This is a genomic window from Pseudomonas sp. GW821-FHT07F01, from assembly GCF_059418825.1.
Window position 1 is genome coordinate 170,536 of record NZ_JBWKQO010000010.1, and the last position, 112,644, is coordinate 283,179.

At 62.4% G+C, this 112,644-nt stretch carries 96 protein-coding genes and 9 tRNA genes (2 of these 105 cut by a window edge); 51 read left to right on the forward strand and 54 right to left on the reverse strand.

Translation table 11 applies throughout. The features are described 5' to 3' along the window. The 11 genes from AC07R1_RS30745 to ccoN (AC07R1_RS30795) form a co-directional block, all read right to left on the reverse strand. Positions 1 to 589, reverse strand: the start of a protein-coding gene (locus tag AC07R1_RS30745) for a heavy metal translocating P-type ATPase (protein WP_011060235.1). 1,862 nt of this gene lie to the left of the window's left edge; only the first 589 of its 2,451 coding nucleotides appear in the window; its start codon is at positions 587 to 589; its stop codon lies beyond the left edge, outside the window. Positions 590 to 688: 99 nt separating this feature from the next. Further along, entirely contained in the window at positions 689 to 1,225 is a 537-nt protein-coding gene (locus tag AC07R1_RS30750; protein WP_011060236.1) for a FixH family protein, read from the reverse strand. An 11-nt stretch (positions 1,226 to 1,236) separates the two neighbouring features. Continuing rightward, positions 1,237 to 2,652, reverse strand: coding sequence for a cytochrome c oxidase accessory protein CcoG (gene ccoG, locus AC07R1_RS30755; RefSeq protein ID WP_041752052.1), 1,416 nt, complete (start codon positions 2,650 to 2,652; stop codon positions 1,237 to 1,239). A 393-nt stretch (positions 2,653 to 3,045) separates the two neighbouring features. Continuing rightward, positions 3,046 to 4,023 carry a cytochrome-c oxidase, cbb3-type subunit III gene (gene ccoP / locus AC07R1_RS30760; RefSeq protein ID WP_011060238.1) on the reverse strand — a complete coding sequence of 326 codons (978 nt, stop codon included), beginning with the start codon at positions 4,021 to 4,023 and terminating at the stop codon, positions 3,046 to 3,048. Continuing rightward, positions 4,020 to 4,205 carry a CcoQ/FixQ family Cbb3-type cytochrome c oxidase assembly chaperone gene (locus tag AC07R1_RS30765; protein WP_011060239.1) on the reverse strand — a complete coding sequence of 62 codons (186 nt, stop codon included), beginning with the start codon at positions 4,203 to 4,205 and terminating at the stop codon, positions 4,020 to 4,022. Before AC07R1_RS30765 ends, ccoP (AC07R1_RS30760) begins: the two co-directional genes overlap by 4 nt. Before the next feature lie 5 nt (positions 4,206 to 4,210). Further along, a complete protein-coding gene (gene ccoO, locus AC07R1_RS30770; RefSeq protein WP_011060240.1) occupies positions 4,211 to 4,819 on the reverse strand; it encodes a cytochrome-c oxidase, cbb3-type subunit II in 609 nt (202 codons plus the stop codon). Beyond that, positions 4,819 to 6,261 (reverse strand): cytochrome-c oxidase, cbb3-type subunit I, encoded by a 1,443-nt coding sequence (gene ccoN, locus AC07R1_RS30775; RefSeq protein ID WP_011060241.1) that lies wholly within the window; start codon positions 6,259 to 6,261, stop codon positions 4,819 to 4,821. Before ccoN (AC07R1_RS30775) ends, ccoO (AC07R1_RS30770) begins: the two co-directional genes overlap by 1 nt. Positions 6,262 to 6,759: 498 nt before the next feature. After that, positions 6,760 to 7,701 carry a cytochrome-c oxidase, cbb3-type subunit III gene (ccoP, locus tag AC07R1_RS30780; protein WP_011060242.1) on the reverse strand — a complete coding sequence of 314 codons (942 nt, stop codon included), beginning with the start codon at positions 7,699 to 7,701 and terminating at the stop codon, positions 6,760 to 6,762. Next, complete coding sequence (locus tag AC07R1_RS30785) at positions 7,698 to 7,928, reverse strand: cbb3-type cytochrome oxidase subunit 3 (protein ID WP_011060243.1); 231 nt, start codon at positions 7,926 to 7,928, stop codon at positions 7,698 to 7,700. Before AC07R1_RS30785 ends, ccoP (AC07R1_RS30780) begins: the two co-directional genes overlap by 4 nt. Positions 7,929 to 7,931: 3 nt before the next feature. Continuing rightward, complete coding sequence (gene ccoO, locus AC07R1_RS30790; RefSeq protein ID WP_011060244.1) at positions 7,932 to 8,540, reverse strand: cytochrome-c oxidase, cbb3-type subunit II; 609 nt, start codon at positions 8,538 to 8,540, stop codon at positions 7,932 to 7,934. Positions 8,541 to 8,550: 10 nt separating this feature from the next. Beyond that, a complete protein-coding gene (gene ccoN / locus AC07R1_RS30795; RefSeq protein ID WP_011060245.1) occupies positions 8,551 to 9,975 on the reverse strand; it encodes a cytochrome-c oxidase, cbb3-type subunit I in 1,425 nt (474 codons plus the stop codon). 99 nt (positions 9,976 to 10,074) lie between these two features. On the opposite strand from ccoN (AC07R1_RS30795), the gene AC07R1_RS30800 reads away from it, so the two are divergent. Further along, positions 10,075 to 10,770: an alpha/beta family hydrolase gene (locus tag AC07R1_RS30800; RefSeq protein WP_495111253.1), complete on the forward strand. Its 696-nt coding sequence runs from the start codon at positions 10,075 to 10,077 to the stop codon at positions 10,768 to 10,770. Positions 10,771 to 10,938: 168 nt separating this feature from the next. Here AC07R1_RS30800 and AC07R1_RS30805 read toward each other — a convergent pair whose 3' ends face one another. The 3 genes from AC07R1_RS30805 to acnA form a co-directional block, all read right to left on the reverse strand. Continuing rightward, positions 10,939 to 12,504, reverse strand: coding sequence for a methyl-accepting chemotaxis protein (locus AC07R1_RS30805; RefSeq protein WP_011060247.1), 1,566 nt, complete (start codon positions 12,502 to 12,504; stop codon positions 10,939 to 10,941). A gap of 217 nt (positions 12,505 to 12,721) precedes the next feature. Continuing rightward, positions 12,722 to 13,513: a CPBP family intramembrane glutamic endopeptidase gene (locus AC07R1_RS30810; RefSeq protein WP_368994235.1), complete on the reverse strand. Its 792-nt coding sequence runs from the start codon at positions 13,511 to 13,513 to the stop codon at positions 12,722 to 12,724. Positions 13,514 to 13,689: 176 nt separating this feature from the next. Further along, positions 13,690 to 16,431 (reverse strand): aconitate hydratase AcnA, encoded by a 2,742-nt coding sequence (gene acnA, locus AC07R1_RS30815; RefSeq protein ID WP_011060249.1) that lies wholly within the window; start codon positions 16,429 to 16,431, stop codon positions 13,690 to 13,692. A 208-nt stretch (positions 16,432 to 16,639) separates the two neighbouring features. Here acnA and rlmM point away from each other — a divergent pair, with 208 nt between their 5' ends. Together rlmM and tusA are read left to right on the forward strand one after the other, a co-directional pair. Continuing rightward, positions 16,640 to 17,713, forward strand: a complete 1,074-nt coding sequence (gene rlmM / locus AC07R1_RS30820; protein WP_015634804.1) for a 23S rRNA (cytidine(2498)-2'-O)-methyltransferase RlmM — start codon at positions 16,640 to 16,642, stop codon at positions 17,711 to 17,713. Between the two features lie 192 nt (positions 17,714 to 17,905). Next, positions 17,906 to 18,157, forward strand: a complete 252-nt coding sequence (gene tusA, locus AC07R1_RS30825) for a sulfurtransferase TusA (protein WP_011060251.1) — start codon at positions 17,906 to 17,908, stop codon at positions 18,155 to 18,157. On the opposite strand, the gene AC07R1_RS30830 is transcribed toward tusA, so the two are convergent. Continuing rightward, positions 18,154 to 19,563 carry an MATE family efflux transporter gene (locus AC07R1_RS30830; RefSeq protein ID WP_019093726.1) on the reverse strand — a complete coding sequence of 470 codons (1,410 nt, stop codon included), beginning with the start codon at positions 19,561 to 19,563 and terminating at the stop codon, positions 18,154 to 18,156. The genes tusA and AC07R1_RS30830 overlap by 4 nt on opposite strands. Positions 19,564 to 19,753: 190 nt before the next feature. Between AC07R1_RS30830 and pdxB the strand changes: the two genes are divergently transcribed. Next, on the forward strand, positions 19,754 to 20,896 hold the full coding sequence (gene pdxB, locus AC07R1_RS30835; RefSeq protein WP_053157146.1) for a 4-phosphoerythronate dehydrogenase PdxB: 1,143 nt from the start codon (positions 19,754 to 19,756) through the stop codon (positions 20,894 to 20,896). A 57-nt stretch (positions 20,897 to 20,953) separates the two neighbouring features. Here the strand turns inward: pdxB and AC07R1_RS30840 are convergent, their stop codons facing one another. Then, positions 20,954 to 21,133 (reverse strand): PA1571 family protein, encoded by a 180-nt coding sequence (locus AC07R1_RS30840; RefSeq protein ID WP_011060254.1) that lies wholly within the window; start codon positions 21,131 to 21,133, stop codon positions 20,954 to 20,956. 259 nt (positions 21,134 to 21,392) lie between these two features. Here AC07R1_RS30840 and AC07R1_RS30845 point away from each other — a divergent pair, with 259 nt between their 5' ends. Next, positions 21,393 to 23,156 carry an ABC transporter transmembrane domain-containing protein gene (locus AC07R1_RS30845; protein ID WP_162470467.1) on the forward strand — a complete coding sequence of 588 codons (1,764 nt, stop codon included), beginning with the start codon at positions 21,393 to 21,395 and terminating at the stop codon, positions 23,154 to 23,156. Between the two features lie 199 nt (positions 23,157 to 23,355). Here AC07R1_RS30845 and AC07R1_RS30850 read toward each other — a convergent pair whose 3' ends face one another. Further along, entirely contained in the window at positions 23,356 to 25,284 is a 1,929-nt protein-coding gene (locus AC07R1_RS30850; RefSeq protein WP_011060256.1) for a transglycosylase SLT domain-containing protein, read from the reverse strand. A gap of 213 nt (positions 25,285 to 25,497) precedes the next feature. Between AC07R1_RS30850 and AC07R1_RS30855 the strand changes: the two genes are divergently transcribed. Beyond that, positions 25,498 to 27,417, forward strand: coding sequence for an ATP-binding cassette domain-containing protein (locus tag AC07R1_RS30855; protein ID WP_015634808.1), 1,920 nt, complete (start codon positions 25,498 to 25,500; stop codon positions 27,415 to 27,417). A 95-nt stretch (positions 27,418 to 27,512) separates the two neighbouring features. On the opposite strand, the gene AC07R1_RS30860 is transcribed toward AC07R1_RS30855, so the two are convergent. Beyond that, positions 27,513 to 27,950, reverse strand: a complete 438-nt coding sequence (locus AC07R1_RS30860; RefSeq protein WP_011060258.1) for a universal stress protein — start codon at positions 27,948 to 27,950, stop codon at positions 27,513 to 27,515. Positions 27,951 to 28,050: 100 nt separating this feature from the next. Between AC07R1_RS30860 and AC07R1_RS30865 the strand changes: the two genes are divergently transcribed. The 10 genes from AC07R1_RS30865 (at position 28,051) to AC07R1_RS30910 (ending at position 39,200) form a co-directional block, all read left to right on the forward strand. Beyond that, positions 28,051 to 28,488, forward strand: coding sequence for a hypothetical protein (locus AC07R1_RS30865; protein WP_015634809.1), 438 nt, complete (start codon positions 28,051 to 28,053; stop codon positions 28,486 to 28,488). Positions 28,489 to 29,043: 555 nt separating this feature from the next. Next, entirely contained in the window at positions 29,044 to 31,191 is a 2,148-nt protein-coding gene (gene fadB / locus AC07R1_RS30870; RefSeq protein ID WP_011060260.1) for a fatty acid oxidation complex subunit alpha FadB, read from the forward strand. Positions 31,192 to 31,219: 28 nt separating this feature from the next. Beyond that, positions 31,220 to 32,395: an acetyl-CoA C-acyltransferase FadA gene (fadA, locus tag AC07R1_RS30875; RefSeq protein WP_011060261.1), complete on the forward strand. Its 1,176-nt coding sequence runs from the start codon at positions 31,220 to 31,222 to the stop codon at positions 32,393 to 32,395. Positions 32,396 to 32,493: 98 nt separating this feature from the next. Then, on the forward strand, positions 32,494 to 32,730 hold the full coding sequence (locus AC07R1_RS30880; protein WP_019093731.1) for a DUF1653 domain-containing protein: 237 nt from the start codon (positions 32,494 to 32,496) through the stop codon (positions 32,728 to 32,730). Between the two features lie 114 nt (positions 32,731 to 32,844). Then, a complete protein-coding gene (gene topA / locus AC07R1_RS30885) occupies positions 32,845 to 35,457 on the forward strand; it encodes a type I DNA topoisomerase (RefSeq protein ID WP_011060262.1) in 2,613 nt (870 codons plus the stop codon). Between the two features lie 164 nt (positions 35,458 to 35,621). Then, positions 35,622 to 36,146, forward strand: a complete 525-nt coding sequence (locus tag AC07R1_RS30890; RefSeq protein WP_047336171.1) for a DUF6586 family protein — start codon at positions 35,622 to 35,624, stop codon at positions 36,144 to 36,146. A 50-nt stretch (positions 36,147 to 36,196) separates the two neighbouring features. Continuing rightward, the gene (locus AC07R1_RS30895; protein WP_495111254.1) at positions 36,197 to 37,231 is read left to right on the forward strand and encodes a hypothetical protein; all 1,035 of its coding nucleotides are present in this window, start codon (positions 36,197 to 36,199) and stop codon (positions 37,229 to 37,231) included. Next, the gene (locus AC07R1_RS30900; protein ID WP_065363462.1) at positions 37,231 to 38,247 is read left to right on the forward strand and encodes a hypothetical protein; all 1,017 of its coding nucleotides are present in this window, start codon (positions 37,231 to 37,233) and stop codon (positions 38,245 to 38,247) included. Before AC07R1_RS30895 ends, AC07R1_RS30900 begins: the two co-directional genes overlap by 1 nt. A gap of 3 nt (positions 38,248 to 38,250) precedes the next feature. Then, a complete protein-coding gene (locus AC07R1_RS30905; RefSeq protein WP_011060266.1) occupies positions 38,251 to 38,808 on the forward strand; it encodes a LemA family protein in 558 nt (185 codons plus the stop codon). Positions 38,809 to 38,966: 158 nt separating this feature from the next. Further along, the gene (locus AC07R1_RS30910) at positions 38,967 to 39,200 is read left to right on the forward strand and encodes a hypothetical protein (protein WP_011060267.1); all 234 of its coding nucleotides are present in this window, start codon (positions 38,967 to 38,969) and stop codon (positions 39,198 to 39,200) included. Between the two features lie 106 nt (positions 39,201 to 39,306). Here the strand turns inward: AC07R1_RS30910 and sulA are convergent, their stop codons facing one another. Together sulA and lexA are read right to left on the reverse strand one after the other, a co-directional pair. Further along, entirely contained in the window at positions 39,307 to 39,780 is a 474-nt protein-coding gene (gene sulA, locus AC07R1_RS30915) for an SOS-induced cell division inhibitor SulA (protein ID WP_011060268.1), read from the reverse strand. 10 nt (positions 39,781 to 39,790) lie between these two features. Beyond that, complete coding sequence (gene lexA, locus AC07R1_RS30920; RefSeq protein WP_011060269.1) at positions 39,791 to 40,396, reverse strand: transcriptional repressor LexA; 606 nt, start codon at positions 40,394 to 40,396, stop codon at positions 39,791 to 39,793. 251 nt (positions 40,397 to 40,647) lie between these two features. Between lexA and AC07R1_RS30925 the strand changes: the two genes are divergently transcribed. Both AC07R1_RS30925 and nagZ read left to right on the forward strand, forming a co-directional pair. Then, positions 40,648 to 41,355, forward strand: coding sequence for a TetR/AcrR family transcriptional regulator (locus AC07R1_RS30925; protein ID WP_011060270.1), 708 nt, complete (start codon positions 40,648 to 40,650; stop codon positions 41,353 to 41,355). 180 nt (positions 41,356 to 41,535) lie between these two features. Continuing rightward, positions 41,536 to 42,534 (forward strand): beta-N-acetylhexosaminidase, encoded by a 999-nt coding sequence (gene nagZ / locus AC07R1_RS30930; RefSeq protein WP_169893376.1) that lies wholly within the window; start codon positions 41,536 to 41,538, stop codon positions 42,532 to 42,534. A gap of 54 nt (positions 42,535 to 42,588) precedes the next feature. On the opposite strand, the gene AC07R1_RS30935 is transcribed toward nagZ, so the two are convergent. The 3 genes from AC07R1_RS30935 to mfd are packed head-to-tail and all read right to left on the reverse strand — an operon-like array spanning position 42,589 to position 49,317. Then, positions 42,589 to 45,279: a DEAD/DEAH box helicase gene (locus AC07R1_RS30935; RefSeq protein WP_011060272.1), complete on the reverse strand. Its 2,691-nt coding sequence runs from the start codon at positions 45,277 to 45,279 to the stop codon at positions 42,589 to 42,591. Between the two features lie 11 nt (positions 45,280 to 45,290). Then, the gene (locus AC07R1_RS30940) at positions 45,291 to 45,857 is read right to left on the reverse strand and encodes a CsiV family protein (protein WP_495111255.1); all 567 of its coding nucleotides are present in this window, start codon (positions 45,855 to 45,857) and stop codon (positions 45,291 to 45,293) included. 10 nt (positions 45,858 to 45,867) lie between these two features. Next, positions 45,868 to 49,317, reverse strand: coding sequence for a transcription-repair coupling factor (gene mfd / locus AC07R1_RS30945; protein ID WP_011060274.1), 3,450 nt, complete (start codon positions 49,315 to 49,317; stop codon positions 45,868 to 45,870). Between the two features lie 353 nt (positions 49,318 to 49,670). On the opposite strand from mfd, the gene AC07R1_RS30950 reads away from it, so the two are divergent. After that, positions 49,671 to 51,134, forward strand: a complete 1,464-nt coding sequence (locus AC07R1_RS30950) for a glyceraldehyde-3-phosphate dehydrogenase (RefSeq protein WP_011060275.1) — start codon at positions 49,671 to 49,673, stop codon at positions 51,132 to 51,134. A 116-nt stretch (positions 51,135 to 51,250) separates the two neighbouring features. Here the strand turns inward: AC07R1_RS30950 and AC07R1_RS30955 are convergent, their stop codons facing one another. Beyond that, positions 51,251 to 52,549 carry an MFS transporter gene (locus AC07R1_RS30955; RefSeq protein ID WP_011060276.1) on the reverse strand — a complete coding sequence of 433 codons (1,299 nt, stop codon included), beginning with the start codon at positions 52,547 to 52,549 and terminating at the stop codon, positions 51,251 to 51,253. Positions 52,550 to 52,877: 328 nt separating this feature from the next. On the opposite strand from AC07R1_RS30955, the gene AC07R1_RS30960 reads away from it, so the two are divergent. Then, positions 52,878 to 53,852, forward strand: coding sequence for an FAD:protein FMN transferase (locus AC07R1_RS30960; RefSeq protein ID WP_404673321.1), 975 nt, complete (start codon positions 52,878 to 52,880; stop codon positions 53,850 to 53,852). 201 nt (positions 53,853 to 54,053) lie between these two features. After that, entirely contained in the window at positions 54,054 to 55,448 is a 1,395-nt protein-coding gene (gene sthA / locus AC07R1_RS30965; RefSeq protein WP_011060278.1) for a Si-specific NAD(P)(+) transhydrogenase, read from the forward strand. 42 nt (positions 55,449 to 55,490) lie between these two features. Here the strand turns inward: sthA and AC07R1_RS30970 are convergent, their stop codons facing one another. Next, the gene (locus AC07R1_RS30970) at positions 55,491 to 56,213 is read right to left on the reverse strand and encodes a glycerophosphodiester phosphodiesterase (protein WP_015634820.1); all 723 of its coding nucleotides are present in this window, start codon (positions 56,211 to 56,213) and stop codon (positions 55,491 to 55,493) included. 50 nt (positions 56,214 to 56,263) lie between these two features. Continuing rightward, complete coding sequence (locus AC07R1_RS30975) at positions 56,264 to 56,851, reverse strand: PilZ domain-containing protein (RefSeq protein WP_011060280.1); 588 nt, start codon at positions 56,849 to 56,851, stop codon at positions 56,264 to 56,266. A gap of 94 nt (positions 56,852 to 56,945) precedes the next feature. Here AC07R1_RS30975 and AC07R1_RS30980 point away from each other — a divergent pair, with 94 nt between their 5' ends. The 3 genes from AC07R1_RS30980 to AC07R1_RS30990 all read left to right on the forward strand — a co-directional run bounded on the left by AC07R1_RS30980 (position 56,946) and on the right by AC07R1_RS30990 (position 60,203). Then, entirely contained in the window at positions 56,946 to 58,196 is a 1,251-nt protein-coding gene (locus tag AC07R1_RS30980; RefSeq protein WP_011060281.1) for a lipoprotein-releasing ABC transporter permease subunit, read from the forward strand. Between the two features lie 7 nt (positions 58,197 to 58,203). Further along, entirely contained in the window at positions 58,204 to 58,887 is a 684-nt protein-coding gene (gene lolD / locus AC07R1_RS30985) for a lipoprotein-releasing ABC transporter ATP-binding protein LolD (RefSeq protein ID WP_495111256.1), read from the forward strand. 71 nt (positions 58,888 to 58,958) lie between these two features. Beyond that, positions 58,959 to 60,203, forward strand: a complete 1,245-nt coding sequence (locus AC07R1_RS30990) for a lipoprotein-releasing ABC transporter permease subunit (RefSeq protein ID WP_011060283.1) — start codon at positions 58,959 to 58,961, stop codon at positions 60,201 to 60,203. A gap of 69 nt (positions 60,204 to 60,272) precedes the next feature. Here AC07R1_RS30990 and AC07R1_RS30995 read toward each other — a convergent pair whose 3' ends face one another. Further along, a complete protein-coding gene (locus tag AC07R1_RS30995; protein WP_174395721.1) occupies positions 60,273 to 61,634 on the reverse strand; it encodes a heavy metal sensor histidine kinase in 1,362 nt (453 codons plus the stop codon). Then, positions 61,634 to 62,314, reverse strand: a complete 681-nt coding sequence (locus tag AC07R1_RS31000) for a heavy metal response regulator transcription factor (protein ID WP_495111257.1) — start codon at positions 62,312 to 62,314, stop codon at positions 61,634 to 61,636. Before AC07R1_RS31000 ends, AC07R1_RS30995 begins: the two co-directional genes overlap by 1 nt. 157 nt (positions 62,315 to 62,471) lie before the next feature. Between AC07R1_RS31000 and copI the strand changes: the two genes are divergently transcribed. Next, a complete protein-coding gene (copI, locus tag AC07R1_RS31005; protein ID WP_019093682.1) occupies positions 62,472 to 63,023 on the forward strand; it encodes a copper-resistant cuproprotein CopI in 552 nt (183 codons plus the stop codon). Between the two features lie 68 nt (positions 63,024 to 63,091). Beyond that, the gene (gene queF / locus AC07R1_RS31010) at positions 63,092 to 63,922 is read left to right on the forward strand and encodes an NADPH-dependent 7-cyano-7-deazaguanine reductase QueF (protein WP_011060287.1); all 831 of its coding nucleotides are present in this window, start codon (positions 63,092 to 63,094) and stop codon (positions 63,920 to 63,922) included. Between the two features lie 61 nt (positions 63,923 to 63,983). Here the strand turns inward: queF and AC07R1_RS31015 are convergent, their stop codons facing one another. After that, positions 63,984 to 64,247, reverse strand: coding sequence for a DUF4404 family protein (locus tag AC07R1_RS31015; protein WP_011060288.1), 264 nt, complete (start codon positions 64,245 to 64,247; stop codon positions 63,984 to 63,986). A 122-nt stretch (positions 64,248 to 64,369) separates the two neighbouring features. Next, positions 64,370 to 64,990: an HAD superfamily inactivated hydrolase PcrP gene (gene pcrP, locus AC07R1_RS31020; RefSeq protein ID WP_495111258.1), complete on the reverse strand. Its 621-nt coding sequence runs from the start codon at positions 64,988 to 64,990 to the stop codon at positions 64,370 to 64,372. A 204-nt stretch (positions 64,991 to 65,194) separates the two neighbouring features. Between pcrP and AC07R1_RS31025 the strand changes: the two genes are divergently transcribed. After that, positions 65,195 to 65,881, forward strand: a complete 687-nt coding sequence (locus AC07R1_RS31025) for an MlaA family lipoprotein (protein WP_011060290.1) — start codon at positions 65,195 to 65,197, stop codon at positions 65,879 to 65,881. Between the two features lie 65 nt (positions 65,882 to 65,946). Here AC07R1_RS31025 and AC07R1_RS31030 read toward each other — a convergent pair whose 3' ends face one another. Then, on the reverse strand, positions 65,947 to 66,246 hold the full coding sequence (locus AC07R1_RS31030) for a PilZ domain-containing protein (RefSeq protein ID WP_011060291.1): 300 nt from the start codon (positions 66,244 to 66,246) through the stop codon (positions 65,947 to 65,949). Between the two features lie 276 nt (positions 66,247 to 66,522). Here AC07R1_RS31030 and rssB point away from each other — a divergent pair, with 276 nt between their 5' ends. Further along, complete coding sequence (rssB, locus tag AC07R1_RS31035) at positions 66,523 to 67,707, forward strand: two-component system response regulator RssB (protein WP_026020041.1); 1,185 nt, start codon at positions 66,523 to 66,525, stop codon at positions 67,705 to 67,707. Continuing rightward, positions 67,704 to 68,186, forward strand: a complete 483-nt coding sequence (rssC, locus tag AC07R1_RS31040; RefSeq protein WP_003218919.1) for an anti-sigma factor antagonist RssC — start codon at positions 67,704 to 67,706, stop codon at positions 68,184 to 68,186. Before rssB ends, rssC begins: the two co-directional genes overlap by 4 nt. Before the next feature lie 73 nt (positions 68,187 to 68,259). Here the strand turns inward: rssC and tal are convergent, their stop codons facing one another. The 12 genes from tal to AC07R1_RS31100 form a co-directional block, all read right to left on the reverse strand. Further along, a complete protein-coding gene (gene tal, locus AC07R1_RS31045) occupies positions 68,260 to 69,186 on the reverse strand; it encodes a transaldolase (RefSeq protein ID WP_011060293.1) in 927 nt (308 codons plus the stop codon). A gap of 177 nt (positions 69,187 to 69,363) precedes the next feature. After that, positions 69,364 to 70,365: a tRNA dihydrouridine(20/20a) synthase DusA gene (gene dusA / locus AC07R1_RS31050; RefSeq protein ID WP_047285009.1), complete on the reverse strand. Its 1,002-nt coding sequence runs from the start codon at positions 70,363 to 70,365 to the stop codon at positions 69,364 to 69,366. A 118-nt stretch (positions 70,366 to 70,483) separates the two neighbouring features. Next, positions 70,484 to 71,383 carry a glycosyltransferase family 2 protein gene (locus tag AC07R1_RS31055; RefSeq protein ID WP_495111259.1) on the reverse strand — a complete coding sequence of 300 codons (900 nt, stop codon included), beginning with the start codon at positions 71,381 to 71,383 and terminating at the stop codon, positions 70,484 to 70,486. After that, complete coding sequence (locus tag AC07R1_RS31060) at positions 71,367 to 72,470, reverse strand: glycosyltransferase family protein (protein WP_019095056.1); 1,104 nt, start codon at positions 72,468 to 72,470, stop codon at positions 71,367 to 71,369. The genes AC07R1_RS31055 and AC07R1_RS31060 overlap by 17 nt, the downstream gene beginning before the upstream one ends. Beyond that, positions 72,467 to 74,539: a glycosyltransferase gene (locus AC07R1_RS31065; protein ID WP_495111260.1), complete on the reverse strand. Its 2,073-nt coding sequence runs from the start codon at positions 74,537 to 74,539 to the stop codon at positions 72,467 to 72,469. The genes AC07R1_RS31060 and AC07R1_RS31065 overlap by 4 nt, the downstream gene beginning before the upstream one ends. Positions 74,540 to 74,564: 25 nt before the next feature. Further along, a complete protein-coding gene (locus AC07R1_RS31070) occupies positions 74,565 to 75,587 on the reverse strand; it encodes a class I SAM-dependent methyltransferase (protein ID WP_401335947.1) in 1,023 nt (340 codons plus the stop codon). Between the two features lie 29 nt (positions 75,588 to 75,616). Beyond that, on the reverse strand, positions 75,617 to 77,806 hold the full coding sequence (locus AC07R1_RS31075) for a glycosyltransferase (protein WP_495111261.1): 2,190 nt from the start codon (positions 77,804 to 77,806) through the stop codon (positions 75,617 to 75,619). Further along, positions 77,799 to 78,491, reverse strand: coding sequence for a 2OG-Fe(II) oxygenase family protein (locus AC07R1_RS31080; protein WP_404673308.1), 693 nt, complete (start codon positions 78,489 to 78,491; stop codon positions 77,799 to 77,801). The genes AC07R1_RS31075 and AC07R1_RS31080 overlap by 8 nt, the downstream gene beginning before the upstream one ends. 5 nt (positions 78,492 to 78,496) lie before the next feature. Continuing rightward, on the reverse strand, positions 78,497 to 79,873 hold the full coding sequence (locus AC07R1_RS31085) for a polysaccharide pyruvyl transferase family protein (RefSeq protein WP_495111262.1): 1,377 nt from the start codon (positions 79,871 to 79,873) through the stop codon (positions 78,497 to 78,499). Beyond that, on the reverse strand, positions 79,870 to 81,144 hold the full coding sequence (locus AC07R1_RS31090; RefSeq protein ID WP_495111263.1) for an ABC transporter ATP-binding protein: 1,275 nt from the start codon (positions 81,142 to 81,144) through the stop codon (positions 79,870 to 79,872). The genes AC07R1_RS31085 and AC07R1_RS31090 overlap by 4 nt, the downstream gene beginning before the upstream one ends. Further along, positions 81,134 to 81,949 carry an ABC transporter permease gene (locus AC07R1_RS31095; RefSeq protein WP_368994430.1) on the reverse strand — a complete coding sequence of 272 codons (816 nt, stop codon included), beginning with the start codon at positions 81,947 to 81,949 and terminating at the stop codon, positions 81,134 to 81,136. Before AC07R1_RS31095 ends, AC07R1_RS31090 begins: the two co-directional genes overlap by 11 nt. Positions 81,950 to 82,230: 281 nt before the next feature. After that, positions 82,231 to 82,881: an FMN-dependent NADH-azoreductase gene (locus AC07R1_RS31100; protein WP_236204148.1), complete on the reverse strand. Its 651-nt coding sequence runs from the start codon at positions 82,879 to 82,881 to the stop codon at positions 82,231 to 82,233. 97 nt (positions 82,882 to 82,978) lie between these two features. Here AC07R1_RS31100 and AC07R1_RS31105 point away from each other — a divergent pair, with 97 nt between their 5' ends. Both AC07R1_RS31105 and AC07R1_RS31110 read left to right on the forward strand, forming a co-directional pair. Next, positions 82,979 to 83,839 carry a LysR family transcriptional regulator gene (locus AC07R1_RS31105; protein WP_015634881.1) on the forward strand — a complete coding sequence of 287 codons (861 nt, stop codon included), beginning with the start codon at positions 82,979 to 82,981 and terminating at the stop codon, positions 83,837 to 83,839. Positions 83,840 to 84,024: 185 nt separating this feature from the next. Next, a complete protein-coding gene (locus AC07R1_RS31110) occupies positions 84,025 to 85,596 on the forward strand; it encodes a sensor domain-containing diguanylate cyclase (RefSeq protein ID WP_011060354.1) in 1,572 nt (523 codons plus the stop codon). Positions 85,597 to 85,599: 3 nt separating this feature from the next. Here AC07R1_RS31110 and AC07R1_RS31115 read toward each other — a convergent pair whose 3' ends face one another. Further along, complete coding sequence (locus AC07R1_RS31115) at positions 85,600 to 86,121, reverse strand: GNAT family N-acetyltransferase (protein WP_495111264.1); 522 nt, start codon at positions 86,119 to 86,121, stop codon at positions 85,600 to 85,602. Positions 86,122 to 86,156: 35 nt separating this feature from the next. Continuing rightward, the gene (locus AC07R1_RS31120; protein ID WP_019094062.1) at positions 86,157 to 86,732 is read right to left on the reverse strand and encodes a GNAT family N-acetyltransferase; all 576 of its coding nucleotides are present in this window, start codon (positions 86,730 to 86,732) and stop codon (positions 86,157 to 86,159) included. 202 nt (positions 86,733 to 86,934) lie between these two features. Between AC07R1_RS31120 and AC07R1_RS31125 the strand changes: the two genes are divergently transcribed. Together AC07R1_RS31125 and AC07R1_RS31130 are read left to right on the forward strand one after the other, a co-directional pair. Next, entirely contained in the window at positions 86,935 to 87,759 is an 825-nt protein-coding gene (locus AC07R1_RS31125) for an arylamine N-acetyltransferase family protein (protein WP_011060357.1), read from the forward strand. Between the two features lie 468 nt (positions 87,760 to 88,227). After that, positions 88,228 to 89,769: a nucleobase:cation symporter-2 family protein gene (locus AC07R1_RS31130; RefSeq protein WP_077933673.1), complete on the forward strand. Its 1,542-nt coding sequence runs from the start codon at positions 88,228 to 88,230 to the stop codon at positions 89,767 to 89,769. A gap of 63 nt (positions 89,770 to 89,832) precedes the next feature. Here the strand turns inward: AC07R1_RS31130 and AC07R1_RS31135 are convergent, their stop codons facing one another. From AC07R1_RS31135 to AC07R1_RS31145, 3 genes are all read right to left on the reverse strand, one after another. Further along, positions 89,833 to 90,420, reverse strand: a complete 588-nt coding sequence (locus tag AC07R1_RS31135; RefSeq protein ID WP_041752088.1) for an SH3 domain-containing protein — start codon at positions 90,418 to 90,420, stop codon at positions 89,833 to 89,835. Between the two features lie 93 nt (positions 90,421 to 90,513). Then, complete coding sequence (locus tag AC07R1_RS31140; protein ID WP_065364696.1) at positions 90,514 to 91,671, reverse strand: MFS transporter; 1,158 nt, start codon at positions 91,669 to 91,671, stop codon at positions 90,514 to 90,516. A gap of 524 nt (positions 91,672 to 92,195) precedes the next feature. Further along, a tRNA-Asn gene (locus tag AC07R1_RS31145) sits at positions 92,196 to 92,271 on the reverse strand. 270 nt (positions 92,272 to 92,541) lie between these two features. Here AC07R1_RS31145 and AC07R1_RS31150 point away from each other — a divergent pair. Continuing rightward, the gene (locus AC07R1_RS31150) at positions 92,542 to 92,775 is read left to right on the forward strand and encodes a hypothetical protein (protein ID WP_011060361.1); all 234 of its coding nucleotides are present in this window, start codon (positions 92,542 to 92,544) and stop codon (positions 92,773 to 92,775) included. Positions 92,776 to 92,781: 6 nt separating this feature from the next. Here the strand turns inward: AC07R1_RS31150 and AC07R1_RS31155 are convergent, their stop codons facing one another. Both AC07R1_RS31155 and AC07R1_RS31160 read right to left on the reverse strand, forming a co-directional pair. Continuing rightward, positions 92,782 to 92,979, reverse strand: coding sequence for a hypothetical protein (locus AC07R1_RS31155; RefSeq protein ID WP_011060362.1), 198 nt, complete (start codon positions 92,977 to 92,979; stop codon positions 92,782 to 92,784). A 131-nt stretch (positions 92,980 to 93,110) separates the two neighbouring features. Continuing rightward, positions 93,111 to 94,307: an amino acid aminotransferase gene (locus AC07R1_RS31160; RefSeq protein WP_015634888.1), complete on the reverse strand. Its 1,197-nt coding sequence runs from the start codon at positions 94,305 to 94,307 to the stop codon at positions 93,111 to 93,113. 337 nt (positions 94,308 to 94,644) lie between these two features. On the opposite strand from AC07R1_RS31160, the gene uvrB reads away from it, so the two are divergent. Beyond that, complete coding sequence (gene uvrB, locus AC07R1_RS31165; RefSeq protein WP_011060364.1) at positions 94,645 to 96,660, forward strand: excinuclease ABC subunit UvrB; 2,016 nt, start codon at positions 94,645 to 94,647, stop codon at positions 96,658 to 96,660. A 112-nt stretch (positions 96,661 to 96,772) separates the two neighbouring features. On the opposite strand, the gene AC07R1_RS31170 is transcribed toward uvrB, so the two are convergent. Beyond that, positions 96,773 to 98,323, reverse strand: coding sequence for an MDR family MFS transporter (locus AC07R1_RS31170; protein WP_011060365.1), 1,551 nt, complete (start codon positions 98,321 to 98,323; stop codon positions 96,773 to 96,775). After that, the gene (locus AC07R1_RS31175; RefSeq protein ID WP_041117008.1) at positions 98,313 to 99,359 is read right to left on the reverse strand and encodes an HlyD family secretion protein; all 1,047 of its coding nucleotides are present in this window, start codon (positions 99,357 to 99,359) and stop codon (positions 98,313 to 98,315) included. The genes AC07R1_RS31170 and AC07R1_RS31175 overlap by 11 nt, the downstream gene beginning before the upstream one ends. A gap of 232 nt (positions 99,360 to 99,591) precedes the next feature. Between AC07R1_RS31175 and gltX the strand changes: the two genes are divergently transcribed. From gltX to AC07R1_RS31245, 14 genes are all read left to right on the forward strand, one after another. After that, a complete protein-coding gene (gltX, locus tag AC07R1_RS31180; RefSeq protein ID WP_011060367.1) occupies positions 99,592 to 101,073 on the forward strand; it encodes a glutamate--tRNA ligase in 1,482 nt (493 codons plus the stop codon). A 279-nt stretch (positions 101,074 to 101,352) separates the two neighbouring features. Further along, positions 101,353 to 101,428, forward strand: a tRNA-Ala gene (locus tag AC07R1_RS31185). Between the two features lie 79 nt (positions 101,429 to 101,507). Next, positions 101,508 to 101,583 (forward strand) — tRNA-Glu (locus AC07R1_RS31190). 52 nt (positions 101,584 to 101,635) lie between these two features. Next, positions 101,636 to 101,711: transfer RNA gene (locus tag AC07R1_RS31195), tRNA-Ala, on the forward strand. A gap of 79 nt (positions 101,712 to 101,790) precedes the next feature. Continuing rightward, a tRNA-Glu gene (locus tag AC07R1_RS31200) sits at positions 101,791 to 101,866 on the forward strand. A gap of 52 nt (positions 101,867 to 101,918) precedes the next feature. Further along, positions 101,919 to 101,994 (forward strand) — tRNA-Ala (locus tag AC07R1_RS31205). A 79-nt stretch (positions 101,995 to 102,073) separates the two neighbouring features. Continuing rightward, positions 102,074 to 102,149, forward strand: a tRNA-Glu gene (locus tag AC07R1_RS31210). Between the two features lie 52 nt (positions 102,150 to 102,201). Beyond that, positions 102,202 to 102,277, forward strand: a tRNA-Ala gene (locus AC07R1_RS31215). 78 nt (positions 102,278 to 102,355) lie between these two features. Beyond that, positions 102,356 to 102,431 (forward strand) — tRNA-Glu (locus tag AC07R1_RS31220). A 182-nt stretch (positions 102,432 to 102,613) separates the two neighbouring features. Beyond that, positions 102,614 to 103,153 carry a TetR/AcrR family transcriptional regulator gene (locus tag AC07R1_RS31225; RefSeq protein WP_011060368.1) on the forward strand — a complete coding sequence of 180 codons (540 nt, stop codon included), beginning with the start codon at positions 102,614 to 102,616 and terminating at the stop codon, positions 103,151 to 103,153. Positions 103,154 to 103,179: 26 nt separating this feature from the next. Further along, positions 103,180 to 104,013 (forward strand): alpha/beta fold hydrolase, encoded by an 834-nt coding sequence (locus AC07R1_RS31230; protein ID WP_053157343.1) that lies wholly within the window; start codon positions 103,180 to 103,182, stop codon positions 104,011 to 104,013. Positions 104,014 to 104,060: 47 nt separating this feature from the next. Then, a complete protein-coding gene (locus tag AC07R1_RS31235; RefSeq protein ID WP_495111265.1) occupies positions 104,061 to 104,495 on the forward strand; it encodes an acyl-CoA thioesterase in 435 nt (144 codons plus the stop codon). Between the two features lie 144 nt (positions 104,496 to 104,639). Next, positions 104,640 to 105,599 (forward strand): tRNA dihydrouridine synthase, encoded by a 960-nt coding sequence (locus tag AC07R1_RS31240; RefSeq protein ID WP_015634892.1) that lies wholly within the window; start codon positions 104,640 to 104,642, stop codon positions 105,597 to 105,599. Positions 105,600 to 105,713: 114 nt separating this feature from the next. Then, the gene (locus AC07R1_RS31245) at positions 105,714 to 106,160 is read left to right on the forward strand and encodes an Hsp20 family protein (protein WP_011060372.1); all 447 of its coding nucleotides are present in this window, start codon (positions 105,714 to 105,716) and stop codon (positions 106,158 to 106,160) included. Between the two features lie 48 nt (positions 106,161 to 106,208). Here the strand turns inward: AC07R1_RS31245 and AC07R1_RS31250 are convergent, their stop codons facing one another. Then, the gene (locus AC07R1_RS31250) at positions 106,209 to 109,487 is read right to left on the reverse strand and encodes an EAL domain-containing protein (protein WP_072444846.1); all 3,279 of its coding nucleotides are present in this window, start codon (positions 109,485 to 109,487) and stop codon (positions 106,209 to 106,211) included. Positions 109,488 to 109,570: 83 nt separating this feature from the next. Then, on the reverse strand, positions 109,571 to 110,461 hold the full coding sequence (locus AC07R1_RS31255; protein WP_011060374.1) for a LysR family transcriptional regulator: 891 nt from the start codon (positions 110,459 to 110,461) through the stop codon (positions 109,571 to 109,573). Positions 110,462 to 110,614: 153 nt separating this feature from the next. Between AC07R1_RS31255 and leuC the strand changes: the two genes are divergently transcribed. Continuing rightward, positions 110,615 to 112,033: a 3-isopropylmalate dehydratase large subunit gene (gene leuC, locus AC07R1_RS31260; RefSeq protein ID WP_072451535.1), complete on the forward strand. Its 1,419-nt coding sequence runs from the start codon at positions 110,615 to 110,617 to the stop codon at positions 112,031 to 112,033. 10 nt (positions 112,034 to 112,043) lie between these two features. Beyond that, positions 112,044 to 112,644: the 5' portion of a 3-isopropylmalate dehydratase small subunit gene (gene leuD, locus AC07R1_RS31265; protein WP_015634896.1), read on the forward strand. Its footprint extends 44 nt past the window's final position; only the first 601 of its 645 coding nucleotides appear in the window; it begins with the start codon at positions 112,044 to 112,046; its stop codon lies off the right edge, out of view.

Genomic DNA, 112,644 nt, shown 5'->3' on the forward strand with positions numbered 1-112,644 from the left:
CCATGGTCGCCATCATGGCCTGGAACCACAGCAGGCCGGCGACGCCCAGCTGGCGCAAGGCCAGGCGGTTTTCGCTGGCCAGTTGCTCGGAGGCGCGATCCGGCTGATACGGGTGGGCGGCGTAGCCGATGTGGCGCAGCTCGCTGAGCACCTGGCTCAGGGGCAGTTGGCTGTCGGCCCAGCGCACGTGCAGGCGGTGGTTGGACAGGTTGAGCCGGGCTTCGGCCACCGCCGGCAGGCTGCGCAGGTGTTTTTCGATCAGCCAGCCGCAGGCGGCACAACTGATGCCCTCCATGAGCAGCGTGGTTTCCGCCAGCTCGCCTTCGTGCCGGACAAAGGGCTGCTGCACGTCGGCGCGGTCGTACAGCGCCAGTTCGTCCACCAGTTGCACGGGCAGGGCTTCAGGGTTGGCCGAGGCCTCGCTGCGATGGCTGTAGTAGTGCTCCAGACCGCCAGCGACTATGGCTTCGGCCACTGCCTGGCAGCCCGGGCAGCAGAACTCCCGGGGTTGGCCAAGCACGACGGCGGTGAACCGGCTACCGGCAGGAACCGGCAGGGCACAGTGGTAGCAAGGCAGTGGCGTGGTCATCGGCGGTCTTTGTAATGTGGAAAAAACTCATCGCCGGCGCACCGGTCCCGCTGCAAGGGCAGGGGAGGCGACGGGCCGGCGATGTACGGCAGGTACTGCTCAGTTCAGGTCTTCGGCACCTTGCAGGGGCTCGTCGCCCAGCAGCAGGTCCTTGTCATGGCTGACCTGTTCTTCTTCGAACATGCGCCAGGTCTTGTCGCCCTCGACCCCCAGCAGTTCGACGAAGCGCCGCCCTTCGACCTGGTCGGTCAACTGGCCGATGTAGCGCCCGTGTTCGGTTTCGCTACGGGCCAGGGTGATCTTGCGGTCCTTTTCCGGCTGGGTGGGCGAGATCAGGTTCAGCTCCAGGGTCTTGGGCTGGCTGTCACCGCTCAGGCGCAGTTCGACTTCGCCGGTCAGCTCATCGAGGTGCACGTTGGCGCGCATCTTCAGGGTCTGAGCCAGCAGCTCGCGGTCCAGGGAGCGGTTGATGCCCTTGCCGGCCTCGTAGTAGTTGTCGTTGACCAGGTTGTCCGGGTTGTTCACGGCAATGGTCACCATGGACAGGGTCAGGGTCACGGAACAGGCGAGGATGCCGATGATGATCCAGGGCCAGAGGTGCTTGTACCAGGGGCTTGCGGCGGTGGCTGCGGGCATGATCACTTCTCTTAACGAATTTGTGGGCCGATGAACCGGCTCTTGGCTTCAACATGGACGCTGTCATCGTCGGCATCCTTGAGGATGAACTTCACCTCGTTGGTGGTCGATGGCAGCTGTTCGGGAGCAATCGACAGCTCCACCGGCATGCTGACGATATCGCCGGCCACCACGTGGATTTCGCGCTTGCCCTGCAGCTTCAGGTCCGGCAGGCCGGAGGCGTCCAGCACATAGGTGTGATCGCGCTGGTCCTTGTTCATGATCTTCAGGCTGTAGACGTTTTCGATCCGGCCTTCGGCGTTTTCGCGGTACAGCACCCGGTCCTTGCTGACATCGAAGCCCACCAGCGAACGCATGAAAAATGCCGTAACCAGCAGGCTGATCATGGCCAGCAGCACCAGGGCATAGCCGATCAGGCGCGGGCGCAGTTTATGGGTTTTCTGCCCCGAGAGGTTGTGTTCGGTGGTGTAGCTGATGAGCCCGCGGGGGTACTCCATCTTGTCCATGATGCTGTCGCAGGCGTCGATGCAGGCTGCGCAGCCGATGCATTCGATCTGCAGGCCGTCACGGATGTCGATGCCGGTGGGGCAGACCTGGACACACATGGTGCAGTCGATGCAGTCGCCCAGGCCCTGGGCCTTGTAGTCGGCGCCTTTCTTGCGCGGGCCACGGGCTTCGCCACGGCGTGGGTCGTAGGAAACGATCAGGGTGTCCTTGTCGAACATCACGCTCTGGAAGCGTGCATAGGGGCACATGTAGATGCACACCTGTTCCCGCAGCCAGCCGGCGTTGCCGTAGGTGGCCAGGGTGAAGAAGCCGACCCAGAAGTAGGACCAGCCATCGGCCTGGCCGGTGAAGAAGTCGATGACCAGTTCGCGGATCGGCGAGAAGTAGCCGACGAAGGTCATGCCGGTGACGAAGCCGATCAGCAGCCAGAGGCTGTGCTTGCTGAATTTGCGCAGGAACTTGTTGGCGCTCATGGGCGCCTTGTCCAGCTTGATGCGCTGGTTGCGATCGCCTTCGGTGACCTTTTCGCACCACATGAAGATCCAGGTCCAGACACTCTGCGGGCAGGTGTAGCCGCACCAGATGCGGCCGGCATAGACGGTGATGAAGAACAGGCCGAAGGCGGCGATGATCAACAGGCCCGAGAGCAGGATGAAGTCCTGGGGCCAGAACGTGGCGCCAAAGATGAAGAATTTGCGTTCCGGCAGGTTCCACCAGACAGCCTGGTGGCCGCCCCAGTTGAGCCACACGGTACCGAAGTACAGAAGGAACAATCCGGCGCCGCCAAGCATGCGCAGATTGCGGAACAGGCCGGTGAAGGCACGGGTGTAGATTTTTTCCCTGGAGGCGTAGAGGTCGACGCTGTTGGTCGCGTTTTTGGCAGGCGGGGTAACGTCGTGTACGGGAATCTGGTTGCTCATCATTGCATCCCACGGCAGTGGAAAAATGCCTCGGTCGATGCGTGCCGACCGCGGTCAAAAGGGGTGTTGCAGTGGCGCAATGATACGCCTGTAGCTCTAGCGCAAGGGTGCGACCTTTGGTCGCGTTGGGAGAAATCAACTGATGGTGTAATGACTTGAATCAATTGACTTGTGGATTATGGACCCTTTTGCACGTCGCGCCGTTCAATTCTTCCAGGGAGTGAGCAGGCGTACGCCGCAGGTCTCGAAGTCCGCCATATTGTTGAATCCTGGCTACCGGGTTGCCGGAAAGGGTGATCCGCCGTCGAGCGTCAGCCGATGCCAGGCGCAAACAAAACGGCCCCGCCAATGTTGATTGGCGGGGCCGTCGGGTGTTGCTTTCAGGCGTCGGTCTTACTCGGCGTCGGCCTGCTTGTCACCGTGGGACAGGCTGTAGACATAAGCCGCCAGCAGGTGAACCTTGTCGTTGCCTTGCAGTTGTTCCTGCGCTGGCATCACGCCTTGACGGCCGTAACGAATGGTCTGCTGCAGTTGGGCGAAGCTCGAACCGTAGATGAAGGCTGCCGGGTGAGTCAGGTTAGGCGCGCCCATGGCTGGGGTGCCTTTGCCTTCCGGACCGTGGCATACCGCACAGTTGGCGGCGAACAGCTTCTGGCCGTTGACCGGGTCGGCCTTCAGGCCTTCCGGCAACTTGCGGCCGTCGAGGTTGGTCAGGACATAGGCGGCAACGTCACTGACGCCTTGTTCCTTGATCACGTCCAGCCAGGCCGGCATCACTGCGTGACGGCCGCCCATGATGGTGGTCTTGATGGTTTCCGGCTCGCCGCCCCAGCGCCAGTCGGCGTCGGTCAGGTTGGGAAAGCCATAGGCGCCCTTGGCGTCGGAACCGTGGCAGACCGAGCAGTTGGATGCGAACAGACGGCCACCCATTTTCAGGGCTTGCGGGTCCTTGGCCACTTCTTCGATAGGCATGGCAGCGTACTTGGCGAAGATCGGACCGAACTTGGCGTCCGACTTGGCCATTTCCTTTTCCCACTCGTGGACGCCGGTCCAGCCGGACTGGCCGTTGGCGAACGGGGTCTGCTTCTCGTTATCGAGGTAGTTGTAGCCCGGCAGAACGCCTTTCCAGTTGCCCAGGCCCGGGTACAGCACCAGGTAGCCCAGGGCGAAGACGATGGTGCCGACGAACAGCATGAACCACCATTTCGGCAGGGGGTTGTCGTACTCCTCGATCCCGTCGAAGGAGTGGCCGACCGTCTCGTCGGTCTGCTCGGCGCGCTGGCCCTTGCGGGTCGACAGCAGCAGCCAGGTCAGGGCGAAGATGGTACCCAGACTGAGGACTGTGACGTACAGACTCCAGAACGTAGTCATTCTTTGTTACTCCTAGAAGCTTGCTCGACGTGCTTGATGGCGTCGGGATCATCCGCGAACGGCAGCAAGGTTGCGTCTTCAAACTCGGACTTGCGCTTGGGGCTGAACACCCAGAGCGCCAAACCGATGAAGGCCACCATCACAACAAGGGTGCCCAGGCCACGAATCATCCCGATATCCATCTAGATCACCGTTTGCTTTTGATGATGGTGCCCAGGCCTTGCAGATAGGCCACCAGCGCGTCCATTTCGGTTTTGCCCTTCACGGCATCCTTGGCACCGGCGATGTCTTCGTCGGTGTAAGGGACGCCGAGCGTGCGCAAGACTTCCATTTTCTTCGCGGTGTCTTTGCCGTCGAGCTTGTTTTCTACGAGGAACGGATAAGCCGGCATCTTCGACTCGGGCACCACGTTGCGCGGGTTGTACAAGTGCGCACGCTGCCAGTCATCGGAGTAACGACCGCCCACTCGGGCCAGGTCCGGGCCGGTACGCTTGGAACCCCACAGGAAAGGGTGGTCCCAGACGCTCTCACCAGCCACCGAGTAGTGACCATAGCGTTCGGTTTCAGCGCGGAACGGACGGATCATCTGCGAGTGGCAGCCGACACAGCCGTTGGCGATGTAGACGTCGCGGCCTTCCAGTTCCAGTGCGGTACGCGGCTTCATGCCTTCCACCGGCTTGTTGGTGACGTCCTGGAAGAACAGCGGGACGATCTGGGTCAGGCCGCCGATGCTGACGGCGATGACCATGAAGAAGGCCAGCAGGCCAATATTCTTCTCGACTACTTCGTGCTTCATCAGTGAGCTCCAACTACAGCGATCTGAGCAGCGGCTTCAGCTTCAGCCGGGTTCGAGGCGCGAACGGTACGGAACACGTTGTACGCCATGATCAGCATGCCGGTGGCGAAGAACGCACCGCCCAGAGCACGGACGATAAAGCCCGGGTGGCTGGCTTGCAGCGCTTCGACGAAGGAGTAGGTGAGGGTGCCGTCATCGTTGATTGCACGCCACATCAGGCCCTGGGTGATGCCGTTGACCCACATCGAGGCGATGTAGAGCACGGTACCGATGGTAGCCAGCCAGAAGTGGGTATTGATCAGGCCGATGCTGTGCATCTGCTGACGACCGAAGACTTTCGGGATCAGGTGGTACAGGGCGCCGATGGAGATCATCGCTACCCAGCCCAGAGCGCCGGCGTGTACGTGGCCGATGGTCCAGTCGGTGTAGTGCGAGAGCGAGTTGACGGTCTTGATCGCCATCATCGGGCCTTCGAAGGTCGACATGCCGTAGAACGCCAGGGACACCACCAAAAAGCGCAGGATCGGGTCGGTACGCAGCTTATGCCAGGCGCCCGAGAGGGTCATCATGCCGTTGATCATGCCGCCCCAGCTTGGCGCCAGCAGGATGATCGACATGGCCATGCCCAGGGACTGGGCCCAGTCCGGCAGCGCGGTGTAGTGCAGGTGGTGCGGACCGGCCCAGATGTACAGGGTGATCAGCGCCCAGAAGTGCACGATGGACAGGCGATAGGAATAGATCGGACGCTCGGCCTGCTTGGGTACGAAGTAGTACATCATCCCCAGGAAGCCGGTGGTCAGGAAGAAGCCCACGGCGTTGTGGCCGTACCACCACTGGATCATCGCATCAGTCGCACCGGCGTAGGCCGAGTAGGACTTGAAGAAGCTGACCGGCAGGGAAGCGTGGTTGACGATGTGCAGCATCGCGGTCACCACGATGAAGGCACCGTAGAACCAGTTGCCCACATAGATGTGCTTGGTCTTGCGCTTGGTGATGGTGCCGAAGAATACCAGGCCGTAGGTGACCCAGACGATCGCCAGCAGGATAGCCAGGGGCCATTCCAGTTCGGCGTATTCCTTGGTGGTGGTGTAACCCAGTGGCAGGGTCACGATCGCGCCGACGATCACCGCTTGCCAACCCCAGAAGGTGAAGGCCGCGAGGCTGTCGGAAATCAGTCGCGTCTGGCAGGTTCGCTGCACGACATAGTAAGAGGTGGCAAACAATGCACATCCACCGAAGGCGAAGATCACCAGGTTGGTGTGCAGCGGGCGCAGGCGTCCAAACGTCGTCCACGGCAGACCGAAGTTCAACTCCGGCCATACCAGTTGTGAGGCGATGAAGACACCGAGCCCCATGCCAAGGATCCCCCAGACCACCGTCATGATGGCGAACTGGCGGACTACCTTATAGTTATAAGCAGTCGGACTGATTGCTGTGCTCATTCTAAGGTTCCACGGTTTGGGTGTTTTATTAGGGATAAAAATCGGTCGCAAGTATGGAGAAAGCAGGGGGTCATTGCAACGCGCTATGACCTGGGTCAATGCGTTCCATGCCTGATTCTGCGGCCTTTCCCTATGCCGAGTAGGGACAAAAAATTGCCCTCGGACAAGCTGTCGCCATGGACAGGAAACGGGGGGGGTCAGGTCGGTTGTAACCGGGTGTGTGGAAGCTGATGGATCAGCTGACAGGCGGTAAGAGAGTCGACAGCCGGTATAAACCAGCCTTTGCGGCCTGTCATCGAGCAGAAGCTTCGAACGTCACGGATACCGTTGGCCTGTGACCAGCCCGTGCCAGTCCCCATCGGGGCAAGCTTAGACCTGAATCAGATGAGTGCAAACGCGCTGCGGGAGAGGGTGCGACACTTGGTCGCAAAGGAGCGGGAAGTTGAACCACGAGCGGCAAGCTGCAAGTCGGGAACCCGCAGCTTGCCGTGACTCGTCTTACTGGGTGTTTTCAGCCTGTGGCTTGTTGCCGTGGGAGAGGCTGTAAACGTAGGCGGCCAGCAGTTGCACCTTGTCATTGCCGAGCAGTTCGCTCTGCGCTGGCATGTGGCCCTGGCGACCATGGCGGATGGTCTGTTGCAGTTGGGCCAGGCTGGTGCCGTAGATGAAGCCGGCGGGCTGGGTCAGGTCGGGCGCGCCCATGATCTGGGTGCCTTTGCCGTCAGCGCCGTGGCAGGCCACGCAGGTGGTGCTGAACGCTTGCTGTCCGGCTACCAGGTCGGCATCGCTGTCGGCTGGCAGGGGCAGGCCGGCCAGGTCATGGCGAACGTAAGCTGCCACGTTCTTCACGCCTGCTTCCTTGAGCACTTCGCCCCAGGCCGGCATGGCCGCCATGCGGCCGCCCATGATGGTGGCCTTGATGGTGTCGGCGCTGCCGCCCCACCGCCAGTTGTCGTCCGCCAGGTTCGGGAAGCCGAAGGCACCCTTGGCGTCGGAACCGTGGCAGACCGAGCAGTTGGAGGCGAACAGGCGTCCGCCCATTTTCAGCGCTTGCGGGTCCTTGGCCACTTCTTCCACCGGCATGGCCGCGAATTTGGCGAAGATCGGACCAAACTTCACGTCCGCCTTGGCCATCTCCTTTTCCCATTCCTTGGTCTGGGTCCAGCCGTCTTCATAGCCCGGCAGGATGCCTTTCCAGTTGCCCAGACCCGGGTAGAGGATCAGGTAGCCAACGGAAAACACCAGGGTCCCGGCGAACAGCAGGAACCACCATTGCGGCAGGGGGTTGTCGTACTCCTCGATGCCATCGAAGGCGTGGCCCATGGTCTGGTCGACACTGCCCTTGGTCTCGCCCTTGCGGGTGCCGACCAGCAGCCAGGTCAGGCCGATCAGGCTGCCAATGGTCAGTACGCAGATCCACGTACTCCAGAAGGTGGTCATGGCCGAATGCTCCTTGTTGCAGGCTCTTGAGGTTGAGCGTCATCAGTTGTGTTACCGGCCGGTGCCGTGCCCGGCATCGGGTCATCGGCGAAGGGCAGCAGGCGGGCCTGGGCAAACTCGGGATTGCGCTTTGAGTTGAACACCCAGATCGACAGGCCGATGAAGGCGATCATCACCACCAGGGTCCCGAGGCCGCGGATCATGCCGCTATCGAGTTCAAAACCCATGGCTCACCTCTTGCTCTTGATCGAAGTGCCAAGCACTTGCAGGTAGGAGACCAGGGCGTCCATTTCGGTCTTGCCCTTGAGCGTGGCGGTGGCGCCGGCGATGTCTTCGTCGGTGTACGGCACGCCCAGGGTGCGCATGACCTTGAGCTTGGTTTCGGTGTGGCTGCTGTCCACCGGTGCGGTCACCAGCCATGGGTAGGCCGGCATCTTCGACTCGGGCACCACGTTGCGCGGGTTGTACAAGTGCGCACGGTGCCAGTCATCGGAGTAGCGACCGCCCACCCGGGCCAGGTCCGGACCGGTACGCTTGGAACCCCACAGGAACGGGTGGTCCCAGACGCTTTCACCGGCCACCGAGTAGTGACCATAACGCTCGGTCTCGGCGCGGAACGGACGGATCATCTGCGAGTGGCACTGTACGCAGCCTTCGCGGATGTAGATGTCGCGGCCTTCCAGCTGCAGGGCGGTGTAGGGCTTCATGCCTTCCACCGGCTTGTTGGTGACGTCCTGGAAGAACAGCGGGACGATCTGGGTCAGACCGCCGATGCTCACCGCGAAGACCATCAGCAGCATCAGCAGGCCGACGTTTTTCTCAATCGTTTCGTGTTTCATGGCGGACTCCTCAGGCCATCTGCGCAGCGGCGTTGACTTCGGCTGGCACTGCGGCACGCACGGTGCGCCAGGTGTTGTAAGCCATCAGGAACATGCCGCTGAGGAAGATCGCACCACCCACCAGTCGCACGATGAAGCCTGGGTGGCTGGCCACCAGGGTTTCGACGAAGGAGTAGGTGAGGGTGCCGTCCTCGTTGACCGCACGCCACATCAGGCCCTGGGCGATACCGTTGACCCACATCGAAGCGATGTAGAGCACGGTGCCGATGGTAGCCAGCCAGAAGTGGGTGTTGATCAGGCCGGTGCTGTACATCTGCTCGCGGCCGAAGACTTTCGGGATCAGGTGGTACAGCGCGCCGATGGAGATCATCGCTACCCAGCCGAGGGCGCCGGCGTGTACGTGGCCGATGGTCCAGTCGGTGTAGTGGGAGAGGGCGTTGACGGTCTTGATCGCCATCATCGGACCTTCGAAGGTCGACATGCCGTAGAACGCCAGGGATACCACCAGGAACCGCAGGATCGGGTCGCTGCGCAGCTTATGCCAGGCGCCCGAGAGGGTCATCATGCCGTTGATCATGCCGCCCCAGCTTGGTGCCAGCAGAACCAGCGACATCACCATCCCTAAGGACTGAGCCCAGTCCGGCAGCGCGGTGTAGTGCAGGTGGTGCGGGCCGGCCCAGATGTACAGGGTGATCAGTGCCCAGAAGTGCACGATCGACAGGCGATAGGAGTACACCGGGCGCTCGGCCTGCTTGGGTACGAAGTAGTACATCATCCCCAGGAAGCCCGCGGTCAGGAAGAAGCCCACGGCGTTGTGGCCGTACCACCATTGCACCATCGCATCGGTCGCACCGGCATACACCGAGTAGGACTTGGTGAAGCTGACCGGCAGTTCCAGGTTGTTGACGATGTGCAGGATGGCCACGGTGATGATGAACGCGCCGAAGAACCAGTTACCCACATAGATGTGCTTGGTCTTGCGCTGCATCAGGGTGCCGAAGAACACGATGGCGTAGGCCACCCAGACAATGGTGATCAGGATATCGATCGGCCATTCCAGTTCGGCGTATTCCTTGGAGCTGGTGTAGCCCAGTGGCAGGCTGATGGCCGCCAGGAGGATCACCAGTTGCCAGCCCCAGAAGCAGAACGCGGCGATTTTCGGCGCGAACAGCGTGGTCTGGCAGGTGCGTTGCACCGAGTAGAACGAGCTGGCAAACAGCGCACAGCCGCCGAAGGCGAAGATCACCGCGTTGGTGTGCAATGGCCGCAGACGGCCGAAGCTGGTCCACGGTAAATCGAAGTTGAGTTCGGGCCAGACCAACTGGGCAGCGAGAAAAACCCCGAGCCCCATGCCGACGATGCCCCACACCACCGTCATAATGGCGAATTGGCGGACCACCTTGTAGTTGTAGGCGGTACTGATAGAAGTGTTCATGGTTCCCCATCCACGGTTCAGTTGAAGTGAAAGCGACTGCGCACGGCAAGGCGCGCTCACTTCGTCTGGAGTTATAGGCAGACTAAAAGCGAGGCAAGCATGAGCAATGAGCACAAGGCCAGTATTGACGGGGGTCAATGGGCGCAGTGTGTGCGGGAGCGGGGCTGGTTGTGGGATGTCGCGCAGGGCGTCGAGGTGCAGTCGGCGCCGACCCTGATCCTCGCCCATGGCGCCGGCGCGCCCATGGACAGTGGGTTCATGAACGATATTGCTGTACGCCTTGCGGGGCATGGGGTGAACGTCTTGCGCTTCGAGTTTCCCTACATGGCCCAGCGGCGCCTGGACGGCGGCAAACGCCCGCCCAACCCGGCGCCCAGGTTGCTGGAATGCTGGCGCGAGGTGCATGCCCTGGTGCGACCTTATGTCACTGGGGTGTTGGCGTTGGGCGGCAAGTCCATGGGCGGGCGCATGGCCAGTTTGCTGGCCGATGAACTGCAGGCCGATGCATTGGTGTGCCTGGGCTATCCGTTCTATGCCGCCGGCAAACCGGAAAAACCGCGGGTGGCTCATCTGGCCGATCTATCAGTGCCGAGCCTGATCGTGCAGGGCGAGCGTGACGCCCTGGGCAATCGCCAGGCGGTCGAGGCCTATACATTGGCACCCGGTATCGAGTTGTACTGGCTGACGGCCGCTGATCACGATCTCAAGCCCCTGAAGGCCTCGGGTTTCAGCCATGGGCAGCATCTGGAATCTGCGGCGCTCAAGGTTGCTGCCTTCCTGAAAGCGCTGAGCTGATCCTGCAGGAGCGAGCTTGCTCGCGAAACGTTCACCTGGCCTTCGAATTTGGAGCGCGGTGAAGATTTATCGCGAGCAAGCTCGCTCCTACGGTTGTCGGGTGGATTTGCGGGCATAAAAAAACCGGAAGCCTTGGCTTCCGGTTTTTTGTTGCCGGCCCTAGGGGGCTTAACGGTTGAAGCGCTCCACCAGCGAGTACTGGGTGTGTGCGGTGCGGGTCAGCGCTTCGCTGAGCTCGGCCGAATGCTGGGCCTGCTCCGAAGTCTGGTCCGCCAGTTGCGCGATGGTGCTGATGTTGCGGCTGATCTCTTCGGCCACCGAGCTTTGCTCTTCGGTGGCGGCAGCGATCTGGGTGGTCATGTCGGTGATGTTGGCCACCGCTTCGCTGATGCCCACCAGTGCCTGGTCGGCTTCCAGCACCCGGGCCACGCCTTCTTCGGCCTGACGATGACCGGCGTCCATGGTCTGCACGGCGGTGGCGGCTGTCTGCTGCAGCTTGGCGATCAGGGTATGGATCTGCCCGGTGGACTCACTGGTGCGCTGTGCCAACTGACGCACCTCGTCGGCCACCACGGCAAAGCCGCGGCCCATTTCACCGGCACGGGCGGCTTCGATGGCTGCGTTCAGGGCCAGCAGGTTGGTCTGGTCGGCAATGCCCTTGATCACGTCGACAACGCCGCCGATTTCGTCACTGTCCTTAGCCAGTTGGGTTACCGTCAGCCCGGTTTCGCCCACCACCACCGACAGGCGCTGGATGGCTTCGCGGGTTTCCCCGGCGATATCGCGGCCACGGCCGGTCAGGCGATTGGCTTCCTGGGTTGCGTCGGCGGTGCGTTGCACGTGGCTGGCCACTTCCTGGGTGGTGGCGGCCATCTGGTTGACCGCGGTGGCCACCTGTTCGGTCTCGACCCGTTGGCGCTCCAGGCCGCTGGAGCTGTTGTGGGCCAGGGTGTCGGACTGGCGGGCCTGCTCGTTGAGGTGCTCGGCCGTGTCCTGCAGGCGGGTCAGGCAGGTCTTCAGGCGCGCTTCCTGGCTCAGGATCGACATCTCCAGGCGGGCTTGGGCGCCGCGGCTGTCGGTGTACATCTGAGCGATCAGCGGGTCGGAGGTGGTCTGCTCGGCCAGGCGCAACAGGCGCTTGAGGCCGCGCTGCTGCCAGCTCAGGCCCAGCAGGCCCAGGGGCACCGAGAGCGCGGCGGCCAGGGCGAAGCCCCAGTGGGAGTTGAGCCAGGCACCGATCATGAAGCTCAACTGGCTGACCAGGATGAACGGCAGCCAGTCCTGCAGCACCGGCAGCCACTTGTCACGCTTGGGAATGGCCGACTTGCCAGAGTTGATGCGCTGGTAGAGGGCTTCGGCGCGGCGCACCTGTTCGGCGGTGGGCTTGACCCGGACCGACTCGTAACCTACCACCTGGCTGCCTTCGAAAACCGGTGTCACATAGGCGTTGACCCAGTAGTGGTCGCCGGTCTTGCAGCGGTTCTTGACGATGCCCATCCATGGCAAGCCTTGTTTCAAGGTGCCCCACATGTGCGCGAACACCGCCGCCGGCACATCAGGGTGACGTACCAGGTTGTGCGGTGCGCGAACCAGTTCTTCACGGGAGAACCCACTGATCTCGACAAAGGCGTCGTTGCAGTAGGTGATCACGCCTTTGGCGTCGGTGGTGGAAATCAACCGTTGTTGAGCCGGGAAGGTACGTTCGCGCTGAGTGACAGGCTGGTTATTACGCATGGTTTTTCAATCCGCAAGGCTTTGATAGGTTGTCGGCCGCTTCAACCGATTATTGAAATTATTTTTCAATAATCGGCTCTGGGTCTCATTGGCAGAATGTGTCGCTTGCAAAAAGCGCCGGCAGGTTTCAGCCGGCGTTGGCGAGGGGCTAATCATTGACCTTCTTCCTTGGCAGTCAATAGTCCTGAAGTACTGGTTTGGTAAAACAGCTGGCCGGTTATCCGGCCAGCATCGGGTAGGTGAAGAGGCCGAAATGCAACAGGTTGAGACCGAAGTGAGTGGCTATCGCCGCCCCCAGGCCGCCAAAGCGATAGGCCAGACCGTAGCCGACGCCGGCGATGCCTGCCAATAGGGTCCATTGCCACCCCGCGCCCAGGTGCACCAGGCCGAACAGCAGCGCCGCGCACAGCAGCGCCAGGTTCTCGCCGTAGGGCAGGGCCTTGAAGCGCCGGCTCAGGCCACCCTGGATATAGCCGCGGAACAGCGCCTCTTCCACCAGGGTCACCAGCAGCAGGTTGTTCAGCACCCAGAGCCACGCCTGCTCCGGCCATTTCGGCGCCCAAGTGATCATGCCCATTAGCAGCGCGCCGCCCAGTGCGGCTACCGCACACAGAGTCAGAGCCGCGGCGGTGGCATACAGCGACAGGCGCAGTGAGCGCCGCCCGACTATCCACGGGCATACCAGCAGCAGCCAGAAGCCGATCAGCGGCTTGTCCTGGTTCAGGTACAGGGAGAAGGGCACGGCATCGTCGGTGAAGCGTTGCGGGTCGATGGCCCGGCCATTGTAGAACCCGGGCAGCCAGTGCATGGCCAGGGCCAGAGCGAGCACCACGAACAGGCCGTGGCCCAGGTACTGGCCGACGCGGCTGCGTTGCTGGCGCACGGCAAAGCCGGCAGCCAACAGCAGCAAGATCGACAGGGCGGCCAGCAGGCCCAGTTGCCCGTAGCTCAGGGCCAGTGCGTAGCCAATGGAAAGAAGTGCCAGGTACATCCATGGCAGAGCGGTCATGGGGAATCCTTGTTGCGTAAGAATGGGTATTGCAGAGACGTAGTACTGCGCCGGATCTGTAGTCGCCATTGCGACCGGTGAGTCAGATTTGGCGGGCGCGCAGTATAATCACCTCGTCCTGGCACGGCAGCCCAATGCAAAACACCGCCCGAAGGCGGTGTTTTTTTCAGGCAGCGTCAGGAGGCAATCAGTTGCCGCAGAACGTAGTGCAGGATCCCGCCGGACTTGAAGTATTCCACTTCATTCAAGGTATCGATGCGGCACAGCACCTCGATCTTCTCCTGGCTGCCATCCTCACGGGTGATCACCAGGGTCAGGTTCATCCGCGGCGTCAGTTCCGTACCGCTGAGGCCGAGAATGTCCAGGGTTTCCTTGCCGGTCAGCTTCAGGCTCTTGCGGTTCTGGTCCAGCTTGAACTGCAAGGGCAGGACGCCCATGCCCACCAGGTTGGAGCGGTGGATACGTTCGAAGCTTTCGGCGATCACTGCCTTGACTCCCAGCAGGTTGGTGCCTTTGGCCGCCCAGTCGCGGCTCGAACCGGTGCCGTATTCCTGGCCGGCGATCACCACCAGCGGCGTGCCGTCGGCCTGGTAGCGCATGGCTGCGTCATAGATCGCCAACTTCTCGCCGGTGGGAATGTACAAGGTGTTGCCACCTTCCTCGCCGCCGAGCATTTCGTTGCGAATGCGGATGTTGGCGAAGGTACCGCGCATCATCACTTCGTGGTTGCCGCGCCGTGAGCCGTAGGAGTTGAAGTCCCGCGGTTCCACGCCCTTGTCCCGCAGGTAGCGGCCAGCCGGGCTGTCGGCCTTGATGTTGCCGGCCGGGGAGATGTGGTCGGTGGTCACCGAGTCCCCCAGCAGGGCCAGTACCCGGGCGCCGCTGACATCGGTGATCTGCGGCAGCGGGCCGGCGATGTCATCGAAGAACGGCGGGTGCTGGATATAGGTGGAGTCGTCCTGCCACACATAGGTGGCGGCCTGCGGCACTTCGATGGCTTGCCACTGTGCATCCCCGGCGAACACTTCGGCGTACTCCTTGTGGAACATCCGAGTGTTGACCTGGGCCACGGCGTCGGCGATCTCCTTGCTGCTGGGCCAGATGTCCCGCAGGTACACCGGCTGGCCGTCCTTGCCCTGGCCCAGAGGCTCGCTGCTGATGTCGATGCGCACCGTGCCCGCCAGGGCATAGGCCACGACCAGGGGCGGCGAGGCCAGCCAGTTGGTTTTCACCAGTGGATGCACCCGGCCCTCGAAGTTGCGGTTGCCCGACAGCACCGAGGCCACGCTGAGGTCGGCCTGCTGGATGGCTTTCTCGATCGGCTCCTGCAGCGGGCCGGAGTTGCCGATGCAGGTGGTGCAGCCGTAGCCCACCAGATCGAAGCCCAGTTGGTCCAGGTAGGGCGTCAGGCCGGCAGCCTTGTAGTAGTCGGTCACCACCTTGGAGCCTGGGGCTAGCGAGCTCTTGACCCAGGGTTTGCGTTGCAGGCCTTTTTCCACGGCCTTCTTCGCCACCAGGCCGGCGGCCATCATGACGCTGGGGTTGGAGGTGTTGGTGCAGGAGGTGATGGCCGCGATCACCACGGCACCGTTTTTCAGGCGATAGGTCTGGCCGTCGTACTGGTAGTCGGCTTCGCCCACCAGGTCCGCGTTGCCCACCGCCACACCACCGCCACCTTCGCTTTCCAGGCGGCCTTCTTCCTTGCTGGTGGGTTTGAACTGCAGGTCGAGGAAGTCAGTGAAAGCCTGGGCAACGTTGGGCAGTGCAACCCGGTCCTGCGGCCGTTTGGGGCCGGCGAGGCTGGCCTCCACGGTGCCCATGTCCAGCGCCAGGCTGTCGGTGAATACCGGCTCCTTGCCCGGCAGGCGCCACAAGCCCTGGGCCTTGCTGTAGGCCTCCACCAGTTTCACCAGTTCGTCGGGGCGCCCGGACAGGCGCAGGTAGTCCAGGGTGATGTCATCCACCGGGAAGAAGCCGCAGGTGGCGCCGTATTCCGGTGCCATGTTGGCGATGGTGGCACGGTCCGCCAGGGGCAGGTCGGCCAGGCCGTCACCGTAGAACTCGACGAATTTGCCGACCACGCCTTTCTTGCGCAGCATCTGGGTCACCGTCAGCACCAGGTCGGTGGCGGTGATGCCTTCCTTGAGCTTGCCGGTGAGCTTGAAGCCGATGACTTCGGGAATCAGCATCGACACCGGCTGGCCGAGCATCGCCGCTTCGGCTTCGATCCCGCCCACGCCCCAGCCCAGTACGCCAAGGCCATTGATCATGGTGGTGTGGGAGTCGGTGCCCACCAGGGTGTCGGGGAAGGCATAGGTGCGGCCGTCCTCGTCCTTGGTCCAGACCGTGCGCCCCAGGTATTCCAGGTTGACCTGGTGGCAGATGCCGGTGCCCGGCGGTACCACGCTGAAGTTGTCGAAGGCGCTCTGGCCCCAGCGCAGGAAGGCATAGCGCTCGCCGTTGCGTTGCATCTCGATATCGACGTTCTGCTCGAAGGCGCTGCTGCTGGCGAACTTGTCCACCATCACCGAGTGGTCGATCACCAGGTCCACCGGTGACAGCGGGTTGATCCGCTGCGGATCGCCACCGGCCTTGGCCATGGCGGCGCGCATCGCGGCCAGGTCGACCACCGCCGGCACCCCGGTGAAGTCCTGCATCAGCACCCGTGCGGGGCGGTACTGGATCTCGCGGTCGGAGCGGCGCTCCTTGAGCCAGGCCGCGATGGCCTTGAGGTCGGCGCCGGTGACGGTCTTGTCGTCTTCCCAGCGCAACAGGTTTTCCAGCAGGACTTTCAGCGACATGGGCAGGGTGTCGATATCACCCAGGCTCCTGGCGGCGTCCGGCAGGCTGAAATAGTGATAAGTCTTGTCGTCGACTTTTAGGGTCTTAAGGGTTTTCAGGCTATCGAGGGATGGCATTGAATGACTCCTTGTGGCCCGCACGGCTACGGGCCTGTGATACGGACAGAGAGTTAACCTAGCTCTGTTTGGGGCTTATAGCTAATCACTGGACTGCTGGGCTCAGTCCAAGGTTCCGAACTCGGTTATCATGCGCCGGTTTTCGTGACAGGCTTTGCTACAGGGCAGGTTTGCGCATCGATTCATCGCCATTTGCCCAGGAGATTCAATGAACACCCTGTTTATCCATTGCCGGCCCGGCTTCGAGGGCGAAGTCTGCTCCGAGATCGCCGACCACGCGGCCCGGCTGAATGTCGCCGGTTATGCCAAGGCCAAGCCCAGCACCGCCTGCGCCGAGTTCATCTGCACCGAGGACGACGGGGCCCAGCGTCTGATGCAGGGCCTGCGCTTCCCGGAGCTGATCTTTCCCCGGCAGTGGGCCCGGGGCGGCTTCATCGACTTGCCGGAAACCGACCGCATCAGCGTGATCCTTGCCTACCTGGCCAACTTCCCGCAGTGCGGCAGTCTGTGGCTGGAAGTGGTGGACACCAACGATGGCAAGGAGCTGTCCAACTTCTGCAAGAAGTTCGAAGCACCCCTGCGCAAAGCCCTGACCGCTGCCGGCAAGCTGGTGGACGACGCGACCAAGCCGCGCTTGTTGCTGACCTTCAAGAGCGGTCGGGAAGTCTTCGTCGGCCTGGCTGATGCCGGCAACTCGGCCATGTGGCCCATGGGCATTCCACGGCTGAAATTCCCCCGGGAAGCGCCGAGCCGCTCGACCCTGAAGCTGGAAGAGGCCTGGCACCATTTCATTCCTCGGGACCAGTGGGACGAGCGTCTGCATGGCGACATGACCGGCGTCGACCTGGGGGCTGCCCCGGGCGGCTGGACCTGGCAACTGGTCAACCGCGGCATGCTGGTGACCGCCGTGGACAACGGCCCCATGGCTGAAAGCCTGATGGACACCGGCCTGGTGCAGCACCTGATGGCGGACGGCTTTACCTACAAGCCCAGGCAGCCGGTGGACTGGATGGTCTGCGACATCGTCGAGAAACCGGCGCGCAACGCCGCGCTGCTGGAGACCTGGATCGGCGAGGGGCACTGCCGCGAGGCGGTGGTCAACCTCAAGCTGCCGATGAAGCAGCGCTATGCCGAAGTGAAGCGCTTGCTGGAGCGCATCGAAGAAGGCTTCAAGGCCCGGGGCATTCGCGTGGCCATTGGCTGCAAGCAGCTGTACCACGACCGCGAGGAAGTCACCTGCCACCTGCGGCGCCTGGATCTGAAAAAGCCCAAATCGGCGTAGTACCCGCAACACCGCCCGCTTCCTGGTCGGAGCCGGCTTGCCGGCGAAAAAGGCCCCGCACTTGTGCAAGGCGTGAGGATGCCTTCGCTGGCAAGCCAGCTCCTACGGCAGGATCGGGGCCGTGGAACGACAGCAACAGACGAACCGATGGCGGTATTGCGCGACAATGCCGGCCAGTTTCAGGAGTGATTCATGAGTCAGATTATCGATACGCCGGTTGACGGCACCCTCGACGCCACGGGCCTCAACTGCCCGGAGCCGGTGATGATGCTGCACCAGCACATCCGCGACCTGCCGCCGGGCGGGCTGTTGAAGGTGATTGCCACCGACCCTTCCACCCGCCGCGACATTCCCAAGTTCTGTGTGTTTCTCGACCATGAACTGGTAGCGCAGCAGGAAGAGGCAGGTACCTACCTCTACTGGATCCGCAAGAAGCTCGATTAACCCGCTGAGCGGCTGATGCGGATCTGCTTGCGCGCGCTGCGGGTCAGGCGGATCGACAGCATCAGCGCCGCGCAGCTCAAGCCCACGATCAGGCCTTCCCACAGGCCACTCGGGCCCCGCGCCGGGCCGAACCAGTCGGTCAGGCCCAGGGCGTAGCCCACCGGCAAGCCAATCCCCCAGTAGGCGAACAGGGTCAGGATCATGGTCACCCGAGTGTCCTGGTAGCCGCGCAATGCGCCGGCCGCCGTGACCTGGATGCCATCGGAAAACTGGAACAGCGCCGCATACACAATCAGCATCGAAGCGACCTGAATCACCATCGGGTCGGTGGTGTAGATGGTGGCGATGGGCTCACGCAGGAAGAACATCAGGCTCGCCGAAAGGCAGGCGTAGGCCAGTGACGTGGCCATGCCGACGCCGGCGCTGAAGCGCGCATTGCGGGGTTGCTGGCGGCCCAGGGCCTGGCCGACCCGCACGGTCACCGCCATGGCCAGGGAGTAGGGAATCATGAACATCAGGGCGCTGACGTTGAGGGCGATCTGGTGCCCGGCCACCACCGTGGCCCCCAGGCTGCCGATCAGCAGGGCGATCACCGCGAAAATGCTCGATTCGGCGAACACTGCAATGCCGATGGGCAGGCCGATGCTCAGCAAGCGCCCGATCATCGCCCCTTGCGGCCAGTCGAAGCGGCTGAACAACTGGATCTTGCGGTAGGCCGGTGCCCAGAAAATCCAGCCGGCCATGCCCAGCATCATGGCCCACATCACGATGGCCGTGGCCCAGCCGCAACCGACGCCGCCCATGGCCGGTACACCGAAATGACCATAGATGAAGATGTAGTTGATGGGGATGTTCAGGGCCAGGCCTCCCAGGCCGATGACCATGCTCGGCACCGTGCGGCCCAGGCCATCGCTGAGGCAGCGCAGCACGTAGTACAGCGCTACCGCCGGCAAGCCACTGGCGATGCCGTGCAGGTAGCCCATGCAGGGCTTGATCAGTTCCGGATCGACATTCATCAGGTGCAGCACCGGCTCGGCACTGATCAGTATCAGCAGGGCCGAGATCCCGGCCACCACGGCGAGCCACAGTGCCTGGCGCACCAGCGGGCCGATCTCGTGCAGGTTGCCGGCGCCGAAGCGCTGCGCCACCTTGGGCGTGGTGGCCAGCAGGGTGCCGGTCATCAGCAGGAACACCGGAATCCAGATCGAGTTGCCCAGGGCGACGGCTGCCAGATCCCGCGGGCCGACCCGGCCGGCCATCACGGCATCGACAAAGCCCATGGCGGTGGTGGCCACCTGGGCAATCATGATGGGCAGGGCCAGTACCAGCAGGTCATGCAGTTCACGGCCGACCCGGGCAGGGCGGCTGGTGGCGGTGGCGGCAGGGGAGTCAGTCACGGAATTCACGGGGCGTAGCGTCCATAGGTGGTGTTGCGCAGGACGCGACAGTCTACGCGTTGACATCTCAGTCAGGAAAACATCCCGTGTTGTGGATTTGTAAGCGCCGGGGGTGGTGAAAATGCCGGTTCGCGCGCATGCCGCGCTAGCCCGGCCTGGCATCTGCGCCTACACTGCGGCTCCGCCAGAGGAGCCTGCCATGTTGATTGTTGCCGACGAAAATATCCCCCTGATCGAAGAGTTCTTTGCCGGTTTCGGCGAGATCCGGCGTTTCCCCGGGCGCGCCATCGACCGGGCGACCGTGGAGCAGGCAGATGTGTTGCTGGTGCGCTCGGTGACTCAGGTCGACCGCCAGTTGCTGGAAGGCAGCCCGGTGCGGTTTGTCGGCACCTGCACCATCGGCACCGATCACCTGGACCTGGAGTATTTCCAGCAGGCCGGGATCACCTGGTCCAGCGCCCCGGGCTGCAACGCCCGGGGCGTGGTGGACTATGTGCTGGGCAGCCTGCTGACCCTGGCCGAGATCGAAGGCGTGGACCTGGCGCAGCGTTGCTATGGCGTGGTCGGTGCCGGTGAAGTGGGCGGGCGCCTGATCGAGGTGCTGCGTGGCCTGGGCTGGAATGTGCTGGTCTGCGATCCGCAGCGGCAGGCGGCGGAAGGCGGCGACTATGTCAGCCTGGAGCAGTTGCTCGAGCGTTGCGATGTCATCAGCTTGCACACACCCCTGACCAAGAGCGGGCAAGACTCCACCTGGCACCTGCTGGATCGCCAGCGGCTGAACCGGCTCAGGCACGGCACCTGGCTGATCAACGCGGCCCGTGGCCCGGTGGTGGATAACCGGGCCCTGGCTGAGGTGCTGCGCCAGCGCGAGGACTTGCAGGCGGTGCTGGATGTCTGGGAGGAGGAGCCGACGGTGGATGCTTCCCTGGCGGACCTCTGCGTGCTGGCGACGCCGCATATCGCCGGTTACAGCCTGGACGGCAAGCAACGGGGCACGGCGCAGATCTACCAGGCCTACTGCCGTTTCCTCGGGCAGGCCGAGCAGGTCAGCCTGTCGGCCTTGCTGCCGGCGCCCTGGGTGCCTCAGGTCAGCCTGAATGCCAATGCGGACCCGGCCTGGGCCCTGGCGATGATCTGCCGTGCCGTGTATGACCCGCGTCGCGACGATGCGGATTTTCGCCGTAGCCTGTCGGACGATGTAGCTCAGCAGCGCAGCGCCTTCGATGGTCTGCGCAAGCATTATCCGGAGCGTCGCGAGATCGACGGCCTGGAAGTGCGCATCCAGGGCGAGTCCGCGGCCTTGAGCCGGATCGTCCGTGCCTTGGGTGCCCGGGAAGCCTGAAACCGCGCATAAAAAACCCGGCCGCAAGGCCGGGTCAAGAGGACGTGAGGCTGTGTGTCAATCTTGCCGAGCAGGCTTGACCAGTCGCTTTTCCAGTTCGCGGCAGGCGTTCTGGATCATGTCTTCAGTAATAGGTACTTCGCGACCCTGGGCGTCGATGATGGCACACCCCAGAGACTGGTTTGGCTGGGTACGGATCACTTGAATCTTGTCATTGCTGCTGTGTTGCAAGGACATGGCCTGTCTCCTCATCAGGTTGTGTGCTTACTCTAGAATGGCCGGGTGACCAAGCTGTTACAGACCGCCGCGAGGGCTGGCCCGGCGACTTCACTCCAACAGAAATGCCCGGGGAGTGCCAGCCACGGATTAGACCGATAATCTCTAGGCTCTAGTGTCAGCGGTCATAATCAACCTGACTCATTGTGATTTACCAAAGTTCCTGCGAATTCATCTCGTTGCCGTTGCTGCAACGAACGGCTCGCCGGTGCGTCAATGGATGAACAGCATGCTTTCTTCTCGTCACCGCCGGGCGCTGCATCTGGCCAGCCGCTTTGTCGCTCCCTACCGTTGGCAGGCGTTGGGCGCCTTGCTGGCACTGATAGTTACCGCCGGCATTACCCTGTCCATGGGGCAGGGCATTCGCCTGTTGGTGGACCAGGGCTTCATGACTCAATCGCCCCATCTGTTGAACCAGTCCATCGGCCTGTTCCTGCTGCTGGTGCTGGCGCTGGCGGTGGGTACCTTCGTGCGCTTTTACCTGGTGTCGTGGATTGGCGAGCGTTGCGTGGCGGATATCCGGCGCCAGGTGTTCAATCACCTGATCTACCTGCATCCCGGGTTCTACGAAAACAACCGCAGCTCGGAAATCCAGTCGCGCTTGACCGCGGACACCACCTTGCTGCAATCGGTGATCGGGTCTTCGCTGTCGCTGTTTTTGCGCAATGCGCTGATGGTGCTGGGGGGGATCGTGCTGCTGTTTGTCACCAACCCGAAGCTCACCAGCATTGTGGTCATCGCCTTGCCGCTGGTGCTGGCGCCAATCCTGATCTTCGGTCGGCGGGTGCGCAGCCTGTCGCGCCTGAGCCAGGACCGGATTGCCGATGTCGGCAGCTATGTCTCGGAAACCCTCGGCCAGATCAAGACGGTCCAGGCTTATAACCACCAACCCCAGGATGAACGGCGGTTTGCCGTGACCGTGGAGCAGGCGTTCGACACGGCGCGCAAGCGGATTGTCCAGCGTGCCTGGCTGATCACCCTGGTGATCGTCCTGGTGCTGGGGGCGGTGGGGGTGATGCTCTGGGTCGGTGGCATGGACGTGATTGCCGGGCGCATCTCCGGCGGCGAGCTGGCGGCATTCGTCTTCTACAGCCTGATTGTCGGCAGTGCCTTCGGCACCCTGAGCGAAGTGATCGGCGAGTTGCAGCGCGCGGCCGGCGCGGCGGAGCGGATTGCCGAATTGTTGCGGGCGGACAATATCATCCAGCCGCCCGCCGACGGGCTGGTAAGCCTGCCGGCGCGGGTGCGGGGTGATCTGGAGCTGGACGGGCTGCGGTTTTCCTATCCGTCGCGGCCCGACCGCTTCGCGATCGATGGTTTGAGCCTGAGCATCCGGGCCGGAGAGACTCTGGCGTTGGTGGGGCCTTCCGGGGCCGGTAAATCCACCCTTTATGATCTGTTGCTGCGCTTCTACGACCCGCAGCAGGGAAGGATCCTGCTGGATGGCGTGGCCCTGACCCAGCTCGACCCGCTGGACCTGCGTCGCTGCTTCGCCCTGGTTTCGCAAAGCCCGGCGCTGTTCTACGGCAGCATCGAGGAGAACATTCGCTACGGCAATCCCGAGGCGACCCTGGCCCAGGTCCAGGAAGCGGCGAAGATCGCCTATGCCCATGAGTTCATCGAACAGATGCCCGAGGGTTACCAGACCCACCTGGGGGATGCCGGGCTTGGCCTTTCGGGCGGCCAGCGCCAGCGCCTGGCGATAGCTCGGGCCTTGCTGGTGGACGCGCCGATCCTGCTACTGGACGAAGCCACCAGCGCCCTCGACGCGCAAAGCGAGCACCTGATCCAGCAGGCCTTGCCCAGCCTGATGAAGAACCGCACCACCCTGGTGATCGCCCATCGCCTGGCCACGGTGAAGAATGCCGACCGGATCGCGGTCATGGACCAGGGCAGGCTGGTCGCGGTGGGTACCCACCAGCAACTGATTGCCAGCAACCCCTTGTATGCGCGCCTGGCGGCCCTGCAATTCAGCGATGGCTGAGCCCACGCATCCCTGAGCCCTGTAGTCGCTGCCGAGCCTGCGAGGCTGCGCACGAGCACGTAGTCCTCGCCAACGTAGCGAGCGCTTTACGGCCACTTCGCGCCCGGTCGCAGGCTCGGCAGCGGCTACTGGTATTGGGGGGGGGGGAGATACAAAAATGCCCGCATTGCTGCGGGCATTTTTTGTTGTGGGTCGGTGCTTACTGATCGTCGAAATAGCGTTCGTGCCAGTCCACCAGGGGCTGCGGCGAATTGAGCTTCTGGCCGTAGATCACCGAGTAGGACAGTACGTTCTGCACGTACTGGCGGGTTTCGTCGAAAGGAATGCTTTCCACCCAGACATCGAAACTCAGGTGGTCGGCCCCCTTGAGCCACTGGCGCACCCGCCCGGGGCCGGCGTTGTAGGCGGCGGAAGCCAGTACCCGGTTGCCGTTGAACTGGCTGTGGACCTGGCTCAGGTAGGCGGCGCCCAACTGGATGTTCTTGTCCGGGTCCAGCACTTGCTGGGGCGAGGCCAGGGGAATGCTGAACTTGCGCGCGGTTTCCTTGGCGGTGCCGGGCATCAGTTGCATCAGGCCGCTGGCGCCGACGCCGGAACGGGCGTCGTCCATGAAGGCGCTTTCCTGGCGGGTAATGGCGAACACCCAGCTGGAATGCAGGCCGCGAACCTTGGCTTCGCGCACCAGGGTGTCGCGGTGGGCCATGGGGAAGCGGATGTCCAGGTCATCCCAGTACTGGGCCTGGCTGATGGTGCGAATGGCCGGGAAGTACCATTTCAGGTCGTAGGCCAACTTGGCCTGGGCAACCATTTCGTCGCGGTTGAAATGCCGGCTGACGTGGTACCACTCGCGGCGGCCGTCGACGATCTGCCCGCGGGCATGCAGCTCCAGGGCACGGCGTACACCCGGGGTGTTGCGTACCTTGTTGATCACGGCCTGGCTGAGCATCAGCGGCTGGTTGTTGAGCTGGTAGGGCGCCTTGGCGTGATCGGCGGCAAGGAAACCGTAGAAATCCCGCTCCCGGGCCAGGCCCTTGAACAATACCTGGGCCTGAGGGTTCTTCGGTTCGGCCAGTTCCAGGCTACGGGCCTGCCAGTAGCGCCAGCGGTTGGTGGTGGCCAGGTCCTGGGGCAGCTTGCGGGTCAGCTGGTAGGCGTCTTCCCAGCGCGCCAGGCGCAGCAGCAGGCGCAGGCGCCATTCGGAGACGGTGTTGTCCCGCAGCTCGGGATCGTACTTGGTCATCACGTCCAGGGCGCGGCTGTCGAAGCGCCGTGCCAGGGTCAGGCCGATCTCGCGGGCGATGGCCACTTTTTCGTCACGGGAAAAGTGCATGCTGCTGGCATAGCCATCCAGCAGGGCCATGGCCTTGTCCGGATCCTGGCGCGCCAGGCGGCGCAGGCCGAGGCCAACCACGTCGGACATGGCTTCATCGGCAGGCTGGAAGCGCGAGGGCTGGCTCAGCAGTTCGGGTTTTTGCGCCACGTCCACCAGCAGGCGGCCCTGGGGCGCCAGGGTGGTCATGCTCTTTACCAGGCTGTTGGCCAGGGGGTAGTTGCGGGCCTCGGCGGCCAGTTTGGCTCGCTGCCAGCGCTTCTGTTCGGTCAACTGGCCTTCGGCGGCCCACTGGGCGAACAACGCGTCGCAGGCAGCAGGTTGGGATTTGCCGGTCAGCCAGAGCTTCTCGGTGGCGGCGTAGCCTTCGGCCTTGAGGTTGTGCCCCAGCTGGTACTGGCCATTGAGGCAGTCCAGTTCGGTGAAGTTGAGTTTCGGATCGTAGTACTTGGTGAAGGTCGCCCAGTCGCCGCGTTCGGCCAGCCAGCGCAACCAGCGCAGTTTCATCCAGTTGGCCTGGGGCAGGTCGCCATGTTCGGCGAGGAACTTCTCGATCTCGGGGTTGCTGGCGGATTTCAGCCGGGCGGTGAGCTCGTCGTAGGCCAGGTAGGGCTCCAGCGGATAGTCGCGCAGCGCATCGGCATAACGGAAATAGGGGCCGGAATCGCCTTTGGCCAGGGCGCGCTTGGCTTCATCGTAATACTGGCGCTGTAGAGTCAGGTCTGCCGCCTGGGCGCAGTGGACGGCTGTGGTGGAAAGAAGCAGGCAAGATAAAACACTGAAAAGGCGACTGCGCATGAGACATCCGGGCAGAGAAATCATGACAAGTGCCGACAGGGCCAACACTGATTGCTCACTAGCTTAGCCTTTTGCCAGCAACCGGTGAAAGCTTTGCCGGCCTGCTGGCATCAGTTGGCAACAAATGTGCCGCGAGCGCCCTCGTGGGCGAAATACCCGGCCTTCTGCGGGCTCAACTCAGGTAGAATGCGCGCCCGGTTTTTGGAGAAGAACATGACCCTGCTCAAATTCAGCGATGTGTCCCTTGCTTTCGGCGCCATGCCGTTGTTGGACAAGGTGTCCTGGCAGATCGCCCGTGGTGAGCGGGTGTGCATCATCGGCCGTAACGGTACTGGCAAATCCAGCATGATGAAGCTGGTCAAGGGCGATCAGAAGCCCGACGACGGCTCCGTATGGCGCGCACCCGGTCTGAAGATCGGCGAATTGCCCCAGGAATTGCCGGTGGCCGACGAGCGGACCGTGTTCGACGTGGTCGCCCAGGGCCTGGACGGTGTCGGCGAGTTGCTGGCCCAGTACCACCACCTGAGCCAGAACATCGTCACCGACGCCGATCTGGAAAAACTGATGCACGTCCAGCACGACCTCGAAGCCCGTGACGGCTGGCGCCTGCAACAATTGGTGGACAGCACCCTGAGCCGCCTGCAGCTGCCGGCCGACAAGACCCTCGCCGAGTTGTCCGGCGGCTGGCGTCGTCGCGTGCTGCTGGCCCAGGCCCTGGTGTCCGAGCCGGACCTGCTGCTGCTCGACGAGCCCACCAACCACCTGGACATTGGTGCCATCGCCTGGCTGGAAGAGGCGCTGAAGGATTTCCAGGGGGCGGTCCTCTTTATTACCCACGACCGTTCCTTCCTGCAGAACCTGGCCACCCGCATCCTCGAACTGGACCGCGGCGGCCTGATCGACTGGAACGGCGACTACGCCAGCTTCCTGGTGCACAAGGAAGCCATGCTGGCGGCGGAAGAAACCGCCAACGCGCTGTTCGACAAGCGCCTGGCCCAGGAGGAAGTCTGGATTCGCCAGGGCATCAAGGCCCGGCGCACCCGCAACGAAGGCCGCGTGCGCGCCCTCAAGGCGCTGCGTGTCGAGCGCAGCGAACGTCGCGAGCGTACCGGCAAGGCCAATATCCAGCTGGAAACCGCAGACAAGTCCGGCAAGCAGGTGATGGTGCTGGAGAACGTCAGCTTCGCTCACCCGGACGGTCCGTTCCTGGTCAAGGACTTCTCCATGGTCCTGCAGCGCGGCGACCGCATCGGCCTCTTGGGCGCCAACGGTACCGGCAAGACCACGCTGCTCAAGCTGATGCTCGGTGGCCTGGTGCCCAGCAGCGGTAAGGTGGAAGAGGGTACGCGTATCGACGTGGCCTACTTCGACCAGTTGCGCCATCAGCTGGATCTGGAAAAGACCGTGATCGACAACGTCGCCGAAGGTCGCGACTTCATCGAGATCGATGGCCAGAGCCGCCACGTGCTGAGCTACCTCGGCGACTTCCTGTTCAGCCCGCAGCGTGCTCGCACGCCGGTCAAGGCGTTGTCTGGCGGCGAACGTGCGCGGTTGCTGCTGGCCAAGCTGTTCAGTAAACCGGCCAACCTGCTGGTGCTCGATGAACCGACCAACGACCTGGATGTAGAAACCCTCGAACTGCTGGAAGAGGTGCTGCTGACCTTCCAGGGCACTGTGCTGATGGTCAGCCACGACCGGGCATTCCTCGACAACGTGGTGACCAGCACCCTGGTCTTCGAAGGCGAAGGCAAGGTGCGCGAGTACGTCGGCGGCTACCAGGACTGGTTGCGCCAGGGCGGTTCGCCGCGGTTGCTGGGGGTGACCGAGAACAAGTCCGGCAAGGCCGAGCTGAATTCTGCAGTGGTGGCACCGGTACAGGCGGCTCCGGCTCCTGTCCAGGAAGCGCCGGCGGCGAAAAAGAAGCTCAGCTACAAATTGCAGCGCGAGCTTGAGGCTTTGCCGGGGCAGATCGATGCCATGGAGCAGCAGATCGCCGGGGTCGAGGCGGAAATGGCTGACGCTGGTTTCTATCAGCGCCCGGCGGCGGAAACTGCAGCGGTAATTGCCCGCCTTGAGCAGTTGAATGCCGAACTGGAGCAGATGGTCGAGCGCTGGGCCGAACTGGATGCCTGAGTGACCGGTTGCTGATAAAAAAGCCCGACTGCAGAGTCGGGCTTTTTTTCAGTGCGCTTGCCAGCTTTTGGGAGCCGGCAACCCTCGGGGCGGGTTCAGCGTTTGACCAGGTGCACGGCCAGCACGTCGCAAGGCGCGCCGTGCAGGACATCATTGGCGGTGGAGCCCAGCAGCAGGGCCAGGCCATGTCGGCCGTGGCTGCCGACCACGATCAGGTCGCATTCCTGTTCCTTGGCCAGGTGATGGATTTCCTGGCGCGGCTGGCCGTAGGTCAGGTGGCTGTATTCCTTGGTCAGCTCCGGGTACTTGTTGATCAGCCGATCAAGACGCTCCCGGGCCTGGTCGAACTGTTGCTGCTGCAACTGCGAAAGATCCATGGGGACGTCGCCCCCGAAGGCCATGGCCATGGGTTCGACAATGTGCACCAGGGACAGCTTGGCTCCATTGCTCACCGACAGCTCGCGAGCACGGTGGATAACAGGATCGCACTCTTCGGTTAGATCTACGGCGACCAGAATATGGTGGTAGGGCATGAGGTGCTCCTCCTGAGGGTTGCAATAGCTTCAAGTATGGCTGGTTTCAAGCGGGTTGGTTTGACCCAGGTCCCGCTCATCAAAAATCGAGAGTACAGATATGACGGTCTGGATAGTGGTGTCAATCCTTGCGGTAGTTCTCAGTCCGCTGGCGTGGTTGCGACCTTCTCGTCGCCAGAGCGGGTTGATCGCCTTGCGCATGGAGGCGCGACGCATGGGCCTGGCCATGCAACTGGCCCCTCAGGAGTGGCCGCACTGGCTGGGCCAGGAGCCGCCCAACCCTTGCCCGCAGTATCACCGGCCACGGCGCAGCGGGCAGCCTGTGTGTTGGAGTTATTGGCAGATCGCGCCGGGCAACTGGGTCAACCAGTGGCGCGAGCCCTGTGTCGATGAGCCACTGCTCAAGCACTTCCAGGCCTTGCCGGCAGGGGTTTTCAAGGTCGAGGCGGACAAGCAGATGATCGCCCTGTACTGGAACGAGCGTGGCGAGGTCAGTGTTTTGCAGGATATTGCCTCGGTGCTCAAGGCGTTGGCCTGAGTCATCCAGGGGAGGGTGCGCGCGGCAATCGCGGGCAGCCGGCAATAAAAAGCCCGATATCAGCATCGGGCGGGGATGGCCAGGCAGGCCGGTAATCTCGTGGCTGCCACCCGGGGTGGCCTCTTGCAGAATGGGGCGGTGCCCCTGTCGCACAAACTGTGCGGCTTCTTCAGATATTATCCCAGCGTAGTCGCTCTTTCTCCCATTCAGTGGGAGATTTAGGGCGCATTTTCTAAATATAGATCCTATGAATGGTTATGAATGCAGGGGCGTGTTGATCGTCCAGGGAGCAATGGAGTGACCGCAAAGTCGCGTTTCAAACAGCATTTTGGACGATTGACAATTGCTGGATTTTCCCTGAATGTGGCGTACCCAAATCAAACGGGCGTATGAAATGAGCGTTTGCATCGCAGGCGGCTCTATACAGAATCCCGACTATCGCGTTGGCGGGTGTGCCTGGCGGATTGGCGTTAGCATCGACGGTGACGTTAGTGCCATGCCAGAAGTCAGCGTCCGACGTGTACTGTTCAGCTTCCATATCGTGGAGATCAGTTGATGATTTACGAAGGTAAAGCCATCACGGTTAAGGCTCTTGAAAGTGGCATCGTCGAATTGAATTTCGACCTCAAGGGTGAGTCCGTCAACAAGTTCAACCGTCTAACCCTGAACGAATTGCGTCAGGCTGTTGACACCATCAAGGCAGATGCTTCGATCAAGGGCGTGATCGTCAGCAGCGGCAAGGACGTGTTCATCGTCGGCGCCGACATCACCGAGTTTGTCGACAACTTCAAGCTGCCGGATGCCGAGCTGGTGGCAGGCAACCTCGAAGCCAACAAGATCTTCAGCGATTTCGAAGACCTCAACGTGCCAACCGTTGCCGCGATCAACGGCATCGCCCTGGGCGGCGGCCTGGAAATGTGCCTGGCGGCGGACTACCGCGTCATGGCTGCCAGTGCCAAGATCGGCCTGCCGGAAGTCAAGCTGGGCATCTACCCGGGCTTCGGCGGTACCGTGCGCCTGCCGCGTCTGATCGGTGCCGACAACGCCATCGAGTGGATTGCCGCCGGCAAGGAAAACCGTGCTGAAGACGCGCTGAAAGTCGGTGCCGTCGACGCCGTGGTTGCTCCCGACAAACTCAAGGACGCCGCTCTGGCCCTGGTCAAGCGCGCCATTTCCGGCGAGTTCGACTACAAGGCCAAGCGCCAGCCTAAGCTGGAAAAGCTCAAGCTCAACGCCATTGAGCAGATGATGGCTTTCGAAACCGCCAAAGGTTTCGTGGCCGGCCAGGCTGGCCCGAACTACCCGGCACCGGTCGAAGCGATCAAGACCATTCAGAAAGCCGCCAACTTTGGCCGCGACAAAGCCTTGGAAGTAGAGGCCGCCGGCTTCGTCAAACTGGCCAAGACCTCTGCTGCGCAAAGCCTGATCGGCCTGTTCCTGAACGATCAGGAACTGAAGAAAAAGGCCAAGGCCTACGACGAAATCGCCAAGGACGTGAAGCAGGCCGCCGTGCTCGGCGCCGGTATCATGGGTGGCGGCATCGCCTACCAGTCGGCCTCCAAAGGCACGCCGATCCTGATGAAGGACATCAACGAACACGGCATCGAGCAGGGTCTGGCGGAAGCCGCGAAACTGCTGGTGGGCCGCGTTGACAAAGGCCGCATGACCGCCGCGAAGATGGCTGAAGTGCTCAACGGCATTCGTCCGACCCTGTCCTACGGTGACTTCGGCAACGTCGACCTGGTGGTTGAAGCCGTGGTCGAGAACCCCAAGGTCAAGCAGATCGTGCTGGCTGAAGTGGAAGGCCAGGTCAAGGAGGACACCATCCTGGCGTCCAATACCTCGACCATTTCCATCAGCCTGCTGGCCAAGGCCCTCAAGCGTCCGGAAAACTTCGTCGGCATGCACTTCTTCAACCCGGTGCACATGATGCCGCTGGTGGAAGTGATCCGTGGCGAGAAGTCCAGCGAGCTGGCCGTTGCCACCACCGTTGCCTACGCCAAGAAAATGGGCAAGAACCCGATCGTGGTCAATGACTGCCCGGGCTTTTTGGTCAACCGCGTGCTGTTCCCGTACTTCGGCGGTTTCGCCAAGCTGGTCAGCGCCGGTGTGGACTTCGTGCGCATCGACAAGATCATGGAGAAATTCGGCTGGCCAATGGGCCCGGCGTACCTGATGGACGTGGTTGGCATCGACACCGGCCACCACGGTCGCGATGTCATGGCCGAAGGCTTCCCGGATCGCATGAAGGACGATCGCCGCTCGGCCGTGGACGTGCTCTACGAAGCCAAGCGCCTGGGCCAGAAGAATGGCAAGGGCTTCTACGCCTACGAAACCGACAAGAAGGGCAAGCAAAAGAAGGTGGCCGATCCGTCGGTGCTGGAAGTGCTCAAGCCGATTGTCTACGAGCAGCGTGAAGTCACCGACGAAGACATCATCAACTGGATGATGATCCCGTTGTGCCTGGAAACCGTTCGTTGCCTGGAAGACGGCATCGTTGAAACCGCTGCCGAAGCTGACATGGGCCTGGTCTACGGCATTGGTTTCCCTCCATTCCGTGGCGGTGCGCTGCGCTACATCGATTCCATCGGTGTTGCCGAGTTCGTTGCCCTGGCCGACCAGTACGCCGATCTGGGCGCGCTGTACCACCCGACCGCGAAGCTGCGTGAAATGGCCAAGAACGGCCAGAGCTTCTTCGGTTAAGCGCCCACACTAGAGCGAGAGTGAACATATGAGCTTGAATCCTAGAGACGTCGTGATTGTCGACTTCGGTCGTACTCCGATGGGCCGCTCCAAGGGCGGCATGCACCGCAACACCCGCGCCGAAGACATGTCGGCGCACCTGATCAGCAAACTGCTGGAACGCAACGCCAAGGTCGACCCGGCGGAAGTCGAGGACGTGATCTGGGGCTGCGTCAACCAGACCCTGGAGCAGGGCTGGAACATCGCACGCATGGCGTCGCTGATGACCCAGATCCCGCACACCTCGGCCGGCCAGACCGTCAGCCGCCTGTGTGGCTCGTCCATGAGTGCTTTGCACACTGCCGCGCAAGCGATCATGACCGGCAACGGTGACGTGTTCGTGGTCGGCGGCGTCGAGCACATGGGCCACGTGAGCATGATGCACGGTGTCGATCCGAACCCGCACATGTCCCTGTACGCAGCCAAAGCCTCCGGCATGATGGGCCTGACCGCCGAGATGCTGGGCAAGATGCACGGCATCACCCGTGAGCAGCAGGACGCCTTTGGCGTGCGCTCCCACCAGCTCGCCCACAAGGCGACTGTGGAAGGCAAGTTCAAGGATGAAATCATCCCGATGCAGGGTTACGACGAGAACGGTTTCCTGAAACTGTTCGACTACGACGAAACCATCCGTCCCGAGACCACCCTGGAGAGCCTGGCGGCCCTGAAGCCGGCGTTCAACCCTAAAGGTGGTACCGTGACTGCCGGTACTTCGTCGCAGATCACCGACGGTGCCTCGTGCATGATCGTGATGTCGGCCCAGCGTGCCCAGGACCTGGGTATCCAGCCGATGGCGGTGATTCGTTCGATGGCCGTTGCAGGTGTGGATCCGGCCATCATGGGCTATGGTCCAGTACCGGCCACGCAGAAAGCCCTGAAGCGCGCGGGCCTGGGCATCAACGATATCGACTTCTTCGAGCTCAACGAAGCTTTCGCTGCACAGGCCCTGCCAGTGCTGAAAGATCTGAAAGTGCTCGACAAGATGAACGAGAAGGTTAACCTGCACGGCGGCGCGATCGCCCTGGGTCACCCGTTCGGTTGCTCCGGCGCACGTATCTCCGGGACCCTGCTCAACGTCATGAAGCAGAATGGCGGCACCTTCGGGGTGTCCACCATGTGCATCGGCCTTGGCCAGGGTATCTCGACCGTCTTCGAACGCGTTTAAGCGTTGGGTTGATGGAAGCCGGGGCCCAGTGCCCCGGTTTTTGTTTTTCTGAAGATTTGTTTGTCTTTATTTTGAAAAAATTGCACGAGGGCCAGAGCATGCAGTTACAACCCGGGCTCTATCAGCATTACAAGGGGCCGCAGTACCGCGTTTTCAGCGTGGCGCGGCACTCGGAAACGGAAGAAGAAGTGGTGTTCTACCAAGCCCTGTATGGGGATTACGGCTTTTGGGTGCGGCCCTTGAGCATGTTCCTCGAGTCGGTCGAAGTTGACGGCGAGCAGGTCCCGCGCTTTGCTTTGGTGCAGGCCGAACCCAGTCTTTTTTCACCGGCATGAGTACAGGTCGCGCAGTACCCTGCGCTTGACCTCACCCTGTTGCCACTATATATAGCGGTGCCGCGTCAGGCGCCAACCGCCTTTCACTTCTCGAATTCAGGAATTTTCTGATCCATGGGCAAATCGCTGGTCATTGTGGAATCCCCGGCTAAGGCCAAGACCATCAACAAGTACTTGGGTAACCAATACGTGGTGAAGTCGAGTATCGGCCATATCCGAGACCTGCCCACCAGCGGTTCGGCAAGTGCCGCCAAGGAGCCAGCCGCCAAGCGTGGCAAGGCCGCTGCGGGCGAAGCCCCGGCTCTGTCGCCGAAGGAAAAGGCTCGCAAGCAGCTGGTGTCGCGCATGGGCGTCGATCCCGAGCACGGCTGGAAAGCCAAGTACGAAATCCTCCCTGGCAAGGAAAAGGTCATCGAAGAGTTGCGCCGCCTTGCCAAGGATGCCGACACCATCTATCTCGCAACGGACTTGGACCGCGAAGGGGAAGCCATTGCCTGGCACCTGCGGGAAGCCATCGGCGGTGATGACAGCCGCTACAAGCGCGTGGTGTTCAACGAAATCACCAAGAAGGCGATCCAGGAAGCCTTCTCCCAGCCGGGCGAGCTGGACATTGATCGAGTCAATGCCCAGCAGGCGCGACGCTTCCTCGACCGCGTGGTGGGCTACATGGTTTCGCCGCTGCTGTGGGCGAAGATCGCCCGTGGCCTGTCTGCCGGTCGCGTGCAGTCGGTAGCCGTGAAGCTGGTGGTGGAGCGCGAGCGTGAGATTCGTGCCTTCATCCCGGAAGAATACTGGGAAGTACACGCTGACCTGGGCACTGCCAAGGGCTCGAATGTGCGTTTTGAAGTGGCCCGTGAAAACGGCGAAGCCTTCAAACCGCTCAACGAAGCACAGGCCATGGCCGCCTTGGAGAAGCTCAAGGCCTCGGCCTACAGCGTCGCCAAGCGTGAAGACAAGCCCACCAGCAGCAAGCCATCGGCGCCGTTCATCACCTCCACCCTGCAGCAGGCTGCGAGCAATCGCCTGGGCTTCGGGGTGAAGAAGACCATGATGATGGCCCAGCGTCTGTATGAAGCCGGCTACATCACCTATATGCGTACCGACTCCACCAACCTCTCGGCCGATGCCGTGGCGATGGCGCGTACCTATATCGAAGACGAGTTCGGCAACAAGTACCTGCCGGCTTCGCCCAATGTCTACAGCAGCAAGGAAGGGGCCCAGGAGGCGCACGAAGCGATTCGTCCGTCCGATGTGAACACCCACCCAAGCAAGCTGTCGGGCATGGAACGTGACGCTGAGCGCCTCTACGAGCTGATCTGGCGCCAGTTCGTCGCCTGCCAGATGCTGCCGGCGCAATACCTGTCCACCACCGTCAGCGTCGCCGCTGGCGACTTCGAGCTGCGTGCCAAGGGCCGCATCCTCAAGTTCGACGGTTACACCCGGGTCATGCCGCAAATGGCCAAGCCGGGCGATGACGATGTGCTGCCGGAAATGGCCCAGGGCGAAGTGCTGAAGCTGATCAAGCTCGATCCGAGCCAGCACTTCACCAAGCCCCCGGCGCGTTACTCCGAAGCCAGCCTGGTGAAGGAAATGGAAAAGCGCGGCATTGGTCGTCCTTCGACCTATGCGGCAATCATTTCGACCATCCAGGATCGCGGCTATGTGACCCTGCACAACCGTCGTTTCTATTCGGAAAAGATGGGCGACATCGTCACTGAGCGCCTTTCCGAGAGCTTCTCCAACCTTATGGACTACGGCTTCACCGCCGGCATGGAAGAGAACCTCGATGACGTGGCCCAGGGCGAGCGCGACTGGAAGAACGTCCTCGACGAATTCTACGGCGACTTCAAGAAGAAGCTCGAAGTGGCCGAGGGCGCCGAAAGCGGCATGCGCGCCAACCAGCCGGTAATGACCGATATCCCATGCCAGACCTGCGGCCGGCCGATGCAGATCCGTACCGCCTCCACTGGCGTGTTCCTCGGCTGCTCGGGCTACAGCCTGCCACCCAAGGAGCGTTGCAAGGCCACCGTCAACCTGGTGCCGGGCGACGAGATCGCCGCGGATGACGAGGGCGAGTCCGAATCCCTGGTACTGCGTGGCAAGCATCGTTGCCCGATCTGCAGTACGGCGATGGATGCCTACCTGCTGGACGAAAAGCGCAAGCTGCACATCTGCGGTAACAACCCGGATTGTGCCGGCTACGAGATCGAAGAGGGCAGCTACCGGATCAAGGGGTATGAAGGCCCGAGCCTGGAGTGTGACAAGTGCGGCAGCGAGATGCAGCTCAAGACCGGCCGTTTCGGCAAGTTCTTCGGTTGCACCAACCCGACCTGCAAGAACACACGCAAGCTGCTGAAAAGCGGTGACGCGGCGCCGCCGAAGATGGACCCGGTGAAGATGCCCGAGCTCAAGTGCGAGAAGGTCAACGACACCTACATCCTGCGCGATGGCGCTTCGGGCCTGTTCCTGGCGGCCAGTCAGTTCCCGAAAAACCGCGAGACCCGTGCGCCGTTGGTGCTGGAACTGATCCCGCACAAGGATGAGATCGATCCCAAGTACCACTTCCTCTGCGAAGCTCCGCAGAAGGACCCGGACGGCCGCCCTGCGGTGGTGCGCTACAGCCGCAAGACCAAGGAGCAGTACGTGCAGACCGAAGTCGACGGCAAGCCGACCGGCTGGCGTGCCTTCTACGACGGCGGTAAATGGAAGGTCGAAGACAAGCGCTAAGTGCTTGGCCTGCCGAGGGCTAGCTTCTCGGTGTAGCGACCAACAGGGCCGCATGACTCCTTCAAGGGGGCATGCGGCCTTTCTTTTGCTTGCGGCAAGCTGGAGTGATCCCTGAAACTGTGCCGTCTGCATCTGGTTCTCTTTTCGCAGTGGAGGCTGCCCATATGGCCCACGAGCTCTATACCCGTACCAATCAGAAAATCTACTTTGCCGGTCTGTCGCTCGAAGCCCTGGCACGCGCTGAGGAAGGGCGGGCCATGAATGCCCAGGCGCAGGTCCAGGCGGGGCGCGAGTCGGTGCTGTTCCACCTGTACGGGGCCTTGCTGGGGCTGTGCCATGAAATTGCCGGGTTCTATCGGCTGCCGCAGGCCAATGCGGCCCGGGTCGAGCAGATCCTCAATCGTGAAGTGCTGCAAAGCATTGCCATTCCCGAGCTGGCAGAGCTGGTGGAATTGGCGCACAGCCCGCAAACCTGGCTGGCGCAACTGCTGTCTGCTTACAGCGAGCTGTTTCAGCCGCCACAGGCGCCGCACAAGCCCAAGGGCGACGTAACCCAGCCACTGATTGTTGCGGTCAATCTGGATGAAGAGGAGCCCGAGCAGGCACTGAGTCGGGAAGAGCTGGAAAGCTGGCGGCAGAACCTCAAGGCCCTGGCCATTCGTTTCAGGGATGGCCTTAACGAGTGTTGATCCTGAGCGCTGCTTGATTGGCGGCGTGACTATTTGATCAAGGAAGATTCATGCTGTTCTTCTTGCGTGACCAGGCGCTGCTTCGCCTGCTGAACGATTGCCGGGTGCGAGTGGTTCGTGCCCAGTCCAATACTGACTTGCTGGAAGTGCTCGACAGGCTGGAGATATTCCCCGGCGGTCTGGAATTCGACCATGTGCAGGCAATAACGCTTCTGGTCCTGGCGTTTGCCTCCCTGGCTGTCGCGCTGCTGATGGACGGCATGGGCGGGATGTTCTGGGTGTTTCTGGCTCTGTGTTTCTTTAGCTATTACGTCAGCAAAGGGGCCTCTGGCTCCTTGACTGATCTGGCGGCAAGCATCGTGCGCAAGTGCGTAATGTTTCATCATGGCTTGAGCGAGTCCGACAGCAGTGCCGACTGGCGCCTGAAAAGGCTGAACAACGAGTTCAGCGATTACCAGCGGGGTAATGAGCGACGCCATATCCAGGACTCGCTCCTGGGTGTCTACCAGGGGCCTCGCCAGTCCTTGGCGTTCGAGTATCACCATCTGCAGTACGTCAATTCCAGGCAAGAGCCTGGTGCCGGCGGCAGCTATCGCACTGTCTACGACACGTACAACCGCTACAGCCTGGTGCTGGATTTCCCGTGGGTGACAGAGATTACGGTTCGCTCCAGTCCCCTGGAAGTGTCATTGGCGGGGCAGCCGTTCAAGACCGGTCGCGACGATTTCGACCAGGTCTTTGTACTGCGCGGTAATGATCAGGCCTGTTGCGAACACTTCGCCAGGCCAGCAATCCTGGACCTCCTGATGGAGCTTTCACGTCATCTTTACCGGGTCAATCTGGAATTTTCCAGTCAAGGGCGGCTCTGTCTGAGCTTTGATAATGCGGACATCATTGCCCATGCCGATCCGGGCTCGCTGAGTGACCTGGCGGTCTTTCGCGAGCGGATCAAGGCGGGTATCGAGTTGCCGAAGCTGTATTCACTGCTGGAGCTGGTGCATCAGTTGGCGCAGTTGCATGACGGCCATGCTCTTGCTGCTGTTCCAGATGTTCCTGAGGCTTGCAACTTGATCAAGGAAATGTAATGCAGTTTCTCAAGCACGATGCCGAGTTGGTGAAGTTGTTGGCCACTAGCAATGCAGAGGTGGCTCGAGCCAAGAGCAACGAGGATCTATTGAGGGTCATCGCCAGGCTCCAGTCCTTCAGGGGAGGGTTGGAGTTCGATCATGCCCAGTCCTGGCTGCTGTTGATGCTGGCTATTGTGTCGGCGATCCCGGCCATGGCGGGTGTGGAGCTGATGTGGTTTGCGACGGCCTGCCTGGGTTTTGCCACCTTGTATACCTGGATGGGCCGTAAAGCCGTGTTAGACGAGTTGCCGCAGAAAATAGCCCGTAAGTGTTCATTTCTCAGTAACGGCCTTTGGGACCCGGGCGGAACCGCCGATGAGCGTTTCGCGCAACTGAGCAGTGAGTTCGACGACTATGATCGCGGCAATGACAGCCGCCGTATCGAGGCTTCAGCCAGGGGGACCTACCAGGGCCCGCGGCATCAGTTGTCCTTTGTCTTTCACCATCTGCGTTATGTGAACTCCCACTACAAACGCAAATCCGATGGCGAGAGCGAGCGGGTCTATGAGAGTTTCGATCGCTTCAGCCTGGTGGTGGACTTTCCTTGGGTCAGAGGGGTGATGGTGCGCAGTGATCTGCCAAATACCAAGAGCAAGAAGCGCAAAGTCTTTGAGACCACTTCCGATGACTTCAACAGAAGCTTCAATTTCACCGGTGATAGTGAGCTGGCTTGCGCGAAGTTCGCAACGCCCACCACCCTGGCTTTCTTGCTGGAACTTCGTCGGCGGCTGAAAAAGGTGAATCTGGAATTCTCCAGCGAGGGCCATTTATGTCTGAGCTTCGATGATGCCGAGGTCATGGCCTACAAGGATCCGGGCACGTTTGACGATCTGTCGAGCTTCTACGCCAATATCGAGCAGGGCCTGCCGTTGCCTAACCTGTTTCCGGTGCTGGCCCTGGTGCATGAGTTGGCGGAGCTGCACGACAACAATTTCGATCTTCCGCTGAAGGTCACTGATGAAATGGAGCAGTAGAGTATGGAGTTGTTGCTGGTCATCGCGATTGCCTTGGGCGTTCTTGCCTATGTGCACTACAACAAGATTGTCGGTGCGCATAACCGTGCCCAGCGGGCCTGGTCGGATGTGCTGACCTACCAGCGCCAGAGGATCAAGGTGCTGGACATGCTGGAGCCGCAAGTGGCTGGCTTCCAGGCCTATGAAAGCCAGTTGCTGGAAAAGATCGTTGGGCTGCGTAGTGCCATTGGTAGCTTGCCATCCGCAGCCGACGGTGATGCGCTCAAGTCGGTAGACCAGGGCACCAAGGCTTTGCTGGGCGGTTTGAATCTTGCGTTTGAGGCCTACCCCGACCTCAAGTCCGTCGAGTTGTTGAGTAACCTGATGCGCGAGGTTGCCGAGCAGGAAGGCAATATCGGTGGGGCGATTACCCTGTTCAACCTGAATGTGGAGCACTTCAACAACTCCATTCAGATGTTTCCCGGCTCCCTGGTCAATCGGTTGGTCCTGAAGAAGTCGCTGATCACGCCGTTTTCCGACAGCCAGGCCTCGGCGGGTTTTGAATACAAGCCGAATTTTTGAAGGGGGCTGGCGCGGGCTTGGGGTCGGTGTGGCGAGGGGTTGATTGCAAGGATCGGGAAGTAATTCCTGGTGAGGGGGCACGATCCCCCTGCAAGATCCTGAGCGGGGCGGGGGTGATGACTGATATAATCCCGCCCTTTCGTGGAGACCAGACCTTTATGCCAACGTCCTTTCTAGAAATTGTCGAGTTGCCAGACGGCCGTATCGAGCTGCGCAGAGCTGAGGACGAGGGTTCTCTGGTTACTTTGGATTTCTCCGAGGATGCCAAAGCCTTTCTGCAAGGTCAGCACGTGGAAGTGGCCAAGGCCATGTTGAGCGTCGGCGTACAGATGGCCGGTCGACTGGTTGAAGGTGAAATTGACAAGGAAGATGGCCCGCGGGTTCTGCACTAAGCCCGTCTATCGGGTTTCTCCGGTCATCCGTCGCATTTGTTCCGGCTTCTCAATCCTGGAGAAGCCTTGTGTCATTCAAGCGTAAATCCCACGCTTTCCCGGTGTTTCATCCCAGGCGAATATTCAGGCTCTGCGCATCGCCAGTCCGTGCGGCGCTGATCAGTTGTTGCCGGGCGCTGGCGCTCAACGGGTTCAACCAGCTGACTACGGTATGACTGCGACCCAGGCGCAGGGCCTCGCAGGCGAGCTGTTGCGGGCTCTGATTGCCCCGGGGGTGCAGCAGCAGGATCCCCTCGCGATTCAGGCCGGCGTCCCGTAGCCAGCTTTGGGTCAGGCTGGAGGGCGGGGCGATCAGTGTCAGCCAGCGCGCGTCCTGGTCCTGGCTGAGTTCCCGAAGGATCGGTGCCAATAGGTTCAGGCAGTTCCCGGCGGCGCCGCGTAACGACAGCTCGCTGAAGGCTTCTGGATCTTTGTTCCAGGGCGATTCGACCACTTCCTTGAGGGCGGGCGCCAATGGCTGGGCCAGGAACGCCTCGAACAGTGGCAGTTGTGCTTGCTGTGGTGTGTGGGGGAACTGCATGGAGCCTCCTTTAGCGGCGAATGACGCCGACACTCAAGCCTTCGATCACCAGATCCTGATCTTTCAGGTTGACTTCGATGGGGGCGAATTCAGGGTTCTCGGCAATCAGCCAGACCTTGCTGCCTTCGCGCTTGAAGCGCTTGACCGTGACCTCATCACCGATGCGCGCCACCACGACCTGGCCATTGCGGGCCTCGCGAGTGGTGTGTACCGCCAACAGGTCACCGTCGAAGATGCCGATGTCCTTCATGCTCATGCCGTGGACGCGAAGCAAGTAGTCGGCGCGAGGGTGGAAGAAGGTCGGGTTGATATTGCAGGACTCTTCGATGTGCTGCTGGGCCAGGATCGGTGCACCGGCGGCGACACGGCCAATGATCGGCAGGGTATCGTCGGCCTTAGCTTCGAAGCCGGGAATGCGGATTCCGCGGGAGGCACCCGGGGTCATCTCGATGGCGCCTTTGCGGGCCAGGGCCTTGAGGTGTTCCTCAGCGGCGTTGGGCGATTTGAATCCCAGTTCCTGGGCAATTTCCGCACGGGTGGGCGGGTAGCCGTTGTCTTCGAGGCAGCGTTTGATAAAAGCCAGAATCTCAGCTTGGCGTGGCGTCAGTTTTAGCATGTCGATCGCTCTGTCTTTTTATACAGTGACTGGGATTATATACAGTGGACGTCGCTTGGCAATCCTCCTTTTGCCTGTGGCGGCCGAGCGGTTGTCATCCGGGTGCCGCAATCCTGCGCCGAAGGCTGGCTACAGTGGCCGGCAGGTGTGATTAAATAGCGCGCCGGACGGCTTGCGCAGAGGCCGGCAGGCTTGACATTCCAAAGCCTGAAACGTATGTTTCAAACAAGTGTTTGTCAGGCGGAGTAGCCATGGCCCAGTCGGAAACCGTTGAACGCATTCTCGATGCTGCCGAGCAGTTGTTCGCGGAAAAAGGTTTTGCCGAAACCTCATTGCGGCTGATCACCAGCAAGGCCGGGGTCAACCTGGCAGCGGTCAACTATCATTTCGGGTCCAAGAAGGCCTTGATCCAGGCGGTATTCTCGCGTTTCCTCGGCCCGTTCTGCATCAGTCTCGATCGTGAGCTTGAGCGCCGCCAGTCCAGGCCGGAGAACAAGCCGAGCCTGGAAGAGCTGCTGGAGATCCTCGTCGAGCAGGCCCTGGTAGTGCAGCCGCGCAGCGGTAACGACCTGTCGATCTTCATGCGTCTGCTGGGGCTGGCGTTCAGCCAGAGCCAGGGGCACTTGCGGCGTTATCTGGAGGACATGTACGGCAAGGTGTTCCGCCGCTACATGCTGCTGGTCAATGAAGCGGCGCCGCGTATTCCTCCCATTGAGCTGTTCTGGCGCGTGCACTTCATGCTCGGTGCTGCGGCGTTCAGCATGTCCGGGATCAAGGCGCTGCGGGCTATCGCCGAAACCGATTTCGGGGTCAATACCTCCATCGAGCAGGTGATGCGCCTGATGGTGCCGTTCCTCGCCGCGGGCATGCGTGCCGAAACCGGCGTCACCGACGAAGCCATGGCCAGCGCCCAGCTCAAGCCGCGCAGCAAATCGGCCCCGGCAGCCGCCAAGGCCTGACCCACGGGTGGGCGCGACAGCTTACATCCGCTAAGCTAGCCGCCCATGCCGATTCTCGTTCTATATCCCGTGCCTTCCCTGCGCCGATGCTGCTCGGCCGGCTGCATCCATGCGGATGCGGCTCGATCAGCGTTGCCTGGAAGCCATCGTAGTGCTTAAGGAATTACTATGACTGCTGGCCTGCAAGGCTCTTTGATGGTGGACGTCGCCGGTACCTGGCTGACGGCCGAAGATCGCCAACTCCTGCGTCAGCCGCAGGTCGGTGGGTTGATCATCTTTGCCCGCAATATCGAACATCCGCGCCAGGTACGGGAGCTGTGCGCGGCGATTCGCGCGATTCGCCCGGACCTGTTGTTGGCCGTGGACCAGGAGGGCGGTCGGGTGCAGCGTCTGCGCCAGGGCTTTGTGCGCCTGCCGGCCATGCGTGCCCTGGCCGACAATCCGAATGCCGAGTACCTGGCCGAGCAGTGTGGCTGGGTCATGGCCACCGAGGTGCTGGCGGTGGGGCTGGACCTGAGCTTCGCCCCGGTACTGGACCTCGATCACCAGCGCAGCGCGGTGGTGGGCAGCCGGGCTTTCGAGGGCGACCCCGAGCAGGCGGCGTTGCTCGCCGGTGCGTTTATCCGCGGTATGAACAGCGCCGGCATGGCCGCTACCGGCAAGCACTTTCCCGGGCACGGCTGGGCCGAGGCCGACTCCCATGTGGCGATCCCCAATGACGAGCGCAGTCTGGATGAAATCCGTGCCAAGGACCTGCTGCCCTTTGCTCGTCTGAGCAAGCAGTTGGCGGCAGTGATGCCTGCGCACGTCATCTATCCGCAAGTCGACCCTCAACCGGCCGGCTTCTCGCGCTACTGGTTGCAGGACATCCTGCGTGGCGAGCTGCAATTTGACGGGGTGATCTTCAGCGATGACCTGTCCATGGCCGGCGCCCATGTCGTCGGGGACGCGGCAAGCCGGATCGAAGCGGCGCTGACCGCCGGTTGCGACATGGGGCTGGTATGCAATGACCGTGCTGCCGCCGAGCTGGCCCTGAGTGCCGTGCAGCGCCTCAAGGTGCAGCCTTCGCCACGCATCGCGCGGATGCGTGGCCAGGCCTTCGCCAATATCGAGTACAAGCAGGATCCGCGTTGGTTGGCGGCGCTGGGTGCCCTCAAGGATGCCCAGTTGATCGACTGACGACTTCGCAAGGGGGCTCCGGGCAATTCTGGATGCCCCCGCACGTGGCCGGTCTCAGCGGCCGCCCTTGTTGTCCGGCAGTGGGGCGAACAAGGCTTCGATGTCGTCGCTCTGCAGCTTCCAGTCACCGGCCTTGCGCCCATCAAGCACACCTGCCGCCAGGTCCGATTTTTCCTGCTGCAGGTGCTGGATCTTTTCTTCCACCGTACCTCGGGCAATCAGCTTGTAGACGAACACGGGCTTTTCCTGGCCGATGCGATAGGCGCGGTCGGTAGCCTGGCTCTCGGTGGCCGGGTTCCACCAAGGGTCGTAGTGAATCACCGTATCGGCTTCGGTCAGGTTGAGGCCGACACCACCGGCCTTGAGGCTGATCAGGAAAATCTGCAGCTTGCCGCTCTGGAAGTCCCGTACCGGAGTGCGCCGGTCCCGGGTCTGGCCGGTGAGCAAGGCGTAGGCGATGTTGCGCCGCTTCAGCTCGGCCTCGATCAGGCTCAGCATCGAGGTGAACTGCGAGAACAGCAGAATCCGCCGGCCCTCTTCGAACAGTTCTTCAAGCATTTCCATCAGGCTGTCGAGCTTGCCTGAGGAGCTGCCCCGTGTGGGTGGCGAGTCGTTGACCAGGCGCAGGTCGCAACACACCTGGCGCAGTTTGAGCAGGGCTTCAAGAATGATGATCTGGCTGCGCGCCACACCTTTGCGGGTGATTTCGTCGCGCACTTTCTTGTCCATGGCCAGGCGCATGGTTTCGTAGACATCACGCTGCGCCTCGTTGAGCTCGACCCAGTGGATGATCTCGGTCTTGGGCGGCAGTTCGGTGGCCACTTGCTCCTTGGTACGGCGCAGCAGGAAGGGCTTGATCCGGCCGTTGAGGTGCTGCAGGCGCACTTCGCTGGCGTGCTTTTCAATCGGTACCCGGTAGTCACGGTTGAAGCTCTTGGCATCGCCGAGCCAGCCCGGCAAGAGGAAGTGGAACAGCGACCAGAGCTCCCCCAGATGGTTTTCCAGCGGCGTGCCGGACAGGCACAGGCGCTGCCGGGCATTGAGTTCCCGAGCAGCCTGGGCGGCCTTGCTCGACGGATTCTTGATGTACTGCGCCTCATCGAGGATCAGCACATGCAGGGGCTGGGCCGCCAGCAGTTCGATGTCCTTGGGCAGCAGCGCATAGGTGGTCAGCAGCAAGTCATGATCGCCCAGCTGGGCGAAGTGTTTCTTGCGCCCGGCGCCATACAGCGCCAGTACCTTGAGCTGCGGGGTGAAGTGCGCGGCCTCGTCCAGCCAGTTGGGAATCAGGCTGGTGGGCATTACCACCATGCAGGGGCGGTCCAGGCGCCCGGCGTTCTTCTCGCTGAGTATGTGCGCCAGGGTTTGCAGGGTCTTGCCCAGGCCCATGTCGTCGGCCAGGATGCCGCCCACTTCCAGCTGGCGCAGTGACTGCATCCAGCTCAGGCCTTCGAGCTGATAGGGGCGCAGGGTGGCATTCAGGCCCTGGGGCGCCGGTGCCGAGTAGTCGCGGATGTCCCGCAGGCGCTGGGCGAAGGTGCGAATGTGTTCGCCGCCTTCCCATAGCAGTGGCAGGTCCTGCAACGGGTTGAGGCGGGTGGCGTCGGCGCTGCTCAAGCGCAGGGTGGTATCGCCGGGTTCTTGCAGATAGAACTCGCCCAGGGTTGCCAGTACCGGCTTCAGGCGGCCATAGGGCAGTGCCACTTGCAGCGGGCCATGCAGGGAGTTGGGCCGATTGGGAATGTTCACCAGGATCAGCTCGTCGTCGCGGCGCTTGGCCAGGCGCTCCGGATTGAGGATCTCGGTGTGCGAGCGCATCAGGTTGAGCAAAATCGGCAGCAGGCTCAAGCGCTCGCCGTTGACGATGATCCCCAGTTCCAGGTCGAACCAGTCGCGGCCCGGGGCCTCGTCGACACTGGCGTACCAGTCGTCCACCGCCGTCAGGTCGAAGCCGAAGCCCTCGTCGATCTGCAGCTCCCATCCCTGGCTGCGCAGCTTGGGCAGTTCGTTGAGGGTGAAGGTCAGCCAGGCGCTGTCGTTGACCATCTCGAACAGCTCGCCGGCGCTTTCCGGCAGTGCCTTGCTCTGCCGGGTGGCGATCTTGAAGCCCAGGCCTCGCAATTGCTCGCGCCAGCCCTGTTCCAGCTCGGGCTGGCGCTTGATGCGCAGGCTTTGGTGTTCCTGGCGGATGATCACATCGGTGTTCTTCTGCCCGCTGGCGTATTCGCCCCTGTAGTTGAACGACAGTGCGGCGCGGTGCTGGATGTAGCGCTGCATCTTGCCGTTGCGCGGTTCGAAGGCGCTGAACTCGATGCTTGCCAGCCACAGCCGCGGCACCGGGTGCACATCCTCCAGCAGTACCTGGGGCGGGGCAGCGGGGCGACGGCTGTCGAGGACTGCGGAGAGCTTTTCCAGCAGTTCGGCGTCCTGGGCCGCCGCCGGGTAGGCCAGGGTTTCCTCCACTTGTAGTAGCACCGCAGCGATGTGCTTGCAGTTGCTGCGTACTGGGCAGGTGCAGTGGGCGTCGATCAGCAGCAGGTTGCCCTTGCTCGATTCGCGCAGGGTGATGGTCTGCCGGTACATAGTGCCGCCGGAGCCTTCGCAACTGGCGGTGATAGCGCTGTCTCCGGCCGTGGCGATGCGCACGCGTTTTTCCAGGGCGTAGCGCCGGCCACGCTCCAAGGCTTGTTCCTTGAAGCGGTTGACCCAGGAGGGGGCCAGGGGTTTGGTCAGGGGCGGGGTCATAGGGACTTCGATCAGTCCGGAATTTCAGTTGGAGCGGGGCGCGGTGCCGGTGCGGTCAGCGAGGTGATCTTGATCAGCAGCGCCAGGTGGCCGTTGTCCAGGTAGTTGAGCTGGCCATTCTTGGTATGGCTCTGCTGTTTCAGGCGCTCGCTGCTGGTGACCAGGCCGTTGCTGTCGATCTGGTTGACCCAGAAGTCCGCGTCCACATCGGTGAAGCGCCCGAGCTTCAGGCTCAGGGTGCCTTCGATGGGGAACTGGCCGAACTGTTCCGGGCCATCGCTGAGGGCAACCTTTACCGGGGTTTCCCCCAGGGCCTGTTGCCAGGCCTTGTGCAACAGCACGCTGTAGCTGCCGCTGGCGCCGAGCTTTTCCACGATGCTGCCCAGGGCTGGGGTACGCAGGCTGTCCGGGCTCAGCCGTTGAGCGCCGGCGGCCCAGTCTTCGGGGGCTGCACGGCTGACGATCAGCGGCTCGGCGTTCTGCCGTACGAGGATCATTTCCACCTGGTACAGGTCATCGGCAAAGGCCGTTGGCGCGACCAGGGCCAGGAGCAGGGTCAGGGAGCGGAACAGGCGCATGGGGCGTCCTTCAAGCAGATTTCGGGGTGAGGCGCTCAAACAGTGCCTCCAATGTATTAAAGCGCTCTTCCGGGCGCTCCATCGGCACCATGAACTTGAACAGGGTTGCGCCTTCGAATTTGTAGCGTTTGGGCTGGCCCTGGATCAGTTTGATCAAGGCCAGTGGGTCTACCGGTGTATCTGCGGCGAACTCGATGCGGCCGCCTTGTGGGCCGCCGTCGACCTTCTTGATCCCCAGTTGCTCGGCCTGGAGTTTGAGCAGGGTCAGGCGGATCAGGTTCTTGGTGGGCTCGGGCAGCAGGCCGAAGCGGTCGATCATCTCCACTTGCAGGTCCTTCAGGCCGTCCTCGTCGGTGGCCGACGCGATGCGCTTGTAGAGGATCAGGCGCGCGTGCACGTCCGGCAGGTAGTCCTCGGGAATCAGTGCCGGCAAGCGCAGGTTGATTTCCGGGCCGCCACCCAGTGGCTGGTCGAGGTTCGGTTGTTCGCCCTTGCGGATGGCCTTCACCGCGCGTTCGAGCATTTCCATGTAGAGGGTGAAGCCCACGGCCTGGATCTGCCCGCTCTGGCCGTCGCCCAGCAGTTCGCCAGCGCCACGGATCTCCAGGTCGTTGGTGGCCAGGACGAAGCCGGCTCCCAGGTCCTGGGTGTTGGCGATGGCCTCCAGGCGTTTTTCCGCGTCCGGGGTGATCTGCTGGCGCGGTGGCGTCAAGAGGTATGCGTAGGCCTGGTGGTGGCTGCGCCCGACCCGACCGCGCAACTGGTGCAACTGGGCCAGGCCGAACTTGTCGGCGCGCTCGATGATGATGGTGTTGGCGCTGGGCACGTCGATGCCGGTCTCGATGATGGTCGAGGCGATCAGCACGTTGAAGCGCTTGTGATAGAAGTCGCTCATCACCTGTTCGAGTTCGCGTTCGCGCATCTGCCCGTGGCCGATGCCGATCCGCGCCTCGGGTACCAGTTCGGCCAGGTCGGCGGCGCATTTCTCGATGGTCTTCACGTCGTTGTGCAGGTAGTACACCTGGCCGCCACGCAGCAGTTCGCGCAGCAGGGCCTCTTTGACCGTGCTCTTGTTCTGCTCCATGACGAAAGTGCGCACCGACAGGCGCCGGGCCGGTGGCGTGGCGATGATCGACAGATCGCGCATGCCCGAGACGGCCATGTTCAGGGTCCGCGGGATCGGCGTGGCGGTCAGGGTCAGGATGTCGACTTCGCTGCGCAGTGCCTTGAGCTGCTCTTTCTGGCGCACCCCGAATCGGTGTTCTTCGTCGATGATCACCAGCCCCAGGTTCTTGATCTTCACATCGTCCTGCAACAGCTTGTGGGTGCCGATGACGATGTCGATCTTGCCTTCGGCGAGGTCGGCTACCGCAGCATTCACTTCCTTGGTGGACTTGAAGCGGCTCATCACTTCCACGGTCACCGGCCAGTCGGCGAAGCGGTCGCGGAAGCTGTTGTAGTGCTGCTGGGCGAGCAGGGTGGTGGGCACCAGGATCGCCACTTGCTTGCCGCCGTGGACCGCGATGAAGGCAGCGCGCATGGCCACTTCGGTCTTGCCGAAGCCCACGTCGCCGCATACCAGGCGGTCCATGGGCTTGCCCGACAGCATGTCCTCGCGCACCGCTTCGATGGTGCTCTGCTGGTCCGGGGTTTCCTCGAAGGGGAAGCCGGCACTGAAGGTGGCGTAGTCGGCCTTCGGGTCAGCAAAGGCATAGCCTTCGCGGGCGGCGCGGCGGGCATAGATGTCCAGCAGTTCGGCAGCCACATCGCGCACCTGTTCGGCGGCCTTGCGCTTGGCCTTCTGCCAGGCTTCCGAGCCCAGGCGATGCAGGGGCGCGAGGGCGTCGTCGCTGCCGGTGTAGCGGGCGATCAGGTGCAGGTTGGCCACGGGCACATAAAGCTTGGCGCCCTCGGCGTATTCCAGGGTCAGGAACTCGGCGGCCTGGTTGTCGATTTCCAGGGTCGCCAGGCCCAGGTAGCGACCGACACCATGGTCGATATGCACCACCGGCGCGCCTTCACGCAGCTCGGTGAGGTTCTTGATCACTGCATCGTTGTTGGCATCGGCGCGCTTTTCCCGGCGCCGACGCTGCATTACTCGCTGGCCGAACAACGGGCTTTCGGCCACCAGGGCCAGGGCCGGATCGTCCAGCACCAGGCCTTCGTCCAGCGGGGCGATGGTGATTGCCAGGCGTTCCTTGCTGGCGACGAAGTCCGGCCAGCTGTCGACGGTCTTGGGCCGCAGCTTGAGGCGCTCCAGCAGCTCCAGCAGCACTTCCCGGCGGCCGGCGGATTCGGCGGTGAACAGCACTCGCCCGGGGAACTCGTCGAGAAAGCCCGAAAGTGCTGCCAGCGGCTGGTTGGCCTTGGCTTCGATGGCCAGGTTCGGCAGCTCGTGGGCCGGGAAGCGTTCGCGGCCGACACCGGTCTCGATGTCCTGCTGGCTGGCCACCACTCGCGGCCAGTTCTTCAGCCGGGCGAAGCAGTCTTCCACTGGCAGGAACAGTTCGGCCGGGGGCAGGAGCGGGCGCGAAGGGTCGACGCGGCGCTCTTCATAGCGGTTGCGTACATCGTTCCAGAAGTTTTCCGCGGCCTGTTCGATGCCCGGCAGGGAGAACACCTGGGTGTCCTGGGGCAGGTAGTCGAACAGGGTCGAGGTTTCTTCGAAGAACAGCGGCAGGTAGTACTCGATACCGGCCGGGGTAATCCCGCTGCTCAGGTCCTGGAAGATCGGGCAGCGGCGGAAGTCCACATCGAAGCGTTCGCGAAAGCGCGCCTTGAAGCGGGTCACCGCTTCTTTCTGCAGCGGGAACTCCTTGGCCGGCAGCAGGCGCACCGAGTCGACCTTGTCGATGGAGCGCTGGTTCTCCGGATCGAAGGTGCGCAGGGTCTCGATTTCGTCGTCGAACAGGTCGATGCGATAGGGCAGCTTGCTGCCCATGGGAAACAGATCGATCAGTGCGCCGCGCACGGTGAATTCGCCGTGTTCGTAGACGGTGTCCACGTAGCGGTAACCACTGGCTTCCAGGCGGGTGCGCATCTGTTCCACATCGAGCTTCTGGCCGACGTCCAGCACCAGGCTGCTGCCCAGCAGGAACTGGGTGGGCGCCAGGCGGTGCAGGGCAGTGGTGATCGGCACCACCAGCACGCCATGTTCCAGCTCCGGCAGCCGATAGAGGCTGGCGATGCGCTGGGAAATGATGTCCTGGTGCGGCGAGAACAGGTCGTAGGGCAGGGTTTCCCAGTCAGGAAAATGCAGCACCGGCAGATCCGGGGCGAAGAAGCTCAGCTCCTGTTCCAGCCGGTCAGCGCTTTGGCTGTCGGCAGTCAGCAGGAGGGTGAAGCGCTTGGCAGCGCTGGCGGCTTCGGCGATGGCCAGGCTCAGGGCGGCACCGGGCAAGTTGCCCCAATGCTGTTTGCCGGCGGCGGCAGGGAGTAGCGGTAGACGCAGGACGGGCACGGACGGTCAAGCTCCAAGCGTTGCGACAAAGTCGGTAATTGTAACGGCCCCGGGCAGCCACTGTCAGTGGCTGATGCGTCTAATACGCTGGCTGGGGCAAATGTAGTGGCTATGACAACAAAATGCGCTTCTTGACCTGAAATGTAGTGCCGATTGCGGCTGGTGTTACGGAGGGTTACAGACAGGCTGGTGTGATGTCCAAAAAATTGACGCTGCTGGAAGCCGCGGTTTTACTGGTCTCCAGCACAGTGGTGTTTTTTTGCAAGGGCTTTTTGTTACGTTCCGCACGACAGGCGCGCATTGCTACGACAGGAACTGGGCGGCATAATGTAGCCCCTTTTTTCTGCCCCTACATGTGGAAGGTTCCCGTGACTCAGAAGCCCGACCAGTGTCTTGGTGAATGGATCGACCGTGAAGCACTCGCAGAAGCGATGATTCCGCTTATCGGTCAGCTCTACCGCAATAACAACGTGGTGAGCTCGATCTATGGCCGCAGCCTGATCAACCAGTCTGTCATCGCGATTCTCAAAGCTCACCGCTTTGCTCGCCACCGTTCCTCCGACGATAGCGAACTCTCCGTCCACGAAACATTCCCTCTGCTTAAAGCCATGAGCGAGCTCAAGCTCGGCGCGGCATCGGTAGACCTGGGCAAGTTGGCGTTCAAATTCCGTAACGAAGGCAATGGCCGCAGCGCCGAGCAGTTCGTTCGCGAAGAAATGGCTGATGTGGTTGGCCAGCAAAATGCTTCGGCCCGCAAAGGCACTGACGTAGTCCTGTACGGCTTCGGTCGTATCGGCCGTCTGCTGGCGCGCATCCTGATCGAGAAAACCGGTGGTGGCGACGGCCTGCGCCTGCGCGCCATCGTGGTGCGCAAGGGCGCCGAAAACGACCTGACCAAGCGCGCCAGCCTGCTGCGTCGCGACTCGGTGCACGGTTCGTTCAACGGCACCATCACCATCGACGAAGAAAACAACACCATCACCGCCAACGGTAACCTGATCCAGGTCATCTACGCGAAGAACCCGACCGAGGTGGACTACACCCAGTACGGCATCAAGGACGCTCTGCTGGTGGACAACACCGGTGTATGGCGTGACGCCGACGGTCTGGGCCAGCACCTGGCCTGCCCGGGTATCGATCGCGTTGTTCTGACCGCGCCAGGCAAAGGCAAGCTGAAGAACATCGTTCACGGTATCAACCACAACGAAATCACCGCTGACGACAAGATCGTGTCCGCCGCTTCCTGCACCACCAACGCCATCGTGCCGGTGCTGAAGGCTGTGAATGACAAGTTCGGCATCATCAACGGTCACGTCGAAACCGTTCACTCGTACACCAACGACCAGAACCTGATCGACAACTTCCACAAGGGCGATCGCCGTGGCCGTAGCGCCGCGCTGAACATGGTGATCACCGAGACCGGTGCTGCTACTGCTGCTGCCAAGGCCCTGCCTGAGCTGGCCGGCAAGCTGACCGGTAACGCGATCCGCGTTCCGACGCCAAACGTGTCGATGGCCATTCTCAACCTGAACCTCGAGAAAGCCGCCACCCGTGAAGAGATGAACGAGTACCTGCGCTACATGGCGCTGCACTCCGACCTGCACAAGCAGATCGACTTCGTCAACTCGCAGGAAGTGGTGTCCACCGACTTCGTGGGCTCGCGTCACGCCGGTGTGGTCGACGCTGAAGCGACCATCGTTCAGGACAACCGCGTTGTTCTGTACGTCTGGTACGACAACGAGTTCGGTTACAGCTGCCAGGTAGTGCGCGTGATGGAAGACATGGCCGGGGTCAACCCGCCAGCGTTCCCACGCTAAGCGACTGCTGAAATGAAAACGCCCCGACTTGTCGGGGCGTTTTTGTTTGTGGCTTGCGCCGGCAAGCCAGGTCGGCGCAAGCCCGTAGGAGCTGGCTTGCCAGCGAAGCGTTTGTCTCAGGCGCCGCGCGCTGTTGCCGCTTGCGCGGTACGCAGTTCGTGGCGATTACCGCGGAACAGCACCAGGGTTGCGATCAGCCCCAGCACCGCCGCGCCACTGAGCCAGATGCCCGGAGCCGCCTGATTGCCCAGGACGTGGATCAGGTAGGTGCAGGCTGCCGGGGTAAAGCCGCCGAAGGTCGCGGTGGCCAGGCTGTAGGCCAGGGAGAAACCCGTGGTGCGCACTTCCACCGGCATGATTTCAGTCAGGGCCACCACCATCGCGCCGTTATACGAGCCATAGAGGAAAGACAGCCACAGCTCGACGATCAGCAGGTGGCTGAAGCTGGGGTTGGCCACCAGCCAGGACAGTGCCGGATAAGCCGTGAAGATGGCCAGGATGGTCGCCCCCAGCAGCAGCGGCTTGCGGCCGATCTTGTCCGACAGTGACCCCATGACCGGCAGCCAGAAGAAGTTCGACAGACCGATGCACACGGTTACCAGCAGGGCGTCGAAGTCCGACAGGTGCAGTTCGGCCTTGCCGAAGGTCGGGGTGTAGGCGGTGATCAGGTAGAAGGACACGGTGGTCATCACCACCAGAGCCATGCCGGCGATGACGATGCCGAAGTTCTGGCCGATGGAACGGACGATTTCCTGCAGCGAAGGGCGATGCTTGCGGGCCTGGAATTCCGGCGTCTCTTCCAGGGAGCGACGGATCATGAAGATCGCCGGAACAATCATGCAGCCCACCAGGAACGGCACGCGCCAGCCCCAGTCACCCATTTGCTCGGGGCTCAGCCAGTGGTTCAGGCCTACGCCCAGCAGGCCGGCGAAGACCACTGCGGCCTGTTGGCTGGCCGACTGCCAGCTGACGAAGAAGCCCTTGCGGCCCGGCGTGGAGATTTCGGCGAGGTACACCGACACCCCGCCCAGCTCGACGCCGGCGGAAAAGCCCTGCAGCAGGCGACCCAGCAGCACCAGCAAGGGCGCGGCGACGCCAAGGGTGGCGTAGCCCGGCACGCAGGCAATCAGCACGGTGCCCGCGGCCATCAGTGCCAGGGTAATGATCAGGCCTTGGCGACGGCCGTGACGGTCAATGTAGGCACCGAGGAAAATCGCTCCCAGGGGGCGCATCAGGAAGCCCGCGCCAAAGGTCGCCAGGGACAGCATCAACGAGGCGAAGGCGCTGTCCGCAGGAAAGAAGGTCTTGGCAATCGCCGTGGCGTAGAAGCCGTAGACCATGAAGTCGAACATCTCGAGAAAGTTGCCGCTGACAACGCGAAAGATCGCCTTGCCTTTGCCCGTGGTCGTGGACATTTTTTTCACTCACTTTGGCTGTCTTGTTAGCAATCCCTGGTCGTTATGCGTCCCTTACTGCAAAGTCGGGGCTCGAGGCTGCACGCTGAACAGTTTTGTAACGATATGTGTATGAAAGCCATCCGGCAACAAAAACTCTTGGGGTGGCAGGGCGGCTCTAGATCAAGGTTCTGCCCGTAGCCAAGGCGGTGGGACTCCGGGCAGGCGGCCTCCGTCTGTCGCATAATGGCCATTTGCACTGCCAGCTGGCCCAGCAGGGCGGTTGATCGGGAGGAACACCTTGTCGGGTAAGCAACGATCGCGATGGAGCGCTTTGTACACCGCGCTGGTGCTGTTGGCCGGTTGTGGCGGCGAGCATCTGGAAAGCCTCTCCGGGCCGACCATGGGCAGCACCTGGTCGGTGCAGTATGTGCGTCACGCCCAGGGGCCGGCGCCGTCCCTGGTACAGGCTGAGGTCGAGGGGATTCTGGCGGAGGTCGACGGGCAGATGTCCACCTATCGCAGCGATTCGGACATCGAGCGTTTCAACGCCTTGCCCGCCGATAGCTGCCAGCCGATGCCGGAGCCGGTGTTGCAGCTGGTGCGAGTGGGTGAGCAGTTGTCCCGGGACAGCGATGGCGCCTTCGACCTGACGGTGGAACCGCTGCTGGATCTCTGGGGTTTTGGCCCTCAGGGGCGAGAGGAAAAGGTTCCCGGCGCGTCAGCCCTGGCTGAGGTGCGGCAGCGGGTAGGGCACGCTCACCTGCGTATCGAAGGGCAGGAGCTGTGCAAGGATGCGCCGGTGGAGGTGGATTTCAACAGCATCGCCGCCGGCTATGCGGTGGACCGCATCGCTGCCCGGCTCACGCAACTGGGGATCGACAGCTTCCTTGCCGAAGCCACCGGTGAGCTCAAGGCCGTGGGTCGCAAGCCCGACGGCTCACCATGGCGGATAGCCCTGGAGGAGCCGCGTGATGACCAGCAGGTAGCCCAGCGGGTGATCGCCCTGGATGGTTTTGGCGTTTCCACTTCCGGCGACTACCGTAATTACTTCGAGCAGGACGGCCAGCGTTACTCCCATACCTTCGATGCCCGGCTCGGCCAACCCATCGCCCACCCGTTGGCCTCGGTAACGGTGATTCATCCTTCGGCGTTGATGGCCGATGGCCTGTCGACGCTGTTGCTGATACTCGGCCCGGAGGCGGGCTGGGACTACGCGGAAAAACACGGCATCGCCGGATTTTTTGTGATGCGCAGCGCTACAGGTTTCGTCACACGCAGCAACCCGGCTTTCGATGCGCTGCTGGCCGGGCAAAAACAATAACCTGGTGCGCTGTTGCGCAGCCTGTAGTGCAGGCAAAAGTAGCCTACGACGCGACCAAGGGTTAATGTGCGCGGCGTTGACGCTTCTATAGACTGTGCCCGGGTTCGTAACCGAGCCAAATTGATCCTTCATGCCGCTGGCCGCGGCATGATTTAGCCGGAGACGCCAGAAGGGTGTCTCGGCCTGTTCTGAGGAGTACGCATGGCTGTCTACAACTACGACGTAGTGGTGCTGGGCTCAGGCCCCGCTGGAGAAGGTGCGGCGATGAACGCCGCGAAAGCAGGACGCAAAGTGGCGATGGTCGATAGCCGTCGCCAGGTCGGCGGCAACTGCACCCACCTGGGTACCATCCCGTCCAAGGCCCTGCGTCACTCGGTCCGGCAGATCATGCAGTTCAACACCAACCCGATGTTCCGGGCCATTGGCGAGCCGCGCTGGTTCTCCTTCCCGGACGTGCTCAAGAGCGCCGAGAAGGTCATCTCCAAGCAAGTGGCCTCGCGTACCGGCTACTACGCCCGCAACCGGGTCGATGTGTTCTTCGGCACTGGCAGCTTCGCCGACGAGCAGACCGTGGAAGTGGTCTGCGCCAACGGCGTGGTGGAAAAGCTGGTAGCCAAGCACATCATCATTGCCACCGGCTCGCGCCCCTATCGCCCCGCGGATATCGATTTCAGCCACCCGCGTATCTACGATAGCGACACCATCCTCAGCCTCGGCCATACCCCGCGCAAACTCATCGTCTACGGCGCCGGGGTCATCGGTTGCGAATACGCCTCGATCTTCAGTGGCCTGGGGGTTCTGGTGGAGCTGGTGGACAACCGCGGCCAGTTGCTGAGCTTCCTGGATTCGGAAATCTCCCAGGCCCTGAGCTACCACTTCAGCAACAACAACATCACCGTGCGCCACAACGAGGAATACGACCGCGTTGAAGGTGTGGACAACGGCGTGATCCTGCACCTCAAGTCCGGCAAGAAGATCAAGGCCGACGCCTTGCTCTGGTGCAACGGCCGTACCGGCAACACCGACAAGCTGGGCATGGAGAACATCGGGGTCAAGGTCAACAGCCGCGGCCAGATCGAAGTCGACGAGAACTACCGCACCTGCGTGCCGAACATCTACGGGGCCGGTGACGTGATCGGCTGGCCGAGCCTGGCCAGTGCCGCCCACGACCAGGGGCGTTCCGCGGCCGGCAGCATTGTGGACAACGGCAGCTGGCGCTTCGTCAACGACGTGCCGACCGGGATCTACACCATTCCCGAGATCAGCTCCATCGGCAAGAACGAGCAGGAACTGACCCAGGCCAAGGTGCCTTACGAGGTGGGCAAGGCGTTTTTCAAGGGCATGGCCCGTGCGCAGATCGCCGGCGAGCCTCAAGGCATGCTGAAGATCCTGTTCCACCGGGAAACCCTGGAAGTCCTCGGCGTCCATTGCTTCGGCTACCAGGCTTCGGAGATCGTGCACATCGGCCAGGCGATCATGAGCCAGCCGGGCGAGCTCAACACCCTGAAGTACTTCGTCAACACCACCTTCAACTACCCGACCATGGCCGAAGCCTATCGGGTAGCGGCATACGATGGTCTCAACCGGCTTTTTTGAGCGGCTCCGGCCGGTGGCCTGAGCCGGCCGGGGAGACCGATTTCAGCGATTCTCGAGGGTGGCGCTGGCCAAACCGGGAAAGTCTGTAATCAGGCTATCTACGCCGAAGTCGGCGAGCCTGCGCATCAGCGCAGGCTCGTTGACGGTCCATACCGACACATGCAAGCCCTGCCGCTGCGCCCGTTGCAGACGCTCTGGGGTGCACAGCGTCCAGTTCAACGCCAGAATCTCGCAGCCATAGCTCTGGGCGACCTTCAATGGGTCGAGCCAGGCGTATTCGGCGACCAGTCCGCGGGACAGGTCCGGGGTCAGCTCCACGGCGGCCTTCAATACTTCCCGAGAACTTGAGGTCACGGTGACCTTGTCCAGCAGGCCGAAACGCTGGGCCATTTCGCGAATCGCCAGCACCGTGGTGGCGGCGCGGGTGCGTGAGGCGCTTTTGACCTCCAGCTGCCAGTGCTCGAAGTCGCATTTCTCGAACAGCTCTTCCAGGCGCGGAATGGGGCAGGGGTTGACCCAGCCCGGGCCGCCCTTGCGCGCGTCGTAGGTCACCAGCTCGGCGGCGGAATGCTCCACCACTTTGCCGCGCCGGTCTGTGGTGCGCTTGAGGGTCGGGTCGTGGATCACCATCAACTCGCCGTCCATGGACAGGTGCAAGTCGAGCTCGCAACGGCGCACGCCGTGCTTGAGGCACTCCTGAAAGCTGGTCAGGGTATTTTCCGGTGCTTCGCCTTTAGCGCCGCGATGGCCATAGATCAGGGTCACAATTGCTCCTTCACGGATGTTGTTCCTTAAGAGAGGGTCGGGCGTACTGCTCAGCCGGCGGCGGGGTCGCTCTGCTCCCGGGCCTGGCGGCGTTGCTGGGCCTGTTTCTGCAGGATATAGCGCGCCAGCAGCTGGCGTTGGGCATCGGTCAATGCTTCGAACTCGGTGCCGATTTCGAAGGTGCCAAAGCTCTGGGGCTCGCAGTGGGTGACCTTGGCCCGCAGCAGCAGGCCCAGGGCCTGCGGCATCAGCAACAGCTTCACCGCCAGATGGCTGCCGGTTGGGTAGCACTGGTGATGGCTGAATTCGATGCCGCCCTCGGACAGAATGACCCGCTGCGGCTCGCCGAACTTGCCGAACACCGTTTGCGCCACCACCTGGCTGAGCAGGTCGATGCGTTTGTTCATGGCCTTGAGGTAGCTGGCCAGGGTGCGATCGCGCTCGCTGACCTGGCGCAGCAGATGCTGGGATTCGAATTCGCTCAGGTGCAGTTCACTGAGCAGATTGAACAGTGGGGACTCATCCTGCAACACTTCCTTGCTCGCCGCGTCGAGGGCGGACAAGGGGCTAATTTCCAGTGCGATCGTGTCCTCGATACGGTAGTATTCGCGGCGATCTTCTTCATCTAATGTCGACATGGCGAACCCATGGTAGAGGCAGTGGTCTGAGTGTAAAGCTGCTTACCAGGCCCCGCCACAAGGACGTCTTCTTTTCCTCTGCACAAGCCCCGACATGTTCAGACCTCTGTTTGCTTTTATCGGCACGCGTTACACCCGTGCAAAGCGTCGCAATCATTTTGTGTCATTCATTTCCCTGACTTCGATGATCGGACTCGCCCTTGGCGTGATCGTGATGATCGTGGTGCTGTCGGTGATGAACGGCTTCGATCATGAGATGCGCACCCGCGTGCTGGGCATGGTGCCCCACGCCACCATCGAATCCGGCGAACCCATCAGCGACTGGCAAAGCCTGGCCGACAAGGTCAAGCAGAACCCCAAAGTGCTGGCGGTGGCACCGTTCACCCAGATGCAGGGCCTGTTGACCAACAATGGCCAGGTGCAGAAGGTGCTGCTCAATGCCATCGACCCTGAGCAGGAGCGGCAGGTGTCGATCATCGACCACTTCATGCAGCAGGGGCAGTTGGACGCGCTGGCGCCCGGTAGCTTCGGCATTGTCATTGGTGACAAGGCGGCAACCAAGCTGGGTGTCGGCCTGGGAGACAAGCTGACCTTCGTCGCCCCGGAAGTCACGGTGACCCCGGCCGGGATGTTCCCACGGATGAAGCGTTTTACCGTGGTGGGCATCTTCCATGTCGGCGCCGGCGAGATCGACGGCTACCTGGGCCTGACCAACCTCCAGGACCTGGGTCGCCTGCACCGCTGGAAGGCGGATCAGGTACAAGGCCTGCGGCTGAAGTTCGACGACCTGTTTCAGGCCCCGCGCACCGCCTGGGAAATCGCCCAGCAGCTGGGTGAGAACCACTATTACGCTCGCGACTGGACCCGTACCCACGGCAACCTGTACCAGGCCATCCGCATGGAAAAAGCCATGATCGGCCTGTTGCTGCTGCTGATCGTCGCGGTGGCCGCGTTCAACATCATCTCGACCCTGGTGATGGTGGTGAACGACAAGAAGGGCGATATCGCCATTCTCCGCACCCTGGGGGCGACGCCGGGAACCATCATGGCGATCTTCATGGTCCAGGGCACGGTGATCGGCGTGGTCGGCACCTTGATCGGTGCTGTGCTGGGGATGCTGGCGGCGCTGAACGTGAGTGCCGCGATTTCCGCCCTTGAAGGCCTGATCGGCCACAAATTCCTGAATGCCGACGTGTATTTCATCGACTACCTGCCGTCGCAACTGATGGCCGAGGATGTGTTGATGGTCTGCGGCGCGGCATTGGTCCTGAGTTTCCTCGCCACCCTGTATCCAGCCTGGCGTGCGGCGCGCACCCAGCCTGCGGAGGCGCTACGTTATGAGTGAGTTGGGCATGAGTGAAAAAGCAATCCTGAGCTGCCGCGACCTGGGCAAGTCCTATGAGGAAGGCCCGGAATCGGTGGTGGTCCTGTCTGGCCTGCAACTGGAGCTGCACCCGGGTGAGCGAGTGGCCATCGTCGGCACTTCCGGCTCGGGCAAGAGTACCTTGCTCAACCTGCTGGGCGGCCTGGATACGCCATCCAAGGGCAGCGTCTGGCTGGCGGGCGAGGAGCTTTCGGCGCTGGGCGAGAAGGCCCGCGGCCAGTTGCGCAACCGCGCCCTGGGCTTCGTCTACCAGTTCCACCACCTGCTGCCGGAGTTTACCGCGCTGGAGAACGTCTGCATGCCGCTGCTGATTGGCCGCACGCCGATCCCGGAAGCCCGTCAGCGTGCCACCGCGCTGCTGGAGCGGGTCGGGCTCGGCCATCGGCTGGAGCACAAACCGGCCGAGCTGTCCGGTGGCGAGCGCCAGCGGGTGGCCATTGCCCGGGCGCTGGTGAACAAGCCGGGGCTGGTGATGCTCGATGAGCCCACCGGCAACCTCGACTCGCACACGGCCCAGGGAATTCAGGACCTGATGCTGGAGCTCAGTACCTCGATGCGCACCGCCTTCCTGGTGGTGACCCACGACATGAACCTGGCTCGACAGATGGACCGCGTACTGCACCTGCAAGAAGGTCACCTGATCGCCATCTGATGCGCCCGCACACGGCGTCGGCGGCTGGGCTGTCGATGCCGGGTCATTAATCTTTCCAGGGTGCCTTGCCCATGTTCAGACCTTTATCGATCTTTATCGGCACGCGCTACACCCGCGCCAAGCGGCGCAATCGTTTTGTCTCGTTCATTTCCATGACCTCGATGATCGGCCTCGCCCTGGGCGTGTTGGCGATGATCGTGGTGCTGTCGGTGATGAACGGCTTCCAGCGGGAAATGAGCTCGCGCATCCTCGGCATGGTGCCCCACGCCACTATCGTTGGGGTCAAGCCCATCGATGACTGGCAGCCGGTGGCCGCGGCGGCCCTGAAGAATCCGGAAGTCACCGCCGCGGTGCCCTTTACCGAGATGGAGGGCATGCTCTCCTACAAGGGGGCGATGCAGCCGATCCAGATCAGCGGCATCGATCCGGCCCAGGAAGGCAAGGTGTCCATCGTTGCCCAGCATATTGTCCAGGGCAGCCTGCAAGACCTGAAACCTGGCGAGTTCGGCGTGGTGATCGGCGAGATCACGGCCCGGCGCTTTCGCCTGAACGTCGGCGACAAGCTGACCCTGATCGTGCCTGAAGTGAGCACTGCACCGGGGGGGATCACCCCGCGCATGCAACGCCTCAACGTGGTTGGGGTATTCAAGGTGGGGGCCGAGCTGGATGGCTCCATGGGCCTGATTCATGTGGCCGATGCTGCAGAAATGCAGCACTGGCAGCCGAACCAGGTGCAGAGCGTGCGCCTGGCGGTCAAGGACCTGTATGCCGCGCCAAAGGTCTCGGCGGATATCGCCAAGGGCCTGGGGGCGGACTTCCGCGCCGATGACTGGACCCACACCCAGGGCAGCCTGTTCAGCGCGATGAAGATGGAAAAGACCATGATCGGCCTGTTGCTGCTGATGATCGTGGCGGTGGCGGCATTCAACATCATCGCCACCTTGATCATGGTGGTGAATGACAAGGGGGCGGACATCGCGATCCTGCGCACCATCGGCGCCACACCACGGCAGATCATGGCGATCTTCATGGTCCAGGGGACGGTGATCGGTATCGTCGGCACCCTGATCGGCGGGGTGCTGGGGGTAATCGCGGCACTGAACGTGAGTGAGCTGGTGGGCTGGCTGGAAAGAATCAGCGGCCAGCAGATCTTCAGCTCCGATGTGTATTTCGTCAGTAACCTGCCTTCTGAACTGCAGGGCGGCGACGTGGTGCTGATCTGTGGTGCCGGCTTCGTTCTGAGCTTCCTGGCGACCGTGTATCCGGCCTGGCGCGCGTCCAAGGTCGAGCCGGCCCACGCTTTGCGCTACTCCTGAGACCCGCCTTCGCCGGCCGCCGGCTCCTGTCCGATTGGTGCAGGAGCCGGCTGGCCGGCGAACAGTCCTTCAATCCTGCCTTGGCAACTCGATCACGAAACGGGTCCAGCCCGCTGCCGATTCGCATCGGATCTGCCCGCCGTGGGCACGAATGATCGACTGAGTGATCGCCAGCCCCAACCCCGCATGTTCACTGCTGCCTTCGCGCCGTGCCGGGTCGGCCCGGTAGAAACGGTCGAACAGGCGTGGCAGTACATCCTGGGCGATCCCTTCGCCGGTATTCTCGATGCTCAGGCTCAGGTGCTCGGCACTTTCGTTGATGCGCACCTTGACCGCGCCCCCGGCCGGAGTGAAGCGCAGGGCATTGTCCAGCAGGTTGGACAACGCCCGGCGCAGCATGCTGCGGTCCCCGGCAAAGCCGGCCTGGCCTTCACGGGTCAGTTCGATCTGTGCGTCTTCGGCCAGGGGGCCATAGAACTCCAGCAGCATGTCGGTTTCCTGGGCCAGCTCCAGCGCTTCGCGCCTGGGTGTAAGCAAGCCGTGGTCGGCCTTGGCCAGGTACAGCATGTCGTTGACCAGTTGCGCCATCCATTGCAGCTCCTCCAGGTTGCTGTGCAGGGCTTCGCGATAGTCCTCCAGCGGCCGGGGGCGGGTCAGGGTGACCTGGGTGTGGGTCAGCAGGTTCGACAAAGGGGTGCGCAGTTCGTGGGCGATGTCGGCGGAAAATGCCGAGAGGCGCTGAAACGACTCTTCAAGACGGCCCAGCATGGCGTTGAAGCTGCTGGCCAGTTCCGCCAGCTCGGCGGGCATCTGTTCCTGGGGCAGGCGCTGGGTCAGGGAACTGGCGGAGACCCCGGCGGCCACCGCGCCCATGCGCCGCAACGGGCGCAGGCCACTGCGGGCGGCCCAGGCGCCGAGCAGGGCAGTGGCCAGGGCCGAGAGGCCCACGGTGAGCCAGATCAGGTGTTGCATGCGCTGCAGAAAGTGCTGGTGATGGGTGATGTCGAGGATCAGGGTCAATTGCGGCGAGGCCGCCTGGCCGGGATTCAGCGCTGCTGTGTAGAGACGGTAGGCGGTGCCGGCCTGCTCCAGGCTGCGCAGGCCGGCACCGCCAGGCAGAGAGGCGGGCAGGCCGGGGGCGCTGTCGAACCAGAGCTGGCCATTGGCGTCGCCGACTCGTAGCTGCAGGTCCGGCTGGTGGCTCAGTTCGTCCTGCAGCCTGGCCTGGCGCGGGGGGAAGTCACCGGCCTCGTTGACATCCTGCAAGGCGCTGCGCAGGGCCAGCAGCTTGCCGTCCAGCAGTTGCTGATCCAGTTCGATGAAATGGGCTTCGCTGGCGCGGCTGAACAACACCCCCGCCAACAATGAGACCACTGCGGTGCAGGCGGCGAACAGCAGCGCCAGGCGCCCGCTCAGGGACAGGCGGCGCATCAGGCCTGGCGCTCTTCGAGCACGTAGCCCATGCCGCGTACGGTATGGATCAGTTTGTTCGGGAAATCGTCGTCGATCTTCAGGCGCAGGCGGCGGATGGCTACTTCGATGACGTTGGTATCGCTGTCGAAATTCATGTCCCAGACCTGGGAGGCAATCAGCGACTTGGGCAGGACTTCGCCCTGGCGCCGCAGGAGCATTTCCAGCAGGGCGAATTCCTTGGCGGTCAGGTCGATGCGCTGGCTGCCGCGTTCTACCCGGCGGCGGATCAGGTCCAGGCGCAGGTCTGCCAGTTGCAGGCTGGTTTCCTGGGCCACGGCGCTGCCCCGGCGCAGCAGGCTGCGGACCCGGGCCAGCAGTTCGGAGAAGGCAAAAGGCTTGACCAGGTAGTCGTCGGCCCCCAGTTCCAGGCCGTGCACCCGGTCTTGCACGGCATCCCGGGCGGTGAGGAACAGTACCGGCATCTCCAGCCCGGCGCTGCGCACCGCCTGGAGGATCTGCCAGCCGTCGCGACCCGGCAGCATCACGTCGAGAATCAGCAGAGCGTAGTCGCCGGTCAGGGCCAGGTGCTGGCCGGTGCTGCCGTCGGCCACCAGTTCGGCGTTGAAGCCGGACTCGCTCAGGCCCTGGCGCAGGTAGTGGCCGGTTTTGGGTTGGTCTTCGACGATCAGCAGTTTCATGGTGGGACTCGTGGCGGTTGGAACCCGGGCTTTATACCGTGCAGCAGGCCAGGGCAGTGCAAGCTGACAAAGTTGTAATCTGCATGTCAGCTGGCTGGCAGCGGCAGGGCTCTAGAGTGTGCCACAGGCTGAATCCCGATCTTGTTGGAGTCTGATGATGAGTATGCAAAACCTGTTGTGGCGAAGCCGATCGATCCTGGGGGGCTGCCTGATGCTGTTGAGCGCACCGCTCTGGGCCTCGCCGGCCGGCTCCTACGATTTTGGCCAGCCGGCGCCTGCGGCCAAGGCCACTCGCAGTGTCGAGGTGGTGATGGGGGACATGTCGTTCAATCCCAAGGCCCTGGAGATCAAGGCCGGCGAGACGGTGCGATTCGTGCTGATCAACAAGGGGCAGTTGCTGCACGAGTTCAATCTGGGCAACGCGGCCATGCATGCCGAGCACCAGCAGGAAATGCTCAAGATGCAGCAGAGCGGCATGCTCACCCCGACCGGCATGAAGGCGATGGATCATGGAGCCATGGGCCACGGCTCGATGGCAGGCATGGACCATGGCATGCAGCATGACGATCCCAACAGCGTGCTGGTGGAGCCGGGCAAGCAGGCGGAACTGACCTGGACCTTCAGCAAGAGCGGCAACCTGGAGTTCGCCTGCAACATTCCAGGGCACTACCAGGCCGGGATGGTGGGCAAGCTGACGGTCACCCCATAGGCATCCGGGGCTCAAAGGCGGGAGCAAAGGCTGATAGAATCCGCTGATTCTTCAGTCAGGTTTCCGCCATGCATCCCGCAGCCGAACATTCGCCGCTGGGCAAGTCCAGTGAATACGTCTCCACTTACACCCCGTCCTTGCTGTTCCCGATTCCCCGGGCGGCAAAATGGGCCGAGCTGGGCTTGAGTGCCGATACCCTTCCTTATAAGGGCGTGGACTACTGGAACTGCTTCGAGTTGTCCTGGCTGCTGCCGTCGGGCAAGCCAGTAGTGGCTATCGGTGAGTTCAGCATTCCCGCCGATTCGCCGAACATCATCGAATCCAAGTCGTTCAAGCTGTACCTCAATTCGCTGAACCAGACGCCGTTCGATGATCGGGCGACCCTTGAGGCCACCTTGCGCACTGATCTGTCGGCTGCTGCCGGCAAGCCGGTAGGCGTGCGGATCCGCAGCCTGCAGGAGGTCGAGGCCGAAGGCGTGGTGGCGCTGCCTGGGGTGTGTATCGATGATCTGGATATCAGTGTCGACAGCTATGAGCACCCGCGCCCCGAACTGCTGCGCTGCGATGCTTCGCGCGTGGTGGAGGAGAGCGTGCACAGTCATCTGCTCAAGTCCAACTGCCCGGTAACCAGCCAGCCGGACTGGGGCAGCGTGGTGGTGCAATACCGGGGCGCGGCTCTGGATCACGCCAGCCTGCTGGCCTATCTGGTGAGCTTCCGCCAGCACTCGGACTTTCACGAACAGTGCGTGGAGCGGATCTTTCTCGACCTGCAACGCTTGCTCAAGCCGGAGAGACTCACCGTGTATGCGCGTTATGTGCGCCGCGGTGGGCTGGATATCAACCCTTACCGCAGTACCGAAACCGCGGATTTCGCCAATCACCGGTTGGTACGCCAGTAAAAGCAAAGCCCCGCTCCGAGAGCGGGGCTTTTGCTTTGTGGGGCTGGCTACCGGGGGTTGCTCAGATGCCGATGTTGCCCAGGGTCTGGACGATATTGCGCAGGGTTCCGGCAATCGCCGGGTGTTCCAGTTCGAAGCGTTCTACGGCCAGGTTGACGCCGTCGGCGAGGCTGGCGTCCTGGGTGCCGGTCTCCAGTTTGAGTTGCAGTTCGATCTGCTGCATCAGCTCTTGCAGATTGTTGCGCTCGGCTTCGGAAAGCGGTGGGTTCTGTTCCAATTGCTCGCGCAGGGTGTCGAGTTGTTCTTGCAGTTCGCGGGCAGGCATGGCGTTCTCCCTTTATTGATAGGCACAGGGATGGACCGCGCTGTCGAGTCAAAGGTCCATGCCCACGGCTTAGAGTAATCCACTCCCAGGCGCTGTGCATGATCCTGATCAACAGGCTTATGTCAGGGTTTTTCACCCTTGAGCCGGCGCAGTTCGATGTCCGCCAGGCAGGTGTTCAACTCCCCCAGATGGTCGATGACCGAATGCACCCCCAGGCCGAAGAGCTGCACCGTGGCCTTGCCACGCTTGAATTCCCGTTCCTGCTGGCTCAGGGCCTGCCATTCGCTGGGGGGCATGCCGCACAGGGAGCCGCAAGAGGCCAGGCCGATGGTCCAGAGGCCGGCATTGAGGCCCGACTGCAGCAGTTGGGGTTCGCCGCTGACCAGGACACAGCCGTCGATGCCTTTGACATTGAGCGCCATCAGCGCCTGCCAGCAGGCATCGGGTGCGGGCCAGGGGGCGGGGGAGTGAGGTGCCGGCTTGATCCAGTCCGGCAGGACGGCAGCCAATTGGCGGCTACTGGCGGGGAGCAGCTGCTCCAGCCAGGCGCAGGGGATGCCTTGCTGATGCAGGCGCCGCAGCGTTTCCAGTGCGCCAGGTGTGGCTTGGGCTTGCTCCGGATCAGGTTTGTCCGTGGCTTGCTGGCGCATCCGCGCGCCGAAATCCACCAGGCAGCCACTGAGGCCGAAGAGTACGGCAGTCAATGGGCGGGCGGGTTGCACTGAGGCGTCGGCGTGGGGCATGTCAGCGTCCTTGAAATACCCTTGGAGGCTAGCGGCAGAACATGACATGCAGGTGACAGTACGGTGAATGGCAGCAAGGTTGGCTGAACCCTGACTGAAGACGGTTTGCGGTGATGCTGCCTAAACCGGCATATCCGCTTTATACTCCTGAACTTATCCTCAGGGCATAGCCCCACGAGAGAACAATCGAAGGAGTTTCCTGCTATGCGCTGGAGCCGTTATCTAGTTCCACTATGTATGAGTGCCGGTGTGACGCTGGCTCCCCTGGTTGCCCAGGCGGCCGAAGATGATCCATGGGAAAGCATCAACCGTCCCATCTTCACCTTCAACGATACGCTGGATACTTATGCCCTGAAGCCTCTGGCACAGGGCTATCAGGCCGTCACTCCGCAGTTTCTGGAAGATGGCATCCACAACATGTTTCGCAACATCGGTGATGTCGGCAACCTCGCCAATGACATCCTCCAGGCCAAACCTGGTGCTGCCGGTGTCGACACTGCGCGACTGTTGATGAACACCACCCTGGGCCTGGCGGGCTTCTTTGATGTCGGTACCAAGATGGGCCTGCAGCGCAATGACGAAGACTTCGGCCAGACCCTCGGTCATTGGGGCGTGGGCAGCGGTCCCTACGTGATGCTGCCGTTGCTGGGGCCAAGCACCCTGCGTGATGCGCCGGCCAAGTATGTCGACAGCTACACCGAACCCTACCGCTACATGAATGACATCCCCGCGCGCAACATCACCATGGGGGTGGATGTCGTCGATACCCGTGCCAGCCTGCTCTCGGCGGACAAGCTGATTCGCGGTGACAAATACACCTTCATTCGCAATGCCTACCTGCAGAATCGCGAATTCAAGATCAAGGACGGCAAGGTCGAAGACGACTTCTAGGCTCGACTGTCCTGCACAAACTGAAAAGGCGGCCTGATGGCCGCCTTTTTCATGGGGTGGGGTCTTTACTTCATTTTAAGGATTGTAAGTCCAAGTTTCTGGCCGCCACCTTCTTGTGGGTTGACCCATACCACTTCTGTCTCTGCTTCCAGTCCCCTGAGGGCTGCGTGCTCTGAGTCGATACGTACACTCAACTGATCGCCGACCTGGAACGAACGTGGTGCCTGAACCTGCATGCCGCTGCTGGAAAGATCGATGCAGACCGCTTCGATCACCTGCCCCTGATGGATCAGCGTGACCTCTGCATCCACCCGCATGCGGATGTAATCGCGCTTTTCGCTGTAGTCACGCTGGTTTTGGTTCATGGGTTCCATCCTGCGATTGAGTTGCGGTTTTAGCGGTTTTTATAACTCCCGGTGATTTGCGGTGTAAAGACGTCAGGCGACCATCGGCATGAGCTTGAAACGCCCCGCGGATGGGAGTACCGTCTGCGCCTTAGAAGGGCACCTCTGATGGTCGGGCGTGCAGGGCTCAAGGTCCTGGCCTGGCTTGCAGAGTGGCTAGAAAGCGAATCCAGTAGCGTGCCTCAGGCCCCAGGCCAGAGCACCTACGCCAACCTAATTCTGGCGCCGTTTGCCCACATGCAAAAAACCAGTGCCACGCTGCTGATAATCGATGACGACGAAGTAGTGCGCGCGAGCCTCGCGGCCTATTTGGAAGACAGTGGCTTCAGCGTACTGCAGGCCGCTAACGGCCAGCAGGGTCTTCAGGTATTCGAGCGCGACAACCCCGATCTGGTGATCTGCGATCTGCGCATGCCGCAGATGGGCGGTCTCGAGCTTATCCGTCAAGTGACCGAACTGTCCCCTCAAACCCCGGTGATCGTGGTTTCGGGTGCGGGCGTCATGAACGATGCGGTTGAAGCCCTGCGCCTGGGCGCGGCGGACTACCTGATCAAGCCGCTGGAAGATCTGGCCGTGCTCGAGCACTCGGTGCGCCGCGCCCTGGATCGTGCTCGCCTGTTGCTGGAAAACCAGCGTTACAGAGAGAAGCTTGAAGCCGCCAACCGCGAGCTCGAAGCCAGCCTCAATCTGCTCCAGGAAGACCAGAACGCCGGTCGACAGGTGCAGATGAACATGCTGCCGACCAGCCCCTGGTCGATTGACGAATTCAACTTTGCCCACCAGATCATCCCGTCGTTGTACCTGTCGGGTGATTTTGTCGACTATTTCCGTGTCGACGAGCGCCGGGTGGCCTTCTACCTGGCGGATGTTTCCGGTCATGGTGCGTCGTCGGCCTTTGTCACCGTGCTGTTGAAGTTCATGACCACCCGTTTGCTGTTCGAGTCCAAGCGCAATGGCACCTTGCCGGAGTTCAAGCCTTCGGAAGTGCTAGGCCATATCAACCGTGGCCTGATCAGTTGTAAGCTGGGCAAACACGTCACGATGGTCGGTGGAGTCATCGACGAGGAGACTGGCTTGTTGACCTATAGCATTGGCGGGCACTTGCCGTTGCCGGTGTTGTACACCCCCGACAGTGTGCGTTATCTGGAAGGGCGTGGTTTGCCGGTGGGCCTGTTCAACGAGGCCACCTACGAAGACCACATTCTGGAGCTGCCGCCGGTGTTCAGCCTGACGCTGATGTCCGATGGCATCCTGGACCTTTTGCCCGAGCCTACACTCAAAGAGAAAGAAGCAGCCTTGCCCGAACGGGTGAGGGCAGCGGGCGGCAGCCTGGATGGCTTGCGGCAAGTTTTTGGATTGGCCACGCTAGGGGAGATGCCGGATGATATCGCCCTGTTAGTGTTGAGCAGGAACCTTCAATGAGTACCGGTAGAATCCAGTTCGCCGAGCAGGATGGCACCTTCGTCCTGAAGTTCGTCGGTGAAGTGCGCCTGACCCTGTGTTCGGCGCTGGATGCGACTATTGAGCGGATTTTCACCGCGCTGAATTTTTCGGCGATCGTGATCGATCTGACAGAAACCCGCAGCATCGACAGCACCACCCTGGGCCTGCTGGCCAAGCTCTCGATCCTGTCTCGGCAGAAAGTCGGTCTGTTGCCCACCGTCGTCACCACCCACGAAGACATTACCAGGCTGTTGCAGTCCATGGGCTTCGATCAAGTGTTCAACATCGTCGATCGCCCGATTCCCTGCCCGGAATGCCTGACCGACCTGCCGTCCCAGGACCAGTCGGAAGAAGTGGTACGGGTCAAGGTCCTGGAGGCGCACAAGATCCTCATGGGCCTTAATGACTCCAACCGTGAAGCCTTTCACGATCTGGTGAATGCCCTGGAGCGTCACTGATCGACTGAAACGCGAGCGCACAAAAAAGGGCGAACCTGTGAGGGTTCGCCCTTTTTGCGTTGACGCGAAGCGATCAGAGCTTGGCAGCCAGCAGGGCTTCGAGCTTTTCCTGGTCGCGGGCGAACTGGCGGATGCCTTCAGCCAGCTTTTCGGTGGCCATGGCGTCTTCGTTGGAAGCCCAGCGGAACTGTGCTTCGTTCAGGCTCTGGCGAGCTTCACCGGTCTTGCCCGGGCTCAGCTTGCGTTCCAGCTTGCCGGTGTCGGCGGCCAGCTTCTCAATCAGATCCGGGCTGATGGTCAGGCGATCGCAGCCGGCCAGTTGCTCGATCTGGTTGAGGTTGCGGAAGCTTGCCCCCATGACCACGGTCTTGTAGTCATTGGCCTTGTAGTAGTTGTAGATGCGGGTAACCGACTGCACGCCCGGATCGTCAGCGCCCTGATAGTCGTTGCCGGTAGCCTTCTTGTACCAGTCGTAGATCCGCCCTACGAATGGCGAAATCAGAAACACCCCGGCTTCGGCGCAGGCCACGGCCTGGGCGAAGGAAAACAGCAGGGTGAGGTTGGTCTGGATGCCTTCGCGCTCCAGCTTTTCGGCGGCGCGGATGCCTTCCCAGGTAGAGGCGATCTTGATCAGCACCCGATCACGGCCGATGCCGGCCTTGTCATACAGCTCGATCAGCCGATGGGCGCGCTTGAGCATGGCTTCGGTATCGAACGACAGGCGGGCGTCCACCTCAGTGGAAATACGGCCCGGAATGACCTTGAGAATCTCCTGGCCGACAGCCACGCCGAAACGGTCGCTGGCCAGGCCGACATCGCCTTTGCAGTCGTTGACGCAGGCATTCAGCAGATCGGCATAACCCGGGATGGCCGCAGCCTTGAGCAGCAGCGAAGGGTTGGTGGTGGCATCCACCGGCTTGACCCGGGCGATGGCGTCGAAGTCACCGGTATCGGCCACTACGGTGGTGATTTTCTTCAGTTGTTCCAGCTTGGAAGTCATGAGCGTGCTCTGTCCTATGGGTCTGACGACATTACCCGAGCGCTGTCAGGCGCTCAAGGGCGCGGAATGCTAACTACGGCCCCAAAGTCCGTGACCTGAAAACAGTCGTTTGAATGCTGGGGCACTGTCCAGTAGATACGATGCCAAAAGCCCGGCCAGGTTCAACCCGGCCGACGCTTAACGTCCTTCCAGCAACTGCCCGGCCTGATCCAGCAGGGCCAGCGGATCCTGGGTCTTGTGGATATCCACCGACAACAGCTGGCGGAACTTGCGAGCACCGGGGAAGCCCGTGCCCAGCCCTAGGACATGGCGCGTGATGTGGTGCATGGCGCCACCGGCAGCCAGGTGCTCGGCAATATAGGGGCGCAACCGGGCCAGCGCCTCGGCCCGGGAAATCACCGGCTCAGTGCTGCCAAACAGCTGCTGGTCTACCTCGGCCAGCAGATAGGGGTTGTGATAGGCCTCACGGCCCAGCATCACCCCATCGAAAGTCTGCAGATGTTCATGACAGGCCTCGAGGGTCTTGATCCCACCGTTGAGGATGATTTCCAACTGTGGGAAATCCGCCTTCAATTGCGCCGCCACGTCGTAGCGCAGCGGGGGAATGTCCCGGTTCTCCTTGGGCGAGAGGCCTTCGAGAATGGCGATTCGTGCGTGCACGGTAAAGCTGCTGCATCCGGCTTCCATGACCTGGCCGACGAAATCGCATAGCTCGGCATAACTATCGCGCCCGTTGATACCGATCCGATGCTTGACCGTCACGGGAATCGACACCGCATCTCGCATGGCTTTCACGCAATCGGCCACCAGCGCCGGATGGCCCATCAGGCAGGCACCGATCATGTTGTTCTGCACCCGGTCGCTGGGGCAACCGACGTTGAGGTTGACCTCATCGTAGCCATGCTCCTGGGCCATGCGCGCGCACGCCGCGAGATCCGCCGGCGTGCTGCCCCCCAGTTGCAACGCCAGAGGGTGCTCGGACGGGTGGTAGCGCAGGAAGCGCTCGTGATCACCATTGAGCAGCGCACCCGTGGTGACCATTTCGGTGTAGAGCAAGGTGTGCTTGGACAGTAGGCGCAGGAAGAATCGGCAGTGACGGTCCGTCCAATCCATCATCGGCGCTACACTGAAACGCCGGGAAGGTTCTGAACGGGAAGGGCTTGAAGCGGTAAAGGGCATGGGATGTTTGTCGCTTTGCGGGGCAACCGCCTGTGGTCATGGCGGTTGTCGGGGTGACGAATTGGCGCAGTTTATCAGGAAGTGCCACGCCGACGTTGTGCTCTGAGCCATTGCCGGACTAGCGAGGTTGTCCGAGTATCCGTCCCAGCTGCGCCAGCCAGTGGTAGCCCACCACGAAACTGAAACGTAGCCAGACACCTGCACAGATGCTCCAGGAGAGGATCCGGGGATAGTCTTCACGAAAAAACTTGCCATAGAAGCGGATCATGCCCCGGTGCTTGTGCCATTCGACGAACACCGGGCGGGTGCGGCTGCAGGCGCCCCAGGCGTGAAAGATCCTGGCCTGGGGTACGAAGCAGACTTTCCAGCCTTCCTGGCGAAAGCGCATGCACAGGTCCAGGTCCTCGCAGTGCAGGAAGTAGCCTTCGTCCCAGCCGCCGACGCTGTCCAGGGCTTTGCGCTTGACCAGCATGCAGGCGCCGGAAATGGCTTCTACCTGCGTCGGACGGCTGGGCAGGGGCTCGCGGTGCAGAAGAAAGTCGGAAAACAGTCGCGGCGAGAGCCAGGCCAGGCCCGACAGGTTGAGGGCGCGTACTATTGCCCGCCGTGGAGTGGGGAAGACTCGACGTCCACCGGGCTGTTCGCTGCCGTCGAAGTTGCACAACAGGCCACCTGCCATGCCCAGATCGTGGGTGTGGCGCAGGGCGTCGATCATTCCTTGCAAGGCGCCCGGTTGCAATACGGTGTCGGGGTTGAGGAACAGGATGTGTGGCTGCTCGCAGTGACTGGCGCCTAGGTTGCAGGCCGCGGCGAAGCCGGTGTTGCTTGGGTTGCGCAGGATGAGCAGGCGTTCATCGGCAGCGAACCGGGTGGCAACCTGTTCCAGGCTGCCGTCATGGGAGGCATTGTCCACCAGCACCAGCCGGTTGATGTCCTGGGCCAGCACCGAGATCACGCAGTCCTCCAGCAGAAGGCCGGCGTTGTAGTTGACCACCACCACATCACAGGAACGCGGCATGGGCCCCCTCGAAGCGTTTTGCCCAGGAGTTGGCTTCGCGGAACTTCAGGGTCTCGGCCAGGGGCTCGGTAAACGTCAGCGCCTGGTGGATGACTCGGGAGATGTCGTCGAGGCTGTCGCTGAGAAACACTCCCGGAAGATGGCGCCTGGTGCCCATTTCGCCGAATGCGGTGCTGACCACTGGCAAGCCCAGGGCCCGGTACTCGTAGTATTTGATCGGGTCGACGTAGCGGGTGATGTCGTTGCACTTGAACGGGATCAGGCCGACATCGAACTCGGCCATGGCTTGCAGCGCGGCCTCGTGGGACAGCGCCGGCAAGCACCGGATATTGTCCGGCAGTGCCCTGGGCGAAGGTCCGTGCTGGGGGCCGATCAGGCGTACCTCGGCCCCGGGAAAGGCCACGGCCAGGGCAAGCACGAATTCCCAGTCGAACCACTTGGCGAGGGTGCCGATGTAGCCGAACACCGGCCGTGTTCCATGTGCTGCGCGCCGGGACAGGGGCAGGGCAGGCAGGCGTTCGCTGGCGCAACCATTGAGCAGCAGCCGGGTATCGACCTGTTGCCGTTGCCAGTAGCGCTGCAAAGTCGTGCAAGAGGCCAGGGCGGTGACCACAGCCCGGGCGGTCTGGTGTTGGCGCCGGTGCATGGCACGGCGCGACCAGCCGCGATAGAACGCCGGTACGTTGTCCATGACGTCATAGAAACTGCCGGCGAAGATCGGTTCCTGCAGCAGTTGCAGGGCCAGCCTCGAGGGTTTGCCGATGCCGAGTTGGGTCGGTGCCTGGGCAAAATGGCGGATCTGTTGCTTGAGCTCCTGCCAGAACAGGCGATTGACCCAGCCCGAGCCGGGCAGGGGCTCTATGGGCAGGGCCCGGGGCCTGGCCAGGGTCAGCCAGTCCGGCACGGCGACGGTCGGGCCCTGGTATGGCGGGCGGGTTAGCAAGTCGGCCAGTACCGGCAAGCGCGTGGGATAGGGTTCGACCCACAGCACGGGGGCCTGGGTGGCCGCATGGAACTGGCGCACCAGTTCATGGGGGCGCTGCGCGAAGCTGTGCCAGCTGACCGGTGACAGATAGACCAGCCTCATGATGGCTCCCTGGCGGTGTGGGGAGTCCAGGGTCGGCCCCATTTCGCCTCGTACAGGGCCTTGTTGCGCTCAAACAGTTGTTGGCGCTGGCTGCCGGGCATCTGGCTGAACGAGGCAGAAAGATGGTGATGAATGAACACGTCTTCGGCAAAGGCGCAGGACAGCCCTGCTTGTTCGACTCGGCGGCAATAGTCGTCGTCTTCGAAAAAGCCCAGACCGAAGGCTTCATCCAGGGGCCCGACGCGCTCATAGGTCGACCTGGGCATCATGACCGCGAAGAAACCGAGGGTGGCGCAGGGCACCACTCGGCCGGCATGGCGCCAGGTGTATTGGCGGGCGCGGCCAGGCATGTCCTCGAGGCAGCGGTAGCTGATCTCGATCTTCGCTTCGTTGCCGATGTTGTTGGTTACCGGTCCGATCAGGCCGAGCCCCGGGTTGCGTTGCAGGTGGCGGCGCAGGGTCTGCGCCCAGCCAGTGGTGACCTCGGTGTCGTTGTTGAGCAAGACCAGGAACTCGCCCCGAGCCCGGGCCAGGCCCTGATTGTTGGCCGCGGAGAAACCCAGGTTGCCGGGGTTGAGGATGAGCGAGTGAGCGCTGTCGCTGGCCCACTGCCGAAGGAATTCGACGCTGCCGTCGGTGGAGGCATTGTCGACGACAATGATCTCCAGATTGCGGCCCAGAGCATCGGCGGCCAGGCTGGCCAGGCAGGCGCGGGTGAATGCCAGGTTGTTGTAGGTCACTACTATCACGCTGATCAGGGGCCCGGTTTGCTCGCCTTCAACCAGGGCCTTCAACTGTTCTACCCGGTGCTCCCAAGTCTGTTGTGCGGCGAATTCCTGGCGCTGGCGGGAAGTGCTGTCGCAGGCAGGTTCCTGCAACGCCTGGGCGATGGCTTCGATAAAGGAGGGGGTATCCCTGGCAATGGATACCTGCTGGCCGAACTCCTGCAGCTCGGGCAGATCCACCGCCACCACCGGCTTGCCGGCACTCAGGTATTCGTAGACCTTGACCGGGTTGGTGGCCAGGGTCAGTGCCTCGATGCGAAACGGCAGGATGCAGACATCGAAGGCCTGCAGGTAGGCGGACAGCTGTGCGTAGGGGATTTCACCGGCCAGCCTGACGTTGGCATGGCGCTGCAGGCGCGCACCAACCCGCCCGGTATCTGCGCCTATCAGCAGGATCGTGCAGTGCCTGAAGGCTTCGGCGATAGCGGCCAGCAGATCCACATCGAACCACTGGGCGAGCGCGCCGTAGTAGCCGATCACGGGACGGCCTTGCGGGTCTTGATAACACTGGGCCGGGGGCTTGGAAAAATAGGTGAAGTCGGCGGCATTGCGCAATACGGTGCGTTGCCCGGTGCTTGCAGGCGGGCAGTGCCGACTCCAGTGGCGTTCCAGCCACGCCGAGGCAAACAGCGTGATATCGGCCTCGCGCAGCAGCTCATGCTCCAGTTGCAGGAGGTCAGGGGCGTTGTTGCCGAAGCCCTGATGGTTGTCCATGCAGTCATAGACCAGGCGGCTGGCCGGCAGCGCCCCGGCCACGGGGGCCCAGAACGGGTGCTGGACCAGGGAGATCACCTGGCTCGAATGGGCCCAGCTCAATAACTCGCCGATGCTGCGACGCAACTGCTGGACCACGGCCTCTTGCGGGGCAGCGTGGTAGAGGAGCGGGGCTGTGCGTGCAAACAGCCGCACTTCGAACAGCCGCCCTCGGTCATCCAGCGGGCGCAAGGTAAAACCGTCGCGAGCGTCGTCCTCCAGGCTGGCCGAGACATAGAAAACCCGGCGTTCGCTGGTGCTCAAGCCGCGGGCCAGGTGCTGGGGACGCTGCTGGCGGAAATCCCAGTCGATGGCACCCCAGACCACGTAATCCGGCCATTGCGGGTCGGCCGCCGGTAGCACGCTACAAGCGGGTACGAAACTCTTGGCGGCCCGCTGATGCCGACGCAGGGCCCGCCAGCCAGGTCCCAGCACGCCGTGATACAGGCGCTGGATCAAGGCTTTCAGCAGGTAAGGCAGCGGCAGGCGGTGATAGACGCGGCGCCAGCGCTGGAACAGGGCGGTGCTCATTGCCGCGCCCCGGATACAGAGCGAGTCAAGGCACGGACTCCGACTGTTTCGGGGTCGCGGCAACGATCACGAAATCGCTGTTCAGGGTGCCCGACTCGATCAGCCCGTCTTCGATGTCGAACAGCATCCGCAGCACCCGCATCGCCTGGGGATCATCGGCCTTGAAATTGCCGGCGATGCCATGCAGCAGAAATTGCAGCAGGGTGCCGCCGCAGGTGTTGAGGGCCTGGATCTGGAAGTGCTGTTCCACCACCTTGAGGATGTCCTGGGAGCGCACCGCCTCGGACGGATCAACCTTCACCACCTCTTGTGGATCAGGGAGCGGTACGTTGTTCTGCACCTGACCGTAGGAACCCTGGACGAAAGAGCGGCGCATGGCCGGGGGAATCAGGGCGAAGGCATGGCTGATGGCTGCGCACTGGGCCTGGTCAAAGGCAAAGTGATTGGCGCCGACATACTCGTTGAAGAACAGCCAGCCGTCCGCCTTCAAGGCCTGGCGGACATTGGCGCAGACCTTTTCCAATTGGCGAATGTGATGCAGTGAACCGTTGAACCAGACGGCGTCGTAATGAGCGCTGGGCAGTTGCACCCGCTCGACGTCGGTAAGGCTGTAGTGCAGGGTCCGGGCCCCCAGCGCCGCCGCTTCTGCCCGGGCGGTGTCCAGCGCCGCCGGGGCGATATCCACGGCGTCGCAGTCCTGGAAGGCCTGGAGTTTGTAGAGCTCGCGTTCCAGGGTACCGGTGCCGCAGCCGATGCTCAGCATACGCGGCACCGGTAACCGGCCCGCCAGAAAGGTGTTCAGGCAATAGGGTACCCAGTGAGCATGACCGCTGCTGGCCGTGGCCTTTTGCTGATGGCGTTGTTGCACCGCAGGCACTGCCAGCCAGTAGACATCCGCAGAAAACGCATCCGAGCCGGCCTGGTTCTGTGACCAGTGCTCGGCGGTCTGCGCCTTGCGCTGCTCCTCGCTCATGTCGTCCGGGGGAACATGGGCTGCGACTGCCCGACCACTGAGCTGTTGAATTATTTTTTTCAGCACGTTCGGCATCTTCCTTGTGGGTGTATCGGGCTGCAGATTCAGTCGGTGAGCTTCATTCCCGTGGCGTCGGCGTTCGCTCTGCGGCGTGCTTGACGATGGGGTTGCCAGGGCCCCCACTTGCTTTCGAAGTAGGCCTGGTTCTTGTCCCATAACCGCTGGTATTCGCCGCTGGCGATAAGGGCCTTGAACGAGGCCTGGCCGTAGTGGTGGATGTAGCTATCCTCGGCGCATACGGTGCGCAAGCCGGCGGCCTGGACTCGCCGGCTGTAGTCGTCGTCTTCGAACATGCCGATGCCAAAGGCTTCATCCAGCCAGCCCACCTGATCCAGCACTTCGCGGCGCATCGCTACGCAAAACATGGCCAGCATCGGGATGTCGAAGCAGCGCCCGCGGTACTGGCTGGCGCGCCGGTCGGCGAAGTCCTCCATGTCGTCGAGGTCCTGGTAGTCGATGCTGACCCGGGCCTCGTTGCCCACCGCATTGGTGGTCGGCCCCACCAACCCCACCTCCGGGTCGTCGAGGTGGCGCAGCAGGGGCGCGAGCCAGCCCTTGGGCACCACGGTGTCGTTGTTGAGCAGGACCAGGTAGTGGCCCTGCGCAAGGCGCAGGCCCTGGTTGTTGGCGGCGGCGAAACCCAGGTTCTGTTCGTTGAGCACGATGCTCACATTGGGTTCGCTGCGGGCCAGGTAGCGCAGGTAGTTGCGGGTGGAGTCCTGCGAGGCGTTGTCGACGATGATCAGTTGCAGGTTCGGGTAGGCGCAATTGCGCAGCAGGCTGTCGATGCAGCCGCGGGTCAGCTGCACATTGTTGTAGGTGACGATGATTACCGAGACCTTCGGAAACAGTTCGACCAGCGCATCGCGCGTGTCTTCGAAGCGTTGCCGCCAATCGTTTTCCCGGGCCAGTGCCAGCCGTTGGTCCCAGCGCTGCAGATCGGTTTCCCCGAGGGCTGTTTCGATCTGCGTGACAAAGGCAGACGGCCCGTCGGCGAAATACAGGTAAGGCTCGTAGATCTGCATCTCCAGCAGCGGCACTGCGACCACGGGTTTGCCGGCGCTGATGAACTCGTAGAACTTCACCGGATCCACCGCGTGGGTCAGGTTGTAGAGGCGAAAAGGAATGATGCAGACATCGAAGTGGTACAGGTATTGCGGCATCTGCGCGTAAGGCTTGCGGCCCAGCAGGTGGACATTGGGCAAGCGGTCGAGGCCGGCCAGGTCACGGACGAACACATCGCCAATGAGCACCAGATTCCACTCTGGTCGTTGCCGGGCGATGGCCGCCACCAGCTCAAAATCGACCCATTCGGCCAGGGCACCATAGAAGCCGATGATCGGGCCTTGAAGCTCCTCCAGCAGAGTATTGGGTGTACAGCATCGGGCAAAGAAGTCGAAGTCCACCCCGTTTCTAACCAACTGGCAGCGACGGCTGGTACTGGCCCATTTGTCGTACAGCACGGAGGCGGTGACGGTTACCAGATCGGCCTGCTTCACCAGTACCTGTTCCTGGTCCAGCAAGGGCTGACCGATGTTCGGGAAGTCCTGCCATTCGTCCATGCAGTCGTATTGCACGGGCCAGCCGTATGCCTTGCGCAGGTGCAGGGCCAGGCGCGTCCAATAGGGCAGGTGAACCACCGACACCGCCGTCTTGATCCGGTAGTCGCTCACCAGGGCCTGCAACGCCTCGGCATTGGCGCGCAGGTTGCCTTCGGTGATCCAGGTGGCGTAGTAGTCCTGCCGTGCAAGCCCGCGCAGGGTGACTTCGAAGACCCCGGGAGCGACTGGGTGCACCGCATAGGGCCGCTCTGCTGTGGGTAGCGGCGAAAGGATTATGTAGAACACCCGATAACCCTGGATAGCGAACTGCGTCATCAGTTGCTGTGGTCGCTGGAACCTGGCGGACCAGTCGATATTGGCAAAGCACAGCAGGTCAAAATGCTGAGCAGCAGAGCCGGGTGCTGAGTCCTCCACGATATCGGGCTCCAAGGGGGTGGAAGCTGGCAGAGGCTGGACGAGAGAGGGCAGGTGAGTCGGGTACTCGCTCTCGTCGTTGATCACCCCGTGCCGCAGCAGTTGCATCAGCATGCGCAGGGGGCGGGTCAGGCGCCAGGAACGCGAGCGCCGCATATGTTCGATATGCGCCAGGGCGGCATCGCGCTGAAGGATGGCCTGTGCGTGCTCGAGCCGCAGCCGGGTCGACTCCTGCTCCTGCGAGTGGGACTTAGTCATGAGCGGGCTCATAGTTGTGCAGTGGGCTCTGGTCGCCACTGGGCCACATTGAGCTGAGGCAGCCGGGCCGGTAGAAGGTCACGGTCATGCTGCGCCGTGAAGTCCGGCAATTGGCTACCACCTGCGTCACCGCATGCCAGGAGTTCTCGGCGCGTACCAGTACTGCCGATGTGCCCACCAGGGGCGGGATCACCGCGACCACATCCGTGGGGTCGGCAGAGCCCAGGATATTCAGGCAGCCACCGTCCTCGATGTTCCAGGAATCGTTGAAGTACAGGATATGGGTCACCAGCTTGTCGCCCAGGTCCGGGTGCGGGCCGAGGCAGGCCTGCGGCCCGTAGTGGAAGACATTGACCTCCATGGGAGCGTTTCTGAGGTCCATGTCGGTGAGCGTCGACAGCGCCAGGCGATAGTCCGGTGCGGTCAACTCGCTGGCCAGCCTGCGCCAGGCCGGGCTCAGGTGCTGCTCGTGGATAATGCGCCCGGTGCCCATTTCCACCAGTTGCCGCGCCTGGTACTCGTAGTCCTTTTCTCCGCCATAGCCGGACACCGTCTTGAAGGAGTCACGGGGATAGGTCGCTACCAGGGCCGCGGCGTCCGCGGGCGAATACAGTTCGGTGATCCGCCCCCAGCGAAAGGGCTGAGTGTGCAAGGGGGCTCTGGTCAGCATTGGCAGATTCAGCATCGTATTCATCTTCCCAATAAATGTTGCAGGCGGCGCCGCAGGGAGCGTAACGGCGCGGTGAGGCGGTAGGAGTTGGAGCGATGGATTCGACCCAGCTCGGCATCGACCCGACTGGTGAGTTCCGTTTGGTGGCGGCGTAGTAGCGTCAACTGCTGTACCTGGATTTTCAGCTCATCCAGTTCGGCCTGTTTGCTCAGGCACGCCTCGCGCCAGTCCTCTCGGGTTTCCTCCAGCAGGCCGGGCAGGGCTTGCCAGAAGCGGTTCAGCACCTGGCTGGTGGGGCGCGGGCCCTGGGCGACCAGTTCGGCTACCCGGTCCCAATGGCGCTGCACTTGTTCCTGCGCGGCGATCACCTCGGGGCAGGGCCCCGTTTCGCTCAGGTGTTGCAGGAACCATTGGGGATCGATGGGCTGTTCGGTGGGCAGGGGGCGGATCCCGCGGTATGCGCGCAAGGCGGTGTACTTGCCCTGGTTCAGGTTGGCCGAGCAGAAGGTCGGTACGCCGAAGGCCAGGGCGGTGATCGCCAGGTGATAGCTGTGGCCTATGACGCCCTGGGCCTGGGCCAGGATCTCCGCCAGCAGCAGTGGCTCTGGCCAGGCCGGTAGGCGCACGGCCCGTGGCAGGTCGGCCCCGAGAATCGACTCATGGTCCCCGAGCACCGGGCCGATGGGCAACAGCAGCAGCTGCCACTGGCTGAACAGCGCGTTGTGGGTTTTCCATAGCTGGAGAAAGCTCTCCAGGCCGGCAATCGCATGCACCACCAGATAGGGCCCGGTCAGGCCGGCCTGGGCACAGAGTTGGCGATAGGCCGCCGAGGGTTGCTGCCGGTCGATCAGGCTGGGCAGGCCAAAGGCGGTATCCGGCAGTACCTCGACCTGGGCCTGCTCGCTCAGCGCGGACAGGGTGTTTGCAGACAGGGCATCGCGCACCCGGACGTGGGGGCTTTGCTCCAGGGTCAGCCTGACCAGGGGGGCCGCCCAGGATGGAATCGGGTTGCAGTGCATGCCGGGGGCGTTCCATATCAGCGGCACATTGTGTTGCAGGGCCATCAGCGCAGGCGACAGCCAGTACCCGGTGGGGTGATGGATCTGCGGGTCGGGCGGGTAGTAGTCGGCAGCGATGACCTTGTCGAAGCGAATGATGAAGCCGCCGCCGATCAGCACTGCGTCCAGGCTATCGATGAGCTGGGGCAGTTCACTGACCGAGGTGACGGGGTAGGGCCATTGCGGCGTGCTGCGCGAGTGATAGGAGAACGCGTGCAGGCGCACCTTGCCCAGGCGCGCCTGCAATGCTGCTTCGGTAATGAGGGGGAGCAGCAGGTCGCCGTAGTTGGCTACATCGAAGGTGCCGAATATCGCGACTTGCCATTGCTTGTCGCTCATGAACGCTCCTCGACTGCCAGGGGCTGCTGCGATGGGCGGGGGGCAGGTTCGATGTGCAAGTCGACGATTCCCAGGAAGTGCTTGTTGCCCGGCAAGGTGTCGAACGCCAGGAGGGCCACCTGCTTTTCAATCAGGTGGGAGGTTTCTTCCGTTTCGCCATTCATCAGCTTGAGCGTGATGTGGTAGCGCCCGGCCGCCAGGTTGGCGGCGAATCGCAGGCACACCGAGGCGCTGCGCCAGCCTTGCCGGGACTCGCCGCATTGCAGGGCGACGTTGACCCCGCTGACCACCAGCAGCCGGGCTTCCTGGATGGTCAGGCTGATGTTGGGGCGGGCAATGGCGTCGCTGACCTGGGCATCGATGGCGATTTCGATCATGTCGCCGTGGGCAAAGCTTGAGTACAGCGCCCCGGTATTGCTGAACACGGCTGAGGTGATCCGCCCTTCAGGGGTGCCGAAGGCCATGCCGTGCTCCGGGTTGAGCGGTGTCTTGGCGCTGACCTGGACGGCGCCCGCGCTGGCCCAGCGGCGCTGTTCGTCACGCATGTCCAGCAGGTACAGCTCGGCCATCGCCTCCGGTGCACCGCTGGCGCGGATTTCGCCGTCGCGCAGGTAGAGGGCACGGTTGCAGAAACGCTTGACCATGCTCATGTCATGGGACACGAACAGCAGGGTCGCGCCTTGTCGGGTCAGGCGCTCCAGGCGTTCCAGGCACTTGAACTGGAAGGAAGCATCGCCGACGGCCAGGGCTTCGTCGACGATCAGGATATCCGGCTCCACGCACACCGAAACGGCAAAGGCCAGGCGCACCAGCATGCCGCTGGAATAGGTCCTGGTGGGCTGGTCGATGAATTCGCCGATGTTGGCGAAGGCGGTGATTTCGTCGAAACGCGCCTCGATCTCCGCGCGTTTGAGGCCCAATACCGCACCGTTGAGGTAGACGTTCTCGCGGCCGCTGAACTCGGGATTGAACCCCGAGCCCAGCTCCAGCAGGGCGGCGATCCGCCCATGGCTGGTCACGCTGCCCGTGGAAGCTGTGCTGGTGCCGCAGATCAGTTGCAGCAAGGTCGACTTGCCGCTGCCGTTGCGGCCGATGATGCCCAGGGTTTCGCCCTTGCGCACTTCCAGCGCAACGTCCTTCAAGGCCCAGAATTCGCGATAGCGCTGCTTGCCGCGGGGCAGCAGCAGTTGCAGCAGGCGGTCGCGGGGCTGGTCGTAGATCGGGTAGCACTTGCCCAGGCCCTGGGCCTTGATCGCCAGTTCAGAGCACATCGGCGAACCCCGGGCGGGTTTTTTCGAACCACGCCCATCCCAGGAAGGCCACGCCGAGCGCGACGCTCAGCTCTATCAGCCACAGGCCGAGATCGGGCACCACGCCCCAGATCAGCACGTCGCGGGAGGACTCGATCACCAGGGTCAAGGGGTTCAGGTAGAGCCAGTGCCGGTAGGCCTCAGGCAGGGCGCTCAGCGGATAGAACACCGCCGACATCAGCAGCAGGGCCGACATCAGTACACCGATGACCTGGCCAACATCCCGCAGGTAGACCCCCAGGGAGGCGAGGACCCAGGACAGCCCGAGGGTGAACAGCACCAGGGGCAGCAGCACCAGGGGAAACAGCAGAGCGGTGGGCGGCGGCAGGCCGAAGGCCAGGAGGTGGAACAGCAGCCAGACGGCAAAGCTCACCAGCGTGTGGAACAGCACCGCCCCGAGCATCACGCAGGGCAGCATGTCCAGGGGGAACACCACCTTCTTCACATAGTTGGCGTGGCTCAGGATCAGCCCGGGGGCTCGGGTGAGGCATTCGGAGAACAGGTTGAAGACCATCATCCCGGTGAACACCAGCAGGGCGAACTGGGTGTTCGAGTCGTTGTCGGTTCCCCAACGCACCTTGAACACCACGCTGAACACGAAGGTGTACACCAGCAACATGAGCAAGGGGTTGAGAAAGGACCAGAGCAGGCCGGCGATCGAGCCGCGGTAGCGGCCTATCACTTCGCGTTCGATCAGTGCCCGCAGCAGCTCGCGATGACGCCAGGGCCTGAAGGTGAAACGGTGCAGCGTGGTACTTCCGGTCAACTCCCGCTCCTTGGGGCCAGCTTCCAGCACCACCCCATGCTCGACAAGGGCATGGGTGAACGGGTGGTGATTCGAAGCAAACGATTTTGTGAATTGTTTATAGACCCGAAATGCATGGAGTGAAGGTGCCGTTACAGCTTTTTTGATGAGCGGCGGGGGCAGTCGGATGAGTGGCAAAACAACCGCGAGGGTAATGCTCACTGCGGATGCCTGGGCTCGGCGGTAAAGAGCAGGGTGGGCCAGGCGGGCAGGCTCCTGCGCGGCGCCGGCCCGGGTATGGTTCAGTACTGGCGGGCCGCCAGTTGCTGCGCCAGGGCCTGTGCCTGCTCGGTGGTCGCCTGTCGCGAGGCCTGTTCTATGTCCGGACCGAGAATGGTCTTTTCCACGATCAGCGAGTGCTGGTTGGCAATCCCGATGAAATTCAGCCAGGCCTCTATATAGGGCTTCTGGAAATCGAATGCCGGCGCTGGTGTGCTGGAGCGGGAAGAAAAGTCCAGGCCCCGGGCGTAGGCCGCCACCGCCGTCTTGTTGCGCAGCAGGCCTTGCAGGCCGTTCTCGGGGTCGAAGCTGAAGAGGATGCCCTGGTGGGAAACCAGGTCGATGAAGTGCTTGAGCTTGTAGGGAATGCTGAAGTTCCACAGGGGTATGGAAAGCACCAACAGGTCGGCCTGGTGCAGCGGCTCTGCCAGCGCCTGGAGCCGGGCCCAGGCCCGCTGTTCGGCATTGCCCAGGGGCTGGCCGGCCAGTTGCGCATATTTGGCGTCCATGGCCGTCTGATCGAGTTCCGGCAAATCGAGGCTCCACAGGTCCAGGGTGGTGACCTCGGTGTCCGGCCGTTGCTGTCGGTAGCTCTGGATGAAGCCGTGGGCGATTTCCAGGGAGGCGGAGCGGCGCAGGCGGGGCGAGCATTGAATGTGCAGGAGCCGGGTCATGGACGAATCTCTTGGGGTTGGGATGACCGTCATTGCAACATAGCTTGTTTTTAAATATAAATTGTCGATTCAATCCTTATTGATTTCATTCTGAAATATGTTCGATGCCCTGCTATTGCGCACCTTTGTTGCTGTTGTCGATGAACAAGGGTTCAGCCGTGCGGCCCTCAAGCTGCACCTGACCCAGTCCGCGGTCAGCGGCCACCTGCGGCGCCTGGAACAGCAGGTCGGCAAGCCGCTGCTCCAGCGCACCACCCGCTCGCAGCAGCTGACTGCCGATGGCGAGCGGTTGATGGCCTATGCCCGGGCGATCCTGGCGTTGAATCGCGACGCCTGGACCGAACTGACCCGGGTGCCGTTCCACGGGCGCGTGGGGGTGGGCCTGTCCGAGGATTTTGCCGACCCCCGGCTGCTGCGTGCGCTGCAGGATTTTGCCGGGCGCTACCCAGGTATCCGGCTCGATGTGCAGGTTGGCATTCCCGGTACGCTGCTGGATCTGCTGGCCCAGGGCAATTTGCAATTGGTGGTGGGCTCGCTGTGCGAAACTGCCGAGCCTGGCCGCCTGCTCTGGTCCGAACCGCTGGTCTGGGCCGGGCTGGTGCAACCTGCCGGGCTCTTGCCCGACCCCTTGCCCTTGGCGCTGTTTCCCGAGCCTTGCCCCTACCGGGCCGCGGCCCTGGGCCGGCTGGCCCAGGCCGGCATTGCCCAGCGCACGGTTATGCTTTGCAGCAGCAATTGGGCCCTGCGCGCCGCCGTGCTGTCCGGGTTCGCCATAGCACCCATGGCGGCCAGCCAGTTGGGGGCAGGGCTGTGTGCCCTGGGGGAGGAATACGGTTTGCCACCGTTGCCGGATGCGCAGTACCGTCTGTTCACCGCGCCCGAAGCGGACCAGACTGTGCTGGCGGCGCTTTCCGAGGTGTTTGTCGAATATTGCTCGAGCCGTCGATCGGCACTTTAAGCATTGCTCGCGGTGGCCGATAACCCCAGGGTGGAGCCGGGCCGTTCAAGGTTGCTGCCTGAGCTCCCGGCCCGGGTCAGCGGCCAGAAAACCTATACTGTGCAGGGCGCTGGCCGTTCAGCCAGTCTCGAAAACAACCAGGGACCCGCCCTGTAGCCCAGGCCACTCCCGTCAGGACGACCCTTTTGCCTGTTCCCATCTACGATCCTCATCATCCCCCTGGCGGAACCCTGAAGCGTTTGCCGCTGCTCAAGGCCGCGGTGGCCTTCATCGCAACCGTGTTTCTGTGCCTGTGCGGGCTGTTGTACCTGCAACTGGAACAGTCCTGGCGTCACGACCTGATGCAGGCGGAAGTCAATTCCACCAACCTGACCCGGGCCATCGCCCAGCAGGCCGAAGACACGTTCATGGAAGCCGACCTGGTGCTGATGAGCCTGTCCGAATGGATCCAGGCCCTGGGCGATGGCCCTGAACAGCAGCCCCGCTTGCAGGGCATATTCGCCCGGCGGGTGCAGGCCCTGACCCAGCTCAGCGGGGTATTTCTCTATGACCGGGACGGTCAGTGGGTGGTCAGTTCCTTTGGTGATTCGCCCCATGGCAACGATGTGGCAGACCGCGACTACTTTCGTTTCCATCAGCAGAATGCTTCGTTGCTGGCTCACATCAGCCCGGCCATCCGCAGCCGGGCCAATGGCGAATGGATCATTCCCATCTCGCGGCGGCTCAACGATAGCCAGGGGAATTTCCAGGGGGTGCTGATGGCGGGCATCAAACTGGCGTATTTCGATCAGTTCTTCACCAGTTTCAATATCGACGAGCAGGGCGCCATGTTCCTTGCCCTGTCCGACGGTACGCTGATTGCGCGGCGGCCGTTCGAAGAGCGGCAGATCGGTGCTTCCCTGGCCCGCGGCGAGATCTTCAGCAAGTACTTGCCCGAGGCCACCACCGGCAACGCCATGATCACCTCGATTGTTGATGGGGTGACGCGCCTGTACGGCTATCGGCAGTTGCAGGCCTATCCCCTGGTGGTGGCCGCGGCCAACTCCAAGGACTCGGTGCTCAAGGGCTGGTATGCCTCGGCCTACCAGTCCACGGCCATCGTCGCCCTGGTGCTGCTGGGGGTCGGCCTGTTCGGCTGGGTCTTCGTGCAGCAGGTGCGCAACAACGAGCGGATCGAGGCAGATCTGCGCGAGGCCCAGGAGGCCCTGGAGGTGATCGCCACCCATGACAGCCTCACCGGCCTGGCCAACCGCCGCTTGTTCGAGCGCGCCCTGACCGTGGAGTTTGGCCGTGGTGCGCGGCAACGCAGCCCGTTGAGCCTGGTCATGGTCGATATCGACTATTTCAAGCGCTACAACGATACCTACGGGCATGTGGCGGGCGATCACTGCCTGACCGAGGTGGCCCAGGCGCTCAAGGGCTGCTGCCAGCGCAAGGCTGACCTGGCCGTGCGCTATGGTGGCGAAGAGTTTGCGGTGTTGCTGCCCGACACCGACATTCATGGCGCGCTGGCCATGGCCGAGCAGATTCGCCGCAGTGTCATGCAGCGCAACATCGCCCATTCCGGCTCACCGGTGGGCTGCGTGACGGTCAGCCTGGGCTGCTACGCCTTCGTGCCGACGGGCCGCGACAGCATCGAGATGTTTATCGAAAGGGCCGATGCGGCCCTGTATCAAGCCAAGGCCACGGGCCGCAATCGGGCCATGGCGCTGGCGGCGGACCATGTGGGGGAGCCGTTGCAGCGCTCCGATCGCTGACGGCTACCAGCGCTTGCAGAACACCTGGTTGGCGTAGGCGTTGCCGCCAAACTCGTAGGCGGTGCTACCGGCGCAGACGTAGCCCTGGGCCTGATAGAAGGCCTGCGCCCTGTGGTTCTGTGCCCAGACGGCGAGCCACAGGCAGGGCCTGTCGCTGGCTTGCAGCCGTTCTTCCACCTGTTGCAGCAGCGCCTGGCCAACGCCTTGCCGATGGGCATGGCGCTGCACGTACAGGCGCACCAGCTCCATCCCATCGGCCAGGCCGGCAAGCGGCGGCCGGGTGTTGCCGGCGATTTCCGCGAAGCCCAGCAGGTGCCCGTTACGCTCGGCCAGCAACAGGTTTCTGTGGGGATCCTCAAGGCGCTGGCGGAACTGTTCCGGGGCGTAGACGCTCAGGGCTTCCTCGGCCAGGTCGCTGCGCATGCCGTCGGTGGCATAGGTGTCGAGAAAGACCTGGGTGGCCAGGCCACTGATGCACAGCGCGTCCTCGCGCTGGGCTGGGCGTAGGGTGAAATCGACGGGCATGGCTACATCCTTGTGGGGCTTGTAAGGGTGAGGCCTCAGGCTTGGCTGAGGCGTTGTTGCAGACGCTGGCGCACGGCGGGCCACTCGTCGTCGATGATGCTGAAGCGCACGGAATTGCGCTTGCGTCCGTCGGGCATGATGCGCTCGTGCCGCACTATGCCTTCCTGTCGGGCGCCGAGGCGCAGGATCGCCGCGCGGGACGTGTGATTGATCTCGTCGGTCGTGAACTGCACCCGCACGCAGTTCATGTCGTCAAAGGCATGGCACAGCATCAGGTACTTGGCCTCGGTGTTGACGAAGCTGCGCTGCCAGCGGCTGGCGATCCAGGTGCTGCCGATCTCCAGCTTGCGGTTGTGCCGGTCGATCTTCCAGAAACGCGTGCAGCCGATGACTTCGCCCGTGCTCCTGAGCACGGTAGCGAACGGCAGTACGCTACCGGCATCACGGCCCTCGAGCGCCACGTCGAGGTAGCGTTCGACGGTGTCGGGGGAGGGCACTACGGTGAAAGGCAGGTTCCACAGCTCACCGTCCCGGGCGGCGTTGACCAGGGCGTCGGCATCACTGCGTTGCAACGGGCGCAGGATGATTCGCGGGCCTTCCAGTGAGTGCATGGCGCAGAGTTCTCCAGCGGGAGCGACGGGGCGCTTATTACAGAGTCGCCCTCGACGCTTGGCAAGAGCCAATCCGGGGCCAATGCGATAAAAAATATCAGCCGAATTGATTGTCCGGGCCTGCCGCTTCTGGCTTATACATAACGCCGACCTGCCGGGGCCTGTCGCGACCCTGGGCGACCCTCATTTCAAGGATTTGTGCATGAGCCAGCCGCACCTGATGAACTTCGACCTGTACCTGCAGCAACTGGGCTACCCACAGGCGCCAGCGCCGACCCTGGAAACCCTGCGGGAGCTGCAATGGCGCCATGTCTGTCGTTTTGCCTTCGAAAGCCTTTCGACCCTGTTGCGGGTTCCGGTACCCATCGACCTGGCCTCGGTGGAGCGCAAGATTCTCCACGAGGGGCGCGGCGGCTACTGCTATGAACTCAACCAGGCCTTCCTGGTGCTGTTGCAGCACCTGGGTTTCGATGCCCGGGGCATCACCGGGCGAGTGGTGATGGGGGCGCCGGAAGATGCGCTGACCGCTCGCAGCCACCGTCTGGCGCTGGTGCACCTGGAGGGCCAGCGCTACATCGTCGATGTCGGCTTTGGCGGCATGGTGCCCACCGCGCCCTTGCTGCTGGATACCGAGCAAGAACAGGCAACGCCCCACGAGCCGTATCGCATCACCCTGCGCGAAGGCAGCTACACCTTGCGCGCCAAGGTCATGGATGAATGGCGGGCGATGTACGTTTTTGACCTGCAACTGCAGGGCGATGTGGATTACGAGATGGGTAACTGGTACGTCTCGACCCACCCGGACTCTCCTTTCCTCGGCCAATTGAAGGTGGCGCTGATGGGGCCGGGAATACGCCGCACCTTGAACAATGGCAGCTACGCCCTGCATCGGATGGGGCAGCCCAGCGAGCGGCGGCAGATCACCGATGCAGGGGAACTGATGAGCCTGTTGCAGGACGAGTTTGCCCTGCGCCTGCCGGCCCACCCCGAACTGCCGCGGGTTCTCGAGCAGTTGCTAGAGGCCTGATTTCACGGCTTCCCCAACAGCGAGGCGGTGTCCGCGGTTCCGGTCGGTTGTCGACACGGCCGTCCAGTTGCAGTTGCCGCGTTTGCCGTCGCCGGCCCGGCCAACGGTAGGGCCGTGTTGCACCCAATGTGTACAAGATCCGGGTTCCGGCCAACGGATCGCACCCTACGAGCAGCAGATAAGCCGATCCGGCAACGGGATCGGCTTTTTTATCCTGTTTTTTCAACCAGTAGAGCAGCCCTCAAACCTTCGGTTGAAGAGCGGCGGATCGGCCCTGGGTTGGTTTCAACGAGGGCTCTGGGCCGCCTTTACAGGCCGGCACGGAGTCAATATCCGAGTGCCTTGCGCGCAATGGCCCGGGTTGATGGGTGGGGAAATTCAGAATGGAAAACTGTATACAATCCTATGGACAGTTGTCTTGGATGTTGCATACAGTGTGCCCATAACAAAAACAGGGAACCCCACACCATGAATACCCCCCAGGTTTCACAACAGCGGCCCGAAGACGAAAATTTGGGTGTTGGCGCAAACATGGCTTATGGCCTGCAACACGTGCTGACCATGTATGGCGGCATCGTTGCCGTGCCACTGATCGTCGGCCAGGCGGCTGGCCTGTCGCCTTCGGAGATCGGCTTGCTGATCGCCGCTTCGCTGTTCGCAGGAGGGCTGGCAACCTTGTTGCAGACCCTTGGCGTGCCGTTTTTCGGCTGCAAGCTGCCGTTGGTGCAAGGGGTGTCCTTCGCGGGCGTGTCGACCATGGTGGCGATTGTTACCAGCGGCGGCGAGGGCGGTTTCCAGTCGATTCTCGGTGCGGTGATCGTCGCCTCGCTGATCGGCCTGCTGATCACACCGGTGTTCTCGCGGATCACCAAATTCTTTCCACCGCTGGTCACTGGCATCGTCATCACCACCATCGGCCTGACGCTGATGCCGGTGGCGGCGCGCTGGGCCATGGGTGGCAACAGCCGGGCCCCGGACTTCGGCAGCATGTCGAACATCGGCCTGGCGGCGGTGACCCTGGTGCTGGTGCTGCTGTTGAGCAAGATCGGCAGCGCGGCGATTTCCCGTCTGTCGATTCTCCTGGCCATGATCATCGGTACGGTGATCGCGCTGTTCCTGGGCATGGCGGACTTCTCCGGGGTCACCCAAGGGCCGATGTTCGGCCTGCCCACGCCATTCCACTTCGGCATGCCGACCTTTCATGTCGCGGCGATCCTGTCGATGTGCATCGTGGTCATGGTGACGCTGGTGGAAACCTCGGCGGACATCCTCGCCGTGGGTGAAATCATCCACACCAAGGTCGACTCCAAGCGCCTGGGCAACGGCCTGCGCGCCGACATGCTGTCGAGCATGATTGCGCCGATCTTCGGTTCCTTCACCCAGAGTGCCTTCGCCCAGAACGTCGGGCTGGTGGCGGTCACCGGCATCAAGAGCCGCTTCGTGGTGGCCACCGGCGGGCTGTTCCTGGTGATCCTCGGCCTGCTGCCGTTCATGGGGCGGGTGATTGCCGCGGTGCCGACTTCGGTGCTGGGCGGCGCCGGTATCGTGCTGTTCGGCACCGTGGCGGCCAGTGGCATCCGGACCCTGTCCCGGGTCGACTACCGCAACAACATGAACCTGATCATCGTTGCCACCTCCATCGGCTTCGGCATGATCCCGATTGCCGCGCCGAGCTTCTATGATCATTTCCCCAGCTGGTTCGCAACCATCTTCCACTCGGGCATCAGCTCCTCGGCGATCATGGCGATCCTCTTGAACCTGGCGTTCAACCACTTCACCGCGGGCAACTCCGACCAGCAGTCGGTGTTCGTCGCCGGCACCGAGCGCAGCCTGCGCTTCCAGGACGTTGCCGTACTGCGTGAGGGTGACTACTTCAGCGGCGGCAAGCTGCACGATGCCGAGGGCAATGAAGTGCCTCTGGTAGGAGAGGAGCCGGGCCACTCACCGAGCCAGGCCGGCGATGGTTCGCAGCCGAGCCATGCGCGCGGCAGTGTCGAGGCCACTCACTGAAGTCGAGTACCGCGGCCATGAAAAAAACCGGCGCCCTCAGGGCGCCGTTTTTTTTGCAGTCGGTTATTCCAGGTTGTCCAGCGGCTTCAGGGCCTGCAGGGCGTCGGGGTTGTCCTGGTACTGCTGGCGCAAGCTGGCGAGCTGCTGATCATGGCCTGTGCAGACCTCATTCACGGCTTTCTCCAGGAAGACCCGGCGTTCCTCGTCGTAGGCTTCCTCGCCGGCAAAGTGCTCGCAGGCTTCGTGGCGCTGGATGAATGCAGCCACCTCATCGGGAAGCTCGGCGCCGCTTGCGCCATAGTGCTTGCCCAGCAACAGGCGTTTTTCCTCGACCCAGCCGGTGTAGTCCTCGCCGTCCTTGGCGATGTACATGACCTGGGCCCAGCCGTCTCCACTGGAGGCGTACACCGTCAGGCCATCACCGGGAATCACGTAGAGCTTCTTGTTCAGGCAGGTGGCATTCGGCCCGCTGTGAAAGTGCAGCCGCCCCTGGCCTATCACCTTGGCTTCGAGGGGCGGGCGATATTCGCCGGCTTCCAGGGAGACGTTGTCGCTGAGGGTGGCGCAGTCCACCGGGGCTTCGGCCAGGGCTGGCAGGGGCAACAGGGAAAGCAGGCCGTACAGGGGCAGGAGGCGCAGGAGTCGGTCCATCGCGAAGGGATCCATGAGGTGGGAGTGCGGATCGCGCGATGGTAATGACAAAGATGCGGCCTGTGAATGATCACGGGCCGCATCCGCGGTATTTCAGTTGGCAGCCTTGCTGAGTTGCCCCTGGCGTACCAGGGACAGGGCGAAGACCACCACCACTGCGGCGGCCGCCGCCAGGGTCAGGGGCAGCCCATAGCTGCCGCCGCTCATGGCCGCGCCGCTGAGCAAGGGGCCCAGCAGGCTGCCGATGCCCCAGAGCAGCCCGGCGCTGGCGTTGGCAGTCACCAGGTCGGCGCCGCTGAAGGACTGGCCGATCAGCACGATAGCCAGGGTATAGATGCCGCCGGCCACGGCGCCGAGGATGACCAGGCTCGGCCAGAGCAGGGTGGTCGTTTGCATCAGCAGTGGCAGGGCAAGGCCGATTAGCAGGGCAATGATGCCGCAGCTCAGGTAGATCCCGGGGCGCCCGAGCTTGTCCGAAAGCCAGCCGAGGGGGAACTGGAACGCGGTGTCGCCCAACAGAATGATGGTCACCATCAAGGCCGCGAGCTTGATGCTGTAGCCATGGGTGGCGGCGTACACCGGAAACAGCGACAGCACCACGCTGTCGAAAAACGCGAAGAACAGGATGCCCACGCACAGCGCCGGCGCGATGCGGATAAAGCCCAGTACCGAAAAGGTGCGACTTTCGGCATGCAGCGGCTGCTGGTCTTCCAGGGGCAGGATCAGCCAGACCACGGCGATCGCCACCGCATAACCGACGCTGACGATGCCCAGCACGGCGGGCCCCTCGGTGCCCAATAGCGAAACCAGGCCCGGGCCCAGGAGCTGGAAGAAGGTGAAGCAGGTGGTGTAGACCGCTACCAGGCGTCCGCGGGTGGCGTCTTCGGCCATTTCATTGACCCAGGTTTCCCCGAGAATGATGATCAGCCCCGCCCCCAGGCCCATGGCGACCCGCGCCAGGCCCAGGCTGTAGAGGCTGGCCCCGGGCAGTTCCAGGGCGGCCACGCTCAAGGCGCACAGGCTGAAACACAGCAGGTAGATCTGGCGCCGGGTCAGGCGTTGGCTCAGGGCATTGACCAGGAAGGCCGAGAGCATCATGCCTGCGGCGGGCAGCGCCGACATGATGCCGATCTGGTTGTTCGAGGCGCCGGCCTGATACAGGCGCAGGGCAAGGATCGGCACCGTGGAGCCGATGCTCAGGCCGACAATGGAGATGCCCAGGATCAGGGCGGCTAACAAGGCTTTGTTCATGATCAAGACCTGCGCCTGAAGCGTCAGGCGCCAAAAAAGACAGTTATTGCGGGCGCTGCAGGACATCGCAGGCCGACGTGCGGGCGATTGCCGGGCAGATGCCCTGGTGGAAGCAGAGGGGCTAGCGGGGTGGCGCCGGGTTCAATCGCGATCAGCGTGGGCCCGGGTGCGGGGAGAAGGTGAAGGCAAACAATACGCTACGGCGTCGACGGTTGATCGCACAGTCAAGTTGGGCAACAGCCAGGGTTGCCGAAGGGCTCATCGAGGGGGAAGGGCACGGTGACTGTGCGGGCAGGAACATCGCGGGGTCTGACTGCTTGGATAAAGAGGCGCACAGCCTACGTCAGGCCTTTGCGGCAATGCAACCGGGTTGGCGAAGGAGGATTTCAGGCGTGCATGAAACGTCTATCCGCATGTCGGGATGACAGGCGGATCAATCATTTGCAAGGGGGATACTGCTTGAGCTGATTTGCCGCAGGAGCAGGGCGCTCTCATGAGGATCAAGGCAAATCAGTGTAGGAAGATGGCTCCACGACCTGGACTCGAACCAGGGACCCAGTGATTAACAGTCACTTGCTCTACCAACTGAGCTATCGCGGAATGCGCCGTATCTTACTGATTCAGAAAGGGAAGTCAACAAGTCGAGAAATATTTTTTCAGGGCGACGAGGATCTGAATGAAAGGCTGGCAGGACTTTGCGGGATTTATCGGTCTTCAGGTCTCTGGCGGATCCGATAGGGGCTACCATGGCGCCCCGGAAGTGGTTTCACGCGCTGCCGGCCTTCAGCCGCATAGGTACGCCTTTATGATCTGCTTCGATTTATCCCAGCATCCTTCTATCTGTTTCGCGCTGTGCTGCGAGGTGCTGTCATGAGCATCGAGCAGATCAGCCTGCCCAAAGGGGTCGGCCCCCAGGCCGGCAAGTTGCTGGACGCCATTACCCAGGCCGGATCGGCGATGGATTTGAACCGTGCCGGCGGCAAGGCCGAAGGTTTTGTCCTGGGGCTGGAGAGTGCCAAGGCCATCAAGAGCCAGGTGGCCGAGGCGCTGTACGTGGCGTTTGACGATGCCGCCAGCCAGCGCCTGGCTCAATTGCAGGGGTAGGGCGGTTCAGCCGCCGAAGGTCAGGGTGCCGAGCATCAGCTTGGCCATCAGCGAGGTTGCGGCCAGTTGCACCAGCCACAGGGCCAGTCCGCCAAGGAATACGCCCAGGGCAATTTGCAGCACCAGGCTCTTTTCGCGTTTCTGCGAGCGGGGCAGGTAATGCTCCAGTTCGTCGCGGTCGGCCCGCAGGTCATCGTTTTTCATCGGGATCTCGCTCAGCAAGGGGGGCATAGGCTCACAGTCTAGAGGCTGTGGGGGCGGGCAGGGCAATGACGTATCGCCAACGAAAAAGGGGAAGCCTGCCGGCTTCCCCTTTTCGTTGGCGCTGTCGTGAATCAGATCACTTGCAGGATGGCCTGGGTCACGACATGGATGTTGTTCTGGTTCAGCGCGGCGACGCAGATGCGGCCGGTGTCCAGGGCGTAGATGCCGAATTCGTTGCGCAGGCGGGTCACTTGCTCAACGGTCAGGCCGGAGTAGGAGAACATGCCGCGCTGGCGACCGACGAAGCTGAAGTCGTGCTCAGGGGCGCCTTTGGCCAGCAAGTCGACCATCTGGGTGCGCATGCCGCGAATCCGCAGGCGCATTTGCGCCAGTTCCTGCTCCCACTGGGCGCGCAGTTCCGGGCTGTTCAGCACGGCGGCGACGATGGTTGCACCGTGGGTCGGCGGGTTGGAGTAGTTGGTGCGGATCACGCGCTTGACCTGGGACAGCACGCGGGCGCTTTCTTCCTTGGAGCCGCTGACGATGGACAGGGCGCCAACGCGCTCGCCGTACAGCGAGAACGACTTGGAGAACGAGCTGGAAACGAAGAAGGTCAGGCCCGACTCGGCGAACAGGCGCACCGCCGCGGCGTCTTCGTCGATGCCGTCGCCAAAGCCCTGGTAGGCCATGTCGAGGAAGGGCACGAGGTTTTTCGCCTTGACCACCTCCAGGACGTCTTTCCAGTCCTGTGGGCTCAGGTCGACACCGGTCGGGTTGTGGCAGCAGGCGTGCAGCACCACGATCGACTGGGCCGGCAGGGCGTTCAGGTCTTCCAGCAGGCCAGCACGGTTCACGTCGTGGGTGGCAGCGTCGTAGTAGCGGTAGTTCTGCACCGGGAAGCCGGCGGTCTCAAACAGGGCGCGGTGGTTTTCCCAGCTCGGGTCGCTGATGGCGACCACGGCGTTGGGCAGCAACTGCTTGAGGAAGTCGGCACCGATCTTCAGGGCGCCAGTGCCGCCAACGGCCTGGGTGGTGACCACGCGGCCAGCGGCCAGCAGTGGCGAGTCGTTGCCGAACAGCAGCTTCTGTACCGCCTGGTCGTAGGCGGCAATGCCGTCGATCGGCAGGTAGCCACGGGAAGCATGTTGGGCGGCGCGAATCGTCTCGGCTTCGACAACGGCGCGCAGGAGCGGAATGCGTCCCTCCTCGTTGCAGTACACGCCCACCCCAAGGTTGACCTTATCGGTGCGGGTATCGGTGTTGAATGCTTCGTTGAGGCCCAGGATAGGATCGCGTGGTGCCATTTCGACAGCGGAGAACAGGCTCATTTTTACGGCGGCTCTGAATGGAGTGTGGAGGGACGTGTCGCGCTCCAGCCGAATGCACTAGAGCGGTGCACAAACGGGGAGCTAGTATAGAGGCCATCATCGCGTGGGGCGACAGGCTATTGACCTTTTGCGCCAAGTTTTTCGCTTTATTTTTCGACCGTTAGTCTTATTGCAATAACCAGGGTGTCAGCGGGTGTAGGACCTTTGCCTTGAAAGCTGTGGTAATCGGCTCCACATCAAGGATATTCCGGTTTTTTTCCTCGGCGACATGGGTCGTACGCGGTCTTTCCTGTTCCTGTACGGTATTGCCGCGCACGAATGATCCCAGAGGTACGTTATGTCTGAATTCCAGCTAGTCACCCGCTTCCAGCCCGCCGGCGACCAGCCGGAAGCCATTCGCCTGATGGTCGAAGGCATCGAGGCCGGGCTGGCCCACCAGACCCTGCTCGGTGTGACCGGTTCGGGCAAGACCTTCAGCATCGCCAACGTGATCGCCCAGGTGCAGCGCCCGACCCTGGTGCTGGCGCCGAACAAGACCCTGGCGGCGCAGCTGTATGGTGAGTTCAAGGCCTTCTTCCCGAACAACGCGGTGGAGTACTTCGTTTCCTACTACGACTACTACCAGCCCGAAGCCTATGTGCCGTCCTCCGACACCTTTATCGAGAAGGACGCCTCGATCAACGACCATATCGAGCAGATGCGCCTGTCCGCGACCAAGGCGCTGCTGGAGCGCAAGGACGCCATCATCGTCACCACGGTGTCGTGCATCTATGGCCTGGGCAGCCCGGAAACCTACCTGAAGATGGTCCTGCACGTGGATCGCGGGGACAAACTCGATCAGCGCGCCCTGCTGCGCCGCCTGGCGGACTTGCAGTACACCCGCAACGACATGGATTTCGCCCGCGCCACCTTCCGCGTGCGTGGCGATGTGATCGACATCTATCCGGCGGAGTCGGACCTGGAAGCGATCCGCATCGAGCTGTTCGATGACGAAGTGGAAAGCATCAGCGCCTTCGACCCCTTGACCGGTGAAGTGATCCGCAAACTGCCGCGCTTCACCTTCTACCCCAAGAGCCACTACGTGACCCCGCGGGAAACCCTGCTGGACGCCATCGAAGGGATCAAGGTGGAGTTGCAGGAGCGCCTGGAATACCTGCGCTCCAACAACAAGCTGGTGGAAGCCCAGCGCCTGGAGCAGCGCACCCGTTTCGACCTGGAGATGATCCTCGAACTGGGCTACTGCAACGGCATCGAGAACTACTCGCGCTACCTCTCGGGGCGTCCCGCTGGCGCGGCGCCACCTACCTTGTACGACTACCTGCCGGCGGATGCCTTGCTGGTGATCGACGAATCCCACGTCAGCGTGCCCCAGGTCGGCGCCATGTATAAGGGCGACCGCTCGCGCAAGGAAACCCTGGTTGAGTACGGCTTCCGCCTGCCATCGGCTCTGGATAACCGGCCAATGCGTTTTGACGAGTGGGAAGGGGTGAGCCCACAGACCATCTTCGTTTCCGCCACTCCGGGCAACTATGAGGCCGAGCACGCCGGCCGCGTGGTGGAGCAGGTGGTGCGCCCCACCGGGCTGGTGGACCCGCAAGTGGAAGTGCGCCCGGCCCTGACCCAGGTGGACGACCTGCTGTCGGAAATCACCAAGCGTGTGGCCGTGGAAGAGCGGGTACTGGTGACCACCCTGACCAAGCGCATGGCCGAAGACCTTACCGATTACCTGGCCGACCATGGCGTGCGTGTGCGCTACCTGCACTCGGACATCGACACCGTGGAGCGGGTGGAGATCATCCGTGACCTGCGCCTGGGCACTTTCGATGTGCTGGTGGGGATCAACCTGCTGCGTGAGGGCCTGGACATGCCGGAAGTGTCCCTGGTGGCGATTCTCGATGCCGACAAGGAAGGCTTCCTGCGTTCCGAGCGTTCGCTGATCCAGACCATCGGCCGGGCCGCGCGTAACCTCAATGGCCGGGCGATTCTCTATGCCGACCGCATCACCGGCTCCATGGAGCGGGCGATTGGCGAGACCGAGCGCCGTCGCGACAAGCAGATCGCCTTCAACCTGGCCAATGGCATCACCCCCAAGGGTGTGGTCAAGGATGTTGCCGACATCATGGAAGGCGCCACCGTGCCCGGTTCGCGCAGCAAGAAACGCAAGGGCATGGCCAAGGCCGCGGAGGAAAACGCCCGCTACGAAAACGAACTGCGCTCGCCCAGCGAGATCACCAAGCGCATTCGCCAGCTCGAAGAGAAGATGTACCAACTGGCCCGCGACCTGGAGTTCGAAGCCGCGGCGCAGATGCGCGACGAAATCACCAAGCTGCGCGAGCGCTTGCTCACCGTCTAACGACGCTCGATCCCTCGTAGGAGCCGGCTTGCCGGCGAAGAGGCCCTCAAATCCTGTGCAAGGGTTGGGAGTCTATTCGCTGGCAAGCCAGCTCCTACAGGCAATTCGTGGGTCAGTGGGCTTCGCCGGCCTTGAGGCCCTTGGGCAGGGCCTTGGTCAGCAGGATCGCCAGCATGCTGATGCCCAGGGCAATGCCGACGAAATGGAAGGCGTCGTTGTAGGCCATGATCTGTGCCTGCTGGTGGGTGATTTCGCTGAGCTTGCCCAGGGCTGCGGTCTCGCTGCCGAACTTCTCGGTGAGGGTTGCCAGGCGTTCCGCCACCTGCGGATTGCTGGGCACAACGGCTTCGCGCAGGTAGTCGAAATAGGTCTTGGTCCGGGCATCCAGCAATGTCGCCAGCAGGGCAATGCCGATGGCGCCACCGAGGTTGCGCAGGATGTTGAACAGGCTGGAGGCCGATCCCGCGTCCTGGGGCTGTATATAAGCCGTGGCGATCAGCGAGATGGTGACCATGATCAGCGGCTGCCCCAGGGCGCGAATGATCTGGATCTGGTTGAACTGCGGCCCGGCAAAGTCCGGGTTGAGCACCCCCGACGAAAAACTCGCCAGGCCGAACAGGCCAAAGCCCAGGGTGCACAGCCATTTCGGTGAAATAAACTGCATCAGCTTGGGCACCAGGGGAATCAGGAACAACTGCGGCACCCCCATCCACATGATCACTTCGCCGATCTGCAGCGCGTTGTAGTTCTGGATCTGCGCCAGGTACAGCGGCAGCAGGTAGATCGAACCGTACAGGCCAACGCCCATGCCCAGGCTGGAGATACTCGACAGGCCGAAGTTGCGATTGCGCAGGATGCCCAGGTTGATCAGCGGGTTGGGCCTGGAGACCTGGACGATGACGAAGGTGACCAGGCTGATCAGGGCGATGCTGCCCAGGGTGACGATCAGGCTCGATTCCAGCCAGTCCTTGCGGTGGCCTTCCTCAAGAAATACCTGCAGGCAACCCAGGCCCAGGCCGAGGGTGAGAATGCCGGCGTAGTCGGTGCTTTTCAGCAGTTCCCAGTGAGCTTCCTTCTTTTCCAGGCCATACAGCAGGCCCGCGATCATCAGCAGGCCCGGCGGCACGTTGATATAGAAGATGTACTCCCAACCCCAGTTTTCCGTGAGCCAGCCGCCCAGGGTCGGGCCGATGGAGGGGGCGAAAGTGGCGGTCATGGCGAACATGGCCATGCCCTTGGCCCGGTGATGCTCGGGGAGCTTGATCAGGGTCAGGGTGAACGCCAGGGGGATCAGGGCGCCACCGGTAAAGCCCTGCAAGGCGCGGAACACGATCATGCTTTCCAGGCTCCAGGCCATGGAGCAGAGCAGGGAGGCAATAAGAAAGCCCACCGAGACCCAGACCGCCAGGCGCCGGGCCGAGAGCAGCTGCACCAGCCAGGCGGTGAGGGGGATCATGATGATCTCCGCCACCAGGTAGGAAGTGGAGATCCACGAGCCTTCCTCCAGGGTGGCGGACAGCGCGCCCTGGATGTCCTTGAGCGAGGAGTTGGTGATCTGGATGTCGAGCACCGCCATGAAGGCGCCGAGCATGGCACTCATCACCGCGATCCAGTCGCGCCGGGTGGGTTCGCCCACCGGACGCAGCAGTTGATCACCGGCCATCGACGGGGTCTTTGACGTTGACCTTCACGGTTACCGACATGCCGGGGCGGATCTTGCCCCGCAGGGGATTGTCGGCAGCGAAGGTCAGTTTCACCGGAATGCGCTGTACCACCTTGGTGAAGTTGCCGGTGGCATTGTCTGGCGGCAGCAGGCTGAATTGCGCGCCGGAGGCGGCGAACAGGCTGTCGACCCGGGCCTGGATCGGTGTATCGCCGTAGGCGTCGAAGGTCAGCTCGGCCTTTTGCCCTGGCTGCATGTGGCCAATCTGGGTTTCCTTGAAGTTGGCCTGGATCCAGATGTCCTGGTCCGGAACGATCGACAGCAGATAGGCGCCGGCCTGCACCACCTGGCCATTGCGTGCGGCGCGCTGGCCGATGAGGCCGCTGATGGGGGCGTGGATCTCGCTACGGGTCAGGTTCAGTCGTGCTTGCGCCAGGTCGGCCCGGGCGTTGGCGATCTGTGCATCGAGGCGCTTGATCTCGGCGTTCAGGGCATTGACTTGCTGGCGCTGGCCCTGCAAGTCGGCTTCGGCCTTGGCCACCTGGGAGCGGGCGATATGGTTGTCGGCGGAAAGGGTAGTGACCCGCTCCTCGGAGACGTAACCGGGCTTGCGCAGGGTCTGGGCCCGAGACAGGTCGATCTGCGAGCGGCCCAGGCTGGCCTGGCTCGACGCCACCTGGGCCTGGCTCGCGGCAATCAGGCTGGCTTGCTGGGTCAGCTTGCTCTGGGCCTGCAGGCGTTCGGCCTCGCGGGTATCCAGGGCGGCCTGGGCGCGGTCCACCGCCAGTTGGAAGTCCTGCCCTTCCAGGCGTACCAGCAACTGGCCCTGTTCCACATGCTGGTTGTCCTGCACCAGCACTTCTTCGATTCGCGCGCTCAGTTGGCTGGAGACCCGGGTGATCTCGCCCTGCACGTAGGCGTTGTCCGTGGTCTCGTAAAAGCGCCCGTGGAACCACCAGTGGGCAAGAAAACCCAGGGCAATCAACAGGACCAGGGACAGAAAGACAAACAGGCGACGCTTGAGTTGGGCTGGCATGGGCTGGCTGTATTCAATAAAAGTGTAAGGAGATCTATCAGCGGGCGAATCTGGCATATAGCCACTGGGCGGTAAATGCCATGGGCTGATTATTGGCCCTTCAACAGGCTGGCAGCGGCCTGGAGTCGCAACCTTGGCTTAAATGCCCTCCTCACTGGAGCGGGGCTGCCGTCGCCTGTTACCATTCGCCCCCTGTTTTATTCCTCGTTTTTCTTTCCTTTCGAGACATGCCATGACCACCGTCCGCACGCGCATCGCGCCATCGCCTACCGGGGATCCCCACGTAGGTACCGCCTACATCGCTTTGTTCAACTATTGCTTTGCCAAGCAGCATGGCGGTGAGTTCATCCTGCGTATCGAAGACACCGATCAGTTGCGTTCGACCCGGGAGTCCGAGCAGCAGATTTTCGACGCCTTGCGCTGGTTGGGCATCAACTGGAGCGAAGGCCCGGACGTTGGCGGCCCTCACGGCCCGTATCGCCAGAGCGAGCGTGGCGACATCTACCAGAAGTACGCTCAGCAACTGGTGGACCTGGGCCACGCCTTCCCGTGCTTCTGCACTGCCGAAGAGCTGGACCAGATGCGTGCCGAACAGATGGCCCGTGGCGAAACCCCGCGCTATGACGGCCGGGCCCTGCTGCTGTCCAAGGAAGAAGTGGCCCGGCGCCTGGCGGCCGGCGAGCCTCACGTGATCCGCATGAAAGTGCCTACCGAAGGCGTCTGCGTGGTGCCGGACATGCTGCGCGGCGATGTCGAGATCCCGTGGGATCGCATGGACATGCAAGTGCTGATGAAGACCGATGGCCTGCCGACCTACTTCCTGGCCAACGTGGTCGACGACCACCTGATGGGCATCACCCACGTGCTGCGCGGCGAAGAATGGCTGCCGTCGGCGCCCAAGCTGATCCTGCTCTACGAGTACTTCGGCTGGGAGCAGCCGCAGCTGTGCTACATGCCGCTGCTGCGCAACCCGGACAAGAGCAAGCTGTCCAAGCGCAAGAACCCGACCTCGGTAACCTTCTACGAGCGCATGGGCTTCATGCCGGAAGCCATGCTCAACTACCTGGGCCGCATGGGCTGGTCGATGCCGGACGAGCGCGAGAAGTTCTCGCTGCAGGAAATGGTCGACAATTTCGACCTGTCGCGGGTGTCCCTGGGGGGGCCGATCTTCGATATCGAGAAGCTGTCTTGGCTCAACGGCCAGTGGCTGCGTGACCTGCCGGTGCAGGAGTTCGCCAGCCGGGTGCAGACCTGGGCGCTGAACCCCGATTACATGATGAAGATCGCACCGCACGTACAGGGCCGGGTCGAGACCTTCAGCCAGATCGCACCGCTGGCCGGCTTCTTCTTCGCCGGTGGCGTGAACCCGGATGCCAAGCTGTTCGAGTCCAAGAAGCTGTCCGGCGATCAGGTGCGTCAGCTGATGCAATTGATCCTGTGGAAGCTCGAAAGCCTGCGTCAGTGGGAGAAAGACAGCATCACCGCGACCATCCAGGCGGTGGTTGAGTCTCTGGAGCTGAAACTGCGCGATGCCATGCCGCTGATGTTTGCCGCCATTACTGGCCAGGCCAGTTCGGTGTCGGTGCTCGATGCCATGGAAATCCTCGGTCCGGACCTGACCCGTTTCCGTCTGCGCCAGGCCATCGATCTGCTGGGTGGTGTGTCGAAGAAAGAAAACAAGGAATGGGAAAAACTCCTCGGCGCCATCGCCTGAGGCGTTTTTGCCGAAGGGCAGCCGACAGGGGCGGGGAGCTTTTCGACTACGCTTGAAACTCAAGCGCCAGGCGGGTTGATGGCGGCTTCTGGTGGTTCTTTGAGGCTTGCGGCGAGTGTTTTGTGCGACTCGCCGCAGGCGCAGAGGGCCGCAAAACCCCGGGTTTTCCGGGCGGGGCGGTAAGTGATTGTTATCCCGGCAAATTTTTTTTCAAAAAACGGAAAAAAAATTGACAGCCTTCCGATCGCCCCTTAAGATTCGCCCCGTCCTCAGCGATGAGGGGCTATAGCTCAGCTGGGAGAGCGCTTGCATGGCATGCAAGAGGTCGACGGTTCGATCCCGTCTAGCTCCACCAAATTTGCAGTTCAAGGCCTGGCCACACCGGCCTTGAATCGATCGGTACTCAGCACCGGTCAGTTGTAAGAAGGGTTTGCGTCCCCTTCGTCTAGTGGCCTAGGACACCGCCCTTTCACGGCGGTAACAGGGGTTCGAGTCCCCTAGGGGACGCCAGTTTCACACAAGCGATGTTGCAAGATGTCGCTGCGCCGCGAGGCGAAAATCCGGGGCTATAGCTCAGCTGGGAGAGCGCTTGCATGGCATGCAAGAGGTCGACGGTTCGATCCCGTCTAGCTCCACCAAATTTGCAGTTCAAGGCCTGGCCACACCGGCCTTGAATCGATCGGTACTCAGCACCGGTCAGTTGTAAGAAGGGTTTGCGTCCCCTTCGTCTAGTGGCCTAGGACACCGCCCTTTCACGGCGGTAACAGGGGTTCGAGTCCCCTAGGGGACGCCAGTTTCACACAAGCGATGTTGCAAGATGTCGCTGCGCCGCGAGGCGAAAATCCGGGGCTATAGCTCAGCTGGGAGAGCGCTTGCATGGCATGCAAGAGGTCGACGGTTCGATCCCGTCTAGCTCCACCAATTTACAGTTCAAGGCCTGGCCACACCGGCCTTGGATCGATCGGTACTCAGCACCGGTCAGTTGTACAGAAGGGTTTGCGTCCCCTTCGTCTAGTGGCCTAGGACACCGCCCTTTCACGGCGGTAACAGGGGTTCGAGTCCCCTAGGGGACGCCAGTTTCACACAAGCGATGTTGCAAGATGTCGCTGCGCCGCGAGGCGAAAATCCGGGGCTATAGCTCAGCTGGGAGAGCGCTTGCATGGCATGCAAGAGGTCGACGGTTCGATCCCGTCTAGCTCCACCAATTTACAGTTCAAGGCTTGGCCACACCGGCCTTGAATCGATCAGTACTCAGCGCTGATCAGCTGTTAGAAGGGTTTGTGTCCCCTTCGTCTAGTGGCCTAGGACACCGCCCTTTCACGGCGGTAACAGGGGTTCGAGTCCCCTAGGGGACGCCACGTTTACCCGCTCTGCGGGATTTTTAAGGGTCATTCAATCATTGAATGACCCTTTTGTTTTTCTGGCCTTCGGCCAATTTCTCTTTCTTCCTCAGCCTGCGCTTCTGACCGACGGTCACACTGGCGACTTGCGGAAAATTATTATGAGAATAATATTTTTTCCGTAATATTCGGAGGTAACGATGAACGACAAAAAAGCTCAAACCCGCGAACGTATTCTCCAGGCCGCCAGTTCTGCACTGATCCAGCGCGGCCCGGCCGAACCGAGTGTGGGTGAGGTGATGGGGGCTGCCGGCCTGACTGTAGGCGGCTTCTATGCGCACTTTGAGAGCAAGGATGCGCTGATGCTGGAGGCTTTCACTCAGTTGCTTTCCCATCGACGCGGCCTGCTCGATGAAATGGATGCAAGCCTCAGCGGCGAAGAGCGCCGGGCGTTGGCAGCGGCGTTCTATCTGTCGCGCAAACACCGCGACTCCACCGAGCAGGCGTGCCCGATTCCAGCCTCGGTCGGCGAACTGGGGCGCTTGCCCGAGAGCTTTCGCAAGGCCTTGAACGAACACATGGAGCTGATGGTCGCGCAACTGGCTGCCAGCCCCGAAGATACCGACAAGGCCTTGGCCGACATGGCGCTGATGGTTGGCGGCCTGTCCCTGGCGCGGGCCTTGGGGCCCGGCGAGTTGTCCGATCGTTTGCTGCGTGCCGCCAAGTCGGCGGTGCTATGACCTGAAGTGCAACGGCGAGGTAGGTGATGAGCAGATTGAGCTGGATTCGTGGTGTCAATGGCACTCTGGGGTGGGTGGCGCCGCAATGGGCGGCGAATCGGATGCGTCATTTATTCATGACCCCTCGCGAGCTGCCGCCACGAAAGTGGGAGTTGCCCCTGCTGGCGCGTGCCGAGCGCCTGACCTTGCGTTTCGGGCTTTCAGCCCTGCGTTGGGGCCAGGGGCCGACGGTATTGCTGATGCACGGCTGGGAAGGGCGGCCCACGCAGTTTGCCAGCCTGATCGAGGCCCTGGTGGCCGCCGGCTATACCGCTGTGGCGCTGGATGGCCCGGCCCATGGTCGTTCCCCGGGCGATGAGGCAAACGTGGCACTGTTTGCCCGGGCGATGCTGGAGGCAGCAGCCGAATTGCCGCCCCTGCGCGCGGTGATCGGCCACTCCATGGGCGGTGCCAGCGCCATGCTCGCGGTGCAATTGGGCCTGCGCACCGAAACCCTGGTCAGTATTGCCGCGCCGGCACGTATCCTGGCCGTGTTGCGCGGTTTTGCCAGCTACATGCGGTTGCCGCCCAGGGCGCGTTCCGCCTTTATCCGCCAGGTGGAGAAGAAGGTCGGAATGCGCGCCGCCTCCATGGACGTGGCCCAGTATCAGTTGGATATGCCCGGCCTGATCATTCACGCCGAAGATGACCTCTTCGTTCCGGTCAAGGAATCGGAGCTCATCCACCAGGCCTGGTTCGACAGCCGTCTCCTGCGCTTGAGTGAAGGTGGCCACCAGCGGATATTGGCCGACTCCCGCGTGGTGGATGCGGTGGTGGCGCTGGTCAGTGGACGGCATCTGCAAGCGCGCCAATCGGCCTGAGCATCCGTTACACTGCCCCGGTCAAAAAAACTGACCGGGAGTCGGGCATGAGTTGGGATCTGGCAACGCCATTCGTCATCGATCTGCAGGTGGCCGCCGAGGATATCGATGGCCTCGGGCACGCCAACAATGCGGTCTACGTGACCTGGTTGGAGCGTTGCGCCTGGCGACATTCGCATCGCCTGGGGCTGGACCTGGCCGAATACCGGCGCCTGGACCGGGCGATGGCCGTGGTGCGGCACGAGATCGATTACCTGGCGGCGGCCTATGAAGGCGATGAGCTGCAACTGGCCACCTGGATCGTCGATTGGGACCAGCGCCTGAAGATGACCCGGCGTTTCCAGCTGATGCGCCCGAGCGACGGTACGACCCTGTTGCGGGCCCAGACCACCTTTGTCTGCATCGAGCTGTCCACCGGCAAGCCCAAGCGCATGCCCGCCGAGTTCCTGGACGGTTACGGCCCGGCCCTGCAGGGCGCCTGACACCTTCCTGTGCCCGTGCAGGCGCCGGCTTGCCAGCGAAGGCGCCTGCAACGGCTGGCGCGCCCCTGTAAAACTCCTGCTGAAGGTCGAAACCCAGTAAACTGGCGGACGTTTTTTTGCCCGTTTTCTTGTCGAGTGTGTTTCATGCAAATTGCCCTGGCGCCCATGGAGGGGTTGGTTGACAACATCCTGCGGGATGTACTGACTCGTGTTGGCGGGATCGACTGGTGTGTCACCGAGTTCATCCGCGTCAATGACCGCCTGTTGACGCCTGCCTACTTCCACAAGCTCGCCCCCGAACTGCTGCACGGTGCACACACCGCGGCCGGCGTGCCGCTGCGAGTGCAGTTGCTGGGTTCGGACCCGGTGTGCCTGGCAGAGAACGCGGCCCTGGCCTGTGAGCTGGGCAGTGAGGTCATCGACCTGAACTTCGGTTGCCCGGCCAAGACCGTCAACAAGTCCCGGGGCGGGGCGGTGCTGCTCAAGGAGCCCGAGCTGCTGAACCAGATCGTCGAGCATGTGCGGCGTGCGGTGCCGGCGCACATTCCGGTCACGGCGAAAATGCGCCTGGGCTTCGACAGCCCGGATGGCTCGTTGGTCTGTGCCACAGCGCTGGCCGAGGGTGGCGCCGAACATATCGTGGTGCACGCGCGGACCAAGGTCGACGGCTACAAGCCGCCGGCCCATTGGGAGTGGATCCCGCGGGTGCAGGAAGTGGTCAAGGTGCCGGTGTTCGCCAACGGGGATATCTGGAGCGTCGAGGACTGGCGCCGTTGCCGGGAAATCAGCGGCGTCGAGGACATCATGCTGGGTCGCGGGCTGGTTTCGCGTCCCGATCTGGCCCGGCAGATCGCCGCAGCCCGGGCCGGTGAAGACGTGGTGGAAATGTCCTGGGCCGACCTGCAGCCGATGCTCCAGGATTTCTGGGCTCAGGTAGTGGTGCAACTGACCCCGCGTTCGGCGCCGGGGCGCCTGAAGCAATGGCTGGCGATGCTGACCCGCAACTACCCGGAAGCGGTTGAACTGTTCACCGCCCTGCGCCGGGAAACCGAGCTGGATCAGGTCGGGCGCCTGTTGGGCATGCCCCGGAGCGAGGCGGCGTAAAAAATTTTTAAGGCATGTCTTGAAACGCTGGAGCCCATCCCTATCTCTTGGGTACGCGATGCCGAATTCGGGTCGCGGAGATAACCACTCGCTGAATAATCAGGAGAAACACCCATGAGTACTGCATTTTCCTTGGCTCCACTGTTCCGTTCCTCTGTCGGCTTCGACCGTTTCAATGATCTGTTCGAATCGGCATTGCGCAACGAACCAGGCAGCAGCTACCCACCCTACAACGTTGAGAAACACGCTGACGATCAATACCGCATCGTCATTGCCGCCGCCGGTTTCCAGGAAGAAGACCTGGAACTGCAAGTGGAAAAAGGCGTGTTGACCGTGAGCGGTGGCAAGCGCGATGCCAATGAAAGCGTCACTTACCTGCACCAGGGCATTGCCCAGCGTGCATTCAAGCTGTCCTTCCGCCTGGCCGACCATATCGAGGTCAAGGCCGCGGCCCTGAGCAATGGTCTGTTGAATATCGACCTGCTGCGGGTTGTGCCGGAAGAGGCCAAAGCCAAGCGCATCCCGATCAACGGTGCGCAGCAGGCAGCTCTGCAACACTAAGACCGCTGCAAAAAAAGGGCGCCCTGGTGGCGCCCTTTTTCGTGCCTGTCATTCCAGCAGCTTCTTGAATTCGCTCAGCGGCAACGGCCTGCTATGGAGGAAACCCTGGTACAGGTGGCACTCCAGGCCCTGGAGGAATTCGAGCTGCTGCGGGGTTTCCACGCCTTCGGCGATGACCTTGAGGTTCAGGCTGCGGGCCATGGCGACAATGGCCCGGATGATTTCCGCATCGTTGGGGTCGTGGGTCGCATCGCGGACGAAGGACTGGTCGATCTTCAAGGTGTCCACCGGCAAGCGCTTGAGGTAGGTCAGGGACGAGTAGCCGGTGCCGAAGTCGTCCATGGCAAAGCTCACTCCGAGTTTCTTCAGCCGGCGCATCTTGTTGATGGTGTCTTCCAGGTTCTGGATCACGATGCCTTCGGTGATCTCCAGCTTCAGCAGGCTCGAGGGCAGTGCGTAGGCGTGCAGGCTGTGTTCGACCCGCTCGACAAAGTCGGTCTGGCGGAACTGCCGCGGGCTGATGTTGACGCACAGGCTGAAGTGCTGGGGATCCACCAGTTTCTGATCGATCAACTGGCTGAAGGCCAGGCAGGCCTCGTCGAGAATCCAGGTGCCCACTTCGAGGATCAGGCCGCTGTCCTCCAGCACCTTGATGAACTCGGTCGGCGACTGTGCGCCCAACTCCGGGTGTTGCCAGCGCACCAAGGCTTCGGCGCCGACGATGCGGTTGTCGCGGGCGTCCACCTGGGGCTGGAAGTGCACGCTGAATTCGCCCCGGGACAGGGCCAGGCGCAGGTCGGTTTCCATGCGCAGGCGTTCGCTGGCGGCTTTTTGCATGGTGTTGTGGAACATCTGGGTGGTGTTGCGCCCTGAATCCTTGGCCCGATAAAGGGCGATGTCGGCGCGCTTGAGCAGGTCGGTGGGGGTCGAGCCGTGGTCGGGAATCAGTGCCACACCGATGCTCGGGGTGACCTGCAGGCGCTGCCCATCGAGGAACATCGGTTCGGACAGCAGTTCGCGCAGGGTGTCGGCCAACTGGCGGACCTGTTCGCTGACTTCGTTGCGCGTGCCCTCAAGGCCACTCAGCAGGACCACGAACTCATCGCCGCCCAGGCGTGCCACGGTGTCTTCCATGCGCACGCTGGCTTCGAGCCGGGCGGTGATGATTTTCAACACGGTGTCGCCCACCGGGTGGCCCAGGGAGTCGTTGATGTGCTTGAAGTGATCGAGGTCGAGAAACAGTAGGGCACCGCGCAGGTTATGACGCTTGAGCAGGGCAATCTGCTGGCTCAGGCGGTCCATCAGCAGGGCGCGGTTGGGCAGGTTGGTCAGGGGGTCGTGGTAAGCCAGGTGGCGGATCTGTGCCTGGGCGTTCTTCAGCAGGCTGACGTCCCGGGCGGTCATTAGCAGGCAGGGCGTTTCGTTGAGGGTGATGGGTTCCACCGAGACTTCCAGGGTAAGGATTTCCCCGCGCTTGTTGCGCCCGAGCATTTCCAGGTGGTGCACCCGGCCCTTGATCTGGAGCTCCGCCAGCAAGGTGGAGAGTTGCGCTTCTTCGGCCCAGATGCCGATCTGGTACATGGTGCGGCCGATCACCTCGTCGTTGCGGTGGCCGGTCAGGCGGCAGAAACCATCGTTGACTTCCAGGTAGCGGCCCGTGTCGCGCTCGGTGATGCTGATGGCATCAGGGCTGGAGTGAAAGGCCTTGGCGAACTTCTCTTCGCTGGCCTTGAGAGCCGCCTCCGAGCGCTGCTGCTGGGTGATGTCCCGCAGGTTGGTGACGATGCAGGGCTGCTTGTCCACGGTGATCAGGCGGCTGGAAATGATGCAGGTCAGCGGCTGGCCGTTCTTGTGGTGGACCACCACTGCCACATTATTCAGCGCCTGTTCACGAATCACCTGCTCGATGCGCCGCAGGCGCGGCGCGGCGTCTTCCCAAAGGCCGATCTGTTCGGCGCTGCGGTTGAGCACTTCGTCCAGGGTCCAGCCGAAGGTCTGGGTGAAGCTGGAGTTGATCTCGATGAACTGACCGGTTTCCAGCAAGGTCACGCAGATTGGGTCGGGGCTGACCTGGAACAGGCTGGCGAATTTCTCTTCGGAGGTGATCAGGCGCTGTTCCCGTTCCACCTGCTCGGTGATGTCCAGCAGAGTGCCGGCCATGCGCAGCGGGCTGCCCTGTTCGTCGCGGTAGAGGCGGGCGCGGCTTTCCAGGTAGCGCGAGCTGCCGTCCTCCAGTTGCACCCGGTAGGTCAGTTGATAGTTGCCCGCCGGGCCTTCGCGCAGGCTGCGGTAGGCATCGCGCATGGAGTTGCGCTCTTCGGTGGGTACGCCTTCGAAGAAGGCGTCGAAGGATTCATGGAAGGGGATGGGTTCCAGGCCGTGCAATTGCGCGGCGCGGGCCGAGCCGTAGAGCATGCCGCTGGGAATGTGCCAGTCCCAGGTGCCCAGTTGCGCCGAATCCAGGGCCAGGTCCAGGCGTTCCTGGCTGTCCTTGAGCGCCTGTTCGGATCGTTTGCGCTCGCTGGTGTCGAGAAAAGTGCTGAGCAGGTAGGCCTTGCCCTCCAGTTCAACCTTCTGGGCACTGAGGATGCCGTCATGGATCTGCCCGTTGCTGGCGCGAAATTGCACTTCGAGGCTGGCGGCCTGGCCCTTCTTCTGGACCGCCTTGATCAGTTGGGCGCGCTGTTCGGGGTTGACCCACAGGCCGATCTCCAGGGTGGTACGGCCGATCACGTGCTCGGCGGGCCAGCCGAACTGGCTTTCGAAGTACTGGTTGGCCTCGCTGATCAGGCCATCTTCCAGGCGGGTCAGCAGCACGGTGTTGGGGCACAGGTGAAACAGCGTGGCAAAGCGCTTTTCCGAACTGCTGAGGGCTTCTTCGCGTTGGCGCTGGTGGGTGATCTCGCGGATCACCCCGATCATTCGCGGCTTGCCGTGCTTGTCCGGTAATACGCTGCCGTTGATCTCCAGCCAGTGCAGGCTGCCGTCGGGCCAGCGGATGCGGTGGTGCATGGCGTGTTCCAGCGGCGCGCCGGCCAGCACTGAATGAAAGGCGCGAATCGTCCTGGCCCGGTCCTCGATGGGCAGCAGGTCGAGGTATTCGAGGTTTTCCGGCAAGGGCTGGCGCGGGTCGAAGCCGAACAGCGCCTGGGTGCCCCGGGACCAGCTGATCTGCCCGCTTTCAATATCCCAATACCAGGCCCCCAGGCGCGCACCATTGAGGGCGGCGAGCAACTGCGGTGCGCTTTCCCAGCTTTGCTCCGACTCCCGGGGGTCGACAGCATGGATACGCGGCAAGGGCGGAATACGGTCAGCGGGTTTGGGCATGGAGGTCAGGCCTTGAGCTGAGTCATTCGTCGGGTGCGGGATACTCATGGCGCTGCGGCGTGGCACGGGCGATACCCGGAGTGTTATGCCGGGTTCCCTGGCCAATCGACTTGTGCATCCAGTAAGGCCATGAAAGCCCGCGCAGCGTTCGAAAGTGTCCGTTCGGTATGCAGGATATAGCCTAGCTGGCGGTGCAGCTGTATGCCCGGTAAAGGAATGCGCGCCACCTGGTCGTCGAGCATGGTGCGTGGCAGCACGCTCCAGGCCAGGCCGATGGACACCATCATCTTTATAGTTTCCAGATAGTTAGTACTCATGGCGATGTTCGGCGTCAGGCCCTGGGCTTCAAACAGGCGTTGGACAATATGGTGGGTAAAGGTATTGCCACCGGGGAAAACCGCGGGATGCAGGGCAATATCCGCCAGGCTCACCTGGCCGCTGCTGACCAGCGGGTGTTCCGGCGCGGCGACGAAGTCCAGTGGGTCGTCCCAGACCGCAGTGGCCTTGACCAGGGAGTGGGGCTCGGGGGCCAGGGTGATCACTGCCAGTTCGGCGCGGCCATGGAGGATTTCCTCGTAGGCCACTTCGGAGTCGAGGAACTGGATGTCCAGGGCCACTTGCGGGTAGCGCCGGGTGAAGGCCCGCAGCAATGGCGGCAGGCGGTGCAGGCCAATGTGATGGCTGGTGGCCAGGGTCAGGCGGCCACTGACTTCGCCGGTGAGGTTGGTCAGGGCGCGGCGGGTGTCATCCAGCACATTGATGATCTGGTAGGCCCGGGGTAGCAGGGCACGCCCGGCCTCGGTCAGGCCGATCTCCCGCCCCAGGCGGTCGAACAGCCGCACGTTGAGTTGCTGCTCCAGGCCGGCGATGCGTTTGCTGATGGCTGGCTGGGTCAGGTGCAGGCGTTCGCCGGCGCCGGAAAAGCTGCCGGTCTCGGCGATGGCTATAAAGGCGTTGAGGTTGGCCAGGTCCATGGTTGCATTCCAGTTGGTTATCCAAAGCATGAAAAATATGAATTTGAGTTATTTAATCTAACGCCATAGGATCGGCCTCACAAGCCAAAGGGTTATTGATCGGCGCACGATCGGAGCCCGGGGCATAGAAACAAGCTGATGAGGAATGGTCCGATGGCCGGCAAGACGCTCTACGACAAGCTCTGGGATTCGCATTTGGTCAAGCAGCGCGACGATGGTTCGGCGCTGATCTATATCGATCGTCACATCATCCACGAAGTGACCTCGCCACAAGCCTTCGAAGGCCTGCGTCTGGCCGGGCGCAAGCCATGGCGCATCGATGCCAACATCGCCACCCCGGACCACAACGTACCGACCACGCCGGAGCGCAAGGGCGGGATCGAAGCGATCGCCGACCAGGTTTCCCGCCTCCAGGTGCAGACCCTCGACGACAACTGCGATGAATACGGCATTGTCGAATTCAAGATGAACGACGTGCGCCAGGGCATTGTCCACGTGATCGGCCCGGAGCAGGGCGCCACCTTGCCGGGCATGACCGTGGTCTGTGGTGACTCCCACACCTCGACCCACGGTGCTTTCGGCGCCCTGGCCCATGGCATCGGCACCTCCGAGGTGGAGCACGTGCTCGCCACCCAGTGCCTGGTGGCCAAGAAAATGAAGAACATGCTGGTGCGCGTGGAAGGCACCTTGCCTTTCGGCGTGACCGCCAAGGACATCGTCCTGGCCGTGATCGGCAAGATCGGCACCGCCGGCGGTAACGGCCATGCCATCGAGTTCGCCGGTAGCGCGATTCGCGAGCTGTCCGTCGAAGGCCGCATGACCATCTGCAACATGTCCATCGAAGCCGGTGCCCGTGTCGGCCTGGTGGCGGCGGACGAAAAGACCGTGGCATACGTCAAGGGACGTCCGTTCGCCCCCAAGGGCGCCGAATGGGACTTGGCCGTCGAGGCCTGGAAGGACCTGGTGTCCGATGCCGACGCCGAGTTCGATACCGTGGTCGAGCTCGATGCCGCACAGATCAAGCCGCAGGTCAGCTGGGGCACGTCCCCGGAAATGGTCCTGGCGGTGGATCAGAACGTACCGGACCCGGCCAAGGAAATGGATCTGGTCAAGCGCGATTCCATCGTCCGCGCCTTGAAGTACATGGGCTTGAGCGCCAACCAGGCGATCACCGACATTCAGTTGGACCGCGTCTTCATCGGCTCCTGCACCAACTCGCGGATCGAAGACTTGCGCGCCGCCGCGGTCATCGCCAAGGGCCGCAAAGTGGCTTCCACCATCAAGCAGGCGATCGTGGTGCCGGGCTCGGGCCTGGTCAAGGCGCAGGCCGAATCTGAAGGCCTGGACAAGATCTTCCTCGAAGCCGGTTTCGAATGGCGTGAGCCGGGCTGCTCGATGTGCCTGGCGATGAACCCGGACCGCTTGGAGTCCGGCGAGCATTGCGCCTCGACCTCGAACCGCAACTTCGAAGGGCGCCAGGGTGCCGGTGGGCGTACCCACCTGGTCAGCCCGGCCATGGCCGCCGCCGCCGCTGTCAGCGGTCGTTTCGTCGACGTCCGTGAATTGATCTAAGGAGCGCAGCATGAAAGCTTTCACTCAGCACAATGGTTTGGTCGCGCCTCTGGATCGTGCCAACGTCGACACCGACCAGATCATCCCCAAGCAGTTTCTCAAGTCGATCAAGCGCACCGGCTTTGGCCCCAACCTGTTCGACGAGTGGCGCTACCTGGACGTGGGCCAGCCCTATCAGGACAACTCCAAGCGCCCGTTGAACAAGGATTTCGTGCTCAACGCCGAGCGTTACCAGGGGGCCAGCGTGTTGCTGGCCCGGGAGAACTTCGGTTGCGGCTCCAGCCGCGAGCACGCGCCGTGGGCCCTGGAGGAGTACGGTTTTCGCAGCATTATCGCGCCCAGCTACGCCGACATCTTCTTCAACAACAGCTTCAAGAACGGTTTGCTGCCGATCATCCTGAGCGACGCTGAAATCGACGAGCTGTTCCAGCAGGTCGAGGCTACTCCGGGCTACCAGTTGCGCATCGACCTCCAAGCGCAGACCGTGACCCGCCCCGACGGCAAGGTGCTGAAGTTCGAGATCGATGCCTTCCGCAAGCATTGCCTGCTCAATGGTCTGGACGACATCGGCCTGACCCTGCAGGACGGCGACGCCATCGCCGCCTTCGAGG

What these genes read in the sequence shown, in the direction of transcription:
- AC07R1_RS30750 (WP_011060236.1), bottom strand. Translation starts at nt 1,225, where the DNA reads ATGCCCGCAGCCACCGCCGCAAGCCCCTGGTACAAGCACCTCTGGCCC.
- ccoG (WP_041752052.1), bottom strand. Translation starts at nt 2,652, where the DNA reads ATGAGCAACCAGATTCCCGTACACGACGTTACCCCGCCTGCCAAAAAC.
- ccoP (WP_011060238.1), bottom strand. Translation starts at nt 4,023, where the DNA reads ATGACTACGTTCTGGAGTCTGTACGTCACAGTCCTCAGTCTGGGTACC.
- AC07R1_RS30765 (WP_011060239.1), bottom strand. Translation starts at nt 4,205, where the DNA reads ATGGATATCGGGATGATTCGTGGCCTGGGCACCCTTGTTGTGATGGTG.
- ccoO (WP_011060240.1), bottom strand. Translation starts at nt 4,819, where the DNA reads ATGAAGCACGAAGTAGTCGAGAAGAATATTGGCCTGCTGGCCTTCTTC.
- ccoN (WP_011060241.1), bottom strand. Translation starts at nt 6,261, where the DNA reads ATGAGCACAGCAATCAGTCCGACTGCTTATAACTATAAGGTAGTCCGC.
- ccoP (WP_011060242.1), bottom strand. Translation starts at nt 7,701, where the DNA reads ATGACCACCTTCTGGAGTACGTGGATCTGCGTACTGACCATTGGCAGC.
- AC07R1_RS30785 (WP_011060243.1), bottom strand. Translation starts at nt 7,928, where the DNA reads ATGGGTTTTGAACTCGATAGCGGCATGATCCGCGGCCTCGGGACCCTG.
- ccoO (WP_011060244.1), bottom strand. Translation starts at nt 8,540, where the DNA reads ATGAAACACGAAACGATTGAGAAAAACGTCGGCCTGCTGATGCTGCTG.
- ccoN (WP_011060245.1), bottom strand. Translation starts at nt 9,975, where the DNA reads ATGAACACTTCTATCAGTACCGCCTACAACTACAAGGTGGTCCGCCAA.
- AC07R1_RS30800 (WP_495111253.1), top strand. Translation starts at nt 10,075, where the DNA reads ATGAGCAATGAGCACAAGGCCAGTATTGACGGGGGTCAATGGGCGCAG.
- AC07R1_RS30805 (WP_011060247.1), bottom strand. Translation starts at nt 12,504, where the DNA reads ATGCGTAATAACCAGCCTGTCACTCAGCGCGAACGTACCTTCCCGGCT.
- AC07R1_RS30810 (WP_368994235.1), bottom strand. Translation starts at nt 13,513, where the DNA reads ATGACCGCTCTGCCATGGATGTACCTGGCACTTCTTTCCATTGGCTAC.
- acnA (WP_011060249.1), bottom strand. Translation starts at nt 16,431, where the DNA reads ATGCCATCCCTCGATAGCCTGAAAACCCTTAAGACCCTAAAAGTCGAC.
- rlmM (WP_015634804.1), top strand. Translation starts at nt 16,640, where the DNA reads ATGAACACCCTGTTTATCCATTGCCGGCCCGGCTTCGAGGGCGAAGTC.
- tusA (WP_011060251.1), top strand. Translation starts at nt 17,906, where the DNA reads ATGAGTCAGATTATCGATACGCCGGTTGACGGCACCCTCGACGCCACG.
- pdxB (WP_053157146.1), top strand. Translation starts at nt 19,754, where the DNA reads ATGTTGATTGTTGCCGACGAAAATATCCCCCTGATCGAAGAGTTCTTT.
- AC07R1_RS30840 (WP_011060254.1), bottom strand. Translation starts at nt 21,133, where the DNA reads ATGTCCTTGCAACACAGCAGCAATGACAAGATTCAAGTGATCCGTACC.
- AC07R1_RS30845 (WP_162470467.1), top strand. Translation starts at nt 21,393, where the DNA reads ATGAACAGCATGCTTTCTTCTCGTCACCGCCGGGCGCTGCATCTGGCC.
- AC07R1_RS30850 (WP_011060256.1), bottom strand. Translation starts at nt 25,284, where the DNA reads ATGCGCAGTCGCCTTTTCAGTGTTTTATCTTGCCTGCTTCTTTCCACC.
- AC07R1_RS30855 (WP_015634808.1), top strand. Translation starts at nt 25,498, where the DNA reads ATGACCCTGCTCAAATTCAGCGATGTGTCCCTTGCTTTCGGCGCCATG.
- AC07R1_RS30860 (WP_011060258.1), bottom strand. Translation starts at nt 27,950, where the DNA reads ATGCCCTACCACCATATTCTGGTCGCCGTAGATCTAACCGAAGAGTGC.
- AC07R1_RS30865 (WP_015634809.1), top strand. Translation starts at nt 28,051, where the DNA reads ATGACGGTCTGGATAGTGGTGTCAATCCTTGCGGTAGTTCTCAGTCCG.
- fadB (WP_011060260.1), top strand. Translation starts at nt 29,044, where the DNA reads ATGATTTACGAAGGTAAAGCCATCACGGTTAAGGCTCTTGAAAGTGGC.
- fadA (WP_011060261.1), top strand. Translation starts at nt 31,220, where the DNA reads ATGAGCTTGAATCCTAGAGACGTCGTGATTGTCGACTTCGGTCGTACT.
- AC07R1_RS30880 (WP_019093731.1), top strand. Translation starts at nt 32,494, where the DNA reads ATGCAGTTACAACCCGGGCTCTATCAGCATTACAAGGGGCCGCAGTAC.
- topA (WP_011060262.1), top strand. Translation starts at nt 32,845, where the DNA reads ATGGGCAAATCGCTGGTCATTGTGGAATCCCCGGCTAAGGCCAAGACC.
- AC07R1_RS30890 (WP_047336171.1), top strand. Translation starts at nt 35,622, where the DNA reads ATGGCCCACGAGCTCTATACCCGTACCAATCAGAAAATCTACTTTGCC.
- AC07R1_RS30895 (WP_495111254.1), top strand. Translation starts at nt 36,197, where the DNA reads ATGCTGTTCTTCTTGCGTGACCAGGCGCTGCTTCGCCTGCTGAACGAT.
- AC07R1_RS30900 (WP_065363462.1), top strand. Translation starts at nt 37,231, where the DNA reads ATGCAGTTTCTCAAGCACGATGCCGAGTTGGTGAAGTTGTTGGCCACT.
- AC07R1_RS30905 (WP_011060266.1), top strand. Translation starts at nt 38,251, where the DNA reads ATGGAGTTGTTGCTGGTCATCGCGATTGCCTTGGGCGTTCTTGCCTAT.
- AC07R1_RS30910 (WP_011060267.1), top strand. Translation starts at nt 38,967, where the DNA reads ATGCCAACGTCCTTTCTAGAAATTGTCGAGTTGCCAGACGGCCGTATC.
- sulA (WP_011060268.1), bottom strand. Translation starts at nt 39,780, where the DNA reads ATGCAGTTCCCCCACACACCACAGCAAGCACAACTGCCACTGTTCGAG.
- lexA (WP_011060269.1), bottom strand. Translation starts at nt 40,396, where the DNA reads ATGCTAAAACTGACGCCACGCCAAGCTGAGATTCTGGCTTTTATCAAA.
- AC07R1_RS30925 (WP_011060270.1), top strand. Translation starts at nt 40,648, where the DNA reads ATGGCCCAGTCGGAAACCGTTGAACGCATTCTCGATGCTGCCGAGCAG.
- AC07R1_RS30935 (WP_011060272.1), bottom strand. Translation starts at nt 45,279, where the DNA reads ATGACCCCGCCCCTGACCAAACCCCTGGCCCCCTCCTGGGTCAACCGC.
- AC07R1_RS30940 (WP_495111255.1), bottom strand. Translation starts at nt 45,857, where the DNA reads ATGCGCCTGTTCCGCTCCCTGACCCTGCTCCTGGCCCTGGTCGCGCCA.
- AC07R1_RS30950 (WP_011060275.1), top strand. Translation starts at nt 49,671, where the DNA reads ATGTGGAAGGTTCCCGTGACTCAGAAGCCCGACCAGTGTCTTGGTGAA.
- AC07R1_RS30955 (WP_011060276.1), bottom strand. Translation starts at nt 52,549, where the DNA reads ATGTCCACGACCACGGGCAAAGGCAAGGCGATCTTTCGCGTTGTCAGC.
- sthA (WP_011060278.1), top strand. Translation starts at nt 54,054, where the DNA reads ATGGCTGTCTACAACTACGACGTAGTGGTGCTGGGCTCAGGCCCCGCT.
- AC07R1_RS30975 (WP_011060280.1), bottom strand. Translation starts at nt 56,851, where the DNA reads ATGTCGACATTAGATGAAGAAGATCGCCGCGAATACTACCGTATCGAG.
- AC07R1_RS30980 (WP_011060281.1), top strand. Translation starts at nt 56,946, where the DNA reads ATGTTCAGACCTCTGTTTGCTTTTATCGGCACGCGTTACACCCGTGCA.
- lolD (WP_495111256.1), top strand. Translation starts at nt 58,204, where the DNA reads ATGAGTGAAAAAGCAATCCTGAGCTGCCGCGACCTGGGCAAGTCCTAT.
- AC07R1_RS30990 (WP_011060283.1), top strand. Translation starts at nt 58,959, where the DNA reads ATGTTCAGACCTTTATCGATCTTTATCGGCACGCGCTACACCCGCGCC.
- AC07R1_RS30995 (WP_174395721.1), bottom strand. Translation starts at nt 61,634, where the DNA reads ATGCGCCGCCTGTCCCTGAGCGGGCGCCTGGCGCTGCTGTTCGCCGCC.
- AC07R1_RS31000 (WP_495111257.1), bottom strand. Translation starts at nt 62,314, where the DNA reads ATGAAACTGCTGATCGTCGAAGACCAACCCAAAACCGGCCACTACCTG.
- copI (WP_019093682.1), top strand. Translation starts at nt 62,472, where the DNA reads ATGAGTATGCAAAACCTGTTGTGGCGAAGCCGATCGATCCTGGGGGGC.
- queF (WP_011060287.1), top strand. Translation starts at nt 63,092, where the DNA reads ATGCATCCCGCAGCCGAACATTCGCCGCTGGGCAAGTCCAGTGAATAC.
- AC07R1_RS31015 (WP_011060288.1), bottom strand. Translation starts at nt 64,247, where the DNA reads ATGCCTGCCCGCGAACTGCAAGAACAACTCGACACCCTGCGCGAGCAA.
- pcrP (WP_495111258.1), bottom strand. Translation starts at nt 64,990, where the DNA reads ATGCCCCACGCCGACGCCTCAGTGCAACCCGCCCGCCCATTGACTGCC.
- AC07R1_RS31025 (WP_011060290.1), top strand. Translation starts at nt 65,195, where the DNA reads ATGCGCTGGAGCCGTTATCTAGTTCCACTATGTATGAGTGCCGGTGTG.
- AC07R1_RS31030 (WP_011060291.1), bottom strand. Translation starts at nt 66,246, where the DNA reads ATGAACCAAAACCAGCGTGACTACAGCGAAAAGCGCGATTACATCCGC.
- rssB (WP_026020041.1), top strand. Translation starts at nt 66,523, where the DNA reads ATGCAAAAAACCAGTGCCACGCTGCTGATAATCGATGACGACGAAGTA.
- rssC (WP_003218919.1), top strand. Translation starts at nt 67,704, where the DNA reads ATGAGTACCGGTAGAATCCAGTTCGCCGAGCAGGATGGCACCTTCGTC.
- tal (WP_011060293.1), bottom strand. Translation starts at nt 69,186, where the DNA reads ATGACTTCCAAGCTGGAACAACTGAAGAAAATCACCACCGTAGTGGCC.
- dusA (WP_047285009.1), bottom strand. Translation starts at nt 70,365, where the DNA reads ATGCCCTTTACCGCTTCAAGCCCTTCCCGTTCAGAACCTTCCCGGCGT.
- AC07R1_RS31055 (WP_495111259.1), bottom strand. Translation starts at nt 71,383, where the DNA reads ATGCCGCGTTCCTGTGATGTGGTGGTGGTCAACTACAACGCCGGCCTT.
- AC07R1_RS31060 (WP_019095056.1), bottom strand. Translation starts at nt 72,470, where the DNA reads ATGAGGCTGGTCTATCTGTCACCGGTCAGCTGGCACAGCTTCGCGCAG.
- AC07R1_RS31065 (WP_495111260.1), bottom strand. Translation starts at nt 74,539, where the DNA reads ATGAGCACCGCCCTGTTCCAGCGCTGGCGCCGCGTCTATCACCGCCTG.
- AC07R1_RS31070 (WP_401335947.1), bottom strand. Translation starts at nt 75,587, where the DNA reads ATGCCGAACGTGCTGAAAAAAATAATTCAACAGCTCAGTGGTCGGGCA.
- AC07R1_RS31075 (WP_495111261.1), bottom strand. Translation starts at nt 77,806, where the DNA reads ATGACTAAGTCCCACTCGCAGGAGCAGGAGTCGACCCGGCTGCGGCTC.
- AC07R1_RS31080 (WP_404673308.1), bottom strand. Translation starts at nt 78,491, where the DNA reads ATGCTGAATCTGCCAATGCTGACCAGAGCCCCCTTGCACACTCAGCCC.
- AC07R1_RS31085 (WP_495111262.1), bottom strand. Translation starts at nt 79,873, where the DNA reads ATGAGCGACAAGCAATGGCAAGTCGCGATATTCGGCACCTTCGATGTA.
- AC07R1_RS31090 (WP_495111263.1), bottom strand. Translation starts at nt 81,144, where the DNA reads ATGTGCTCTGAACTGGCGATCAAGGCCCAGGGCCTGGGCAAGTGCTAC.
- AC07R1_RS31100 (WP_236204148.1), bottom strand. Translation starts at nt 82,881, where the DNA reads ATGACCCGGCTCCTGCACATTCAATGCTCGCCCCGCCTGCGCCGCTCC.
- AC07R1_RS31105 (WP_015634881.1), top strand. Translation starts at nt 82,979, where the DNA reads ATGTTCGATGCCCTGCTATTGCGCACCTTTGTTGCTGTTGTCGATGAA.
- AC07R1_RS31115 (WP_495111264.1), bottom strand. Translation starts at nt 86,121, where the DNA reads ATGCCCGTCGATTTCACCCTACGCCCAGCCCAGCGCGAGGACGCGCTG.
- AC07R1_RS31120 (WP_019094062.1), bottom strand. Translation starts at nt 86,732, where the DNA reads ATGCACTCACTGGAAGGCCCGCGAATCATCCTGCGCCCGTTGCAACGC.
- AC07R1_RS31125 (WP_011060357.1), top strand. Translation starts at nt 86,935, where the DNA reads ATGAGCCAGCCGCACCTGATGAACTTCGACCTGTACCTGCAGCAACTG.
- AC07R1_RS31130 (WP_077933673.1), top strand. Translation starts at nt 88,228, where the DNA reads ATGAATACCCCCCAGGTTTCACAACAGCGGCCCGAAGACGAAAATTTG.
- AC07R1_RS31135 (WP_041752088.1), bottom strand. Translation starts at nt 90,420, where the DNA reads ATGGACCGACTCCTGCGCCTCCTGCCCCTGTACGGCCTGCTTTCCCTG.
- AC07R1_RS31140 (WP_065364696.1), bottom strand. Translation starts at nt 91,671, where the DNA reads ATGAACAAAGCCTTGTTAGCCGCCCTGATCCTGGGCATCTCCATTGTC.
- AC07R1_RS31150 (WP_011060361.1), top strand. Translation starts at nt 92,542, where the DNA reads ATGAGCATCGAGCAGATCAGCCTGCCCAAAGGGGTCGGCCCCCAGGCC.
- AC07R1_RS31155 (WP_011060362.1), bottom strand. Translation starts at nt 92,979, where the DNA reads ATGAAAAACGATGACCTGCGGGCCGACCGCGACGAACTGGAGCATTAC.
- AC07R1_RS31160 (WP_015634888.1), bottom strand. Translation starts at nt 94,307, where the DNA reads ATGAGCCTGTTCTCCGCTGTCGAAATGGCACCACGCGATCCTATCCTG.
- uvrB (WP_011060364.1), top strand. Translation starts at nt 94,645, where the DNA reads ATGTCTGAATTCCAGCTAGTCACCCGCTTCCAGCCCGCCGGCGACCAG.
- AC07R1_RS31170 (WP_011060365.1), bottom strand. Translation starts at nt 98,323, where the DNA reads ATGGCCGGTGATCAACTGCTGCGTCCGGTGGGCGAACCCACCCGGCGC.
- AC07R1_RS31175 (WP_041117008.1), bottom strand. Translation starts at nt 99,359, where the DNA reads ATGCCAGCCCAACTCAAGCGTCGCCTGTTTGTCTTTCTGTCCCTGGTC.
- gltX (WP_011060367.1), top strand. Translation starts at nt 99,592, where the DNA reads ATGACCACCGTCCGCACGCGCATCGCGCCATCGCCTACCGGGGATCCC.
- AC07R1_RS31225 (WP_011060368.1), top strand. Translation starts at nt 102,614, where the DNA reads ATGAACGACAAAAAAGCTCAAACCCGCGAACGTATTCTCCAGGCCGCC.
- AC07R1_RS31230 (WP_053157343.1), top strand. Translation starts at nt 103,180, where the DNA reads ATGAGCAGATTGAGCTGGATTCGTGGTGTCAATGGCACTCTGGGGTGG.
- AC07R1_RS31235 (WP_495111265.1), top strand. Translation starts at nt 104,061, where the DNA reads ATGAGTTGGGATCTGGCAACGCCATTCGTCATCGATCTGCAGGTGGCC.
- AC07R1_RS31240 (WP_015634892.1), top strand. Translation starts at nt 104,640, where the DNA reads ATGCAAATTGCCCTGGCGCCCATGGAGGGGTTGGTTGACAACATCCTG.
- AC07R1_RS31245 (WP_011060372.1), top strand. Translation starts at nt 105,714, where the DNA reads ATGAGTACTGCATTTTCCTTGGCTCCACTGTTCCGTTCCTCTGTCGGC.
- AC07R1_RS31250 (WP_072444846.1), bottom strand. Translation starts at nt 109,487, where the DNA reads ATGCCCAAACCCGCTGACCGTATTCCGCCCTTGCCGCGTATCCATGCT.
- AC07R1_RS31255 (WP_011060374.1), bottom strand. Translation starts at nt 110,461, where the DNA reads ATGGACCTGGCCAACCTCAACGCCTTTATAGCCATCGCCGAGACCGGC.
- leuC (WP_072451535.1), top strand. Translation starts at nt 110,615, where the DNA reads ATGGCCGGCAAGACGCTCTACGACAAGCTCTGGGATTCGCATTTGGTC.